Genomic DNA, 110,586 nt, shown 5'->3' on the forward strand with positions numbered 1-110,586 from the left:
AGTTCTGCTGCGCCAGCATGCCGCGCAGATAGGCAACGTTGGCGTTCGCCTGTTGCGGTGTCAGTTCCTGCCGCGCAATCTGTTCGGCTTCCGCAAACCGGCCCTGCAGACCGACGACCAGCGCCAGATTCTGCCGTACGCGGCTATCGGAGCCCGGCTGCGAGATGGCCGTGCGGAGATAGTTTTCCGCATTCTTGAGATCGCCGGTCAGCACATAGGACATGCCGAGATTGGAAAGGATGGTCGGCTCGTTTGGAGCCAGCACCAGCGCATCCCGATATTTGGCGCGCGCATCTTGGGAGCGCCCAAGCTGATCGAGGATAGCGCCCTGCGCTGAAACCAGGCGCCAGTCCGGCCGATCCGGAAGCTGGGCGCGGTCAATGGTCGAAAGCGCCTCGTCGAGCTGGCCTGCCGCCGCCTGGGCTTTGCCATAGGCCGCCAGCACGCCGCGGTCGGTTGGATTGGCGATTGCCACCTGCTGCATGACCGCAAGCGCCTGATTGTTGCGGCCGCTCATGCGCAGCGCATTGGCGTAGTTGACGCCGGCATCGCGATCCTTGGGATTGGCATCATAGGCCTTGCCAAACGTCGCGGTCGCCTGAGCCAGCTCCGTGCTGTTCATCGTATCGACAGATTTCGAAGTCTTGGGGATCGAGCCCGTCGTCATCCTGTCCTGTCCGGTCGTCGAGCAGCTTGCGAGCGTGAGCGCCAGAAGTGCGACGGAAGCTCCCTGCAAAAGAAAGGTTCTGAATGAAGACGCAGCTGCGACGGCGGGCATGACGCTGATCCCTGAATTCCTATAGTCTTGCGCCCGGCCTAGAATCGGAACAGGGAAAGGTTCGACGCAATGTTCGCTCCAGCAATAATCTGTTAACCCTAACAGACGGTTAACTCTCGATTCCCCTCAGTCATTGCCGAAGGATAGTCATGGCCCCCTTTCAATTCATCGAGCGCGCGACGCCTTTCAATTCGAAGGGTGGTGCGACCCTGCCGATCTTTGCCGTCACCCCTGCACATATCGAGACGGGCACCATCGATCCCATCGCGCTCGATTGGGCACGCAAGGCGGGTTACAAGGCCGAAAGCGGCTCGCTGTTGTTGATCCCGACCGCTGAAGGGCATCTGGGCGGAGCTCTGTTCGGCCTCGGCTCCAATCCGTCCGAACAACCCTTCCTCACAGGCAAGCTGGCACGCAGCCTGCCGGCCGGCACCTGGCATATTGAGACGGCGCCGCTGACGGCGAACCGGCTCTCGCTTGGTTTCGGTCTCGGCAGCTATCGCTTCGACCGCTACAAATCAGAAAAAGCCGCGGCGCCGACATTGATGATCCCGCGCGATGCCGATGCTGCCGATATCAAGCGCCAGCTGGCAGGCGTCTTCCTCGCGCGCGATCTCATCAACACGCCGACCAACGATATGGGTCCGGAACAGCTCGAAGCCGCCTTCCGGGCGCTGGCCGAGCACTACAAGGCTGAGATGTCCGTCATCATCGGCGATGATCTCCTGAAGGAGAATTTCCCGCTGGTCCATACGGTGGGACGTGCGAGCGCCGATGCGCCGCGCCTTCTGGAACTGCATTGGGGCAAGAAGGGTCATCGCCGCATCACCCTGGTCGGCAAGGGCGTGTGCTTCGACACCGGCGGCCTCGATATCAAGCCGGCATCCTCGATGCTTCTGATGAAGAAGGACATGGGCGGTGCCGCCAACGTCATGGGTCTGGCGCTGATGATCATGGACGCCAAGCTCAAGGTCGATCTGCGCGTCATCATTCCGGTCGTCGAGAATTCGATCTCGGCCAATGCCTTCCGCCCTGGCGATATCTACAAGAGCCGCAAGGGCCTGACCGTGCAGATCGACAATACCGATGCCGAGGGGCGGCTGATCCTTGCCGATGCGCTCGCCTATGCCGACGAGGACGCGCCGGACCTGATGATCGACATGGCGACGCTGACGGGTGCTGCCCGCGTCGCGCTCGGCCCAGATCTGCCGCCCTTCTTCACCGACGATAGCGAACTTGCCAGCGATCTGACCGAGGCGAGCCTGGAGACGGATGATCCGCTGTGGCGCATGCCGCTCTATATGGGCTACGATAAGGATATTCGCACCAAATTTGCCGATATCACCAATGCGCCATCAGGCGGCATGGCCGGCGCCATTACGGCCGCCCTGTTCCTCAAGCGCTTCGTGACGAAGACACCGAGCTGGGTGCATTTCGACATCTTCGGCTGGGCACCGAGCGAACGTCCGCATTCGCCCGGCGGCGGCGAGGCACAGGCCATCCGGGCGCTCTATCACCATATCAGGCAGAGCGTGCGGTAGGGGCTGCATTATCGCGAGCAGATGGGTGTTCGATTGTGCCGAGCCTCTGATATCCCCTCTGTCGCTGTTGCGACATCTCCCCCACAAGGGGGGAGATTGGTTACTCGCTGCACATACCTGCCACAAGCCTAATATCGTGCCTGGTGAAATCGCAGTTCGTTGTTTTGAGGTCGACGAGTGGCAAACTCCCAAAGATCTCCCCCCTTGTGGGGGAGATGTCGCGAAAGCGACAGAGGGGGGTGCGCACCCTCCGCGAATTCTATGGCTCGAAAGTCCATCTTCGAAAGAGCTAGAACCAAAACACCCCTTGAAACCGCCATGATCTTGGTCGAGACTGGAACGGCAGCGTAACGAATTTCGGGGTTGCTCTTGCCGCTTGAACTCACCGCCTCGCAGGCTCTCGGCCTTTGGCACGGCGTGACGCTCGCTCAGGTGCGCCGCGAGGATCATGATTTGACGCTGCGGCAGACGGCGATTCTGCTGCAGATCTATCTTGTGCCGCCGCCGCATACCGTACGCGGCCTGGCCGCGACGCTCGGCGTCACCAAGCCGGTCATTACCCGGGCGCTTGACACCATGGGCGTGATGGGATTGGTCGACCGCGTGCGCGACGATCGCGATCGCCGCAATGTCATCATTAAGCGAACAGTCACCGGCGCGCTCTATCTTGAAAAACTCGGCGATCTCATCATCGAGCACGGCCGAAAATTGTAACCTCAGGAATTTCAACATGATGCTTGACCGCCGTCTCAATGCTTTCAGACCCGATCTTGCCGAGGCTTCTCTCAAGGGCAAGGTTGAGGCCGAGCGTTTCGTCGAAGGTATTGCTGCACGCGTTGCCGTGCCGGTCGTTGCGCTCCGGCCGAAGCCGGATCTCGCCTCGGGCATCGATACCGAGCTCTTGATGGGCGAAGAGGTGACGATATTCGAGCGCCGCGACGGCTGGTGCTGGATCAAGGCTGTGTCTGACGGCTATGTCGGCTATCTTCCGGAAACGGCGATCAAGGAGGGCGCGGCAGCGCCGACCCATGTCGTCGTCCCGCAGCGCACTTTCCTCTATCCCGAGCCGGAGCTGCGCAAGCCGCATGCTGCGATCCTCTCCATGGGCAGCCTCGTATATGTGACCGGTACGGCGGAGGCACGGGGCAATCACTATGTCGTCCTGGAGGATGGAACCGCTATTTTCGCAAAGCATGTCCAGCCGATCGGCTACAACAAGGGCGGCGATTTTGTCGATGTCGCCTTACGCTTCATCGAGACGCCCTATCTCTGGGGCGGCCGCTCGGGTCTCGGTATCGATTGCTCCGGCCTCGTACAGCTGGCGCTGTCGATGACGGGCCGCGTCGCACCGCGCGATACCGACATGCAGGCCACCGGCCTCGGCCAGCCAATAGAGCGCGGGGAGCTGAAGCGCGGCGATTTCGTCTTCTGGAAGGGGCATGTGGCGATTATGGAAGATCCCGAAACCATCGTCCACGCCAACGGCCATACCATGACCGTCGCCCGTGAGAATTTCGCCGCCGCCATCGAGCGCATCGGCTGGCTTTATGAAAGGCCGACCGGCTATCGCCGTTTCATCGACTGACTGCGCTGCGCAACCCCGTTGCCACAGCGCCCGCCAGCATTCGCAATAGGATCGGTCTTACGGCGTGCGGGGGCGCGCGATCCAGATGCCAGCGACGATGACGATGCCGCCAAGCGCCTGCAACAGCGTGACGTTTTCGCCGAACAGGAACCAGGCGAAAAGCGCGGCTGCGATCGATTCCAGGAAAATGACGAGCGAGGAGAATACGGTCGGCAACCGTCCGAGCGCGACCGAAAGCAGTCCCTGTCCGCCGGCATGGCTGATGAGGCCGAGTGCCAGGAGCATGCACCATCCCGAGATCGACTGCGGCAATATGCGCGGCTCGAAGAAGAAGGCGATCAGGAACAGGATCGCCGACGTTATGATGCTCAATTCGAAGGTAACGCGCGCGGCGTTGGTCCCGGGACGCGCCGCGCCGACCGCCAGGAAATAAAGGCCGAAGAACGCGCCGGTAATGATGGCGAGCGCATCGCCGACGGCGCGATCCGGATTGAACGCCAGGCTTTGGACAACGAGCGCCGTGCCGCCCGCAAGGCAGACGAGGAGACCGAGAAGCGTGGCGCGGCTGACACGCTGTCTCAAAAGAAGCCAGCCGAAGATGACGACCCATAGCGGTGCCATCGTCGCGAAGAAGGTGGCGTTGGCAATCGTCGTGCGCATGATCGAGAGATGCCAAAAGAACAGGTCGCCCGTAAAGGCGATGCCGGCGAGAATCGTCGGTATCGTGAAGCTGGCGCGAGGCGCATTGGGCTCGGCGACCTCCGCGTAGCGCATCCATATCCAAAGGATCGGTAGCGCTAGAAAGACACGCCAGAAGGCGCTGGCGAAAGGCCCGACATCGGCAAGGCGCACGAGGCTCGGCGAGATGCTCATCGCCAGCGCCGCGAGAACCATCGCCATTACGCCGAGAAGAAAACCCTTCGTATCGGCGCTTTCTCCGAGGCTCGGGCTGCGCATATCGTATTCGGTGTCCGGCTGTGACATTCTCGTGCCTTTGCAAGTGAGATGATGTGTGGCGCAAAGCTAGTACATAAGGAAAGAGGATTTGGCTCTATTGCGACAAGTTTCATGCAATTTTGTTTCTTCTTTGCGGTAAGGATGTATTGAAATGCGCAAACCCGCCGATCTCGATGAATTCGACCTGGCAATTCTCGAGATTCTTCAAAAGGACAGTACGGTTCCCCAACGGGAGATCGGTGAGCGGGTCAACCTGTCGGCCCCGGCCGTGCAGCGGCGTATCAAGCGCATGCAGCAAAGCGGTGTCATCCAGGCCAATATCGCCGTCGTCGATCCGGCGGCCGTGGGCTTGCCGATTACCATCGTCGTCGAGGTTCATATCGCAAACGAACGCTATGACCTTATCAACGCGATCAAGCGCAGCTTCCTCGAAGCGCCGGAAGTGCAGCAATGCTACTGTGTCACCGGCGAGGCCGATTTCGTGCTCATCATCGTCGTCCCCAGCATGTCCGCCTATGAGGAGGTGGCCCGGCGCCTGTTCTACGACAATCCGAATGTCACGAAATTCAAATCGCTCGTCACCATGGACCGGGTCAAGGTCGGTCTTTCCGTGCCGTTGTCGCTGGACTAGCTGGCTGTCTTCAAGTTCTGTTCATGCCGGTCGCGTCGGCCAGTTCGTCACGCCGCCGCTCCAGTCCTCGAAGGCCTTCGAGAGGCGAAGCACCAGCAAGTCGTCGAAGCGCGGACCGATGATCTGCATGCCGATCGGCATGCCGGAGCGGGAGAAGCCGCAATTGATCGAGGCGGCCGGCTGCTCTGACATGTTCCATGGAACGGTGAAGGCGATGTGCTCGAAAGGTCGCGCTGGGTCGTTGGTGGGTGAAGCCCATTCGGCGGGATAGGAGATGATCGGATTGGTCGGCGAAAGCACGGCATTCACCTCTGCGAAGAGCTTGGCGCAGCTCTTGCGCATCTCGTAGGTCTGGTTGAAGCCGCGAACGGCATCGACGCCGCTGATACCGGCGCCGCCCTTCGCCCAGCCATAGATATAGGGCAGGATGCTGTTGCGGCGTTCCTCGCTCAAGGCCGTCATGTCGCCCCAGAAGCGGGCGCGCCAGAAGGCGTCGAGCCCATCCAGCATCTGCCTCGTCAGCACCGGCGCGACATCGACGATGATGGCGCCGGCTTCCTCGAAGCGCTTGGCGGCAGCGGTGACCGCGTCGCGTATCTCGTTCTCGACAGGCAGGCCGCAGCCTGCATCCATCATCAGGCCGATTTTCATGCCTCGGACGTCGATGTCGAGATCCGTCCAGTCGGTATCGTTCGGCTGTAGGCTAGTGCTGTCGCGCCAGTCGGGTCGCGAGAGCGTCGCCATGGAAAAGGCAGCATCCTCGACCGTGCGGGTCATCGGTCCGGCGCATCGCCCGAGATAATAGGGATCGATCGGAATGCGGCCATTGCTCGGCTTGAAGCCGAAAATGCCGGTCCACCCTGCCGGCAGGCGTATCGAGCCGCCGATATCGGTGCCGATATGCAGCGGTCCGTAGCCGGCTGCCGCCGCCGCCGATGCGCCGGCGCTGGAGCCGCCCGGATTTTGGCTGGGGTCCCAGGGATTGCGGCTGAGCTTGTGAAAGCTGGAAAGGCCAGAGGAGAGCATGCCGTAGTCCGGGCAGGTGGTTTTCGCGAAAATCACCGCGCCGTCCTCGCGCATGCGGGCGGCGATCGGGGCGTCTTCGGCAGCGGGAATGAGCTCGACGGCCGCCGTGCCGAGCGGCACCGGCTGGCCCTTGGTGGCGATCAGCTCCTTCAATGTCACCGGAATCCCGTCCAGTGTCCCAAGCGGCGCGCCCTTCGCCCAGCGCTCCGTGGAGGCAGCTGCCTGCTTGCGGGCATCCTCAGGATCATAGGCGTAGAGAGCAGCGATTGTCGGCTCCCATGCCTCGATATGCGTCTCGAGCGCCAGCCAGTATTCGCTGGGGGACAGGCTCTTGTCGGCAAATTGGCGCCTGAGGTCTCGGATGGAAAGATCGGTAGGTTCGGTCATGATCTATACTCTTTATGTCTCAATCAGCGCGTCGCCTCGCGGGGGTCGAGGAGATCGCGCAGCCCGTCGCCGAGCAGGTTGAAGCCGAGCACGGAGAGCGCGATGGCAAGCCCCGGCAGCAGGGCGAGCCACGGCGCAACGTGGAAATAGGTCTGCGCATCGGCCAGCATCCGCCCCCAGGTCGGTGCCGGCGGCGGCACGCTGAGACCCAGGAAGGCGAGCCCGGCTTCCGTGAGGATCGCAAGGCCGAGCTGGATCGTCGCCTGGACGATGATGCTGCCCATGATGTTTGGCAGGACATGGCGGCGCGTGATGGAAAGCTGCGTATTGCCGATGGCGCGCGCCGCCAGCACATAGTCGCGGCTCCAGGCCTGCAAGGCCGCACCGAGCGCGACACGGGCAAAGACCGGCACCATGAAGACGGCAATGGCGATAACTGCCGTTGAGCGCCCGGTACCAAGAAATGCGCCGAGGATCATGGCCGAAAGGATCGGCGGCAGGGCGAAGATCACGTCGCAGGCCCGCATGACCAGCGCCTCGAACAGCCCTCGTTGGGCGGCGGCGGCGACACCGATGATCGTTCCGATCGTCCCGCCGATCGCGACCGATGATACGGAAATGGAAAGCGAATTCCAGCAGCCCGCCATCAGCATCGACAGGACGTCGCGGCCGATCTGGTCGGTGCCGAGGAGCCCGAAGCCGAAGGGCGGCTGCAGCTTGTGGAGGATTTGCATCTTCGCCGGCGGCACTGGCGTCCAGAACTGCGAGACGAGAGCGACGCAGAAGAGTGCAAGGATGATGACGGCACCGACGATGAGATTCATCCGCCGCAGCGCCTGAAAACGACGGCGAGAAGACGGCGCGGCAATTTTGGTCTCGACTGAAGTCATCGCGCACCTCCTGCTCGCAATCGCGGATCGATGACGAGATAGGAGAGATCGACCAGAAAATTCACGACGATGACGAGGCCGGCAAAGAATAGCACGACATCCTGAAGCACGATGACGTCGCGCTGGCTGAGCGCCTGATAAGCGAGGCGGCCAAGGCCGGGCAGGGTGAAGACATTTTCGATCAGCACGGCGCCGGCGACGAGAAAGGTGAACTGCAGCCCGAGAATGGTCAGCACCGGCACCAGCGCATTCGGCACCACATGTCCCCAGAGCACGCGGCTGCGCGATAGACCCTTGGCGATCGCCGTGCGGGCAAAATCCTCATGCAGCGTATCGAGCACGGCCGAGCGCGTCACTCGTGTCAGCACCGCCGCTTGGGGCAGAGCAAGGGCAGCGGCCGGCAGCACCAGCGACTTTGCGGCAGGCCAGAATCCGCTCTCCCAACCGGGAAAACCGCCGGCCGGCATCCAGCCGAGCGATGTGGCAAACACAAGCACCAGCAAGAGGCCGACCCAGAAGCCCGGAACGGCGATGCCCATCTGCGAAAATAGTGTGGCGATGATATCGAAGACGCCGCCGCGCCGTGCCGCTGCCGCAACACCGAGCGGCACGGCGACAACAACCGACAACAGGATGGCAAGCAGCGCAAGTGGCAGGGTGACGACAAGCCGCTCGGCAATCAGGCCGGCGACCGGAACACCATAGGTATAGGACGTGCCAAGATCACCCGTCAGCGCGCCGGCGAGCCATTGCCCATAGCGCACGATCAGCGGCTGATCGAGCCCCATATCATGCCGGAGCGCGGCAAGCGTTTCCGACGTCGCCGAGGTGCCGAGCGTGATCGCGGCCGGGTCGCCCGGCAGCAGCACCATAACGGCAAAGATCAGCAGCGAGACGGCAATCAGCGTCAGCACAAGTCCGAAAATCCGGCGGGTGAGCAGTACGATCATAGCAAGTCCATGGCCGATCATGCCCGGCATCGAAATGGTTGGCTTCGAAAGGGTTCGCGGCGGGCGAAGCGATCCGCCCATCCGCGCCTGCAGGCAAAGAGCTCAATCTTCCCAGGAAACATTGGTCAGCACGTTGGACGGGATCGGTTCGTTCTCCCAAAGACCCTTCAGCTTCTTGTCCCACACCCCGAGCTTCGGCATGACGAACAGGAAGAGCGACGGCACATCCTCCGCAAGAATGCTTTGCGCCTCGCCATAGAGCTTGTTCTGCTCGGCGGGATCGGCGGTGAGCTGGATCTTCTTCATCAACTCGTTGAAGGCCGGGTTCTTGTAGTTGAAGTAATAGGGATCGCGCGAATAGATATCGATATCCATCGGCTCGGCATGGGCGACGATGGTCATGTCGTAATTGCGGCCGGTGAAAACGTCCTGCACCCATTTCGCCGGGAATTCCGTCGGCTCGATATTCATCGTTACGCCGATATCGGCAAACATCGCCTGCATCACCTGAGCACTGCGCGGCGCATAGGCCATCTGCGGCGTCTTGATGGTGAAGGTGAAACCATTTGGATAGCCGGCTTCGGCAAGCAGGGCTTTGGCCTTGGCGGCGTCATAGGGCAGCGTGCCGTTCAGGTCCTTGTAGCCGGGGTCGTTCGGGGTGTAGTGGCTGCCGATCGCGGTGCCGAAGCCGGACCACGCGCCCTCGATGATCGTCTTGCGATCGAGCGCCATCATCAGCGCCTGGCGCACGCGCTTGTCGTCGAAAGGCTTGCGGGTGTTGTTCATGCCGGCCACGACCTTCAGCTCGGTGTTGCCGATCTTGGTCGTCAGCCTGGCATCGCCCTCGAAGGAACTCATGAGCTCCGGCGCGGCGAATTCCGGAAAGGCATCGAGATCACCGGCTTTCAGTGCCGCGGCCTCCGCCTGCGGATCGGAAATGAAACGGAAGGTTACCTTCTCCAGCCTCAAGTCGACCGACTTGTTCCAGTAGTCCGGGTTCTTGACGAGGTCGACATGGTCGCCCTTCGTCCAGGAGGAGAATTTGAACGGGCCAGTGCCGACGGGCGTCGTCTTGTTATTGGCAGAGGACTTCGGCCCGACCATGACGGAGCTCGGCCAGCCCAGCCAATAGAGCAGGCTGCCGGTCGGCGAAGAAAGATGCAGGACCAGCGTCTCCGCATCCGGCGTGTCGATCGAGGCGATCGTTGCAAAGAAGCGCTTCTGCGGGTTGACGGAATCGGCACCCCGGGCGCGGTCGAGCGTGAACTTAGCGGCGGCGGAATCGAAGGCCTCGCCGTCATGGAATTTCACGCCGGTCTGCAGTTTGAACGTATAGGTCAGGCCGTCAGGCGAGATTTCCCAGCTCTTGGCAAGCTGCGGCACGATCTTGCCGTTTTGGTCGATGGCAACCAGGCCTTCGAAAATGTTCTGCCAGGTGACCTGGCCGATCGCGACGGGCGCGGCGATCGTCGGGTCGAGGCCTGTCGGCTCGACGCTCATGCCGAGATTGAGAGTTGTCTTCGCGGCCTCGGCCTGTGTCAGCCCCATCAGCAGCAGGCCGGCAGAAACTGCGGCGCCATAGGCAAGCCGGCGCGCGACGTCGCCCAGGCTCGGGCGTGAAAACTTGGTCATGTCGGTTCCCTTGCTTTTTGCCCGCATGTCCGGCTTCCCTCCGGCTGCGGTCTTTTTCAGGATAGTGTCATCTCACAGGCGCACACACAATTCCGAAAATGTGTGCTCAGTGTAGCCGAAACTGCTGCACTGGTTTTGCTCTCTACAGTGTTGGGTTCAATCCTGCCTCCCCTTGGCGGAAAGTTGCTTGCGCATGAAGCGCTCGATGAAATCGAGCAGCTTGCCGGCCGCGAAGGAGAGCTGGCGATCGGGCGCGACGCAGAGATCGACCGGCGTCCGCACCCCCATGCCGCCCGCGACGGGTCGTGCGACGAGCTGACCCGCTTCGATCTCCCTTTGAACGGTCAGCGCCGGCAGCATGGTAATTGCTGCGCCCCGCAGCACCAGCTCTTTCTGCATTTCCAGCGAGCCGGTCTCAAAGACTGGATCGAGCCTCAGCCCCTCACGTTCGAACAGCGCGTCGAAGGCCTGCCTTGCGCCGAAGGAGCGATCGGGGACGGCAAGCGCGTGTGACGCAATTTCGTCTAGCGTGATCTCGCTGGCGGCAGCAAGCGGATGGGAGGAAGCGGCGATCACGTCATAGACGAGCTCGGACCGCAGGCGCACCTTTGTGCCGGAAAGCGGCGGGGCAAACAGCGTCACCGCAATATCGGCCTCGGCATTGTTGACGGCTTCGATGGCGCCGCGGGCACTGGTGATGGTCACTTCGAAGCGCAGGCGCGGATAGCGCAGGCTGAACTCAGCCAGCGCCGGCGCAAGGATACTGGCGACCGACGCGCCGTTGGCATAGATGCTGACCGTCCCGCGCTGCAGGCCTTTCAGGTCTTCGATCAGCTGATGAACATGGTCGAGCTCGCGCAGCGTCCGGCCGGCGCGTTCCGCCAGCAATTCGCCGGCTGCCGTCAATTTGATGCCGCGGGCGCTGCGCTCGACCAGCTGCGTGCCGAAATGATATTCGAGGTTCTCGATCTGGCGGCTGATGGCCGTCGGCGCCACGTTCAGGTTTTCAGCCGCCTGGCGCATCGAATTGGTGCGCACCAGCTCGTCGAAATAGATCAGCGCGCGGATCTGCATGCGTGGAACCCCCCGCTAGATGGCGGGCTTGGCGAAGCGATCCCGCCACGCCGCTTGCCCACCTTTGACCGGCAGCGCCCTCGCTTCATAGACGCCGCGGGCGATGGCGCGCGCCATGACGATAGTGGCAAGGTGGTAAAGCTCCATGAAACCAGGCATATCGTCGCGGGAACGCTTGCCGGTAGAGGCGGCAAACACGGTATCGCCGTCGAGCGGCAGATGTGTCGGTAGGAGCGCCCTGGCGAAGCCGTCATGGGCTGAGATGGAGAGGCGATGCGCCTCTGCCTTGGTCAACTGGGCGTCGGTGACGACGGCTCCGATGGTCGTGGCGGTGATGTTCGTGCCCTTCAGCCGCAAGCGCGAATCGGCCACCTGCGGCATGCCGAGGCCGCCGAATTCGCCATTTTGCTCGAAGTGAGCCGCCCAGAAATGCGGGCCGTCGCCGATGGTGGCGGAACCGAGCGCATTGACGGCGACGATCGCGGCGATCCTGTATCCCCTGCTGCTGACGGCGCTTGCCGAGCCGAGGCCGCCTTTGACCGTTGCCGTGGTGGCGCCTGTACCGGCCCCGACGCTTCCAAGTGCAAACGGTCCTTTATCTGCGGCCTTGAAGGCGGCATATCCCATATCGCGATAGGGCGAGTGCAGCCCCCAATCCTTGTTGCCGCCGTTGATAAGATCGAACAGAATCGCCTGCGGCACGATGGGCACCAGGGCGTCGCCGACCTTCAGGCCTCGACCGATTTCCCTCAAGCCTGCCTGCACGCCGCCGGCGGCATCGAGCCCGAAGGCCGAGCCGCCTGAGAGCACGAGAGCATCCACAGTGCCGACCGTCATTGCAGGGTCCAGCAATGCGGTATCCCGTCCACCTGGCGCGCCGCCAAGAACGGTGCATGAGGCAACTGCCGGCTCATCGAAGACGATGGCGGTGACGCCTGAGCCGAGCGCAAGATCGGTCGAATGACCGACAGCGACGCCTTCGACATCGGTCAGGAGATTGAGGAGGTCAGCCAATGAAAAATCCTTCGCCGTTGCAACGCGAGGTCGTCATGGCGATAGGATCGTAAAGAGGGGAAAAAGACAAGATGGGTTTGCCCAAGCGGTGCAGGACCGGAGGCTTCGGAGCTTCGGCGTTTCATAAGGAGCCGGTGGAAGCTTCCTTCGAAAGAAGCCATGCGATGGCCTCGAAAAAAGCCCCCACCCTGATTCTATCAAAGGTGAGGGCTGGGGATGGGATTGAGTAAAAGCGCAGGTGATCCGATCCATCAAACATGGATCGGTTTTGCCTGTTGGCGGGAGAGAAGGTCGCGGATCGCAAGCTTCACTTCGTCCGCATTTCTGAAATGCTGCTCGTCCAGATCATGGACATGATATTTTACAGCGATGAACTTGAGCCGATCCTGATCGGGAACGACGATGCCGACGGGAACGCCAGCGTATTCGATGACTTGCTTCTTCATAAATAGACTCCCTCTGCGCACGCACGGCGCAGACATGGCGAATTGACTGTCTTATTCCGGGAAGGAGGACGAACGTCACATTCGACAGCACGGGCGGGAGAGCGCGCCCGAACGGTCATTGCCAAGCACGGGCCGCCCAAGGAACGAAGCAATGAATTTTCTATTCAGCATGTCACTTCCTCAATTGGCGTTGTACTTGTTAGGGCCTCGGTAGCAGAGACCCGGTGAGTGCACCATTATCCACTATATTAGTAGATAATAGCAGTTGCATCTTCAGAAACATATTCCGAAAGATGTCAAAATATCGACGATCGGGAAAATAAAATTCCGAGCTGCGGGGTTGCGGGGAAGGTTGTCTTAATTGCCTTCGCATTGCCACCCGTGCCGGTAAGGCTCGCCGATCACCGGGACACAGATAGGAACTGCCGCGAGATTCGACAATGCCCAGGCGCATTAAAATTCACGCGCCGCTAAAACACCTAAATGGTTAACGGCGCGCCGGGATCGTCAAAATCCATCTTCCAGCACCTTTTCCAGGGCCTTCACGAAGAAATCGGCGCTCTCGGGTGCGAGACATAGAGGCGGTTTGATCTTCAACACGTTCAGGTGATCGCCGGTCGGCTGCATGAGGACTCCGAGATCGAGCAGGTGCTCGCAGATCGCAGCCGTCTCTTCGGTGGCCGGCGTCAGGCTTTCGCGGTCGCGCACGAATTCGACGCCGAGATAAAGTCCCGTGCCATGCACGGCGCCGATCAGCGGGAAGCGATCCATGAGAGCGATCAGCCCAGCCTTCAGCCTCTCGCCGATGACGCGGGCGTTTTCCTGCAGATTCTCGTCTTTGAGAATATCGAGAACGGTGAGGCCGACGACGCAGCTGACCGGGCTGCCGCCGGCGGAAGAGAAGAAATAGCCCTCCCTTTCCAGCGACTCCGCGATCTCGCGTCGGGTGATGACGGCGCCGAGCGGATGGCCGTTGCCCATGCCTTTGGCGATTGTGATGATATCGGGCACGACGCCCTGGGTTTCGAAGCCCCAGAAGTGTTCGCCGAGACGGCCGTAGCCCACCTGCACTTCGTCGGCTATGCAAAGGCCGCCACGCTGCCGTACTGCATCATAGACGCCGGCAAGATAGCCATGCGGCAGAGCGATGCCGCCGGCATTGCCATAGACCGGCTCGGCAATGAAGCCGGCAAGCCCCACTCCCTTTTCATCGATGGCCTGCAACTTGGCCGTGACATCGTTGAGATAGTCGATCCCCGAGTCCGGGCCGCGGAACGGGCCGCGATAGGTATTGGGAGACAGGACGGGATGCACCCAATCCGGCCGCGTCGTCAGCGCCTGCGGATTGTCGGCAATCGAGGTGGAGACGGCATCGCTGGCAACAGTCCAGCCGTGATAGGCCTCGAGCAGGCAGAGCATGTTCCTCTTGCCCGTGTGCGCCCAGGCAAGGCGGATCGCAAGATCATTGGCTTCCGAGCCGCTGTTGACGAGGAAGACACTGTCGAGCCCATCAGGCGCAAGCGCTGCCAGCCGCTCGGAGAATTCCGCGACAGCGGCATAGTGGAAGCGGGAGTTGGTATTGAGGCGAGACCATTGCTGGGCGATCGCTGCCGTCAGGCGCGGATGGGCGTGGCCAAGCGTCGTCACGTTGTTGACCATGTCGAGGTAGCAGCGTCCCTGCGTGTCGAACAGAAATTCGCGCCAGCCACGCTCGATCTGCGGCGGGAAGTCGTAATAGTGCTTCTGCGGCTTGGCGAAGCGGGCGTTGCGCAATGACAGCAGCGCGGATGGATCCGGCCGCGGCGCTTCGCAGGCCGGGTTCAAGAGAGCAGCAGGCGAGGGGGAGATGGCTGACCAGCCCTCCGCCTGATCCGCCGTCGCGAAGAGCGGCGGCACGAGGCCGGGCACGCGGCAAAGCTGGATGCGCAATCCCCCGATCGCCGACCCCTCGCTGCCGATCGTTCCGATAGTAGTACCTTGCTCGATGGCCGCTCCGTCCTCAAGGGCACTCTCGATGCCATCGAGATGCAAGCTCACTTCGTCCCCGACCAGCACGAAATGCTGGCCTTGCCGTTGCAGAAGGCCGGGAAAGGGAGCCGCAACCGTGGCCCCAGCCGGCAGGCAGATATCGCAATGCAGGGCGAAATTCTGCGGCTGTACCATGTTAAGCGGCGCGGCAAGGGAGAGGCGGAATTCGCCGTAGCGCGTTGCGGCAGTCCCCGACGCGATTGCCGTCTGGGCAAGCAGCCGCCAGTCCATATCCGGCTTCTGCCAGTTGCCGTCGGTAAAGTCGGGGCCGGTGACGGAAAGATCGATGGCGGCAATCTGCGAGTGATCGATGTCGGGCAGCAGCGGCGCCCAGCCGTCAGTCGCGATTGGCGCGACATCGAAGCCGATCGCCTTGAGGATCGCGGCTTCCATCACATCCGGCTGTGCGCCGGTCGCGACGTCGAAAATCTCGCGTTCGAAATCGAGATTGCCGCGCACATAGTCGTTGTCCGGATCGATGGCGAGCTGTTGTTCGCTGCTGGCGGCAAGGATGACGGCGCGCGCGACGATCAGCGGCCAAAGCGCCTTGGCCTCCGCTTCCGTCAGCGGATAGACCGCATGATAGGCCTTGATGGCGGGAAGGATATAGAAGGGGTTGCCGTCCGCATGGTGCAGCAGTGATGCGCAGGTGACGGCGAGATCGCCGACCAACCAGCCCTGAATGATATCACCGAAATCGATGACGCCATCGGGGACAAGCTGTCCATACGCATCCGGATGGCTGACGACGTTGTCGTCGGTGACATCGTGATGCACGGGCTGCACGCGCAATTCGCTCGCCAGCGGCTGGATGCGCTTGACGGCAGCCACCATTGCCTTGGCGATACGGTCGCGTGCCTCGTGGTCCGTGATCGCCGACAGCAGTTGCACGGCGACCGGTCCGGCGCGCCGCAGGTCCCATTGCAGGTTTCGGTGCAGGCCGGGATGGTCGAAATCGGCAAGGTCTCGGGCAAGCCGGGCCGAAAGCGCGCCTAAGCCTGCGGCTGCGGCAGGCGGCAGATGCCTGCGCCGCGTCAGCGTCTGGCCCGGAAGAAAGCCGAGCAGCCGAACGAGATAATCCTCTTCGCGAAGGGTAACGGTGAGAATATCGCGACCATTGAGAGAGGGCACGACTTCAGGCACGCGCGGCGCGTCCGGCTTGGCGTGCAGGTGACGGATCGCGGCGTTCTGCGCCTCGAGCTCGACCAGCTCGTATTCCGCCCGGCAGATCTTCAGCACATAGGCATTATCGCCGGCATCGATGCGGTAGTTGCGGTCCTGCTGACTGCCGAGCTCGGTCAGTGTCCCGCTCAGGCCGTAATGCGCCTGTAGGATTTCGGCCGCCTCGTCCGGCGTCACGTCCGGTCTCGGCAGTTGCATACGGTTCACGAGCGTGGCGTCGGCCATGGCATCCCCCGGATGGTTCATTTGCATCGACACTAAACCATTCCATATTAAAGAAAATTACCCAAAGCAGATAATGCTGTCGAGCGATGGGCAAGAAGATAGGCCACGGAATGCAGCCGGCTAGCCGTAAGGGTCTATTCGACCTCGATGGAATAGCTGCAACCGGCCAGCGTCTTACCGGGATGGGTATCGACTGTGGAGACGTTGAGCGAGATGCGCGTTTCCAACACGGTGTCCGAATTTGCCTGCTGATCCTTGTGTGACAGGACGACCTTCTCGCCAAGAAACTTGTTCGGCTGATCGACCGAGGCTGTCACGCCAAGCTGTTTGGCCAGCGAATGAGGATCTGCCTCATCGAGCACGGCGAGGGGGCCTGTGGAGGTAAAGACGATCCTGTTTGTCCGCCGTCCGAAGACGCTCAGGGGCATCGAAAGCCGGAACTCGCGCAGAAAGGGATTGTCCGACGGCAGCTCGCTGATGCCGAACTGCTTCATGGCTTTGGCGCTTTCTGGCCCGGTCAGCCATAGGGCGAAATTATTATAGCTCGGCACGTCGTATGTCGTGCATTCGATCAACTTGGCGAGATCGATCTTGGAAGGGTCATCTTGCGTTGTTGCTGCATGCGACGCTGGCGCGCTCAAAAGGAACGCCGCGAGCAGCAGCGTTCCATTTCGGTAGAATGACATGTCCTCTCCTTGATCTCCGGGCGATTCGATAGCGGTGATATCAAATCGCGCGCCGGAGCGAAAAGGAAAGAAAGGTGGCCAAAATCGAGCCTCGGTACCTCACCCCATGCGCTCGGAGGCATATGAGCCCGGGCTTGCCGGGAAGACGACCGTGCGGTTGCCGTTGATGAAGTTGCGGTGATGGATATGGGCATGGATGGCGCGGGCGAGAACCTGGCTCTCCACATCGCGGCCGATCGAGACGTAATCCTCGGCAGACTGCGCATGGGTGATGCGCGCCGTGTCCTGCTCGATGATCGGACCCTCGTCGAGATCGGCCGTCACATAATGCGCCGTCGCCCCGATCAGCTTCACCCCGCGCTCATAGGCCTGCTTGTAGGGATTGGCGCCCTTGAACGACGGCAGGAAGGAATGATGGATGTTGATGATGCGGCCCGACATCTTCTGGCACATGGAATCCGACAGGATCTGCATGTAGCGCGCCAGCACGATCAGTTCGGTGCCGGTCTGCTCGACCACGTCCATGATCCGCGCTTCCGCCTCCGGCTTGTTGGCCTTGGTCACCGGAATATGGTGGAAGGGGATGTCATGATTGACCACCACCTTCTGGTAATCGAAATGGTTGGAGATGACGCCGACGATGTCGATCGGCAGCGCACCGATCTTCCAGCGATAGAGCAGGTCGTTCAAGCAATGGCCGAAGCGCGACACCATCAGCAGCACCTTCATGCGCTTCTTGGCATCGTGGATCTCGACGTCCATGGCGAACTTTTCCGCGATCGGCTTGAAGCCTTCTGCCAGCGCCGTCTCACCGACGCCCTCCTCGGAGATGAAGGAGACGCGCATGAAGAACATGCCGGTGTCGAGATCGTCGAACTGGCTGGAGTCGATGATGTTGCAGCCCTGCCCGGCCAGATAGTTCGAGATCGCCGCAACGATCCCGCGCGTCGATTTGCACGCAACTGTCAATACATAGCTCGTCATGTCTCTTCTCTTCTATCCCGAGGATGTCCGCCTGCTTAGATGAAATCGGAGGTCTGGGAAATACCTCCCCCCAGCCATGTTTCGACGGATATTTAGGCAGGATGACGGGCAAAAAGCCGTTCCCGTTGCGTCTTCGAACGGCGTATCCCCGCCTCAGCCGCTGGTTGCCAGCGAAAGCTCTTGTGGCCGTTTCGCCAGACTTCCCTCGTTGAATTTCAGGAATCCCACAAGAAGCCAGACGAGCCCGGCCGTCTTCATGGAGAAGATCGCCGTCGAGCCGATCATCAGATTGAGGAAGAGGAAAAGGGAAAGCGCATGGCCGAGGCGTCGCTGATTGACTGTTTCGCCGCCCGGATAGAGCGAGGCGTAGAGCCAGAACAGGATCAGGCCGAAGATGGTGGCGCCATAGATGATGTAGACATATCCACTGTCGAAAAAGATGCCGACCTGATCGAGCTGCAGGCCGATCGTGCTCTGCAGATCCATGCCGAGGAACGCTTTCACCGTGCCATTGATGCGCCCGACGAAATTATCGCCCGTCACGCTCGGCTCGAGCGCGTGAATGACGAAGCCGACTACGATGATCCCGGGCATCGTCAGCAGGTCGAGCGTCTTCGGAAGCCAGGGATAGATGAAATAGCCGGCAACGCAGACGAGGCTGAATATCAGCATCGTGCGCGTGTCATTCGTCAGCAGGATCAGCACAACAGTCGAGAAGAATAGCAGACGGTCGAATAATCCCAGGCGATTGGAAAAGCTGATCAGATACAGCACCATCACGCCGCAGAAATTGGCAAGCGAGACCTGCTCCAGGAAGATGGAGGACGATCGGTGGTCGATCAGACCGAAGGAGAACCGGCCCTCGAAGCCGAGCGCGCCGCGAAACAGGCCGATATCGCTATAGGTCGCCGGCGGCACGCCGCGCGTATTCTGGAAATATTCGGCCGGATGGAACAGCGCGACATATTCCTTGACCGAAACGATTTCCAGGACAAGCACGGCAAGCACGATGAAGCATGAAATCTTGAATGCGAGCTTGACGGTGCGCTCGTTGGCCAGCCGCCCCATGATCGAAAAGGCGAAGATGATCATCACATTGCGGAGATGATCGATATAGGCCTGCTTGTTGATGGCGATGACGAAGATCGTCAGCACGATCGTCAGCAGCAGGTAAAGGAGCGGCGCTATGTCCTCCTCATATATGCCCTTTGTCAGCAGATAGGTGAAAGCGGCGACCTGCAGCAATATTTCGGACAAGACGACCGCGCTCGGCGTCAACGGCGTGATATTGTGATTGATGAAGGCAAGGATGCAGTTATAGCAGACCGCCAGCAGCGAAATCGTGAGAATGACGAAATTGATCGACTGCTTTTCGCCTGAACGTTGCATGAGATATCCGAGGTCGTGGCGTCTTCACTGGCCGCCACAACATATCAGCCCGATGATTCGCGACAAAGGGCCGGTTGCCCGTCAGCGGTCATTTCGCCGGCCTGACCAGCGCGCATGAGGCCGCCAGAGACGACTTTCGGCTCAGGTCCTCGGCAAGAACCTTCATCTGCGGCTTGTCGCGACCATTGCGCGGCTGGACGTTGAGTGGTTCCTCAGGCGGCCACCAGTCACCGGCAGCCCAATAGGTCCAGCCGAGCCAGACGTCGCTGTTGGCGTCCATGACGCTGAGCACCTGTTTGAGGCCATCGAGGCAATCATCATTGGCGGCGCCGCCGAATTCGCCCAGAAATCCGCGTTTGCCGTTTTTGCGCAGCCAGTCGGTGACGTCGTTCATGCCCTTCACGGCCTTGTCGGTGCCATCGCAGACCGGGTGCGTGCCCGAACTGTCGGAATCCAGATATTGGTGAAATTCGAAGGCGTAGAAATCGAGCGGGTCCCTGACGCCGAGCATGACCGTGCCGTTTGCGCCGCCACCAAGGACATCGGCCGACCAGCTGTGCGCGCCCGTCCAGTTCGTTCCGGGTACGAGAATGAGATTGCGCGCGCCGACGGTACGGATGCTGCGGATCGCGGTATTGGCGAGTTCGAGCCAATCGGGCGCCTTGAGGTCGTGCGGCTCATTCATCAGGCCGAAGGCCACGCCCTTGCGGTTGGAGAACTCCACCGCAAGCCGCGCCCAGAAATCGCCGAATGCGAGATCGGTCGCGGGAGGCTGCTTGAGCTGGATCTTGTCGTAATAAGCATAATTATGCGGGTCGAGAACGACTGCCATTCCGTGCTTCTGAATGAGATCGACGGCATCCTTCAGGCGTTTCATCTCGTTCCCGTCAAACGGCGCCCCGAGCACCGGCTGCAGCCGCTCCCAGCGAAAGGGAAGGCGGATCGTGTTCATGCCTTTTTCGGCGAAATAGCGCACGGTCCGTTCGGACGGATAGGTGTAATTGACATTGACGACCCCGCCGCGCTCCCCATACTCAGCCCCGGAGAGATTGACGCCGCGATAGCACAGTTGCGTGGCCGCGAATGCGCCTCCAGCCTCCGTCGTGAAAGCAAGCATGACGGCCGCCGCTAGCAGGCGTCGCAGAGATTTCGTCATCGATGCGGTCATGGCATGTCCCTGTCTTCCACGCGGGCTATGGCTTTTCATAGGAAGTATGGTGTTGAGCAATGATGAAAGGATGGGTTGTGTTGATGGTCGCGGCGCGATTTCCTGAAAGCGTCCTTAATGTTCCGTTAGCCAAACCTTTCTAAACTTCAGGCGTCTGCTGCGTGGAATTCGCCTACGAAGCACTGAAAGTCTGCAATGAGCTCAATGGAACGAAGCCAGCGATCGGACCGACTTGCGGGTTGGCGCGACACCGAGCCGCCTGATGTACGGCGCGATGGCGTGCGCCCGCGCAGCCCTGTCTTGCGTCCCCGGGATTTCGTTGTCGCAGGCGAGCCCGTAGCACATACCGAAGAGCCCAAGGCGCCTATCGCGGATGCCGCCGTTTCGCAAAGCCCGTCGAATCGATCCGACGGAGAGGAGCCAGTGGTTCCGCGCCCCATTGCCGAGCCGGTTGTCGCCGTGGCGATGCCGACCGTCGAGCAGGTTGTGGTTCCTCCGGTGTCTGCCGCTGCTCCGGCAGCATCGGTACCGGCGGCAAAGTTGCCGTTGCTCGATCTCCGATCGGCCATCGCTTCGATCTGGGCGAAGAAGCTTGTAGTTCTTGCCCTGGCAGGCGCCGGCGCGGTACTGGGCGGCGCTGTCATTCCCCTTATTCCGCAGAAGTTCACCGCCGAGACCAGCCTCTATTTCGACCCCCGCCCGGTCGGAGGCTCCGATTCCGCCCAGCAGGCCCCAACACCACCTGAATTGATCACGACGATGATCGAAAGCCAGACGCAGATCCTGTCTTCGGGCAAGGTGCTCGGCCGCGTCGTCGATGCATTGAAGCTCGATCAGGACCCGAAATTCAATGGCGGCGCCACCGGCGAGGCGGCAAAATATGGGGCCACGGCCGTCCTGGCGAAAGCCGTTCAGATCGCCCGCGAATCCAGCACCTATGTCGTGACGGCGAAAGTGACGACGGGCGATCCGCAGAAATCGGCTGGGATCGCCAATCAGCTCGTCACCTCCTTTCTGGAGGAAGAGAGCAAGGCGGCGTCTAACAGCTTCAAGAGCAGCAATACGGCGTTGGATAGCCGCCTCGAGGATCTGCGCCAGCAGGTGCTCTCAGCCGAAAAGGCTGTCGAGACCTACCGCGCCGACAACGATATGGTGGCCGTCGAGGGCAATCTGATTTCCGACAAGCGCCTGACCGCGCTGAACGACCTGCTTGTCACCAGCCAGCAGAAGACGATCGAGGCGAAAGCCCGCGCCGATGCAGCCGGAAAGCTCAGTTTCGAGGATGTCGTCTCCAACAATCCTTCGTCGGGGGTGACGTCGACCGCATTGAGCAGTCTGCGGCAGCAGTATGCGACGATGGCGGCCAATGTCGGCAGCCTGCAGAGCCTGCTCGGCGCCCGCCACCCGCGCCTGCTCGCCGCGAAGTCCTCGCTGGAAAGCCTCGCCGCGGAAATCCGGGCGGAGCTGCAACGGCAGATGACGTCCGCTCGTGCCGATTACGAGCAGGCGCAGAAGGCCGAGCAGGATATCGCCAAGGAACTTGCCGCGCAGAAGGCCTCGCAGGTCAATACCTCGGGCAAGCTCGTCAGCCTGAACGAGCTGCAGCGCAAGGCGACTGCGGCCCGCGATCTTTATGAATCGCTTCTGAAACGGTCCGGCCAGGCGAGCGATGCTCACGATCTGTCACAGAGCAATATCCGCGTGATCTCCGAGGCGGAAGCGCCGTTGAAGGCCGATGGGCCGAGCCGCAAGGTAATGATGGTGGCCGGGCTTATCGCCGGAGCGATCTTCGGTGCAGGTCTCGGCATGGCGTTTGCCATTCTCCTCGGTCTGTTCCGGCATCCCGTTATCCGCAGCTATTTCGGTAAGTGACCGCCGATCCATCTTTCGTGCCGCCGGCTTTTTCAGCGTTGAGGATGCAATTGCGCGCCGACTGTTCTAAATGTAAACCGGCGCTGTGGATGATTGGATCTTGCTAATGGAAGCGCAATCTGGTCATCAGGCGGTGTATGGTGTTTTGTGAGACAATCTATGCGAGAAAAGCGGTGCGCTGCTCCGATGACTGGCGCCAGGGAAAACTGACCGATGGTGCCCGCGGATAAACTCGTTCTGCCGTTTCTGGCTTTGCCGCGCTCTACCAAGCGTGCGCTTGCGCTGCTGGTCGACGCCAGCCTGTGCGTGCTGACGGTCTGGTTTGCTTACTGTCTCCGCCTCGACGATTGGGTCATTCTCGAAGGCGTCGAGTGGCTGCCGGCCATCGTCTCCCTTCTGCTCGCCATTCCGATCTTCATCGTTCTCGGCCTTTATCGTGCGATCTTCCGCTACGCCGGTCTTTCGGCGTTCGTGACGGTCGTCAAGGCGGTAGCGATCTATGCGCTCGCTTTCATGACGGTTTTCACCGCGATCAGCGTGCCGGGCGTGCCGCGCACGGTCGGTATCTTGCAGCCGCTGCTATTGCTGATCGCGATCGGCCTGTCGCGCATGTGGACGCGCTACTGGCTCGGTAACGCCTATCAGCGCCTTCTCAACCGCAATCAGCTTGGCAAGGTGCTGGTCTATGGCGCGGGTGCTTCGGGGCGCCAGCTTACAGGCGCCCTTGCCAACAGCGCCGAACTGAACGTCGTCGGTTATCTCGACGACGATCGCAATCTGCATGGCAGCATCATGGGCGGCCTGCCGATCTACGATCCTGCCGATCTGCCGGCGCTCGTGGTTTCGGGCGAGATCAAGGGCGTATTGCTCGCCCTGCCGAACGCCACGCGGCAGCGGCGCAACGAAATCCTCGAAGATATGCGCAAGGCCCGCGTCACGGTGCGGACCATGCCCGATCTGACGGCGCTTGCGCAGGGCCGGGTCGCGGTTTCGGATCTGCGCGAGCTTGACATCGAAGACCTGCTCGGCCGCAACGTGATCGCTCCCGACCGCGGTCTGATCGAGAAGAACATTCGCGGCAAGGTCGTCATGGTCACCGGCGCCGGCGGCTCGATCGGCAGCGAACTCTGCCGCCAGATCCTGAAGAACGGCCCGTCCGCCCTGCTGCTGATCGAGCAGAGCGAGTTCGCCCTTTATGCCATCCATGGTGAGCTGGAAAAGACCGCCGCTTCCGCCGGTTATGCCGATATACGGATCATTCCCTTCCTGGCGTCCGTGCGGGATGGCCAGCGGATGAGGCAGATCATGCAGGCCTGGCGGCCGAAGACCGTCTATCATGCCGCCGCCTACAAGCATGTGCCGCTCGTCGAATACAATCCCGCCGAAGGCATCCGCAACAATGTGCAGGGAACGCAGATAGCGGCCGAGGCTGCGCGCGATCATGGTGTCGAAAATTTCGTCCTCATCAGCACCGACAAGGCCGTACGCCCGACCAACATCATGGGCGCGAGCAAGCGGCTGGCGGAAATGGTGCTGCAGGCGATGGACGCTGATCGCAAGCCCGGCACCGACAGTACCAATTTCGCCATGGTGCGCTTCGGCAACGTGCTCGGCTCCTCCGGTTCGGTCGTGCCCCTCTTTCGTCAGCAGATCCGCGACGGCGGGCCGATCACGCTCACGCATCCCGATATCACCCGTTATTTCATGACCATTCCCGAGGCGTCGCAGCTTGTGATCCAGGCGGGCGCGATGTCGGGCGGCGGCGACGTGTTCCTGCTCGACATGGGCGAACCGGTGCGCATTGCCGATCTCGCACGTCGCATGGTGGAACTGTCCGGTCTGACCGTACGGGATCAAGACGAGCCTGACGGCGATATCGAGCTCGAAATCACCGGCCTGCGACCAGGCGAGAAGCTCTATGAAGAGCTGTTGATCGGCGACAACCCGCAGCCGACCAGTCATCCGCGCATCATGCAGGCCAAGGAAGACTTTCTCCCCTGGCCGGAGCTGTCGAAGCGGCTTGCCGCACTCGAGGCGGCGCTGGATGAAAACGACATTCCCCTGGCCAGAGCCATGCTGCAAAATCTCGTTTCCGGCTATACGCCGAGCAGCGAAGTGGTCGATCTGGTCTATCGCGAGCGCGAGACGGATCTGACGGTCGACCAACCGAACCTTGATAACGTCGCGCAGCTATAGACGCGTGCCCTGTCACCACTCCGTCGCCTCCTGGAGCAACTCCAGGAAAAGTGCGCAGCGGTTTGCCGGTCCGGCTTCGCGTCGCAGCTACCGTTTCATCGCGATGGCGTAGTACCAGCGGTGCACCTGATCGCAGGTGCGGAACCAATGTGCCGTCAGCCGCAACAGGGGGTGCCGCTTTACGGCGCGGTAATGCACGCGCTTGCCGATCGTGGTATCGGCGCGATGAGGGCTGAAGTCGACCAGATTTTCAAAGGTCGTGAATGTCTCGACGCCGGTGGACCAACCGCGTTCCAGGGCGACATCATAGGGAAGAAGCATGGGCTTCAGCGTCGTCAGCAGCTTCTTGGCAGCCTTGCGGTTGACGATGTAACAGGCAGCTGAGCCCTGCGGACCATGCATGCAGCGGCCGACAACGTCATTCTCGCTGGTTTTGTGGATCGGTTTGAAGCCGACGAGGCGATGGTTGACGAGTTTGACGAGACGGGCGCCTTTGGCGCCGTCCATCGCCGCGATCGCGCGCGGTATCAGCCTCTCGTTGAGCTCGACGTCATCTTCGATGATGATCGCCACCCTGTCGCCGCTGGCGACAAATTGCTCGAGGGCGATGAGATGGCTGCGATAGCATCCGTATTCTCCCGGTAGGAGCTTACGGCCGTTATGATACATGAATGAAGGGGGGTGGAAGTCGACGCGATCCGCGTCAGCTATGACGCGGCCGTCGACAGCGGGAATGCGGGTGAGATGCAGATCGAATTCGACAGCCTGCTTGCAGAGCCGCTCCCAGCGATCACGCGAGCGATCGAGGTTGATGACATAGATGGAAACCTGCTGAGCGATATCGTCAGCGGTGCCGGGATCAGGGCAGGGAGGAACACGATTAATCTGTTCGAGAATGACTGTTACTCCTGCAAACAGAAATCGCGGCGACTGCAACTGAGATGACAATTTCCGTACTATATAACATGCTTATTACTTGTCGCAAACGGCTGCCGCACGCCTGTGTTGTATTTGCGGATAAAAGCATTTTTTTTGGTGTAACGTAGCGTGAATGGCCGGCTGCTGTTGGAGGGAAACGGCCGCTTATGCGCGATTTTGATCCGGGAACCCGTTGGCGCATGACTGCGGCCCCACTATATCTATTATATGCGGCGTATGATCGTTGCGCTCGCATCTGCAAAGGAGCGTAGCAGTTCATGTGGGTCAAATCGAAAATCGCCATTGCTGCCCTGTCCTTTGCAGCCTTGATGCCGGCGGTCGCCCTTGCCGACAATCCGCTCCTCCCCAAGCCATATGTCGCTCCCGTCTATCCTTACAAGGACCTTCCCGGAGTTACTGCGCCCAAAATGGCTGATGACGAGAAGTTTCAATGTCATACTGCCACCGTCTACGCGGATTATTTTCACGAAGGACCGTTCTATCGTGGCCTGCCGCGTCTCGGTTACGTTTGCGATCAGAATGGCGTCATTTCCAGCAGCACCAGAAAACCGAATTACCAATATTGGCAGTATAACGGCCCGGACAGATAAGTCGCAGGCACTTTGCCGATTTAAGCAGCAGCGTTGAGCGCCATCGCAATCAAAGCGAGCGTGGCTTGCACGTCAATGTCGCGCAAGTTTTGTCATTTTCTGAAAATAAATTTCATGTTTCTCGTAAAATGCGCGAACGTCGTTGACGAATGCGAAAATTTGTCCCAAGCTTACGAAAATAAATTACGTAATGGGAACTCAAAAGCATGCGCGTTGGAATCATTGGGCTGGGATTCCGCCTGGGCTACCTGGGCTATGTCTTCAAGGCGATCGATGAGAGCTTCGAGATTGCCGGCTATGTCGATCCGGCGCCGGCAGGCCTGCCCGGTTTGACCGAACGGGGCATATCGGCCGGGAAGGCCTACGCGACGCCTCAGGAGCTGATCGCCAACGAGAAGATCGATCTCCTGATGATCGGCTCGCCGAACCACATGCATCTCGATCACATTCGCGTCGGCCTCGAAGCCGGCCTCAAGATCTTCTGCGAAAAGCCGATCGTCACGACGATCAAGGACAGTATCGAGCTCGCCCGCCTGATGGCGAAATTCGGCCATGAGCGCCTGAACGTGGGCCTGGTCCTGCGTTATTCGCCGATGTACCGTGATCTCCTCGCCGCCCAGGCCGAAGGAAAGCTCGGCCATGTGGTTTCGATCGAGGCGGCGGAGCACATCGAGCCCTATCATGGCGCCTTTTTCATGCGTGACTGGCGCCGCTACGAACATTATTCCGGCAGCTTCATGCTGGAAAAATGCTGCCACGACCTCGATCTCTACAATGGTGTGGTCGGCGCGCGGCCGGAGCGGGTCGCAAGCTTCGGCGGCCGCAAGAGTTTCATTCCGGAAAACGACCCGGCGCGGGAAGGTATCAACGATCTTGAGCTCTTCCATCGCAAGCCGAGCGGCTGGATGGGATCGGACAAGGTCTTCGACAGCGACGGCGATATCATCGATTACCAGGTGGCGATCGTCGAATATGCCAATGGCGTCGGCATGAACTTCCACACCAATCTGAACGTGCCGGACCAGTTCCGCCGCTTTGCCATCATGGGCTCGCGCGGCATGGCCGAAGGTGATTTCATCCGCGGTTACTTCAATGTCCACGAGATGCTGACCGGCAAAAAGGTAATCGAAAACACTTACGCGGCCACCACGCTTTCGCAGCATTACGGCGCCGACGAGCAGATGGCCGCCGATATCATCACGCACGTCAAGACGGGCCTGCACCTGCCGGTGTCGACCCAGAATGCGCTGGAGGCGGGCATTCTGGCGCTCTCGATGGACGAGGCGCGCATGAAGAGAGCTGTCGTCGATCTCCGACCGATTTGGGACGAGTTCGACGAAGCGCTTCATTCAAGAGCCGCCTAGGGAGGGGCGCGGGATGGGTGTTCAACGCAGCACGGTCATCTTCGCCTGGCTCCTGCTTTTTCCGGCTCTCCTTTATGTCACCGTCATCGTCGCCTATCCGCTGGTCGACACGATAATCCTGTCCTTCACCGATGCGTCGTTGAAGAAGGTGACGAATTGGGTTGGGTTCGAGAACTACGCGAAGATCTTCAACGACACTTTCGCAGGCGTCATCGTCCGCACCTTCATCTGGACCTTCTTCTCCGTGTCGATCAAGATGATCATCGGCACTTTAGGGGCGGCGCTTCTGAACTCGGCCGTTCCGGGCCGCGCGCTCTTCCGCGTGCTGACCATGCCGCCCTGGATCGTGCCTATGGCGATCGGCATCTTCATGTGGGGCTGGATGTATAATGGCCAGTTCGGCATGATTTCCGGCCTGCTGCAGCGCTTCGGCATCGTCGACAGTCCTGTCGCTTTCCTTGCCTATGGCAGCACAGCCTTCTGGGCGACGATCGTCACCGACGTCTGGATCGGCGTGCCGATGGTCACTCTCTATATGCTTGCGGCCATGCAGGCTATTCCGCACGATCTCTATGAGGCGGCCTGGACGGATGGCGCTGGCCGCTTCTATCGCTTCCGCCGCATCACACTGCCGCTGCTGGTGCCGTCTCTGGTCACCATGTCGATGCTCTCGCTGATCTCGACCTTCAATTCCTTCGACATCATCTGGATCCTGACTCGCGGCGGTCCGAACGGCGAGACGACCACGATGATCATCGACACGTACCGAACGGCGATCGGCTCCTACAAATATGGTGAGGGCGCTGCGCGTGCGGTGCTGATCTGCATCTTCCTGTCGCTCTTCTGCCTTGCCTATTTCCGCCTGACCAGCCGCTTTTCCACGGGAGCCAAGCAGCGATGAGCCACCCTTCGATGATCCATCGCTACAAGTGGTATGAGCTTATCGGCATTTATGCCGGAATCCTGCTCTTTCTGGCTTTCGTGCTGGCGCCCTTCATCGAAGGGTTCCTGGTTTCGCTGAAGCCGCTTAGCCAGCTCTTTTCTTCGCCTTACCGCTTCATCCCCGAGAACGGCTCTTTTACGGCCTATCGGACGATGTGGACGAGCGTGCCGGGTTTCGGCTGGTATATCTTCAACTCGTTTCTGGTTTCCGGATCGATCACCATCATCGTGCTGATCCTCGTCGTGCCGGCCGCCTACGCCTTCGCCCGTTTCGAATTCAAGGGATCAGGCCTGCTGCTGGGCGCGTTCCTTGCGGTCAAGATGTTTTCCGGCGCCGTGCTGCTCATCCCGCTGTTCCGGCTTATGCGTTCCTTCGGTGTGCTGAACACCTATTTCGCCATGATCGTCCCGGGAGTGGCCTTCATCATTCCAACGGGAATCTGGCTGCTCCACACCTATATCCGCCGCATTCCACGCGAGCTGGATGAGGCGGCCTATGTGGATGGCGCAAGCCAGCTCTATACACTGCGTCGCGTCATCTTGCCGATCGCCATGCCCGGCATCGTCGTCGTTGCGATTTCCTCGTTCATCGAGGCCTACGCGCAGCAGTTCATCTATGCTCTTACCTTCAATTCGAAGACGGAATACATGCCGCTGCCGGTTGGGCTCTTTGCCTATTTCGGCCGGCAGGAGGTCGTCTGGAATGAACTCATGGCCGCAAGTTTCGTCGGCATCGCGCCGGCTCTGGTCGTGATCTTCTTCCTGCAACGGTATCTCGTCAGCGGTCTGACCGCCGGCGCGGTGAAGCAATAAAATCAAATCAACCACCAGAGAGAACGGGAGCTTAAACGTGACATTCCATTTCAAGACAGGGCTTCTCGCCTTTGCTTTGCTCGGCTCCACCGCGCTTGGCGCCGTAAACGCCCAGGCGGCCGACAAGGAAATCAGCTGGATCTATTGCGGCGACAGCATCGATCCGATCCATGTGAAGTATATCAAGCAGTGGGAAGACAAGAATCCGGGCTGGGTCGTCAAGCCAGAGCTCGTCGGCTGGGAATTGTGCCAGGATAAGGCGACAACACTGGCTGCTGCCGGCACGCCGGTCGGCATGGCCTATGTCGGCTCGCGCACGCTGAAGCAGTTCGCTGACAACGATCTGATCGTGCCGATCCCGATGACGGACGACGAGAAGAAGGCCTATTATCCGGGGATCGTGAATACGGTCACCATCGATGGACAGCAGTGGGGCACGCCGATCGCTTTCTCGACCAAGGCGCTCTATTGGAACAAGGACCTCTTCAAGAAGGCCGGTCTCGATCCGGAAAAGCCGCCGACCACCTGGGCCGAGGAAATCGCCGACGCCAAGACGATCAAGGAAAAGACGGGCATTCCCGGATACGGCCTCTCGGCCAAGACCTTCGACAACACCATGCACCAGTTCCTGCACTGGGTTTACACCAACAACGGCAAGGTGATCGACGGCGACAAGATCACCCTCGACAGCCCCGAAGTTCTGGCAGCTCTCCAGGCCTACAAGGACATCACGCCTTATTCGGTCGAAGGACCGACGGCCTACGAGCAGAACGAAATGCGCGCCATCTTCCTCGATGGCAAGGTCGGCATGCTCCAGGCCGGTTCCGGCGCCGCCTACCGCCTCAAGGAAACGAAAATCAACTGGGGTGTGGCACCGCTGCCGCTCGGTCCGTCGGCCAAGGGCCAGGGCACGCTCCTCATCACCGACAGCCTTGCCGTCTTCAAGGGGTCTGGCGTTGAGGACAAGGCGATCGAATTTGCCAAATTCATCACCTCTCCCGGCCCGCAGGGCGAGTACGAACTCCAGGGCGGTGCCGGTCTTACGCCGCTGCGCCCGTCTCCGATGGTTGACGAGTTCGTCAAGAAGGATCCTTCCTGGAAGCCGTTTATCGACGGCATCGCCTATGGTGGTCCGGAGCCGCTGTTCAAGGACTATAAGGGCTTCCAGAACGTCATGATCGCCATGGTCCAGTCGGTCGTGACGGGCCAGGCCCAGCCGGCAGATGCGCTGAAGAAGGCGGCTGCCGATCTCGAGCAGTATAAATAAGTCTGCAAGTCACCGGGCCGCGCGCATCGCGCGCGGCCTTTGGAGCCCTGCCCGCCAGATGGCGGCGCCGCGCGGAGACAGAGTTTGGGAAAGCTGCACCTTAATCAGGTCAAAAAATCTTATGGTCATTTCGAGGTCATCAAGGGCGTGGAGCTCGACGTCAATGACGGTGAGTTCATCGTCTTCGTCGGTCCGTCCGGCTGCGGCAAGTCGACCTTGCTGCGCATGATTGCTGGTCTCGACGATGTGACCAGCGGCGACATCAGGATCGATGGCGCCCGCGTCAATGATCTGCCGCCCGTCAAGCGCGGCATCGCCATGGTCTTCCAGTCCTATGCGCTTTATCCGCATATGTCGGTGTTCGAGAACATCGCTTTCCCATTGCGGGTGGAGAAGATGGCGGAGGACAAGCTCAAGGCCAAGGTCGAGAATGCTGCCCGCATCCTGCACCTCGATAAACGCCTGCAGGAAAAGCCGGGCCAGTTGTCCGGCGGCCAGCGCCAGCGTGTCGCCATCGGCCGCGCCATCGTGCGCGAGCCGAAGATCTTCCTTTTTGACGAGCCGCTGTCGAACCTCGACGCAGCGCTGCGTGCCGATATGCGCATCGAGCTTGCGAAACTGCACCGCCAGCTACAGGCAACCATGATCTATGTGACGCATGATCAGGTCGAGGCCATGACCATGGCCGACCGGATCGTCGTCTTGAACGCCGGGGAGATATCGCAGGTCGGTGCGCCGCTGGAGCTCTATCATAAGCCGGCCAATACCTTCGTTGCCCGCTTCATCGGCAATCCGAAGATGAACTTCCTGCCCGTCATCTGCACTGGCGTCAGCGATGCGGGCGTGGAGGTGGACTACAAGGGCCAGAGGGCCGTGCTGCCGGTGACGCCGCGCGCCGGCTTTGCCGGCAAGCCGCTGACGCTCGGCGTTCGCCCGGAGCATGTCCAACTCGGAGACGGCGATCTGACCCTGACCATCGTACCGACGGTCGTGGAGCGGCTCGGCGCTCAAACGGTCGCCTATGCCACGGCCGATGGCATTGATGAGAATTTCTGTGCGACGTTGGAGGGCAGTGCGGCTATCCGCATGGATGCCCCGCTCAAGACCGGCATCCGCCTCGGCGACTGCCACCTGTTTGACGAGAATGGCCAGGCCTTCGAGCGGCGAGTGGAACTGGCCGAAATCGACATGGACCTGCTGAACCGGGCTGCCTCCTGACGGGAGGTGGCCTCGGAAGCAATCGGCGGATGGCGGATCGCCCTACCAGACCAAACCGCGAGCGGCCACATCTTCGACGCGCGTTACCACGCCATCGCGATGGAACACCATCTGGTCGAAGAGATTGGAAACGACGCAGGTATGATTCGGGATGATGCGGATCTTGTCGCCGATCTCAGGACGAGGGCCGATGCAGTTCGACAGGTCGATGACGCCGTGCTCTTCCGATAACCCCTTGATGACGGCATCGGGATAGCCAACCACCTGGCCATAATCGGCAAAACCGAGAAGGTCTGAGGTCAGAGCCTTGGAGCCGGCATCGATGACGGCTCGGTCTTCAGTCGGGCGAGAAACGACAGTGGCGAGGATGTGCATGGCGCAATCCTCTTCCCGGCAATGGCCTGCACGCACCATGGAGCGGTCATTATAGATATAGGTCCCGGCGCGATGCTCGGTGGCGGCCGTGACGAGATGCGCCTCGAAAAGGCTCGGCGTGCCGCCATTGCTGACGATCGGGCATTCGATGCCATCATTCTTCAGCAGCGCTACCGCTTCAACGAGGAAAGCCTGTGTCGCGGCGGCGTCGTTCGGCTTCGGATAGTTCATCAAGCCGCCGAAGACCAGACCGGGCTTGCCGGCTATATGCTTGCCGAGAGCGGCCGCCTGCGCGGGCGATTGCACGCCGCAGCGCGCGCCGCCGGTATCGCATTCCACCAGCACGGTCAGCGGTTTGCGGGCGGCGAACCAGTCGGAGAGGCCATCCACTGTCACCATGCTGTCCGCCACGACCTTGAGGCCGGCAATGCGGTCGTTCAAAGCCGAAAGCCGCGCAAGCTTCTCAGCCCCGAGAATATTGAAGGTGATCAGGATATCCTCGAAACCTGCCTTGGCGAAGACTTCCGCCTCGGTGATCTTCTGGCAGTTGATGCCCTTTGCGCCGGCGGCGACCTGGGCATGCGCCAGTGCAGGGATCTTGTGCGTCTTGATATGCGGGCGGAAATTCAGTCCATGCGCATCCATATAGGACTGCACGCGGGCAATGTTCGCTGCCAGCCGGTCTTCGTCGATGATCGGGCGAGGGGTCGAGAGTTCTTCGATCCGGTCGCCTGGCTTGGGGCTGATTTCCAAGGCGATGTCGTGAGCGATACTGGAAGCCATGTCAGGCGTCTTTCCGTTCTTCTGCAAAGGGGTCCGCCACCATCGGCCAGATATCCTTTCGCGCACGGCGGTAAGGCGTGCGCGCCGGATTGTTGGGATAAGGCGTTCCCGCGGAACAGTAAAGGATCTGCGATGCGATCTTGGAGAAGGATGCGTAGAAGTGATTGGTCGATTTGATGACCAGGATCTTCTTCGTTCCGGGATCGATGCCCATGGCGGAAAACAGGCTCGGATCGAAGCTCTGCGCGCGCGTCGAGTTCAGGATGATGTCGATACCGTCGAGCTGAATATGCGCGGCATCGCCAAAAGGAGCGAAGCTCTCGCCGAAACGCATTTCGGCATTCGGAACAAGGCGGATGATCTTGACGAGGCCGTCGATCGGATTGCCTGTGCCCGGCGCCGATTTCGCACCGAAACGCAGCGGGATTTCCGCGCCTTCGCCGGCCGCCATGCAGATCTGAACGGCCATCGGGTCCCAGATCGTGCCGATTGCCGTGTCGGTAGCGCCGCAGTCGAGCAGTTCCTGCAGGATGACCGTCGCGTCGCCTGCCGTGCCGCCGCCGGGATTGTCCCAGAGATCGGCGATGACGACGGGACCCGAGGCCGCAGCCATCGCCTCGCTCACCGCCTGCTTCTCATCGATCTGCGGCATGATGAAGGTGCCGCGCTTCGAAAAGAGCTCCAGGCCGAGATCGCGGGCGATTGCAGAGCCCTTACCCGGCTTGTTATCGGTGACGACGAGCAGCTTCGTACCCATTTCGGGCACGTCGCCCGCCATGAAGCCGTGAATGACGGAGATGGATAGAATGTCCGCGTCGCTCTTTTCCATCGCCATGATCTTGTCGACGAAAGAGCGCATGGGGTCGCGCGAGGTCGGAAACACATCGATCATGCGGCAGTCGAAGACGGACATGACAGGCTTGACCCGGCCTTCCAGCGTATCGACAGCGATCCGCCAGAGGTCCTCGGCGCGGTCGACGAAATCCGTATGCGGGAATTCCTTGAAATAGACGAAGAAATCAGCGGCTGCGCGACGCTTCACCGTCAGATGGCTGTGCGGATCGAGCTCGGCGCACACCAGGATATCCGGGCCGACGATCTCGCGCACGCGCGACAGGAAATCACCCTCCGTATCCTCGTAACCGTCCGCAACCATGGCGCCATGCAGCCCGAGAACGACGGCATCGACAGGCATGGCCGCGCGCAATTGCTCGAGAATTTCGTCGCGCAGTTCCTCATAGGTACGGCGATTGACAAGCCCGGCCGGGTCGGCCCAGGTGGCGGTGCCCTCGATCACCTCCCAGCCCTTTTCCGCCGCGATGCGACGACCGACGGTGATCGGCGCCGTACACAGCGTCGGCGTTTCCGGATGCATGCCGGGAGGCGCATAGAGAGAGGCTTCGAAAGCGCGCCGATCAACGCAGATGGGGGAGAAGGTATTCGTCTCGGTCGCAAGGGCCGCGGTGAAAATGCGCAACGCTGTCGCCTCTATTCCATGGGATTCGGCAGGTAACCGGTAAAGCCGCAGATCTTCCAGCGTCCCTCATGCAGGCGGCAATAATAAAGTGTCTGCCACTTCAGAACGTCGATGCCGCCGTCCGACTTCTTCAGGCTGCCGTCGAATTTCTTGCGCACCAGCGCCATATCGCCTTCGATTTCGATGTCTTCGAGCGTCGTGGTGGTGAAAATGGCCGTGCGCGGATCTTCGGCGAAGGATTGTGTGGCGAAGTCGCGTGCCTGGCGCAGCCACTCGTCACGATAAGCCGACAACGTTGGGAAGGCGAGGCGCCATTTATCAGGGCTGACCTCGCGCTTTCCGTCGATGCCGATGAAGCCTTCCTCGACGAAATCACCCGCGACCTTCGACCAGTCGGCGGCAAGAAAAGCATCGATGTCACGCGGAACGAGCATCTCCCAGATCGAATGCCTGGCGGTATCGCTGGCAGGGAAAGGGTTCTTGAAGGGATCACGCATAGTATCCGCCGTCATTTAAATTCTTTTCATAATTTGCGATTTTCACTGGTCAAATTCTGCTTTCTATGGTCATTTGTCAACGTATCAAGAAAATAATTTGCAGGAACCGCATGCTGGCCATCAAATGTCACGGTTCCAGCGAAATGGGAACGAATGACAAGCCGCATCTGTGCCCACGCCAGTCCACAGGCGCCGGCGGGATCGGGAAAATTGAGATGGATCGTGTCGCCGACTACGTGTCAAACGTGGGTGAACCAGCGACAAAGGGGGGCTGATGGATATCTTCACGACCATGCAGGACGAGAGGGGCCGGCTTTCACAATCGGAAATCCGCATCGCCGATATCGTCCTCAATGATTTCGAATTCGCCGTCAATGCTTCCATTATCGAGCTGGCGGGCAAGGCCGATGTCTCGCCGCCGACCGTGACGCGCTTCTGCCGGCGTCTGGGCTGCGAGAGCTTTTCCGATTTTAAGGTGCAGCTCGCGCGCACCGCCTATGTCGGCATGCGCTATCTGAAGCCCGAGCCGAAGAGCATTGCTCCAGCCGACGTCGCACAGGACATTATTACCAAGGCGCAGAACGCACTCTTCCTGCTGCATCGCGGTCTGGACGTCGCGGCGATCGAACGGGCGGCAAACCGGCTTGCCGGCGCCGAGATGATCTATGCCTTCGGTTCCGGCGGCAATTCCTCGATGATCGCGACTGAGCTGCAGAACCGCCTGTTTCGGCTCGGCCTTCGTATTACCGCGAGCTCCGATCACAGCATGCAGCTGATGATGGCGGCGGCCGCCAAGCCGACGGACGTGTTGATCGGCTCGTCTTTCTCAGGCCGTAACGCCGAGCTGGTGCGCGCCTTCACGCTGGCGCGCGAAGCCAAGATTCCGACCATAGCGCTGACGCAGAGCAACAGTCCGGTCGCCCAGGCCGCGGAAATCACATTGCCCGTCGACCTCCCGGAAGGTGACAATATCTATCGGCCGACATCGACCCGCATCGCCTATCTCGCCGTGGTGGACATTCTCGCCAGCCTTGTCGCCTATCGCATCCAGCCGCAGGCTACGGTGACGCTGCGCCGCATCAAGCAGCAGCTCGTCGCTCACCGCGATGGTGACGATCGCCAGCTGCTGGGAGACTAACATTCAAGAGGTGATCAGAGGGAAGCATATGAGCAAATCCGTTGCCATCGTCACAGGGGCTGCCGGCGATATCGGCCGGGCCATCGCAAAGCGCCTGGCGGATGACCACGATATCATCCTGCTCGTCGATATCGACGAGGCCGCCATGCAGAAGACGGCGGGAGAACTTGGACCGGCGGACCGTTTCGTCATGTTCAAAGCGGATATCACCAAGGATGCCGATGTCGCTGCCATGGCGAAGGCGGCATCGGATCTGGGTGGGGTGAAGACGCTCGTCAACAATGCCGGTGCTGCCCGCGCCGTCAGCCTTCACGATACGACGCCTGCCATATGGCGCGCCGACAATGCCCTTAATCTAGAGGCGGCTTTCCTCTGCTTCCGCGCCGTCGAGGACATGCTGAAGGCGTCGAAGGGGTCGGTCATCAATATAGCCTCCGTCAACGGCATGGCCGTCTTCGGCCATCCGGCCTATAGCGCCGCCAAGGCCGGGCTCCTGCATTTCACCCGGCTGGTTGCCGTCGAATACGGCAAGTTCGGCATCCGCTCGAATGCGGTCGCGCCCGGCACCGTGCGCACCCAGGCTTGGGAAGTTCGCGCTGCAGCTAATCCGAATGTCTTTGAAGAGGCGAAGCGCTGGTATGCGTTGCAGCGCGTCGTCGATCCCGTCGATGTCGCCAATGCCGTCTCCTTTCTCGCAAGCCCGCTCGCCGCGGCGATTACAGGCGTCTGCCTGCCTGTTGATTGCGGCCTGACGGCGGGGCAGGCGGAGCTCGCCCACACCTTCTCGCAATCCGAACATTACTGACGCACGCCGGCAAAGGGGAACATCATGCAGCCGTCCTCCTATCATCTCGAAAACACCTGGTCGCCCGAAGGCGGGAAGCATGGTCGATTGACACTGACCCTCTTCAATTTCTCGGATGCGCCTCTTCAGAATTTCCGTCTCGCCTATACGACCCTGACGCGCCTCGTTGATCCCCAAACCTGCGACAACGCCGTCTTCGTCCGCCGCAATGCGAATTTTCATGAATTTGCGCCGCCGGCCGGCCTCTCCATCGCACCCGGAGGAAGCTGGACGTTCACCGTCTCGGCACTTCACCGCATAGCCCGCCATTGCACCGACGGCGCCAAATCCGCCTATGTGACGCTCGAAGACGGCGCGCATGTCACGGTCTTCACCTCGGATCTGTTGCTCGCCGATCGCGTCAGCGAGCCGCCGCCGGTCCTGCTGCCGGAAGGCAGGCTTGAGCTTCCCTACGCGATCCAGCCGTGGCCGGCGGAGATCGACGTCAAGCCGGGCGAAGACTTTCCGGTTGCGCTCTATCCGGCCGAAGGTACCGATGCCGCAAGCGTCAAGGCGCTGGCTGCGGCGCAGGCGCTCTTCCGCCGCCTCTTTCCGTCCAATCACATCCCCTTCAGCCTCATCGCCGCGCCGCAGGGTAGGGCGCTGCGTTTCGTCGAGCGGCCGGCACTGGCCCGGGAAGCCTATGAGCTTTCCTTCTCCGGCGATGAAGTCGTACTTTCCTTCTCTGCCGAGGCGGGCCGCCTCTACGGTCTGACGACGCTGGCACAGCTTCTCGATGGCGCACGGCGCGAGCCCGGCAAGTTCCGCTTCCCGGTATCGGGCCAGATCGCCGACCGGCCGCGCTATGGCTGGCGTGGCTGCCACCTCGACGTCTCCCGGCAGTTTACGCCAAAGGACGACGTCCTGCGGCTGCTCGACATTCTTGCCTGGCTGAAGCTCAATATCTTCCACTGGCATCTGACCGACGACGAGGCCTGGCGGCTGGAGATCCGCGCCTATCCGCAGCTGACCACCACGGGCGTGCTGCGCGGGCCGGACGAGCCGCTGCTGCCGCAGCTCGGCAATGCTGCCGAGCCGGTTGGCGGTTTCTATTCGCAGGATGATGTACGAGAGATCGTCGCCCACGCCACGGCGCTCGGCATCGAGGTTATCCCGGAAATCGACATTCCCGGCCACAGCACTGCCACCCTCGTTGCCCTGCCTGGCCTGACGGACGGGCAGGAGGCTCCCGATAGCTATCACTCCGTTCAGGGCTTCCCGAACAATGCGCTGAACCCCGCTATCGAGCTCACCTACGAGTTTCTCGCCAAGGTCTTCGACGAAATGGTCGAGCTCTTTCCGTCCGAATATATCCATATCGGCGGCGACGAGGTCGCCAATGGTTCCTGGCTCGCTTCACCGCTTGCACGCAAGCTGATGGAGCGGGAAGGCATATCGGGGACATTCGCGCTGCAGTCCTATTTCCTCAAGCGCATCAAGGCCATGCTCACCGCCCGCGGCCGCAAGCTTGCCGGCTGGAACGAGGTCGCCCATGGCGGCGGCGTCGATCCGGAAGGCACTTTGCTCATGGCCTGGGAAAAGCCCGAGGTCGGCATCGAGCTTGCGCGCGAAGGCTATGAAGTGGTGATGACCCCCGGGCAAGCCTATTATCTCGACATGGTGCAGGCCGATGCCTGGCAGGAACCCGGCGCGAGCTGGGCAGGCACGGTGCCGCCGGCCCATACATATGCTTACGAGGCCGAGGGCGATTTCCCGGATGAGCTGAAGCATCTGATGAAAGGCGTCCAGGCCTGCATCTGGCAGGAGAATTTCATCTCCCGCGACTATTTCAACCGCCTCGTCTTCCCGCGCCTGCCTGGTATTGCCGAGGCAGCCTGGACGCCCAAGGCACAGAAGGATTGGTTGCGCTTTGCCGCCATCGTGCCGCTGAGCCCGAAGCTCTAGGGTATGTCGCGCAAAATGAAAGACCTAAAGCGCGGGAAGCGGATCTGAAAGATCGCGACGCGCGGCTCCGTCCTTCGATCACGCTCCAAGCCGCCGAAAGAGATTTTCGGCGGTTTTTTCGCGTGCGGGACGCATTGAGGTGGTGCTGCGAGGGGTCGGCATGCGATTGCAGCCCGCGGATCAGCCGGCCCGCAGGTTCGCCATATCGGTCGGGAAGAAGCCTGCCCAGGCCATCACGGTCACAGCTGTGATGACGAGCAGATACCACATGGTGACGAAATCTCCGGCCAGCCGCCGGTTCAATGCGGCGAAGAGAAGAGCGACGCTGAAAGCAAGCCAGAGCAGATTGTAGATGTGGTCCATTTTGTTGTTCCCCTTATTCGTCTCACCTCCCTGCTTCAAAAGTTAACCAGTTGGAAGCGGGGAAGCTAGCGCCGTAGTGGGATGGAGGTTTGCGCACAGCGCGAAGCGCAGGAGGAGTGATCGGCGCCAATGCATGGCAAGAAGCTTTCGGTAAGCGGGCCGGATCCGATGAGGCTCAAGAAAAATTGGCGGCAGATCCGCGGCTGGAACATCTCGCCGTCGCTGCCGTTATCGCCTCATGGCGTCAGCGAGGAGTTGATTTCATGGGCTATTGTAGGACAGCGGCTGCATGGGACGGCACCGGATGGTTTCCGGTTGCAGCATTGATCGCGTTCAACATTGAGGGGGCGTGACAATGGAATATGGCGATTGGAACAATCCCGTCATAGTCGATCTCGGCGGCGCCGGGCATTATGCGATCATAACCAACGCGCTCGATGCGGCAAACTGCATGAGCGAGGAATGGCCTGTTGTCAGCGGACCTGTTGTGGATGAGGCTGTGCTCGTATGCCTCGACGCCGTGCTTGGAATGGCCACCGCCGAGGAATCGCGGAAGGCATTTCTGGAGGCGGCGCAAGAGGCGGGGCTTAGCGTCAGGCCAGATCTTGGAAGCCTTCACTAGATCGATATGCATTGCAGGGCGTAACGACGCGGCCAGGCCACCCAAAGCGGGAGCGCTCAGATCATCCAAAAGATCAGGCTGAGAATCACGATCACGGCGAGGATGAAACCTATTATCCTCCCGAGCCCTTCATTGACGTTGCCATTGCCGACGATCAGATCGTACCAGTCGCTCTTGTGATCCATCGAAAATCCCTCGAGGTTTGCTCTATTAGGTCGATCTATTCTTCGGTAGTCAATGATTTAAAGACGGCCCCAGAGCGGGCTGCCACATGTTTCAAGACCAGAGGCGAACGCGCTTCCGGCGAACCGGAATGCGTATTGTAAGCATCTACTATGTCTTGAAATCTTTGAGAAATCCGCGTTTCTCAAAATGGAATGGTGCCCAGAAGAGGACTCGAACCTCCACACCCTTTCGGGTACCAGCACCTGAAGCTGGCGCGTCTACCAATTCCGCCATCTGGGCGACGGACACGCATGTAAGGGGGTGGCCGTCCGGTGTCAACAGGGTTTTTGAAGTTTTAGTGTCAATCGCGAAAAAAGCGGTTGAAGCCCGGGTCAAACCCGGGCTGCGGCCCATGCGCTGATCAGGCCAAGTCCCTGTTCCAGCAGGGCCTTTGCCTCGTTTTCACTCGATGCTTCCACATAGCAGCGCATTTCAGGCGCATTGCCGGAGGGGCGGAAATGGATGATTCGGTTATCCACAAGTGTCACCCGCAGGCCGTCGATATCGCTCTTGGAAGCGACCGTCGCGATGGGCTTCAGGAAATCCGCAAGATTGGCATCGGAGGCGCGCAGATAGGCCATCAGCGCGGCGCTGGTTTCCACGGGGAAGTTCTCCAGACGGTCGGCGGCGGCAAAGGGCAGGCGGTAGCTGCCGGCAACGGCCGAAAGCGGCTTGCGTGCCTTGGCGGCGGCATAAAGGGTCGCGAGAATCGGAAGGAAGCTGTCGCGTGTCGGCAGCGGCTCGAAGGGTTTTCCCTCGACGGTGAAGCGGCTTGATGTCAGCGTGCCGCCATTGGCCTCGAAGCCCATGACATTGGCCTTGCCCGCCGCAATGGCCTCGTCCATGCCGGCGATCACATAAGGGGAACCGACGCGGGTGCGGGTGACGGCATAGGAGCCGGCGGCCTCAATGCCCGAATTGGAGGTAACAGGCGTAACGACCACTTGTGCACCGAGGAAATTTGCGGCGATGAGGCCGAGCAGATCGCCGCGCAGCGGCTCGCCGGTTTCATCCGCCACCAGCGGCCGGTCGCCGTCGCCATCGGCGGAAACGATCGCGTCGAGCCCGTGTTCCGGCGCCCAGGCTTTCATCAGGCGGATGGTTTCGGCCGAAACCGCTTCCGTATCCACCGGAATGAAGCTCTCGGAGCGGCCGAGCGGCACGACGCGGGCGCCGTAATGCGTCAGGACGTCACCAAAGAGATCACGCGCCACTGTGCTGTGCTGATAGACGCCGACCGTAAGCCCGGCGAGACTGCCTGATGGCAGCAGGCCCTTGTTGCGCTCCAGGAACAGCGCCTCCGTCTCGGCCGTGCGGTTTTCCGCCTCGGCGGGGGTTTCGTCGAGAATGGAATCGCCGATCGCAAGCGCTTCCTCGCTGATAGCCACCTCGTCGCGCTTGTCGATCTCGCCGTCCGGCCGGTAGAATTTGATGCCGTTGCGGTCGGCGGGGATATGCGAGCCGGTGATCATCAGCGAGGCCGCCTTCAGCTTCAGCCCGTAAAGTGCCAGAGCCGGCGTCGGCAATGTGCCGCAGTCGATCGGCGTCAGGCCGGCCCGCTTCAGCGCGCCGATGCAGGTGGCGGAGATCGCCGGGCTCGATTCGCGGAAATCGCGGCCCACGAGGATGAGATCGCCCGGCTTGGCATGACCGCTCTTCAGAAGATGGCGGGCAAAGGCCGTCGCATAGAGCGCCGATGCCCGTCCCGTGAGGTCTGCGGATAGGCCGCGAAGGCCGCTGGTGCCGAATTTCAAGCTGCTCACTGGCAATCTCCTAGCAATGATTGCGTTGTTATGGCGCAAGCGGCGACAGCGATCAACTCATCGTGGGTCGATAGGTTTCCGGTTGCGGCAGCACTGGTTTTGCCACTCTCAGACCCCAAGTAAGGTGGAGACGCCGCGGCTGCCCATCGGTTCATGGCGTCCGAAACAGGAACTTGTCATGGCTATTTTTCAAAGGATTGCGCTTGGCTGCGTCCTCGCGCTTGCCTCACTGTCGCAGGCGGATTTCGCTGCCGCCGCCTCGGACGCTCGGAAGCTCATCACTCCGCCGCGCACCAATACCGTCATCTGCGATTCCCGCGGCTGCTTTGGTTTCGGACAGCGGCAGTTCTACACCCGCCCTGGCCAGCCGCTTCCGATCACGCCGCCCTATGCCGGAGGTCTCAATCGCTATGACAGCCCGCGCGTTCATATGCCCCCGCGCGAAACCTATGCACCGCCGCCGAGGGCTCTCTATCCTTCACCCGCCCAGAAACTGAGACAGCATCAAACCTGGTGCGCCGAGCGCTATCGCACCTATAATCCCGGCACAAACAGCTATACGACGATCAATAACGGAACCAAGCCCTGCCGTTCGCCCTTCGACTGATACCTGAGCAGCAGGAGACTTAGCTTTCCAGCGATCCGCGATCGGTATGGCCGAGATCGCGCTCGGGGTCGATGATATCCCGTACCCGTTGCTTGAGTTCCTTCGGTCCGGGGAAGCCGCCATCCCGCTTGCGCTCCCACAAGAGCTCGCCGTCGATGCGGATTTCGAAGACGCCGCCGGTGCCGGGGATCAGCGCCACTTCGCCAAGACTGTCGGTAAAGGTCTGCAGCAGCTCCTGCGCCATCCAGCCCGAGCGCAGCAGCCAGTTGCATTGGGTGCAATAGAGAATGGTGATCCGCGGCTTGTCGCTCATCGTCCTGATCCTTCGTTGTTTGCTGAGATCTAGGCTCAACTTTAGTCTACTGCAAGCCAAAGCAATTCCAGGAAAAGTGCCAGGCGGTTTTCCGTTCGGAATTGCGCCACGATCAGACGGCCGGAGTCGTTCGGCATTTCCGTCGAGTGCTGAAGCGCTCTGGCCACTTGCCTCTCCCGCTGCCTCATGCTCATCTTCGGCGGCAACATTGCTCGGGAATCAACGGTATGCGCGTCGCCATCATCGAGAATATGAAGAACACCCCGCTCGGAGCTCTCGGCATTGCGCTGGAGGAGGCCGGAGCCGAGATCGATTGGTTCCGCCCCTGGAGCGGCGAGGCTTTGCCGAAGGACACGTCGTCCTATGACGCGCTGGCCGTGCTCGGTGGCGAACAGAGCGCCCGCGATGACGACACCCATCCTTATCTGCCGGAGCTGGCGCGCCTGATGCGCCATTTCGAGGGTGAGGATAAGGCCGTGCTCGGCATCTGCCTCGGCAGCCAGATCCTGGCGCGTGCCTATGAGGCGGAAAATCTTCTCGGCACCGCCCATGAGTTCGGCTGGAAGACGGTCTGCCTGACTGAGGAGGGTAAGGCGGACCCGCTGCTGGCCGATGTCGGCGACGAATTCACCATCTTCGAATGGCATGGGGACACCTTTACCTTGCCCGATGGAGCCACGCGCCTTGCCGCCAACGGTGTCACGCCGAACCAGGCTTTCCGCATCGGCCGTGCCACCTATGGCACGCAGTTCCACTTCGAAGCCAATACCGCTGTGGTGGAGCGCTGGCGCGGCGAATTCAGGGAAACCATCGAGCGCAAGGAGCCGGGCTGGCTCGAGCGCTATCCGGAACTTGTTGCCGCGCACGCGGCTGCGGCCGAGGCGGCGGGTCTTGCCATCGCAAGGGCCTGGGTGCGGACGATCAGAGTGCAGGCAGGGCTTCCGCAGGCCGCGGAGGCTTGAGGATTGTAAGAAGCAGCAAGTTATCAGGCCGGGCACTTGCATCTGATAGCGTGTGAGGTGCATCAAAAATCATGGAATGGGAGGAAATGACATCATGAGCGCACTGGAACTACCCTGCGCAGGCGGTTGCCGTTGCGGGCAGGTGCGGCTGAAGATCAACGCCAAGCCGCTGTTGACCATGGCCTGCCACTGCACAGGCTGCCAGCGCATGACCGCCGGCCCCTATTCGCTGAGCGCTGCCATCCCCTCGGATGGCTTCGAGGTGACGGAAGGCGAACCTGTCATCGGCGGCCTGCACGGCGATGCCATCCATCACTATTTCTGCCCGCATTGCATGAGCTGGCTATTCACGAAGCTGGAGGGCGTCGACTGGTTCGTCAATGTCCGCGCCACCATGCTCGATGACGTCGGCTGGTTCACGCCCTTCATCGAGACCTGGACGAGCGAAAAGCTGCCCTGGGTGACGACCCCGGCCAAGCACAGCTACGCCGCACTGCCGGCGATGGAGGAGTATGAAGGGCTGACGAAGGAATATATGGCGGAGGGTTAAGGCTGAGGTGGTTAAGCCCGCTGTCAGAACTGACGGTATTGCGCAAACGGCAGACCATGTCTTTCGACATAGGCATTTACCTTTGCAATCGCCTCTGCATTTTCACTTAACCAGAGACGCTCGCGCTCAATCTTGCTGACGCGAGCGGCCTTATCTTCAATGGGAGGTGAGGTACTGCTCTTCGAGTCGCTCACTCGTCCCCCATCTTCAGCGCGGCAATGAACGCTTCCTGCGGGATTTCGACCTTGCCGAACTGCCGCATGCGCTTCTTGCCTTCCTTCTGCTTGTCGAGCAGCTTGCGCTTGCGGGTGGCGTCGCCGCCGTAGCACTTGGCGGTCACGTCCTTGCGCAGCGCCTTCACCGTCTCGCGAGCGATGATGCGCCCGCCGATGGCGGCCTGGATCGGGATCTGGAACATGTGCTGCGGGATCAGGTCCTTCAGCTTCTCGCACATGACGCGGCCGCGCTTTTCGGCAGCGGAGCGATGCACGAGCATGGAGAGCGCGTCCACCGGCTCGGCATTGACGAGGATCGACATCTTGACGAGATCGCTTTCGCGATAGTCGGTCAGGCTGTAGTCGAAGGAGGCATAGCCCTTCGAAATCGACTTCAGGCGGTCGTAGAAGTCGAAGACGACTTCGTTGAGCGGCAGGTCGTAGGTGATCATGGCGCGGTTGCCGACATAGGTCAGCTCGGTCTGGATGCCACGGCGGTCCTGGCAGAGCTTCAGGATCGAGCCGAGATAATCGTCCGGCGTCAGGATCGTCGCCTTGATCCATGGCTCGCGGAATTCCGAAATCTTGACCACGTCGGGCATGTCGGCCGGATTGTGCAGCTCGATCTCGGTGCCGTCGGTCATGGTGAGCTGATAGACGACGGAAGGTGCCGTCGCGATCAGGTCGAGGTTGAATTCGCGCTCCAGGCGCTCCTGGATGATTTCCAGATGCAGCAGGCCGAGGAAGCCGCAGCGGAAACCGAAGCCGAGGGCGGCGGACGATTCCATCTCGAAGGAGAAGCTGGCGTCGTTGAGGCGCAGCTTGCCCATGGCCGAGCGCAGGTCTTCGAAATCGGCGGCATCGACAGGGAAGAGGCCGCAGAACACGACCGGCTGGGCCGGCTTGAACCCGGGGAGGGCCTCGGCAGTCGGACGCTTGTCCTCGGTGATGGTATCGCCGACGCGCGTATCGGCCACTTCCTTGATCGAGGCGGTAATGAAGCCGATCTCGCCGGGGCCGAGGCTGTCGACGGCGACCATCTTCGGCGTGAGGACGCCGACGCGCTCGATCTGGTACTTGGCGTCCGTGCCCATCATGCGGATGGTCTGGCCCTTGGTCAGCGTGCCGTCGATGATGCGCACGAGAACCATGACGCCGAGATAGGTGTCGTACCAGCTGTCGACCAGCAGCGCCTTCAGCGGCGCCTTTTCGCCGCCCGCGCTCTTCGGCGCCGGCAGCTTGTTGACGATGGCTTCCAGCACGTCGGGAATGCCGAGGCCGGTCTTTGCCGAAATCAGCACGGCGTCCGATGCGTCGATGCCGATCACTTCCTCGATCTGATCCTTGATGCGGTCGGGTTCGGCGGCCGGAAGGTCGATCTTGTTGAGGACGGTGACGAGCTCGTGATTGTTGTCGATCGCCTGATAGACGTTGGCGAGCGTCTGCGCTTCCACACCCTGAGAGGCATCGACGACAAGCAGCGAGCCCTCGCAGGCCGACAGCGAGCGCGAGACTTCATAGGCGAAGTCGACATGTCCGGGCGTGTCGATCAGATTGAGGATATAGGTTTCGCCATTGTTGGCCTTGTAGTGCAGGCGCACCGTCTGGGCCTTGATGGTGATGCCGCGCTCGCGCTCGATCTCCATATTGTCCAGTACCTGCTCCGACATCTCGCGTTCGGCAAGGCCGCCCGTCGTCTGGATCAGGCGATCGGCCAGCGTCGATTTGCCGTGGTCGATATGGGCCACGATCGAGAAGTTGCGGATATGCGAAAGCGGAGTGGTGGAATTGGTGCTCATGCGCGCCATATAGCAGCGCCGCCCCGCGCCGCAAAGCGGAAAAGCGGGGTTTTGGCGGCTATCTTCACGTTATATTAGCCTTTTCCGCCCCGCCGCCGACACGTGTAGAAGCGCTCTTGATTCCATTATGAGATCGTGTATTTCTCATATAGTGGAATTTCGAGTGAGAGACACAGAGAATGGCGGTTGATGATCTGGAAATGGCGATTGGCGCGCGCATCAAGGAGCTGCGCATCGCCCGTGGCCTGACGCTGGAGGAGCTCGCCAATGCCTCGGCCGTCAGCCGCGCCATGATCTCGCGCATCGAGCGGGCGGAGGCGAGCCCGACGGCCTCGCTGCTGTCGCGGCTTTGCGCAGCGCTTGGCCTTTCGCTCTCGGCCTTCTTTGCCGAGGAAGACGAGGAGGTGTCGCCGCTTTCCCGCCATGCGCAGCAGGCGATCTGGCGCGACCCCGGAACCGGCTATGTCAGACGCGCCGTCTCGCCGCCGGCAACGGGTTCGAAGGTCGATGTTGTCGAGGTCATCTTCCCCGCCGGCGCGTCCGTCATCTTCCCGCCGAATGCCGCAAGCGCCGAGATGACCCAACATGTCTGGCTGTTCGAGGGCGAGATGGAGGTGACGCATCGCGATGTCGCCCATCATCTCATGCCCGGCGATTGTCTCTTCATGGGCGTCGGCGACGGCCACGCCTTCCACAATCCCGGCGAGGTGCCGGCGCGCTACAGCGTCATCCTCGATCGCGGCCGTTTATAACACCCAAGGATCTCTTCATGCCTGATATTCGTCTTCTCTCCGCCGCCGAGGCTCGTGCTGCTCTGCCGGATCTTTGCGATGTGCTCGCCGATTGCGTCAACGGCGGCGCTTCCGTCGGCTTCATGCAGCCTTATGGGGCAGCCGACGCATTGCCGTACTGGCAGGGCGTGGCCGATAGCGTCGAAAGTGGCGCGACACTGCTTTTCGCCGTCGCAATTGAGAGCAGGGTGGTCGGAACGGTGCAGGTGGGCGCTGCACAGATGCCGAACCAGCCGCATCGTGGCGATCTCAAAAAACTGCTGGTGCACCGCTCTGCGCGAGGCAAGGGGCTTGCTCGGCTGTTGATGGAAGCCGCTGAGCGCGAAGCCGCGCGTATCGGCAAGACCTTGCTGGTGCTCGACACGGCGACGGGCAGCGACGCCGAAGCCATCTACCCCCGCCTCGGCTGGGAGCGCGTCGGCGTCATCCCCGATTACGCCTTGTGGCCGCAGGGCGGGTTCTGCGACACGACCATCTTCTACAAGCGGATTTCCCTGTGATTTCAGCGCGAAAAGGCCGCGAGCGCATCTTCCAGCTTCGAGCCTGGCGCCCAATGCATTGCTTTCCAGCCGAATTGCCGGGCGGCTTCGATATTAGCGGGATAATCGTCGATGAAGGCGATGTCGCCGGGCGCGATGCCGACGCGCTCGGTCGCCAGCCGGAAGAACTCCGGCGCCGGCTTCTGGTAACCCAGCATCGCGGAATAGAAAATGCCGTCGAAATAGTCGGAAAGCCTGAGATTCTCCATCAGATAGGCGGCGCGCATATGCTCCTGATTGGTAGCGAGGAACATCCTCGTTCCGCCGGCCCTCAGTGCGGCGAGGTCCTCGAGCAGGCCGTGGTCCAGGCGGGAGTCATTCTCGAACCAGTAGTCGATTAGGGTTCGGGCGCTAACGTGGGGCGCAATCTTCCCGAGAACCTCCGCAAGCCTCGGCTCAAGCCCGTCGCGGCCAGTGACGATGTCAGGCCAACAGGTTTTGAAGAATGCCTCTTGCAGCGCCTCGAGCCGCAAGCCCAGATCGCGTTCCAGATAGGTGAACAACGGCAGTCCGTCACCCGGGCGGCCATGCACCAGCACGCCGTCGACATCGACCATCAGGAGTTTCATGCCGCCGCCGCCAATTCCTCGAACGTCGGCGGAAGGTGCAGTTGTTTGCAGCAGCATTCAAGGCCATATCCTGCTCTTTTTTCCGCGGCGCGATGCATGTAAGCCTTCGTGTCATCAGCAGAACAATGCCGGCGATGGAGGAGGGACGATGCGCGTCATTTATTCGGAGGATCACAAGCTGAGGGATGCCAAGACCGAGCTGCATGATGGCCAGCTCGTCACGCCCTTCGAAGCACCCTTCCGCGCCGAATGGATCCTCGCCGCCGTAAAAGAAGCCGGCTTTAACGATGTCGTCGCGCCTGAAGCCCATGGGCTGGAAACGGCGCGCAAGGTCCATGATCCCGCTTATCTCGATTTTCTCGGCGTGGTCTGGGAGCGCTGGGTTGCCGCCGGCTACAAGGGCGAAGCGATCGCCAACTCCTTTCCCGTCAGGCGCACCAGCCAGCGCGTGCCTGACAATATCGTCGGAATGATCGGCCACTATGCCAATGCTGCCGATACCTCGATCACCAAAGGTTCCTATGAGGCGGCGATCGCATCGATGCGTTGTGCCCTGACCGGTGCCGACTGGCTTCACGCCGGCAACCGCTTCGCCTTCGCGCTCTGCCGCCCGCCCGGACATCACGCCGGCATCGACCTCTTTGGCGGCTATTGCTTCATCAACAATGCCGGCGTCGCCGCTCAGCGCCTGCGTGATCATGGCGCGGCCAAGGTTGCAGTGCTCGATGTCGATTTCCATCACGGCAACGGCACGCAGGACATATTCTACCGGCGTGGCGATGTTTTCACGGCGTCGCTCCATGGCGATCCCATCCATGCCTTTCCCTATTTCCTCGGCCATGCTGACGAGAAGGGTGAGGGCAATGGGTTGGGCGCCAACCGCAATTACCCCATGCCGCGCGGCACGCCATGGGAAGTCTGGTCGGCGGCACTCGATGATGCGCTTGCCCGCATCAAGCTATTCGGCGCGGAGGCGATCGTGCTCTCGCTCGGCGTCGATACGTTCGAGCGCGATCCGATTTCCTTCTTCAAGCTGACCTCGCAGGATTTCGTCCGCATGGGTGAGCGCATCGCGGCCGCCGGGCTGCCCGTCCTCGTCTGCATGGAGGGCGGTTATGGCGTGCCCGAAATCGGCCTCAACGTTGCAAATGTGCTGAAGGGTCTCGAGGCTTGAGAGATGCTTGCATCAAACTGCCTGATTGCAGGATGAAAAGTTTGAATTTGTCAGCATAAGTCTAAGCTTCTAAAAGCCTCGCCGGATGGGAGAGGTTATGGAACAGAAGCTTGTCGAGAGTGGCACGGATGGCGGCGCGGCCTTGATGCCGCATCCGGACGTTGCGCCATCGACCGGTGGCATTGCCGCCGGCGTGCTGATGTGCGTCATGTCCATGTCGTCAATCCAGTTCGGCTCGGCACTGTCCTCCCCGATCATCAATGCCTACGGGCCGGCGGGCGCGACCTGGCTGCGGCTCGTCTTCGCCTCCATCGCGCTGGCAATCATCGTCCGGCCCAAGATCATGAGCTACAGCCGCTCGCAATGGCTCGGCGTGCTGGCGCTCGGCACCGTATCGGCGTTGATGACGACCTCCTTCTTTTCGGCAATTGCGCGCATTCCCTTGGGCCTTGCCGTCGCTATCGAATTTCTCGGGCCGTTGCTGGTCGCGACCCTCAGCTTCGGGCTCAGCCGCCAGCTTCTCTGGCCGATCCTTGCGGCAATCGGCGTTCTGCTACTGGCCTATGATGGCGAAGAGTGGGTCGGCAATCTTCCCGGCATCCTCTTTGCCATCGGCGCCGGAGTGGGATGGGCCTGCTATATTCTTTTGACGAAGAAGGTCGGTAATGCCTTTCAGGGCCTCGAGGGCCTTTCCATGTCGCTCCTGGTCGCCGCAGTCGTCTCGACACCCTTCGGCTATGCCTCTGCGGTCCCCAATCTGACGGCCTTCGGTCTTCTTGAAATAGCCGGCCTGGCGTTGCTCGTGCCGCTCCTTCCCTATGTGCTGGAAATGGTAGCGCTCAAGCGCATGCCTACATCTTCCTTCGGCATCCTCATGAGCCTGGAGCCCGCCATGGGCGCCGTTGCCGGTTTTCTCATTCTGTCACAACCGATGACACCGTCACAGATGTTCGGCACGGCGCTTGTTGTTGCAGCCAGTGTCGGAGCGACGATTTTCGCGGCGAAAGGCTAAGGCCGGGCGCATCCCGTTCTACTTGGCAAATGCTCCACGGAGAGCACGACGCTGGTACAGCTTCCGTTGATCGGATGACGATCTCTATCGGAGCAACGTTGCGGTCGCTGCCCTCGTCAAGTTCTGCACGTCAGCGATAGAGCTCAGATCGTCTTTCGCGTCGGATCGTCCAGCGCAGGATTATAGAAGAGCGAGAGCGTCAGGCTCTTGGCGATGCGTTCGGCTGTCGCCATGAACCAGGTTTTGGCCTCCGCCGAAGGGGCGATATCGGCAAGCGTTTCGGAGAAAAGCGCCAGCCACTCAGGAAAGAGATCGGCGCTCATTCCCCTAACGCCGAGATGCGCCTGCACCGGTTTGCCGCCATAGGCGCCATTCTTGAAGGCGACGGAGGACCAGAAGCGTTTCATCTTCTCCATGTGATCCGGCCAGCGTCCGGCAAGGCGTTCGTCGAAGACCGGCCCGAGCCGGGGATGCGCCTGAATGCGCCCATAAAATGTATCGACCAGCCTGCCGATGAAGGCAGCATCGATGCCCATGCGCGCCATTTCCGCCTCGGCTTTCTCGCGAATGCCGGCGAGATGAGCTGCGCGGGCCTGTAGTTCTTGTTCCATAATAGCCTCCTGGCTCGGGCTAGGCGTCGCCGCAAGTCGCATCCGTTTCCATCTATGTAAGCAATTTGCCGGCTTGGCCAAGCGTCATCGGAATGTTGCGGCAATCTGTCAAACCATCTCGCGATAAACCGTGAATTCTTCGGCGCAGCCCAGACGACGACACATCTGCGCTTGACCAGCGCAATCCCTGACTTTAGATTTAGAATAATTCTAAAGTTATGAGGCTTGCCCCGATGCTGCTAGGTCTATTCCGCCCGTCCAAACGTCCTTTCACCTCGCTTTCCGAACAGGAGATCCTCGCGATCGCCATTGCGGCGGAAGAGGATGATTCCCGCATCTATCTTGCCTATGCCGATACGCTCCGTCCGCACTATCCCGAGTCCGCCAAGGTTTTCGAGGATATGGCCGAGGTCGAGGACAGCCATCGCAAGACGCTGATCGATATGCATCGCCGCCGCTTCGGCGAGCGTATCCCGCTGATCCGGCGCGAGCATGTGCATGGCTTTTACGAGCGCAAGCCGGATTGGCTGCGCAAGAACCTCTCGCTCGATGCCATGCGCAACGAGGCCGAGGCGATGGAGCAGCAGGCCTATAATTTCTATGTCGAGGCGGCCAAGCAGGTCTCCGACGCCTCGACGCGCCAGCTTCTCGGCGATCTCGCGCTTGCCGAGCAGGGCCACGAAGACGTCGCCCGCATGCTGGGCGAGAAGCATACGCCGGAAGAGGTCAAGCACGAGGAGGATGCACAGGCACGCCGGCAGTTCGTGCTGACCTACGTGCAGCCGGGTCTCGCCGGGCTGATGGACGGTTCCGTCTCGACGCTCGCACCAATCTTTGCGGCCGCCTTTGCCACGCAGCAGACATGGCAGACCTTTCTTGTCGGCCTGTCGGCGTCGGTTGGCGCCGGCATTTCGATGGGTTTCACCGAGGCGGCCCATGACGACGGCAAGATCTCCGGCCGCGGTTCGCCGATCAAGCGCGGCCTTGCCTGCGGCATCATGACAGCGCTTGGCGGCCTCGGGCACGCCTTGCCCTATCTCATTCCGCATTTCTGGACCGCGACGATCACCGCGGCCGTGGTTGTTTTCTTCGAACTCTGGGCCATCGCCTTCATTCAGAACAAGTATATGGAAACGCCGTTTCTGCGGGCTGCCTTCCAGGTTGTTCTCGGCGGCTCGCTTGTGCTGGGTGCCGGCATTCTGATCGGAAATGGGTGAGACGCGTTCGGCATAGCCGACGAAACGATCCGGTGAATCGTTTCGAGCGTCGAACGCCCTAAGCCCAAGCGAAGGGCCGGCGGTAAGGGGTGGACAATGTTTTGTCGCTCTCGGAAGGGCGAGGACATTCTCAGATCACGAAATGTTAAAAGTCGGAACGCCTTCCACTGCCATCGGTTAGCAATATGAGGCCGCTCTTGGCCTCGTATGCAAACCAAAGGAGATGATCCAATGGCAAACCAAGGTGGAACCCACGAGCAGCATGTGAAGGCTGGCCAACAGAGCCACAAGAACATGGACAACGACAATACCAGGAATGCTTCGTCCAGCGGCTCCCGCGAGCAGCACTCTGGCGGCTCGCGCGGCGGTACCCACGAGCAACACGTCAAGGCAGGCCAGCAGAGCCATAAAGACAGCTGACGTTCGTGGGGATGACCAATTCGCCCTTGCACGAAAGTAAGGCGCGTTTTCATACATGATGAAAAAACGAAAGGCCGGTCCGAGGGGCCGGCCTATCTGCGTTTAACAGTTTGGCTTTCTTACTTGACGGCGCCGACGAGGACGTCGTTGCCGTTCTCGATGGTGACCCAGCGGCCGGCATTGAAGCTCGCTTGGCGCTTCAGGTACGAATAGGGGGTCTGGTTCCAGACTTTGATCTCGTCTTCGAGATTGTCGAGGATGAAATCGCCCTGCTTGGTGCGCAGCGTGAGCACCGCATGTCCCTCGCCATCCGGCTTGCGTACGACCGTCATCAGCAGATTGGATGCGGAAATGCCACTCTGCATCAGCATCCTGCGCTTCAGAAGGGCAAAATCCTCGCAGTCACCGGCGGTTTTCGGATATTCCCAATATTCTTCCTGCCCGTAGACTTCCATGTCCGTCGCCGGATGGATGGTCTTGTTGACGCGCAGGTTGACCTGATTGACCAGCGCCCAGGCGGCGGCGTTCATGTCGACAGGGCCGATATTGCGGGTCGGGCCGCACTCGTCGGTATGTCTCTGACAAAAGTCGTAATGCCCGATCGGCTGGGAGGTCACGTTGCCGACGGTCATCGAAGCGCCCTGCTGAGGTGCTGGCATCGCCGCCGACGACATCGCAACTATAGCAGCGAAGGCAATCAACAAGCCCTTTATACGCACGCCCACTATCCTTGTATCGTCCCTGCATTTGTTAACAAATTGTTAATGTAGGGGGGCGCGCGAAGTCAATCGTTACTTAAGTGTTAACGCGGGAACCGGCTCATATGGTTAATTTCGGCACAATCAAGGGAATAGCTGCCATAATTCTCTGCTGCCTGCGATTATGCAGGTGCGCGCATGCGGCGGCGGCCAAAGGAGGCCGCGCACTAAGAGGCCTGCAGGTATCTGCTTGTTTTTACGGCGTATTATGCAGCGCCAATGTCTCGGCCACAGCGAGCATGCGCTCCAGATCCTGGGGCCGCGACAGGCGGTGATCGCCATCGCGCACAAGTGTTAACACCACATCGTCGGCCGGCAGATGCTCGACCAGCTTTAACGAATGCGAAAAAGGCACGTCGGCATCCTCCATGCCCTGCAATATATGCACGGGGCAGCCGGTCTCGATGATGCCGGTGAGCACGCGATTGGCCCGGCCGTCCTCGATGAGCGCGCGGGTGAAGATATTCGGCTCGGGACTGTATTCCGAAGGCTCGTCAAAATAGCCGCGCTCCGCCAGCGAGCGCCGCTCGACATCGGAAAGATTGGGTTCGATGAGGTCGATGGTGAAATCGGGCGCGGGCGCGATCAGCACGAGGCCTGCAATAGTGGGTGCCTTCTTGCGCTTGCGCAGTTCCTGGATGGCCCTGAGCGCGATCCAGCCGCCCATCGAGGAGCCGACGAGAACGATCTTCTTTGGCTTGGTATGGTCGATGACGGCAAGTGTCTCTTCCAGCCAGCGCGAAATCGTGCCGTTGGTGAACTTGCCGCCGGATTGGCCGTGACCGGAATAGTCGAAGCGGATGCAGCCGATACCGAGCCGCGCGGCCAGCGCATCCAGTTCCAGTGCCTTGGTTCCGCTCATATCGGATCGATAGCCGGACAACCAGACGAAGCTGACATTCCTGTCGCCCTTACCGGCTGCGCGCTGAATGACGGCGATCTGGCGCTCGCCGTCGCCCGTGCCAACGGGAAGAAAGATCGGTCGGATGGTTGCAGTCTCGGACATGGAAAGCTCCCGGATTTTCTGCCCTATAAAACAGATTCGCGCTCGCGTGACCTGAAAAATCCTCGATCTTTTGGCTGGGCTCTCTATATAAATGCGTAGGATACTGTGTCCTTCGCGCATCTCGCGCTTCCGCGACACTCTATCGACATGCGGGAGGTGCTTTTTTCCTGCTGTCATGCTATTGACTTCAACACAGCTTTTACGACATTTCCGTCAGTTGCGCCGATGGGGAGCGAGAGGCTGCAGCTATCCGAAACAATTCGTGGAGAATACGACCATTCGCAGACCCTTTAAAACCGATGCGCCCGTAAAGGACGGGCCACGTTCCAACAGGGAAATTCGCGTTCCCAAAGTTCAGCTCATTACAGCTGACGGCCAGAATTTGGGCGTTGTGCCGATCGACCAAGCATTGAGAATGGCAGAGGAGGCCGGTCTCGATCTGGTGGAAATTTCCCCCAATGCCGAAGCGCCTGTGTGCAAAATCCTCGACCTGGGCAAGCTGAAATATGCCAACCAGAAGAAGGCCGCCGAAGCGCGCAAGAAGCAGAAGATCGTCGAAGTCAAAGAAATCAAGATGCGTCCCAACATCGACACCCATGATTATGAGGTGAAGATGAAGGCGATCGGCCGTTTCTTTGAGGAAGGCGACAAGGTGAAGGTGACCTTGAAGTTCCGTGGCCGCGAAATGGCCCACCAGGAACTCGGTATGAAGCTTCTTCAGCAGGTCAAGGAAGATACGCTCGAGATCGCCAAGGTGGAGGCCGAGCCCAAGCTCGAAGGCCGCCAGATGATGATGGTGCTTGCGCCCAAGTGAGGCGCAAGTCGTAGTAGAGAGGCCGGAGCCGTCCCTTGGACGGCTTTTTCCTTTTCTGCGGCATGGGCCATGCCTGTCATCGATCTGCAAAGATTCCCGCAATGGCACCGTTGCACTTGAAGGCAAGTGCGGTTATAAGCGCGCGTCCGAACTGACCGGCAGGGCATGCCGTGGCAGTTCAGAATGCTGGTGGAGCGGTTCGTCACCGTATCCGCCGTTCAACAACAAACGCTCCGGCACCTTGTTGCAGCCCGGTCAGTTCCGGATCTGTGGGAAGGGCTTTTAAGCAAAGCAGGCCAGGAAGCATCGAAGGAGTAGCAAAATGCCCAAGATGAAGACGAAGTCCTCTGCCAAGAAGCGGTTCAAGATCACCGCATCCGGCAAGGTCAAGGCCGCCGCTGCTGGCAAGCGCCACGGCATGATCAAGCGTAGCAACAAGTTCATTCGCGATGCCCGCGGCACCATGGTTCTCGCAGAACCGGATGGCCGTAAGGTTATCAAGAACTACTTGCCGAACGGTCTCTAAGACTATTCGTAACGCTATAGACTAAGGAGATCATGAAATGGCACGCGTAAAAAGAGGCGTTACCGCCCACGCCAAGCACAAGAAGGTTCTGAAGGCAGCCAAGGGCTTCTACGGCCGTCGCAAGAACACCATCCGTACCGCCAAGGCCGCCGTCGATCGTGCAAAGCAGTACGCTTATCGCGACCGCAAGGTTAACAAGCGCAACTTCCGCGCCCTCTGGATCCAGCGCATCAACGCTGCCGTCCGCGAGCATGGCCTGACCTATGGCCGCTTCATCGACGGCCTGACCAAGGCTGGCATCGAAGTTGACCGCAAGGTTCTTTCCGACATGGCAATCCATGAGCAGGAAGCTTTCGGCGCGCTCGTCGCCGCTTCGAAGAAGGCACTTGAATACCTCAAGGAAGCCGGCACGAAGAACGAGTTCGAAGCAGCCGTTAACTAACGCTGCCTCGCACGTCTTTCGTAAATTCATTATGAAACCCGCGCTGGCGAAACCGGCGCGGGTTTTGTGTTTTGCAGCATATGCTTTTCCATCGTGTCAGGCTGTCTTGTTGGGCGAGGCTCGAAAATGGGTCGCGCATCGGGCGACAAATACCAAGGACCGTATTCTTGGCGTGTTTTTGTCATTTGCCCGGTTGATTGGCCGCTTCCACATGGGTAGTGATCTGCAGCGCCTCATCGTTGCCACAAGCAGTCTGATGTGGGCGTTCATCCATTATTCCGCGGAATGAGCGGCGTTCCAAGCCCGCCGCCCGCAAGGCAGGATCAGATGACGGAACTCGTAACACTCGAAACCCAACTCATGGCCGAGGTGGCCGCGGCGAACGACGAGCAGGCGATCGAGGCGGTCAGGGTTGCCGCGCTCGGCAAAAAGGGCTCGGTTTCTGAACTGCTGAAGACGCTGGGCTCGATGTCGCCCGAAGAGCGGCAGACACGCGGTGCTGCGATCAACGCGCTGAAGAACGCCGTCACCGACGCGATCAATGAACGCAAGGGCGCGCTGCGCGACGCGGCGATCGAGGCGAAGCTGAAGGCCGAGACCGTCGATGTCAGCCTGCCGGTCCGCTCCTCGCCGGCCGAGCGCGGCCGCATCCATCCGATCAGCCAGATCGTCGACGAAATCACCGCCATCTTCGGCGACATGGGCTTCTCGATCGCTGAAGGCCCCGATGTCGAGACCGATTATTATAACTTCACGGCGCTGAATTTCCCGGAAGGGCACCCGGCTCGCGAAATGCACGATACCTTCTTCTTCCAGCCGGATGAAAAGGGTGAGCGCAAGGTGCTGCGCACGCACACCTCGCCAGTGCAGATCCGCACCATGGAAGCGCAGAAGCCGCCGATCCGCATCATCATCCCCGGCAAGACCTACCGCCAGGACAGCGATGCCACGCATTCGCCGATGTTCCATCAGGTCGAAGGCCTCGTCATCGACAAGACGGCGAACGTCGCCAATATCCGCTGGGTGCTCGAAGAGTTCTGCAAGACCTTCTTCGAGGTCGACAATGTGACGATGCGCTTCCGCCCGTCCTTCTTCCCCTTCACGGAACCGTCCTTCGAGGTCGATATTCAGTGCGACCGCTCCGGCCCGATCGTCAAGTTCGGCGAAGGCACCGATTGGATGGAAATCCTCGGCTGCGGCATGGTGCATCCGAACGTATTGCGTTACGGCGGGCTCGATCCCGACGAATATCAGGGCTTTGCTTGGGGCATGGGCCTCGACCGCATTGCCATGCTGAAATACGGCATGCCCGACCTGCGCGACTTCTTCAATGCCGACGTCCGCTGGATGAACCACTATGGCTTCCGCCCACTCGACATGCCGACTTTGTTCGGCGGTCTGAGCGCGTAAGGAAGGGATAAAGCACATGAAATTCACACTCTCCTGGCTGAAAGAGCACCTGGAAACCGACGCCTCGCTCGACGAGATCTGTGCCCGCCTGACGATGATCGGGCTGGAAGTGGAAGAGGTCGACGACAAGGCCGCGTTCAAGCCTTTCGTCATCGCCAAGGTTCTCTCGGCCGAAAAGCACCCGCAAGCCGATCGCCTGAAGGTACTGATGGTCGATACTGGCAGCGGTGCGCCCGTTCAGGTCGTTTGCGGCGCGCCCAATGCGCGCGCCGGCCTCGTCGGTGCCTTCGCGGCCCCCGGCACCTATGTTCCCGGCATCGACGTGACGCTTGCCATCGGCAACATCCGCGGTGTCGAAAGCCGCGGCATGATGTGCTCGGAAAAGGAACTTGAAATCTCCGACAGCCATGACGGCATCATCGATCTGCCTGATGATGCGCCTGTCGGCACGAGCTTCGCCGCCTATGCCGGGCTCGACGATCCGGTCATCGAGATCAACCTGACGCCGAACCGCCCGGATTGCACCGGCGTTTACGGCATCGCCCGCGATCTCGCCGCCTCCGGCCTCGGCACGCTGAAGCCCCGCCTCACGCCAACGTTTCCTGTCCAAGGTGAAACGCCGACCGAACTCAAGATCGAGCTCGACGATATCAGCCTTTGCCCGGGCTTTGCGCTTCGCCTCGTGCGCGGCGTCAAGAACGGCCCGAGCCCGAAGTGGATGCAGCAGCGCCTGCTCGCGATCGGCCTTCGTCCGATTAGCGCGCTGGTCGATATCACCAACTACATGACCTTCGATCAGGGCCGCCCGATGCACGTCTTCGACGCTGCCAAGGTCAAGGGCAATCTGGTCGTCCGCCGCGCCAGGGACGGCGAAACCGTGCTGGCGCTGGATGAGCGCGAATACAAGCTCAACCCCAGCAATGTCGTCATCGCTGATGACAATGGTGTGGAGTCGATCGGCGGCATCATGGGCGGTGAACATTCCGGCTGCGACGAGAACACGACCGACGTGCTGATTGAATCGGCACTTTGGGACCCGATGAACATTGCCAAGACGGGCCGCAGCCTCGGCATCATTACCGATGCGCGCTATCGTTTCGAACGCGGCGTCGACCCGGAATACATGGTACCCGGCCTCGAGCGCACGACCGAGCTGGTGCTTGCCTGCTGTGGCGGTACGGCTGCCAAGGCCCGCGTCGAAGGCTACAAAGGCTATGAGGCGAAGGTCGTCGATTTCCCGCTGTCGGAAGTCAAGCGCCTCACTGGCCTCGACGTCTCGGCCGATGAGAGCGAGTCGATCCTGACGAAGCTCGGCTTCTCGGTTTCCGGCTCGGGCGAGCGCATTTCCGTCGCCGTTCCTTCCTGGCGTCCGGATGTCGACGGCAAGGCCGATCTTGTCGAAGAGATCATGCGCATCCACGGCGTCGACAACATTAAGCCGCAACCGCTCAGCAGCCATGCCGCCGTCAACGGCAAGATTCTGACGACGCTGCAGATCCGCACTCGTACGGCCAAGCGGGCGCTTGCCTCACGCGGCATGCTGGAAGCGGTCACCTGGTCCTTCATCTCGGAAGATCAGGCCAGGCTCTTCGGCGGCGGCTCCAACGCGCTGAAGCTTGCCAACCCGATCGCCGCAGACATGTCCGACATGCGCCCTTCGCTGCTACCGGGCCTGCTGTCGGCTGCGCAGCGCAATGCCGACAAGGGCTATGGCGACGTCGCGATCTTCGAAGTCTCGGGCACGTATGAGAACGACACGCCAGGGGGCCAGCGACGCGTTGCCGGCGGTATCCGCCGCGGCACGGCATCGCTTGCCGGCGCCGGCCGCATGTGGTCGAACGCCACCAAGGGCGGCGGCAAGCCGGTCGATGTCTTCGACGCCAAGGCTGACGCTCTCGCCGTCATCGAGGCCTGCGGCTTGCCGATGGGCAATATCCAGATCGAGCAGGGTGGCCCGGCCTGGTATCACCCCGGCCGCTCCGGCACCATCAAGATGGGTCCGAAGGTCGTGCTCGGCTATTTCGGTGAATTCCATCCGAAGACGCTGGAAGCGCTCGACGTGTCGGGCGCTCTTGCCGGCTTCGAAGTCTATATAGATGCCATGCCCGAGCCGAAGAAGAAGGCGACCCGCACCAAGCCGGCGCTGGAGCTTTCTCCGTTCCAGGCGGTCAAGCGCGACTTCGCCTTCGTGGTTGACAAGTCGGTGGAAGCCGGCGCTGTCATCCGCGCGGCCACCGGTGCCGACCGCAAGCTGGTCACCGGTGTCAACGTCTTCGACATCTTCGAAGGTGCGTCGCTCGGCGAAGGCAAGAAGTCGATTGCTATCGAAGTGCAGATCCAGCCGGCGGAGCGCACGCTGACGGACGAGGACTTCGAGGCGCTGACGCAGAAGATCGTCGCCAATGTGACGAAGTCGACGGGTGGGGTGCTGAGAGGGTAATCGGCTACTGCCGAGTTCGCGGAGAGCTCGGCACCCCCCTCTGTCACTTCGTGACATCTCCCCCACAAGGGGGGAGATTGGTAACTCGTGGAATCCTCCCGCCTCAATCAAATATCGAACCTGCAGACGCTGAAGCTTTCAGGTTTGAAAGAGCGTGCTGCAAACTCCCAACAATCTCCCCCTTGTGGGGGAGATGTCCCGACAGGGACAGAGGGGGGTATCAGAGGCTCGGCATAGAAGGCATATGCCTTAAGGCAGGCAATCACCGATGCAGATGATACACCTTGTTCACCACACTCCAGCGCCCATCGATTTTCACCAGCGATAGATAATCTGAAAACCGCATCCCGGCGAATTCGTCGACGACCTTGACGCTGGCCGCATCGCCTTCGATGTCGATCAGTTCGATCTCCATCAACGGTATGGTTCCGGGCGGGGCACTGCCTTCCTCGACGATCGCGGCGATGAATTCATCCCGCGTCATCCATTCCACCGCGCCTTGATAATTGCCGATGATAGCTGCCCGCGGATGGAAAGCCTTGCGCAGCGCCGGCTCGTTCGCGAATGCCATGCCATCGACATAGAGATGAACAACCGCACGGATTGCCTGCTCTTCCGACATCTCGTCATTCCTCGTTTGAGTTATGCCTAAGATATCACAGACGCCGGCAGCTGACAAAAATCTGGGCGGTGTGATCGCAATGATTTGACTTATATTATTCGACAAAAACCCGCACGCTTGCCGCACGTCCGGCGGCATCGATGACGGTCAGCGTCGAATAGCCGGCGCCATCGGGTGTCCATTGGTTGGTGCGGCGGCGCGACATGTCGGGCAGCGGCTTGCCGTTGGCGAGCCAGCGGAACGGCGCCCTGCCACCCTGCAGTTTCAGCGCCAGCGGCATGATCTGATCGTTGCCGCTGCTGGCGCCGAGATCGACGCGTGCACCTTCCGGCGGATAGACGATCTGAGGCGCCGGTTCGCGGCCGGAGGCAGCCAGCAGCCCGGCGGCGGTCACGGAAAAACGCCGCTGGCTGACCGGCAGTTCGGTTGGTGCGATGCGCACAGCGCCCATCGGAGCCGCAGGGAAGGGGGTTATGGCAACGCCGGATTTCGCGAAGGCTTCGAACAGGATGGGTGCGGCAGAAACATAGCCCGCTAGCCCCGGTACGGCGCCATTGTCCGGACGGCCGACCCAGACGCCGAGCACATGCGCGCCATCATAGCCGATCGACCAGGCATCGCGATTGCCATAGCTCGTCCCGGTCTTGTAGGCGATGCCGAGCTGCTTGCTGCCGCGCGGTGCAATGATATCGGAGAGAATGTCGGTGATGTTCCACACCGCGATCGGCTCCATCAGCGGCTCGCCGTCGATCGGTCCCGGCTCGTCCTGGATACCATCGCCGATCCGCATGGCCTTGCCGCGATTGGCAAGCCCGGCATAGAGCTGCACAAGATCCTTCAGCGTCACGCCGACGCCACCGAGGCCGATGGCAAGGCCCGGTGCCTCGTTCGGCGGCAACTTCGGCTTCACCTCGGCGCGGCGGAAGCGCACCAGCAGCCGCGTAGGACCTACGGCATCGAGCAACCGCACGGCCGGCACATTGAGAGAGAGTTGCAGCGCCTGGCGCACGCTGACATCGCCCTGATAGCTCATGTCGAAATTGCGGGGGCGGTAGCCGTAAAAATCGGCGGGGCGATCCTCGATGATCGTCTCCTGCGCCACATAGCCCTGCTCGAAGGCAAGGCCGTAGATAAAGGGCTTCAGCGTCGAGCCGGGCGAGCGCAGCACGCGCGTCATATCGACCCAGCCGGTCCGCGAGGAATCGAAATAATTGGCCGAGCCGACTTCGCCGATGATCTCGCCGGTCTTGGCGTCGGCCATGACCATGGCGACCGATACTTTCGGTCCAAGCCGCTTTGCCGCCGTATCGGCAACGGCTTCCAAGCCCTGCTGCACGTCGCGCCGCAGCGTTGTCTTGTGTTTGATGACGCCGGGTTGTTTGCGGAGCGCCAGCTCGGCCAGATGCGCGGCATAGGCCGGCAATTGCCGCCGCTGAGCCGGAATAGGGGAGAGCGAAGCCCGTTCCGCTTCACCTTCGCCGATCACTGTAGCGACGGCGGCGCGCTCGAGCACGCGATGGCGGGCGGCCTGGGCGGCGGCGAGATTGCGGTCCGGCCGCCGTTTTTCCGGCAGTTGCGGCAGGGCAACCAGCAGGCCAGCCTGCGCGACCGTCAGATGCTTCGGCTCCTTGCCGAAATAGGCAAGGCTTGCGGCGCGCACGCCCTCCAGATTGCCGCCATAGGGGGCATGGGTCAGGTAGAGATCGAGGATCTGTTCCTTCGTCAGTCGCCGCTCGATCTGGATGGCGCGGACGACCTGCAGGAGCTTCGCCGTCATTGAGCGCTCGCTGCGCGGCTCGATCAGGCGCGCCACCTGCATGGAGAGCGTCGAGCCGCCCGAGACGATGCGGCCATGCGTTAGGAGTTGCAGAAAGGCGCGGCCGATCGCCATGGGATCGACGCCATGGTGATCGTAGAAACGCCGGTCCTCATAAGCGACCAGCATGCGCAGAAACTGCGGATCGACATCGGCAACGCCTGTCTTCAGCCGCCAGCGACCTTCCGGGGTGGCGAAGGCGCGCAGAAGATCGCCATTGGCGTCGAGCACTTCGGCCGAGACCACACGAGCATTATCCAGTGGCGGCTGATAGGCCCGGTCCGCAGCTTCCAGGCCAAAGACCAGAGCCACCACCGTCAAGGCGGTGGCTCCAAGGCCGATCGCAATTTTCCACCGCGCCTTCATGGCTGCTTCTTACTGCTGGGCGCCCAGCACCTCCATACGGCCCATCGCCGTGCGGGCCGAGAACTGCGGACGATACATGTCCTCGACGCTTGCGGCCGGATGGTCGTAGACGCCGGGGGTCACGGCGCGCACGACATAGGCGAAGGTCATGTCACGGTCTGCGCCGGAGCCCTGGTCGAAGGCGGCGACGAAACGGTCGTTGCGGAACTCGACATGGGCGGGCTGAATGTCGCTCAGCCAGTCGAAGTTCGACAACTGGGCGCTGTTGACGATGCTCGGATTGTCGATCTCGAAGCCTGCCGGCAGGAGATCGGTCACGAGGATGCGCTGCGGCCAGTCGTTATTTTCGGTCACATGCAACACGACGACGTAGCGTTCGTTTTGCTGTGCCTGGCTGACATTCACCTCCTCGCCGTCGAGCGTGTAGTACTTGCGCTCGATCTTGAAGCCGTTGCCGCCGGCCGGCAGCTGCGCGACCGGAGCCGCGACCGTGGTCACGGCAGCCGACAACGGCTGGCGCGTCGTATTGGTGACGGTCAGCGGGTGGCCCATCAGCGCATCGCCGCTCATCTGCGCCATATAGGTGCCGCTATGGGCAGCACCATTGACGTCGAGCGTCAGGCCATCGTCGCCATTCTGCAAAGCGCGGGCGGCGAGCAGCATCCAGGTCTGTTCCTGGGTGCTGGTATATTTCCGGCTCTGCCAATCCTTGGCAACGACGCTTGCGAGTTCCGGAATGATCGGCGGCACCGGGCGGCTTTCGGCGGCCAGCGCCAGCACGGCGGCACCGTCGCGCAGCGACGAACCATAATCCGAGCGAACGAAGCTGACCTTGGTCACCGCCGCCTTCTGCGACATCTGCAGCGAATCCACGAAGATGTTGCGCGAGCGCTGTGCATCCCCATAGAGCGCGAGAGCCGCGGCCAGATGCGCCTTGGAGAGCGGCGTCGGGAAGTCGTTCAGCATCGTGTCCGCATAGTAGCGCAGATCGCTGATCGAAGCCTTCTTGTTGCGCGCCAGCACGTAGAGCGCATAGGCGATCTCGTTGCCGTTATCCTTGACGTTGGTATTGGCGCTCAGCGCATTCTGGAGGTTTTCGAGCCCCTGCACCATCGCCTGATCCGGCACGCTGTATTTCTGCTCGCGGGCACGGGTCAGGAAGTCCATGACATAGGCGTCGAGCCAGAGATCGCCCGAGCCCGGCCCCCAGAGGCCGAAGCTGCCGGTCGAAGACTGGTAGGACAGTTCGCGATAGATCGAGTCCTGCACGCGCTTCTGGATCTCGGCGTCATTGGCCAGGCCGTTCTTGATGGCCATGTCGCTGAAGTAGAGCAACGGCATGGCGCTGCTCGCCGTCTGTTCCGCGCAGCCATAGGGATAGTGGCTGAGGCTCATCAAAAGCGCCGGCACGTCAAAGGCGCTGGAACGGCTGACATTGACGCTGACCGAGGCGCCGGGCAGTACGCTGTCGGCGAGAAGGTCGGCATTGACGGTCAGGCTCTTGCCGGGCGCAAGCGCGATGACGCGCCGTTCGGTGACCGGCAGTTGCGACGGGCGAACCGGGATATCGACCGATTGATCGAGCGACATGCCTGACGCATTCGAGAGCTTGATCGAAACCGTGCCGTCGCCCGGCTGTCCGCCGGTCAGCGGCAGCGTGATGTTGTACTTGCCGCCGGTCTGCAGATTGATCTTCTGCTGGGCGGCACTCGCATCCACCGTCACGGCGCTGTTGCCAGTCACGGCGAGCGTGTACTCGCCAGCGGGCGCATCGGTGTTGGCGACGTCGAGACGCAGGTTGGCCTTGTCCCCAGGCGCCAGGAATTTCGGCAGGCTTGCGGTGACGACGACCGGATCGCGAATGATCACGTCCCGTGTCGCGTGGCCGACGCCGGCTTTCGACCATGCCACGGCCATCAGCCGCGCCGTGCCGTTGAACTGCGGAATGTCGAAGCTGACATTGGCCTTGCCGCTGGCATCGAGCTTGACGGGGCCGGAGAAGAAGGCAACCAGCTTTTCCTTCGGCGGGCTCGCCTGCAGGGCCGCCTGTCCGCCGTCGCCGCCGGTGCGCAGCTTTCCGGTCGCGCCGAGCGAGCCATCGATCAGGCGACCATAGATGTCGCGGATTTCGAGGCCGAGCTGGCGTTGCCCGTAATACCAGTCGTCCGGTGCCGGCGGCTGGTAGCGCGTCAGATTGAGGATGCCGACATCGACGGCGGCGATCGTGACATAGGCGTCCTCATTGGCGCCTGCGCCCGCAACCTGCAGAGCGATGTTGAGCGGCTGACGCGGCAGCGTCTTCTCGGGTGCGTCGATCTTGATCTGCAGCTTGCGCTCGCCGGGGTCGACCGGCGCCCATTTGATGCCGATGGCGCGCATCGGCATGCGGCTTTCCTGGGCGTCGCCGGGGCGGAACAGGGTTGCGGTCAGATAAGTGCCGGCCCCCCAGTCGGCGGTCACGGGAACATCCACTTCGCCGCCCGCGGCGCCGATATCGGCATTGGTGACCGAGATCAGCGTTTCCGAGCCTGCCGTCACCATCAGCTGGCCGGCATAGCGCGAGGTCACTTTCAGCTTGGCCGTATCGCCGACATGGTAGCTCTCCTTGTCGAGCGCGATCTCGAGCGCGTCAGGCGTTTCCGTCGAGGTCGAGGCGACATACCAGCCGGCATTGAACTCGACGCTCGATTCTGGACCGTTGGCGTCGGCGGTGGAGACTTCGAGGCGGTAGCGGCCCCAGGTGACCGGCATGGAAATCGCCGCGCCGTCCGTCGTGGTGTTGACCGTGCCGACCGCCACTTGCTTGGTGGACATGATCGGCTCGAACTTCCAGCTGCTGCCGTCGCGATACCATTGATAATTGCGCTCGACGCTGAGCAGTTTCCAGGTCAGGCCCTGCATAGCCTGCTTCTGGCCATTGGCATCGACAACGATGACATGGAAGTTGCCGACAGAGTTTTCACCGAGATCGCCGTCGAATTCCGGCTTGATGCCGATGCGCGGACCGTCCGCCTTGACGGGCAGCGTCAGCGAACGCTCGACAGCGCGGCCGCCGGCTTCCTGCATGCGAACTGTGATGTTGGCGTTCAGCAGCTGCGTGGTCGAAGGCGTATCGTTGATCGTGACGTTGAAGGTGGTCTTGCCGTTTTCGTCCAGCGCCTGCAGGTCTTCGAGCGGCACCTGCGTGCTCTCGGCCTTGCTGTCGCCGCTGCTGCTGTCTTCGTCGTCATTGTTTGCGTTTGCCTTGCCGGCACCTTCGTCGGCGAGGCCAAACTGATAGCCCTTGAAGGCATCGCTCTGGCGCGTCGGCTTCAGCGTCACTTCGCCTTCGAGGTTGAGGCCGGCGGCAGGCGCACCATAGAGATAACGTCCATCGACATTAACCGGAGTCGGCTGGCCGACTTCGATCTCCTTGGCGTCGCTCTTCATGTCGAATTCGATGCGATCCGGCACGAAATCGTCGACGAGGAAGGTCTGCGAGCCGATCGAGGCGCCCTTCGGGTCGGTATAGATGTTCATCGTCCAAGTGCCGCGCATCGAGGTCTGCTGCAGCGGCAGGTCGACATTGTAGCCGCCGAGCTTGCCGCCGTCGGTGACGATGCGGCGATCCTCGACGCCATCCGGGCGCAGGAAGACGAAGGTGAGCGGCAGGTTTTCAACCGCCGTCGAGCTGACGTCGCGGGCAAGTGCGGAAGCATGCACCGTCTCGCCGGCGCGGTAGATGCCGCGTTCCGTCCAGGTCAAAAGGTCGATCGCGCCGGGCGCTGTTCGGCCGGCAACGCCGCGGTCCGAAAGATCGAAGCCGGCGCGGGTCATGTCGAGGAAGACATAATCCTGATCACCGTTCTGAGCCGTGATCACGGCCGGCGTCATGCCCGCCGTGCCGCGCATCAGGCCGGCGCTGAAGACGGCGCGGCCATTGTCGTCGGTCTTCGCCGTGCCGAGGATTTCGTTGTTCTTGGCGAGCAGCTGTAGCTGGATGCCGCCGAGCGGCTTTGCGCTGCCGAGCGAGCGGGCAAAGACATTCAGCCCGTCGGTGCCGGCATAGGTGGTGACGCCGATGTCGGAAACGACGAACCACTGTGTCGCCTGGGGGTCCCATTCATGGCCGCCGCTCTCGGGCGCAACCGCCGTCAGCACATAGACGCCGGGTTTGCGCTTCGGCAGCGCCTCGTCCACAGGGAAGCTGGTCGCGACTTCCTTGTTGAGTTCCTGCTTGATCTCGATGGAGCCCTGCCAGATCAGTTCGCCATTGGTATCCTGGATGGTCTGGGCGCTGTAGCTGTCCACCTGCGTCAGGAACTGCGAATTGTTCAGAAGCTGCGCAATATTGCGGTCGCCGATGCGATAGAGCTTGAGATTGGCCGTAGTGGCGTTGACCGAAACGATCGGGATGCCGCGGCGCGCGGTCGACGGCAGGACGAAATTGTCGCCCGTGAAGCGCAGCGAAGCCGTGCGATCCTTGACGTAGATATCGACGTTGACCTGCGAGGCGAGGTTTTCATCCACCGAGGAGGGCAGGCCGGCGCGCAGCGAAATGCGGTAGTGCTGGCCGAATTCCAGACCTTCGACACAAATCTGGTTGTCCTTGGCATCGACACCCTTCGGCGCGGCGCCGTTGAGGGTGACGAAGGGGGTATAATCGACGCCGCTCTTTACCAGCTTTTCGGAGAACTGCACGCAGGCGCGCGGCGATGCATTGTCGTTGTCGAGCGTATTGCCGGTCACGCGGAAGCCCTGGCGGGCCAGAAGATCGTTATAGGCTGCCTGGACGGCGGCCGAGCTCACGAGATTGAGACTTGCCTTGTAAGCGCTGAGCGCAGGGCGATAGTTCTGCGCATTCTTCAGCGCCTCGGCGAGAACGGCCAGCGCATCGGCGCGGCTGCTCGTCGTGCGGGTCAGCTGATAGCCGTTGAGTGCGGCATAGGCGGCGCGCGTAGCGATAGACGTGTCGTTCGTGATCGTATTGGCGGCGCGCGCCATCTCGACCCACAGGTCGCCATTGTCGGGGCTGAGCGAGAGCGCACCCTGGAAGGCGTTCAGGGCATCGTTGACATTGCCCGAAGTCAGCTCGATACGGCCGAGCGCAATCAGGCTTTCGACGCCCTGGCCCTTCAGTTCGCTGCCGAGCGTCAGCGTGTTCTTTGCATCGCGGGCGCTCTGGACGAAATTGTCGGACAGGAAGGAAAGGGCAGGGGCCGCGCCGATATCCGGCTCGCTGGTGGCCGCCGTCTCGACGATCTTGCCGGCGATCGCGCCGGGGAAGCTGTTGAGCTGGTTGAAGTCCGACTTCATGAAGCACCACTTCACCTTGGGATTGTAGGTGAAGGCCTTGCAGGACTTGTCGCCGATGCAGGACGCGGAGCACTGATCCAGCGTCACATTCTGCTCCGTGCGCAGATCGAAGCCGAAGTAATCGCCATCCTTCGTGGTCACCACCTGGCGCTTGATGTCAGCCGCCAGTGAAGGGGTCAGAGATGCGAAAGTGGCGAGAAGAAAAGCAGAGAAGCCGATAAACGCGCGCCTAGACATAAGTCCTCCCCACGCTGCCCGTTTTTGATGGCGGCAATCTTCAAATTTCGGACCCGTTTGTCAACCGAGCGTCGAGCCGTTGTGTACGCTTCACGTTTATGACGCTTCGCCTAGACGCTTGAAAGAGGCTGTAATTCAGGCGATTCGCATGTTCGGCCAAGCATCGGCCAGGTTTCATTTTTCTTTTCAGTCTCAAAATGACACCGGCCTTGATGGCCGATGTCTCTGTCTGGGCTGCAGAGGAAGCCCGTTTGTCATATATTCGTCAGGGCCAATGCGGCATCCGTATACCGCTTTCCGACGACGATCTCGGGCTTGATGATATCGCCGAGTTCCTTCACCTCTTGTGCCGAAAGGACGATATCGGCAGCTGCAGCGTTCTGCTCGAGATGGTGCAGCTTGCGCGCGCCGGGGATCGGCACGATGTCGTCGCCCTGATGCAGCACCCATGCGAGCGCCAGTTGTGCCGCGGTGACGTCCTTTTCTTCGGCCAGTGCCTGAAGTTTTGCGACCAGGGCCGCGTTGGCATCGAAATTCTCGCTCTGGAAGCGCGGCAGCGAACGGCGGAAATCGTCGGTTGCGAGATCCTCCGTCTTGTGGATCGCGCCCGTCAGGAAGCCGCGGCCGAGCGGGCTGTAGGGCACGAAGCCGATGCCGAGTTCGCGGCAGGTGGCGAGCACATCCTCTTCCGGATCGCGGCTCCAGAGCGAATACTCGCTCTGCACGGCGGCGATCGGATGTACGGCATGGGCGCGGCGGATGGTGGCGGAGCCCGCTTCGGACAGGCCGAGCGCGCGCACCTTGCCTTCTCTTACCAGTTCAGCCATGGCGCCGACCGTGTCTTCGATCGGCACATTCGGATCGACGCGATGCTGGTAGAAAAGGTCGATGACGTCCGTGCCGAGGCGCTTCAGCGAGGCTTCGGCGACTTCCTTGACATGTTCGGGCCGGCTGTCGACGCCGATCATGGCGGCGAGGCCCGCTTTCGTGTGATCGAGCTTGAAACCGAATTTGGTGGCGATGACCACACGGTCGCGAACCGGCTTCAGAGCGCGGCCGAGCAGCTCTTCGTTGGTGAAGGGGCCATACATTTCGGCGGTATCGAAAAAGGTGACGCCGAGATCGACGGCGCGATGCAGCGTTTTGACGGATTCGTCGTCGTCCGTCGGGCCATAGGCGAAGCTCATGCCCATGCAGCCGAGTCCGACGGCGGAAACGGTGAGATCCTTACCAAGCCTGCGGGTTTTCATGATCTATTCCTTTTGAACTTATGGAAGCGGTGGCGGTCATTTCCGCTGCCGACATGCTCAAGTTAGGATTCCGGACAATGAATGAAAATCCATGCAAAACCTTACAGGTTGTTCTATAATTTAGATCAATGAACAGAACACAACTCTCTCAGCTTGCGGTTTTTGCCGCCGTCGCCGCCCATCGCAGCTTTCGTGCTGCCGGCAAGGAACTGTCGATCGCGCCATCGGCAGTTAGCCATGCCGTCTCCAGCCTTGAAGAAAGCCTCGGCGTGCGGTTGCTTGCCCGCACCACGCGCAGCGTGCTTCCGACCGAGGAGGGGCAGGCGCTATTGCAACGGCTGGGGCCGGCCCTGGAGGAAATCGATATTGCGCTGGAGGATACGCTGGCGACCCGTGGCCGCCCGGCGGGGACGCTGCGCATCACCGCGCCGCGCTTTGCTTCCGATCTTCTCATGGCGCCGCGGCTTGGCGATTTCCTCAATACCTATCCGGATATCACGCTGGAGATCGCCAACGAGGATGGTTTCAGCGATATCGTCAAGGAGGGCTACGATGCCGGTATCCGGCTAGCGGAGAGCATCGAAGGCGATATGATCGCGGTAAAGGTCTCGCCCGATATCCGCACCGTCATTGCCGGGTCGCCGGCCTATTTTGAGAAAAATCCGAAGCCTCTGCATCCCCGCGACCTCGTTCATCACCGCTGCATCAAGCGGCGATTTACCGATGGCTCGATCTATCGCTGGGAGTTCGAGAAGGATGGCCGCGAGCTGGTCGTTGCCGTCGATGGACCGCTGATCGTCATCGAGGATCGACTGGCGGTGTTGGCGGCTGTCAATGGCGCCGGCCTCGCCTATCTTTTCGATATCCGCGTGCAGCAGGAACTGGCCGAAGGCAAGCTCATCCGCGTGCTCGAGGATTGGTGCCCGCCCTATCCCGGCTTCTGCATCTACTATCCGAGCCGTCGCCAGATGCGCCCGGCACTCAGGGCCTTTATCGATTTCTTCAAATACACCGGACCGTAGAGCGCCCGGAATTGCGTCGGAAGAAGCTATGCACCACTGCTGACAGAAATCGGGTGGCGGCGGTATCATAACTCGTCTCGACTAGCTGATAGTGTTAGAAAGGGATTGCCGCGATGAGAAAACCGGGATCGATGAAGGGGCTCGAGGATCTCGGCCGCGTCAGGTTGTCGAAGAACTTCTTCTTTCGTGATTTCCTGCATTCAGAAATCGCGGATTTCTATCGCATCCCCAATATTCCGGAGGATCCCGATCTCGCGATCGAGGCCGGACGCCGGCTTTGCGAGGAACTGCTGGAGCCGCTGGAGGCAACATTTGGCCGGCTACATATTCGCTCCGGCTATCGTTCGCCCGAGGTCAATGCCTTCGGCAACAAGAACGGGTTGAACTGCTCGACCAATCCGCACACCGCAGCGCACCACATCTGGGATATGCGCGATCTCGACGGCTGCATGGGCTCGGCCGTCTGTATCGTCATACCCTGGCTGATCGATCATCATAGGCACGAGGGCGATTGGCAGAAGCTCGCCTGGTGGATCCACGATCATCTGCCCTATGCCTCGCTTTGCTTTTTCCCGAAACTATGGGCCTTCAACATCCAGTGGCACGAGCGGCCGAAGCGGACCATCCAGAGCTTTGTCAGCCCGCGCGGCATGCTGACCAAGCCGGGCATGGCGAACTGGGACGGTGATCATTCCGCCCATTATGAGGGCTTTCCCAAACTTAAAAGCTGATGCGATAGCGAATATGCCCGTCGCTCTCGACATAGGTGTCGTAGAGCTTGCGGGCAGTCGCATTGCCTTCCTCGGTGTGCCAGTAAAGCCGGGCCCAGCCGTTCTTCTTGCAGAGAGCGACGAGATCGTCCAAGAGCGCCCGGCCGACGCCGTGGCCTCTGGCGCTTTCATCGACGAACAGGTCCTCCAGATAGCAATCGGGTGCGCGCACCCATGTGCCCTCATGCGTGAGGCTGAGGGTAAAGCCCTTCACTTCGCCGTCCACTTCGGCCACGCGCATGAAGATCGCCGACGCCGGATCGAAGACCCGGCGCCACGTTGCATCGGTGATGTCGGGCGCGACGGTGACGCCGTAGAAGGCCAGATAGCAGTCCCATAGCGCGCGCCAGCGCGCTTCGTCGTCGGGTCTGGCGTCTCGGATCGTCACGGTCATCGGTCTGCCTCTTTTATTCGCCGGCTGCGTCGAGCAGGCGCATGGCGTCGTCGGAAAGCGAAAGCTTTGCCGAATTGATGAGCGCGTCGAGCTGGCTGAGGCTGGTGGCGCTGGCGATCGGAGCCGTGACGCCGCGCTTGCGCAAGAGCCAGGCAAGCGCGATCTCGGCGGGCTTGGCGCCGGTTTCGGCGGCGACCTTGTCGAGCGCTGCAAGGATGCGCAGGCCCTTGTCGTCGAAATAGGCGGCAACGCGGTTCTCGCGCGCCCGTCCCTCGGTATCGGCCTTGGTGCGGTACTTGCCAGTCAGGAAGCCGGCGGCGAGGCTGAAATAGGTGATGACGCCGATCTCTTCCTTAACGCAGAGATCCGCAAGCGGCCCTTCGAAGCTGTCGCGGGCATAGAGATTATATTCGGGCTGCAGCACGTCGTATCGCGGCAGGCCAGCCTTGGCGGCAGCATCCAGCGACGCCTGCAGCTGCGTCGCATCGAGGTTCGAGCAGCCGACATGGCGGATCTTGCCCTGTTCCTTCAGCTTGGCATAGGCGGCGAGCGATTCCTCATGCGGCGTCTCTGCATCCGGCCAGTGCGACAGATAAAGGTCGATGTGATCGGTCTGCAGCCGCTTCAGCGAGGCTTCCGCTGCCTCGATGATATAACCGGCCTTGAGGCCCTTCTTACCCGGCCCCATCTCCGATCCGACCTTGGTGATGATGATGGTCTTGTCGCGCGAAACGCGGCCCTGCTTCAGCCACTTGCCAATGATCTCCTCGGAATCGCCACCCTTGTTGCCCGGAACCCAGCGGGAATAGACATCGGCGGTATCGATCGTGTTGAAGCCGGCATCGAAGAAGGCGTCGAGCAGTGCATAGGAGGTTTTCTCATCGGCCGTCCAGCCGAAGACATTGCCGCCGAAAACGATGGGGGCGACAAACAGATCGGTTCGTCCAAGCTTGCGCATGTCCATGATATCACTCCAAATCACTTGAGGGGCAGCCCGGCGAGCAGGCGCCGGGGCGAAGGGACAGCGCAGGCTAACGACCTTTGCCGACAAAGACCACTAACGATTTCTTTATTCACCGGCGAAAGACGCTTAGCCGAACAGCGTTGCGCCCGTTGCGACCGCCGCTTAAGGTCAGCGCCGCTGCGGCGGCGTCGAGTCGCCAGCTCTGATTTTCGATTTTACCGGTTCCTGTGGCGCGGCCTGCGTCTGGAATGCGATGCTTAAGGAGAGAGATCATGCTGCGTTTCGGAATTCTGTCGACGGCCAAGATCGGTCGCGATCTGGTGGTGCCGGCCATCCAGGATGCGGAAAACTGCGTCGTGACTGCCATTGCCAGCCGCGATCTCGCCCGCGCCCGGCAGATGGCCGATCGCTTTTCCGTGCCGCATGCTTTCGGCTCCTATGAAGAGATGCTCGCCTCCGACGCGATTGACGCCGTCTATATCCCGCTGCCGACCTCTCAGCATGTCGAATGGACGATCAAAGCTGCCGATGCCGGCAAGCATGTGCTGTGCGAAAAGCCGATCGCGCTCAAGGCAGATGAGATCGACAGCCTGATCGCCGCGCGCGACCGCAACAAGGTGCTGGTAACGGAAGCCTATATGGTCACCTATGCGCCGGTCTGGCGCAAGGTTCGCTCGCTGCTGGCGGACGGCGCCATCGGCCGCCTGCGCCACATCCAGGGCGCCTTCACCTATTTCAACCGCGATGCCGGCAACATGCGCAACATTCCCGCACTTGGCGGCGGCGGTCTGCCCGACATCGGCGTCTATCCCACGATCAGCACCCGTTTCGTCACCGGCCGCGAACCGCTGCGTATTCAGGCGGTGACCGAGCGTGACCCGGAATTCGGCACCGACATCTACTCCAGCGTCAAGGCAGACTTCGGCGACTTCGAACTGACCTTCTATATCTCGACGCAGATGGCCAACCGTCAGGTCATGGTCTTCCACGGCACGGAAGGTTTCATCGAGGTGAAGTCGCCCTTCAATGCCGATCGCTATGGAGCGGAAGAGCTGGAGCTGACCAATCGCGGCCATTCGGAATCGCAGATCTTCCGTTTCCCCGACAGCCGCCAATACAGGCGCGAGGCTGAAGCTTTCGCCTCTGCTGCGCTCGGTCAAGGCGCGGAAGTCGTGTCTCTGGAAAGCTCGAAGCTCAACCAGAAGGTCATCGACGCCATCTATCGCGCCAGCGAGAAGGATGGCTGGGAGCCGGTCTGAGCGGCCTTTTAGGGGTTCTGCCGGTGGCGGAAGACGAAGCGCGAATAGCCGAAGAAGCTAAACGCCGTTGCCGCCGCCGATGCCAGCGTCAGCGCGATGATCGGCCGCAATGACGGCTCGGTCATCAGCAGCGAGCTGAAGAGGGTGTAGTTCAGCAGAGCCGAGGTCAGCCCGACCGAGCCGTAGCGGAAGCCCTCCGCTGCCAGCGAGCGGTCGGATCGGCCGAAGGTGAAGTTACGGTTGAGTACCCAGGTGGCAAGCAGCGCGCTCGGGATCGATATGGCGCGGCCGACGAAGGGGCCGAAGGGCGTGAACCAGAGCAACAGATGCAGCACGCCCGCATCGACCACAAAGCCGACGCCGCCGGCGATCAGGAAGCGAAAGAGCTTCTTCATGCAGCCTTGGCCCTTTTCCTCCGGCTTGCCGGCTTGTCGATCTCGGCCATGTAAACCGTCCTGTCATCGCCGCTTTCGCGCGAGGAGGGCTTGGGCAGGTTCATGTAGTGGATGCGCAACTGTTCGGCGCGGGCGCGCGCCACGGAATCGAGGATGATACCGGCTGTGAACAGCATGAAGGCGATCATTGTCAGCGCCAGGGAAAGCATCCAACTCGGCATGCGCAAGACCTGTCCGGTTTCGAAATACTCGATGAAGACCGGGATGGAGAAACCGATGCTGAGCTCCATGGCAACGGCGCTCAGGATTCCGAAGAAGGCGAAAGGCCGCGTTTCCTTCATTAGCATGGCGAACATCCAGAGGATCTTGCCGCCGTCGCGGAAGGTGGAAAGTTTCGAATGCGAGCCTTCCGGCCGCCGACCGTAATCGAGTTCCAGCTCGCTGACGGGCAGCTTCAGCCTGGAGGCATGAACCGACATTTCCGTCTCGATCTCGAAACCGCCCGACACGGCAGGAAAGCTCTTGACGAAGCGGCGCGAAAAGGCGCGGTAGCCGGAAAATATATCGGTGAAATCGGCGCCGAAGATGCTGCGATAGAGCCAGTTGAAAACACGGTTGCCGAAGGCGTGGCCCTGCCGGCCAGCGTCGTTGCGAACGTTGCGTCGGGTGCCGACCACCATGTCGGATCCCTCAGTCAGCAACGTGCGGATCAGCTCTTCGCCGTCTTCAGGCGCATAGGTGCCGTCGCCATCGGCCATCAGGTAGATGTCGGCTTCGATGTCGGCGAACATGCGGCGCACCACATGTCCCTTGCCTTGCCGACGCTCGCGCACGACGGTCGCGCCGGCAAGCATCGCATGCAACGCGGTGCCGTCGGTCGAATTATTGTCGTAGACATAGATCGCGGCCTGCGGCAGCGCCTTGCGGAAACCGCGCACGACCTCGCCGATCGTTGCGGCTTCGTTGTAGCAGGGCAGGAGGACGGCGATATTCAGCTTCTCATTCGACATGGTCTTGGCCGGTTGCTGCGTGTGAAGTCAAGTCGAGGCCCGATTGACGATCCGGACGAGAGCTTATCCCGCTGGCTGTTAATAAGACCCTATGGCTGCCTAATAAAAAGGGCAGGATACCGGCGCTGCGAAAAACATTATCGTGATAAAAGCGGCTGTAGGCAGCGGCTTTACTTTTTTTTGATCGGCAACCGTTAGCGTATCGCCCCGACTATCCTTCCAACATGGGGTCCATCGAGATGGCGCAAACGCTGGCAATGCCGCCCGAGGCAGCCGGAACGGCAGAAAAGAAGGCGCCTCTGCGTTGGTCTCATCCTGCTCTCGCTGCTCTGGTCTATGCCGCCATCGTCATCGTCGCGCAGCTCATCATTCATCGCAATCTCGCGGACTATGTCGGGCCGGATAATGACGACGCCATGCGTCTTGTCGAAGTGCGCGATTTTCTCGCAGGCCAGGGCTGGTTCGACATGATGCAGTACCGTCTCGGCCTTGCGGGCGGGACGCTGATGCACTGGTCGCGCTTCATCGATCTGCCGATTGCAAGCCTCATCCTCTTCTTCCGGATGTTCCTTTCACCTGAGGGCGCCGAGGCGGCCGCGCTGACGGTTTGGCCTCTCATGCTCGTCCTACCACTGATGTTCTTCATGGGTCTCGCTGGCAGGCGCATCGCCGGCGTGGAAGGCATGCACTTCTCGCTCATCCTGACGGCGCTGTTCGTCCTGCTCTCGCCGCGCTTCGTGCCGGGCTCCATCGATCACGACAATGTTCAGCTCGGCCTCGTTGCGCTTACTGTCGCAATGCTCGTCGATGAGAATTATCGCCCTCGCAATTTCGCCATTGCTGCCATCGCCCTTGCCGTCCAGCTCGGTATCGGTGCGGAGACGACGCCCTTTGTCGCCATCGCGTGCATGTCGGTTGCCTGTTTGTGGGCCTGGAAAGGCGAGATATTCGCACCGGCTGCAAAGGCTTTTGCCCTGACCCTGACGATCGCCGTCAGCGCCGCCTTCTTCTCGCTGGTGCCGCCGCGTCTTTATTCGATGATCACATGCGACAATCTCTCGCTCGGCTTTTACGGCATCACCAGCGCAGGCTGCGTCGGGCTTCTCCTGTCGTCCATTTTTGCCAGCCGTCTCTCCCGGCCCTGGCGCATTGCCATTCTCGCGGTCAACGGCGCATTCGTGTTTGCGATAACCGTCGCACTGGCGCCGCAATGCCTGCGCAATCCGCTTTCCGATCTGGACCCCATGCTGGTGGATTTCTGGCTCAGCAGGGTGACCGAGGCGCAATCGATTATCTCCGTGGCCCACCGGCAGCCGGATACGCTCGGCGTCTTCTATGCAACCGGTCTTCTGGCGATACTCGTCTGCGCCTTTCGTATCCTGCGAGGCACCCGGCCGAGCCTCCATGCAATGCTGATGGCGCTGATCGCGATCAATTGGGTGATTACGCTGGTGCAGGTACGCGGCACAGAATTCGCCAATCTCCTGGCCATACCGCCGCTGGCATTGATGATCGCCGAATTGCGAAAAAACTACATGGCCGACCCCAAAAGTCTGCGTGCGAGCCTGCTCTATGCGGGGACGTTGTTGGCCTCTGTCCCAGCCGTTTGGGCCGTGGGCGGCGCGCTTGCAAGCAAGGGAGTCGCCAATGGTTTTATGGTCGCGGCGCCGGTCAAGGCTGACGAGACTGCCAACTGTACCTCCCAGCAGGCCCTGCGACCGATCGCGGGTCTTGAGCCGGGGGTGGTCGCGGCGGCCTCCAACCTGGGAGCGCCGCTTCTACGCTTCACCCCCCATCGCACCCTCTCCGGTCCCTATCACCGCGATCCTGATGGAATGATGGCCGAGCTGCTTATTGGCCTTGCGGAGCCGCAACAGGCAGAATCCCTTCTGCATGAGGCAAAGGTGACGATTGTCGCCTTCTGCCAGGGAGATCCGCAGGTGGAGTTAGTGAGTGAGCGGGCGCCAAAGGGGCTTTATGCGCAGCTGAGCGCCGGGCATATCCCGGCCTATCTGGAGCCGATTGCGGCGCCGGCAGAATCGGATGTGCAGTTCTTCCGCGTCACGCCGCAGGATTGAGTTGGAGCTGTTCGGCTCTGCGCGGAATCTCCAAACCACGCCATTACGAGCGGGAAGCCGCTGAATACTCTTTGATATTGTGTCTAAGCCCGACGCTGCTCCAGCATATCGGCCGTGATGAGATAGCCGATAAAGCCGAGATTGTAGCCGCCGAGCGCGATGAACAGCGTCGTCAGCGGCGGCGGAACGATCGATATCGCGACGGCCGCCATGAAGGCGATGCTCACCAATGCCACACCGAGCAAGGCACCGATCGTCGAGCGCTGCAGGCCGGCGGCAATTCCGATGATCGTGGCGGTCACGAATATCATCGCTCCATATCCTCTTTACCAAGAACCAGTTTGCACAGGTTTACGCGTGGATGGCTAAGAAAGGCTTTGTCGGTAAGGTTAACGCTTGATGAAGCAATAGGCTCCACGTCCTTGATGGGACATGCAAAGGAGACGGCAGTACCTTAAATATGCGCCAGGCTCCGCATTTTCCGCGACATCGGCTAGAAAGAGGACATGAGCAGCTTTTTTGAGAATGATTCGCCTTCGAACCTGACGGAGTATTCCGTCTCGGAACTATCGGGATCGATCAAGCGCACGGTCGAAAATGCGTTCGACCAGGTGCGCGTGCGCGGGGAAATCTCCGGCTATCGCGGGCCGCATTCCTCGGGCCATGCCTATTTCTCGCTGAAGGATGATCGCGCGCGTATCGACGCGGTGATCTGGAAAGGCACATTTTCCAAGCTGAAATTCCGCCCTGAAGAGGGAATGGAAGTCATTGCAACAGGCAAGGTGACGACTTTCCCGGGCTCATCGAAATACCAGATCGTCATCGAGACACTGGAGCCTGCCGGAGCAGGCGCCTTGATGGCATTGCTGGAGGAGCGCAAGCGCAAGCTCGGTGCCGAAGGTCTTTTTGATCCCGAGCGCAAGCGCCGGCTCCCCTTCTTGCCTGCCGTGATCGGCGTCGTGACGTCGCCGACCGGCGCCGTCATTCGAGATATCCTGCATCGCATCTCCGATCGTTTCCCCGTGCACGTCCTCGTCTGGCCGGTGAAGGTGCAGGGGGATGGCTCGGGCGACGAGGTGGCGAACGCCATTCGCGGTTTCAACGAGTTTGCGCCCGGCGGCCCGATCCCGCGCCCCGACGTGCTGATCGTCGCGCGCGGCGGGGGCAGTCTGGAGGATCTCTGGAGTTTTAACGACGAAGGCGTCGTCCGCGCTGCCGCTGGTAGTGATATCCCGTTGATCTCGGCCGTCGGCCATGAGACCGACTGGACCTTGATCGACTACGCAGCCGACGTGCGCGCTCCGACGCCGACGGGGGCTGCCGAAATGGCCGTGCCTGTTCGGGCCGAATTGGAGGCGCAACTCGCAAGCCTCGCAGCCCGGCTGCAGGGGGGGATGACGAGACAGATGGATCAACGGCGGCAGGCGGTTCGCGCGCTGCTGCGCGCCTTGCCTTCCCTCGACCAGATCCTGGCTCTGCCGCGCCGGCGCTTCGACGAGGCGGCCGCCGGCCTTGGCCGCGGGCTGGAGCTGAACACGCTCAACAAGCGCCGCTCCTTCGAGCGCACCGCTTCGCAGCTGCGGCCGGATATCCTGTCGAACCGGATCACCGAGCGCCGGCAGCAGTTGAGCGAGCGAATGACCCGCGCGGAGCGGACCATCGAGCGCATGCTCGACCGTTCTCGTGCCCGCATCGAACGGGCCGATGCCGTTTTTGCTACCTTGCCGTCACGCCTCGAAGCGCAGACGGGCAGGGCGCGTGATCGCCTCGGCAATCTCGTCCGTCACGCCGATACGGCCATCCGTCATCAGCTGACCCGCGCCCGCAGCGAGCTTTCGGCGCAGGAGCGCATTCTGCAGTCGCTCTCCTACAAGAATGTCTTGAAGCGCGGCTATGCCGTCGTGCGTGATGAGGATGATCGCCCGGTTTCGCTGGCGGCAGCACTTTCGACAGGTGCCGTGATCTCGATTGAGTTTGCGGATGGCCGTATCGGCGCGGTTACGGGTGAGGGCGAGGCATCGCCGACACCTCCTCCGGCCGGCGCTCCGCCTGCGAAGAAACGCAGCGCCAAGCCTGCCGATCCAGCTGCTCCGCCGAAGCAAGGAAGCCTCTTCTAATGCGCATCCTGCTGGTGCTGGCCCATCCTTTGGAAGACAGTTTTGCCGCGGCTGTGGCAAAGCTTGCACAGGAAACACTTGTCGCCGGCGGGCATCAAGTTGACCTCCTTGATCTCTATAGCGAGGGCTTCGATCCGCGTCTGTCCGAAACTGAGCGGCGCGGCTATTTCGATCAACCCTATGATACGTCCGATGTCGATAGCATCGTCGCGCGGCTGCGGGCGGCGGAAGGGCTGATCCTGGTCTTCCCGCAATGGTGGTTCAATTTCCCGGCCATTCTCAAGGGCTTCTTCGATCGCGCCTTCGCGCCCGGCGTTGCTTTCACGCATGATCCGGCCGGCGGGCGCATCGTGCCGCAGCTTACGAATATCCGCCTGTTCTGGGCGCTGACGACGACCGGCTCGCCCTGGTGGGTCGTGCATCTCTATATGGGCAATCCGGTGCGGCGGCTGTTGAAGCGCGGCATTGCCGCCTTCTGCGCCAAGCGACTGAATTTCCGCATGCTGGCGCTAAACGACATGGATCGCGTGACCGACGCCGGACGCAAGGCGCATCTCGCCCGCGTCAGGAAAGCGCTGGCGACGATCTGATCTCACGCTTCCAGCCAAAAAAGATGCCGCGGCAAGAATACCGCGACACGATAGCATTCGGCATATGCGAGCGTCCTTACGCCCACTCGCCCTTGCGCATGACAGGCACGCGCGAGCCATCGGCATTGATGCCGTCGATATCGACCTTATCGGAGCCGATCATCCAGTCGATGTGGATCAGGCTGGAGTTGCCGCCCTGCGCCTTGATCTGCTCCTGGCTGAGTGTGGCGCCGTCGATGAAGCACTTCGAATAGCACTGGCCGAGCGCGATGTGGCAGGAGGCGTTTTCATCGAACAGCGTGTTGTAGAACAGGATGCCGCTCGCCGAGATCGGTGAGGAATGCGGCACCAGCGCCACTTCGCCGAGCCGGCGGGCGCCTTCGTCGGTGTCGAGCACCTTGTTCAGCACTTCCTCGCCGCGCGTTGCCTTGGCCTCGATGATCCGGCCGCCTTCGAAGCGCACCTGGATGTTGTCGATCAGCGTGCCCTGATGCGAGAGCGGCTTCGTCGACGAGACATGGCCTTCGACGCGCAGCGCATGCGGCGTGGTGAAGACCTCTTCCGTCGGGATGTTCGGGTTGCAGGTGATGCCGTTCTTGGCGGTGGAAGCGCCGCCGTGCCATTCATGGCCATCGGCGAGGCCGACCGTCAGGTCGGTGCCCGGTCCCTGGAAGTGCAGGGCGGCGAAGCGCTGGCCGTTCATCCACGCCGAGCGCTTGTGCAGATTGGCATTGTGCTCCGCCCAGGCCGCGATCGGATCTTCGACATCGACGCGCGAAGCCGAGAAGATGGCCTTGGCGAGCTTGGCAACCGCGATCGCCTCCGGATCGTTCGGGAAAACCAGTTTTGCCCAAGACGGGTTCGGGTAGGAGACGATGTTCCAGTTGGTGTCGAAATTCGAGATCTTTTCGAGCGCCGGCTTGTAGGCGGCCGAGTTGGCGCGGTTGGCGCGCGCGACCTTGTTGGGGTCCTGATTGGACAGCAGCATCGGATTGTCGCCGGAAATGGCGAGGCGCGCCGTGTTGTTGGAGAAGGCCTTGGCCATGCCTTCATAGAGCCATGTCGCGGCGCGGTCGAAGCTCGCCTCTTGACCGTATTCGTAGCGGGCGAGCGTGGTCTCTTCGTCGGAATAGAAGGTCGAGACGAGGCCGGCACCGGCCTTGTAGGCCTCGCGCGTGATCAGCCGTACCAGCGGCATCGCAGCGACCGGCGCTGTTATCAGCAGATCCTGGCCTGCCTGCAGCTGCAACCCGACCCTTACTGCTACTTCCGCAAGCTTTTCCAGCTTGGCGTGATCGACGGGATGATGGTTGGGGGTAGCTGATGTCATGGCAGAACCTGCTTGGCTGATATCGAAAGAATGGTCTGAAGACTTAGACCGGTTTGCGGCGAAATTGAAGGCGCTTTGTCCGATCTTGCAGATCGTCAGGCAATCAGGGGCGCAGTCTTGGCTTTGAGAGCAGCCAACGCATCCTGAGGGCTGAGGCGCACCTGCAGCCCACGCTGGCCGCCGTTGATATAGACATAGGCCTCGGTCATCGCCTGCGCCTCGATCGCTGTGGGAACCATCTTCTTCTGGCCGAAGGGGCTGATGCCGCCGACATGATAGCCCGTCAGGCGCTCGGCATCGGCAGGCTTCATCATGCTGGCCGACTTGCCACCGAAGGCTGCGGCGAGCTTCTTCATGCTGACTTCGTGGTCGGAGGGCACGACGGCGCAGACCGGCTTGCCGTCCACCTCGGCCATCAGCGTCTTCAGTACGCGATGCGGCTCTTCGCCAAGCGCCTCTGCCGCCTGCAACCCGACACGCTCCGCATTCGGATCGTAGTCATAGGCATGGACCGTGAAGACGACTTTCGCCTGGGTCAGGACTTGCGTAGCGCGGGTCGTTTTTGACATGGGAACCGATATATCCAACAGCAGAGCTTCATTCGCGTTCCGAGTGAACGCGATCGAGCTTTTTGAGAATGTCCAGACCGCGAGCTTTGTCACCTTTGGCTGCCCTGAGCCGAAACCGTGTTTCGGCATCGAACTCCGTAAGTGCTTTTGTGGTCAGTTCTTCGAAAAGCTTATTGAGACTTGTCCCGCGGGAGGCGGCGAGAGCCTTCAGCCGTTCGTGCTGATCGTTTGGAAGGCGAATTGTCAGTGTGCTCATGTCAAAGCTTCCTCCGAATAAGGAACTCACCTGCTGTATGAATTTCCAACTGCGGAAAAAGCAATTCCGCTTGGGCGAAATCTCTCTTGTTTGCCGTTATCAGCGCCGAAGCGCCGCCACCAACCGCGAGTTCGACCAAATGATTGTCTCCTTCGTCGCGCAAGTTTGGACGCCATAAGTAATATATGGGAATCCACAAGCAGCTTGAAAGGAACGCATCGAGGAGAGCGGTGCGCTCTTCTTTTGAGATGAATCGATCATCGAAAAGGGTATCTCTTCCGCAAACATCTTCGTATTCGGCAAACAAAGCGTTGCTGATCAGCGGAACCAGGCGCTCTTCAAGACAGAGGCGGATCACCTGTCGCGGCGCTCCGTCAGCGTTCATGATCGCAGAAACGAAAATGTTCGTGTCAATGACAACCTTCATGAAGAAGTGATAGCATATATGCTATCAAATTCAAAGGTGCGGCAGCCTGTTAAACCTTACCGAATGCGGCCGCATAAATATCCGGCTTGAAGCCGATGAGCAGTTCGCCGTCCGCTTCCAGCACCGGGCGCTTGATCATCGAGGGCTGCGCCAGCATCAGCTGGATGGCTTTGTCTTTTGTCAGGTCCGTGCGGTCCGTTTCCGGCAGGGCCTTGAAGGTGGTGCCGGCGCGGTTGAGGACCACTTCCCAACCGGCGTCCTTCGTCCAGCGCTCCAGGTGATCCTGATCGATGCCAACGGCCTTGTAGTCGTGGAAATCATAGGCAATGCCATGGCTTTCGAGCCAGGTGCGGGCCTTCTTCATCGTGTCGCAGTTCTTGATGCCGTAAATGGTGATCGTCATGGCGAATCCGTCTTTTGCTGTCCGATAGGGCATAACACGCGAACAAAGGCGGATAAATGCCGCTCGGACGGGGAAGCAGTTCTCTCGCCCGTTGCAGTTGCCAGCAATAATCGCATAAATATGCAGCATGCATATTTATGGCGCGGGTTGGAGCATGGCGACGGACAAGGAAATATTGCGGCTGGAAAACCTCTTTGGCGCCATGGGTCTTGCTCTGGTGGACAAGATGGAAAAGGCCTTTGTCGATGAAACCGGCCTTGGCGCGAGCGCGACCGCCGCAATCGTGCAAATAGGGACCGAGCCGGGGCTGACGATCGAGACCCTACGCCGAATGATCGCGCTTTCCCATTCCGCCACGGTGCGCCTGGTCGATCAGCTGGTGGCGTCCGGTCTCGTGCTGCGTGCGGGCGGCGTTGAGGGTGACAAGCGTGCCCGCGCACTGCAATTGACGGAGAGCGGCCGCCTGCTCTTTGACAGAAGCCTCTCCGCCCGCCGGGCAGTCATCCATCGGGCTTTTGACGTGTTAGGCCCAGAGGAGAGGGGGCAGTTTGGCCACTTGGTCGAAAAGCTGCTGCCGGCCTTGGTCGATCTCGGCGATGACCAGGATGTGGTCTGCCGCGTTTGCGATCAGGGCGCCTGCGACCAGGATCGCTGCCCGATTGCCTTCATGACATAGGCCCGGGATAGGGGTCTTGACATCTTCATCATATATATGCACACTGCATACATATATTTCGAAGGACGGTAGTTGCTGCCTTCGATGATCTGAACATTGCCTGCATCAATTCGATCGGAGGCATGATCGCGATGGAAAATCGTTCAATTCTTGCCCGGCTAATGGGTATCTGTCGTGCTGCTCTTGCAAGCGCGCTATATCACATTGGTCGCTTAGGCATTCTTCTCAGGGAATCAGCGGCGATCGCCTTCACCATGCGCTGCAAGGTGATCGATCGCCGCTAGAGGAAATCAATCCTCAAGTGTTCCTGGTTTGCGGGCGACGGAGCTTGCTCTGTCCGAACCGATCTTCATAAGATCGCCGCGCCGGCGCACCAGCCGGTCCGATACGCGGGTGACGATCAAACCTGCCTGTGGCGCGCGGACGTCGATGGTCCCGTCCGGCATACCCGGGGCGGTGATGATCGTTGCCAGCAGATCACCTTCTTCAACGCGCTCGCCGATATTGCGATGGAAGAGCACTGTGCCCGCCTGCGGGGCACGGATCATCTCGACATTGTCGAGCGGCACGGCGGGGCCGTCGAATGCACCGAGCGCAACGCTGTCATCACGGACTGCGCCGCGCGCAGCCAGAAAGCGCCAGAGCCCTGCGGCATCTTCCTTTGCCATCTCGGGATAGACATCGCGCGTGCCGCGCAACTCGACCGTCACAGAGAGCTTGCCCGGCAGCCTTGCCTTCTTTTCCCCCGGCACTTCGTATTTCCAGGCGAAGCTGACGGCCTCCTCGAATGCCGAGCTTTCGCCGTCCGACAGCAGCACGGCATCCATCTTCAGCGCCGCAGCAAGATCGGCGGCTTCGGGCCAGAATGCCTCGTCGATATAGGCATATTGCAGGGATTCGTCATCGCAATGCAGATCGATCACCAGATCGGCACCGAGCGCCATATGGATCAGCTGGCGCTTCAGCCGGTCGACGGCGGGGTAGCGTTCCAGATTTTCGATGAGGAGATCGCGGTCGCGCAACGAGATCAGCGGAAATTCGCGGTTGAAGTTGGTGCGCGAGCCCAGGTCGAAGCGCCCTTGTATCTCGCCGAAATGCGATTGCGCCGCGCCGATCGGATTGGCATGCGGCACCACGACGATATCGCTGAGGATCGCGCCTTCGGCTTCCGCTTTCCGAAGCCGCTCGCAGAGGAAATGCACCAATGCAGTTCCCGGCAGTTCACCGGCGTGCAATGCAGCCTGAATGTAGATCTTCGGCGCGTCTGCCTTGCTGCCGGCAAAATGCAGGACGGGCAGCCGCCAGGCGATCCCCGGAGTGTCACCTTCGATGACGATTTCGGTGACGTTCATGGGCGGGCCTCCTGCTGATGATAATCAGAGACCCATATCAAGCCCCGCAGGCAGTCCGCAACCGTTTGTCGCCGCATGCCAGAATCAGGACCGGGGACAAACAGCGCCAAAACAGCTTTCAGCGGCTGCCATTCCTGCGCAGGCAGAAGCTTATGATCAGGCTGAGCAGGACCGCGCCGACGCCGAAGGAGAAGGGTGCGGCATAGCCGAGATGATCGGCGAACAGGCCGGCGATCGGGCCAGTCGAACCGAGCGACACGTCGAGAAAGATCGAATAAAGCCCGAGCGCCACGCCGCGGTTCTGCGGCGGGATGCGCTCCATGGCTTCGTTGCCAAGCGCGGGGAAGACGGGCGCGAAGCCGGCGCCGGCGAGAGCCGCGCCGATGATGGCAACGGTCGGAGATGGCGCAAAGGCAAGCGCAGCCAGGCCGACGATCTCGATGACAAGGGAAATGCGCACCAGCGGCAGGCCGCCGAAGCGGGCGACAGCTTGCGCAAGACCCAGGCGCACGCCCATGAAAGCGAGGCCGAAAGCGCTGAGCGCAAAGGAGGCGCCTTCCCAGCCGCGGCTATGGAAGAACAGCGCGACGAAGGCCATGACGACGCCGAAGCCGCTGGAGGCAAGCGCAAGCGCGACGCCGTATGGTGCAACGCGGCTCAGCACCTGGCCCGTGCCGATACCCTTTTCCTTTACGCCCGGAACCGGCGGCCGCGTTTGCGCCAGCATGAAGCCGGCAACCGCAAGGATGATGGTGACGACGCCGATGGCGAAGAAGCCGTATTGCCCCTGCAGCCAGGCGCCGAACGGGGCGGCGAGTGCAATGCCGCCGTAGGTGGCAATGCCGTTCCAGGAGATGATGCGGACTGTTTCGCGCGATCCCATCAGACCGATTGCCCAGGTGATTGCCGCCGTGCTCACCCAGCTCTCGCCGATGCCGAGCGCTAGCCGGCCGGCCAGCAGAAGAGCAAGGCTTGCTGCCGGCACTTGGATCGTAAAAGTGGAAGCGATGATGAGTGCGCCCGACAGACCGTAGGCGAGGAAACCCAGGAAGACCGAACGGCGCGGCCCGTATTGATCGCAGAGCCGGCCGACATGGGCGCGGCTGACGATGGTCGCCACATATTGCGTGCTGACGGCGATGCCGGCCCATATGACGCCGAAGCCGAGGCCGCTGTCGACATAGGTCGGCAAAACCGCAAGCGGCAATCCGATGGCAAGGTAGCCGAAGAATGTCAGCGCGACGATCGAGATGAGAGACAGGGTCGAAGCGGACCGGATGGTCTGGGAAGCAGTATTCACGGGATATCGCCTGCGGGCACCGGCAGCGGTGTCCATGCTGTTTGCCACGAAGGAAGCGGGATTCGTATCGGATAGCACTGACGGCGAAGGCCTGAAGGCCGTGCGTCGCCATGGGGTATGGCTATCAGGCAACGGCAGGCGAGGTCAACGAATTGCTGCCTTGCAGCAAAAGCCATTGACGGGATGAGTTGATTGTGCGTGGCAATCGCCCGTCGGGCGTGCCAGTGCCGTGACCCCCCTTCTCCTCGATGGGGGAAGGGGCGAGGGCATCACATCGTCAGTATGACGCTGGCCGTCGTTCGTCCTGCTTCAAGATCGGCATGGGCTCGGGCGGCATCCTTCAGCTCGTATTCCGCACCGATCGGGTTGACGAGCCCGGCCTGGAGCGCCGCCATCAGCGCCATGGCGCCTTGGCGGTAGAGTTCAGGATCGTTGGCGTAAGCCAATACGCTCGGGCGCGACAAGCCGATCACACGGGGCGCGGTCAGCTCCTCTATCTTGATCGGCGGAATGGGGCCGGCGACCTGTCCGAGGCTGGCGACCATGCCGAAGGGGCGCACCGCAGCAAGCGTCTGTGACAACATGGTCCCGCCGATCCCGTCGACGGCAAGATGTGCGCCACGGCCATCGGCAATGCGGCGCGTTTCCTCGACCCAATCCCCGGATGTATGCAGGAGAACCGCGTCCGCGCCTGCCTCATAAGCAATACCGGCCTTGGCTTCGGAGCCCACCGTAGCGATGACCTTCGCGCCGATCCCCTTGGCAAGACGCGTGACGAGTTGCCCGAGGCCGCCGGCTCCCGCATGCACCAGCACCCACTCGTCCGCCTTCACGGGGTAGGTCTTTTGCAGCACCATTTGCGCCGTTAACCCGCGCAGCATCGTGCTTCCGGCAACGCGCTCACTGACACCATCGGGTAATTTTACAAGGCGACTGACAGGCAGCGTGCGCACCTCGGCATAGCTGCCGATCGGATGGCCGATATAGGCGACACGGTCGCCGACCTTCAGATCGCCGACATCGGCGCCAAGCGCTTCGATAATGCCGGCACCCTCGAAACCGAGCACATTGTGGCCAGGTTGCAGCGGGTAAAGCCCGGAACGGACATAAATGTCGACGAAATTGACGCCGGAGATGCTTTGGCGGATTCGTGCCTGGCCTGGACCGGGTTCGGTAGCGGGAAGATCGACGGCTTTCAGGACTTCGGGGCCGCCGGGGCCGGCAATGGCAATCGCTAGGGGCATTGGGAAATCTCCTTTCGGACGATTTTTGACCATGAATCGCTGTGCGAATAAATTCGGTATGAACTCACCATATCTGTGCAATAATGCACCGATGATCGACTGGCAGGACCTTCACCATTTCACCGCTCTCGCTCGAACCGGCTCCCTCTCTGCGGCGGCGCGCGAGTTGGGTGTCGACCACGCAACGGTCGGCAGGCGCATTGCGGCGTTGGAACGTACGCTCGACCTGCGCCTCATCGATCGGCGGCCACGCACCTCACCCTTGACGGCCGATGGCCGCGCCATCGCCGAACTGGTCGCGGGTATGGAGGAAAATGTCGAGGCGATCAGACGTTATTCGAAAAGCGCTGTCTCCGGGCTTTCCGCTGCAGTCAAGATCAGCGCGCCGCCGTCGATCGCTGCCCATCTCCTGGCGCCGAAAGCCGCGCTGTTTCATACCCATCATCCGAACATCACGCTGACCATTGCCGGCATTGCACGCAGCGTCGCGCTCAATTCCGGCGAGGCGGACATCGCCGTACGCATGATCAGGCCGGAGGAAAGCGATCTCTTGGTCCGGCGTATCGGCGCCATGCGCTTCGGTCTCTATGCGATCCTGTCCGTGGCACAAAGGCCTGAGGAGGAGTGGGTCTTTATCGGTTACGATGCGGCAATGGAGCATCTGACCCAGCAGACCTGGCTTCGCAATCTGCTGGATGGTCGTCCGATCGTCTTCCGTGCCACCGATGTTTTCGGTCAGCTCGAGGCCGCTCGTGCCGGACTGGGGGTCGTGGCGCTTCCGAGATTTCTGGGCGATCGCGAGGCAGGATTGGTGCGCCTGCCGACGGAGATCCCATCACCGACGCGCGACCTCTGGCTCGTCACCTATCCCGATCTCCGTCGCTCGCCTGCCATCCGGGCGGTTATGGACTTCGTTGCTGATGTGGTCGGGCAAAGCTGCCCGTTGCGGGACGCCTCGAACAGCGCCCTATAAGTCCCGATTCCAACCCGTATTTTTCTGTTGCGGCCTCGTGGCGAATCTCTATCCATAGATGGATGAGCCACACTTACGGTCGGTGATCGATGACGAAGCTGGGCAGTTGGTTCGTGGCGGACAGGGCGGATCTGGTCGCGGGCATATCGGTTGCCGGACTGATGCTGCCGGAAGCGGTCGCTTACGCCGGGATCGCCGGTCTGCCGCCGCATCGTGCGATCCTCGCCGGCGTCGCTGGATGTCTCGTCTATGCCATATTCGGCCGCAGCCGCTTTGCCATCGTCTCCCCCACATCCTCATCCGCCGCCATTCTCGCCGCAACATTGGCCGTCGTGCCGGGCGATGCCACGATCAAGGCGGGGCTTGCCACGGTTGCCGTCGCGCTCGCCGGCATTCTCTTCGTCATCGCCGGTACCTTGCGCCTTGGCGGCATCACCGGGTTCATCTCGCGGCCGGTCCTGCGCGGCTTCGCGCTCGGATTGGCGATCACCATCATCCTGCATCAGCTGCCGATCCTCGTTGGTGTGCCTGTGCAAGGCTCGAATATCCTGGCCTACGCGGCTGCACTCTTCGGCGCGATCTTCCAGTGGAATCCGATCAGCGTCGCCGTCGGCGTGGTCGCGCTGGCGGCATTGTTGCTGCTGAGGCGATTGCCCGGCATTCCCGCCGCCTTCTTTGTGCTGGCCGCCGGCATATTCGCCTCCTATCTGTTCGGTCTGGAAGGCCATGGCGTCAAGCTGGTCGGCCCGATCGAGATCCTGCCGCAATGGCCCTCGCTCCCGGACGCCGGCTGGGCCGCTTATTCGCGGCTGGTGCAGTTCACCGTGCCTCTTGTCCTCATCCTCTTTGCTGAATCCTGGGGCACCATGCGTGCACTCGCCCTGCGTTATGGCGAGACGCTGGAGATCAATCGCGAGCTTGGTGCGCTGGGCGCTGCCAATATTGCCAGTGCTGTCGTTCAGGGCATGCCGGTCGGCGCGGGTTTTTCCGCAGGCTTCGCCAGTGAGGCGGCGGGGGCTAAGACGCGGGCGACGACCGTCTTTGCCGCCATCGGCCTGACAATCCTGATTGCCTGTGCCGGACCACTGGTGGCGCTTCTGCCGGAGCCGGTGCTGGCCGCTGTCGTGATCGCGGCTCTGACGCATGCGCTCGACCCCAGTCCTATCCTGCGGCTCCGCCGCCTGCATCGCGATTTCTACGTGGCATTGGGCGCCGCCATCGGCGTGCTCGCTTTCGGCGTCCTCAACGGCATGCTGCTGGCTATCGCCCTTTCGCTTGCCGCCATGATGCATCGCCTGGCATCCCCGTATATCGCCCGTTTGGGACGGCTCAACAACAGCCATGACTTCGTCGATGTCAGCAGACATGACGACGCCGCCGAGATACCGGGCATTGCCATCTGGCGCCCCGGCGAAACCCTGTTTTTCGGCAATGCCGATACGATCTTCGGCGAGATATTGTCCGGCAGCCGCAGTGAAGCCGGGTTGCGGGCAGCCATCCTCAGCCTGGAGGAGAGCTCCGATATCGACAGCACGGCGATGGACGCGTTGATGGAGTTCGACAGCGCGATGCAGCGAGCCGGCCTCCGTCTTCAGTTTGCCCGGGTGCACGACCGCGTTCGCGATCTCATGACGGTCGCCGGCATTGCCGACGTCGACAAGCGCTGCAGCTTCAGCGTCGATGATGCCGTCGCCGCGGTGATAGCTGAAGGGAAACCTCCAAAGGCGTGAGCGGCCGCTCAATCATGCAAAGTCCAATAGCAGAGATGATCGTGCTTGGCCTCTCCCTGCAGGCTGTTGATGAGGACGAAGTCTCTGGCGGTCCACCTCACAGGTTCCTCGAGCATGATGTCGGGAACGAGATGTCCCTGATAGAGCAGCGTCATATGCGGCTCGACGGCGCTCTCCTTGGCTGGCGCAATGCCCGTGAGCCGCATGGCATCGGCCAGTTCCTGATGGAGCGCCTTCAGTTCGGCATTCCCGTCCTTGCTCCAAAGGACAAGTGGGCGGTTGTCGCCCTTGCCGAAGCTGACTGCTCGATCGAAGACGACGGGAAAGGGCGGCTTCCTCACCCGAGAGGCAGCTTCCATCGCCGCAAATGCCACTTCCTCGGGCAAGCAGCGAAACGAGCCGATCGGGTAGAGCGTCACATGAAAGAGATCGGCCCGACGCGGCTTCGTGGAAAAGCGGTGCTGCCGGCGAAGATGTCCTGCAAGCGCATGACTGCGTGCGGCAATTGCCGCATCGGGCAGGAGGGCGAAATAGAATTCATTGATCGGCCCTTGATCGATTGGCGGCGGTGTTCTCGTATGCGCTCCGCCCGCAAGATAGAGCGAAAGCTGCCCATTGTTCTTCATGGTCACTGCAAAGCTGTATCGCTTTGTCCTCCTGCTTTTTGACCGCAAAACGATAGGATAAAGCAGTTGCTAATTCAAGAACAAAACTAGAACAAATCTTGGAGGCTTTCCGTTGCAAGCGTTACCAAAAAAGCGATCGAATAAAAGGACGGCCTGATCTGTTCATTCCAGGTTCGGGCCTGCGTGCCCAATCCCACCCAAAGGAATCACGATCATGTTCACCAGATCAGTCTTTGCAGCCGTTGCTTTCGCTCTCATCGGCTTTGGTATTGCTTCTTGCTCCACCTCGGGAGATCACAATTCTGGTGGCGGCATGACGCTGAACGCTCCTCCCACCGGTGGCGGATATTGATATCCATGTTCGCGAATCCCTGAAGGCCCTTTAGACCGTTATCAAAACGGTGGTAATTCTCGTTGCCTGCAAGAATCGGGTTGAATTCGGCGCTCCCGAGGACGATTTTCATGACAAGTGGAAACACGGGAGGTTTCGTCATGAACGAGACAAGCCAGAATTACCTGATCTTCGAAACCGCCGGCGGCTTCTGCGGTATCGCCTGGAACGAGGTCGGCGTGCTGCGCTTTCAATTGCCGACAAGGGATGCGGGCGCGACCGAGCGCCTGCTTCTGCGCCGTCTGCCGAATGCGCAGCCCGGGACCCCAAGCGCGGACATCGCTGCAGTGGTTGCCAAGGTGAAGCGCTATTTCGCGGGCGAGGAGATCGACTTTTCCGACGTCACGCTCGATCTCGGCGAGCAGAACGCCTTCTTCAGGCAGATCTACGATGCCGCCCGCCAGGTCGGCTGGGGCCATACGACGACCTACGGCACATTGGCCAAGCAGCTCGGCGTAGGGCCGGAAGCTGCGCGCGATGTCGGGCAGGCCATGGCGAAGAACCCGGTGGCGCTGATCATTCCCTGCCATCGCGTTCTGGCGGCAGGCGGCAAGATCGGCGGCTTTTCCGCGCCGGGCGGTTCCAACTCCAAGGCTCGTATGCTGGAGCTGGAAGGCGTTCAGCTCGCGCCGTCAAAACCGGTACAGCAATCGCTCGGGTTTTAGGCCACGAAGCGGCCCGAGGAGTAAGCAAGATGGACCGAGAGGGCGGTTACTGAGTGAAACCGCTCTCCTGTTCAATCGCCAATTTTACCTCGCGATAGTGCTCTGTCAGCTTCGCCAGATCGAAGGCCCGGTTGAGGCCGCTCGGGTTCGGCAGTACCCAAATCGAAGCGCCCCCAAATTTTTCCGCTTGCCGCCCCCATTCGACATCGGCCCGGAGGCTGATGGCGGCATAGGCCGCTTTGCCGAGAAACGCCAGATTAGCCGGCGCCAACTTCCTGATCTTTTCTTCGAGCACTGGAGCGGCGGCAATGTAATCGCTCCTTTTCAGCTCGCTGGCGCTTTTCGTCGGGCGGGAAACCGCCGATGTCAGGCCAAGGCCATATTGCAGCATCTCGCGCTCTTCCTCCGCGCGCAGCAGGCGAGGGATGAAGCCGGCAAGGTGCAGGACCCGCCAGAAGCGGTTGCTGCGGTTCGAGAAGTTATGTCCGTCGCGATGTGCGGTAAGCGCAGGGTTCAATCCGCAGAAGATTACCGAGAGGTCCGGTGCCAGGATTTCGGCAAGCCCGCTTGCTTGCTCCGGTACGTCTGTCGGCTCATTCAGGGTCTTCGTTGGGGCATCATCCTGCATCTCGGATTTCTCGCGAAAGCGGCGGCAAGCGCGCCGCCTTCGTCACGCTAGCCGATAAGCGACCGGCCGGCCAAGGGATAAGAGGCCTGATCTGCCCCTGCCTGCCTGAATCCTGCCGGCCTTCACGCATCACACAACAGTGGGCGGGCCGAACCACGTGGTCAGCGCCTCCGGAAGCCCCAACTGGGTCTCCTCTCCAACCCAGGCCACATATCCGTCCGGCCGTATCAATACCGCAGTGGGTGCGTCAACCGCGCCGATCGCCGGAAGTTCCCATGGTCCGGCATATTGGGCGTCAATCGATTGCACCTGATCCGCCCAAGGGGCGATATCGAAGCTCTCAGGCTCGCCGAGATTGAGCAGCGCAGGCTGGCCTCCGTGCAGCAGGTCGAAGAGCCGCATCCGGCCCCGGGCGGTGGTGAGGTCAAGATCGGGCATGCGGCGGCCGAGCAGCGGTTGCCCCTCGCCGAGATCGTAGTGAATATCCAGGCCGGACATCATCGCGGCGTAGCGCCGGCGCGGCTCGTCCATGGCGAGGCATTCGGCCATCGTCTCACGGAGGATCTGCGTGCGTTCGTCGGGGCGGCGTAGCGCGACCGAGACCAGGATATTGCGCAGCACACGGGCGGCGATCGGATGGCGCTCGGCGTGATAGGTATCGAGCAGGCTTTCCGGCGATATGCCCTTGATCACCTGGGCCAGTTTCCATCCGAGGTTTACGGCATCTTGCACACCAATATTTAAGCCCTGTCCGCCATCCGGGGGATGGACATGCGCGGCGTCCCCGGCGAGAAGCACGCGGCCCTTGCGATAGGATGCCGCCTGTCGCGCCGCATCCGTGAATCTCGAAATCCAGCGGGGGGTATGGGCACCATAATCGGTGCCATAGACGGCGATAAGAGCCTCGCGGAGATCGCTGAAGCTCGGCTCGCTCGAGGTATTCACCTGCCGCTCCGTCAGCATCACGCCGATCGGTCCTGTCTCAGGATGGATGACCTTCCCGTCGCGGATTTCGTATTCGAACCTGCCGAGGGAATGCATGCCAAGCGCATCGTGACGAATGCCCAACTCCGGCTCCTCGGTCATGTCCACCTCGGCGATCAGATTGCTGACGGTCGCATCCCATCCGGGAAAATCGATGCGGGCTGCCTTGCGGATCAGGCTGCGCCCGCCATCGCATCCGACCAGATAGTCCGCTCGCAGCGTCGTCCCATTGGACAAATGGACATCGACGCCGCTGGCGTCCTGCGCGAAGCCGGTAACCTCCATGCCGTAGTGGATTGGCACGTTGAATTCGCCGACCCAGTCGGCAAGGATGCGCTCTATATGTTTCTGGCGCAGCCCCAGACCGTAATTATGCCTGGTGGGGAAGTCGCTGATATCGAGGCGCACCGAGGCGAAGCTTGCCACCTGCGCTATATGTCCTTGTGAAAGGAACCGGCCGGCAATGCCGCGCTGGTCGAAAATTTCGATGGTGCGCGCATGCAGACCGCCGGCGCGCCAGCCGACAAGCTCCTGATTGGCACGCCGCTCGATGATCGCGACGTCTATGTCCGCCAAGGCCAATTCGCCCGCCAGCATCAGCCCTGTCGGACCGGCGCCGGCGATAACCACCGCATGTTTCGTAACAGGCATAGTCATGTCCATGCTCCCGCTTTTTCGGTTTGCATCGGCATTTGTAAGGGAGGAGCCGGGTCTTGACGCAAGTCCCTTGTGCGCCACATATGTAGACTAGAGAGAGCGAATACCTGCTCTCGTGGTCGAATATCGACCTGCGAAATCCTTCGCGAAACGCCTGTCTCCCCATCCAATAAGATATTTGATCCGCGCCCTAACGCGTTGTTATTGTGCACTTTGGAACCAAAGGTCGTGCGAGATCGTTTGTCTTTGACATTATACGACGCTGACGTCGTGCCCGGCCGGCTGGGTAAGCGGCGCATTTGAGGAGCAGCTCATCATGAATATTTCATCTGGATTTCGGTCGGTCGCGGTTGCCGCCATCGCCGCTGCAGGAATTGGCTTCGCCAGCGCGGCACACGCCGATAGCGGCACCGTCCGCTTCTCCGTCTATAAGGCGGCTTTCTTCGTCGGCGGCTCCGGGGGCGAGGGCACGCTGACCTTCCATGGTCGCAAATATCCCATCTCGATCGGCGGCATCTCGGGCGGGCTCGCCTTCGGTGCCTCCAAGACCTATTTCCAGGGCACTGTGCGCAATATCCGCCGCGCCCGGGATGTGGCCGGCGTCTATGGCGCCGCAGGCGGCGGCGGCGCGGTGGGCAAGGGCGCTCAGGTGATCGTCATGACCAATGACAAGGGCGCCAAGCTCGAACTTACGGGCAGGCAGGTCGGCCTGCAGGTCAATGCCGATATCAGCGGCCTGAGCGTCACAATGAAATAAGAGCGCGTTCAGCTCTCATAATCATTGCCCGGAGGCCTGATCTGCAGAAATAGCGATCAGGCCTTCGTTGCGAAGCAAGCTACTCCATGCGAAGTCGATCCCCTTTCCGGACCCACTTTGGGCAGCTGAGGTGGGTTTCACAGCGAACGAAGAAAGTACCGCCGCTAACGTCGGCCCTCACTTGCTGAACGTCTTCCCAAAGAGGCCCCGGAGGTGCATTATCTATGGAAAGCCCGCGGGTCTTAGGAATCTGCGCTCTCAGACCAGCATCGACTGTTGGGCGAAGATGCCCGCCATCGCGCCTTGCCATGATGCCGTGGTGACCGAGGGGATCATGGGGTTGGTGAGGTCCCCCGCGGCGTAGATGCCGGGCATGCTGGTTTCACGGCGGTCATCGACCTTGAGGATGATGCCGAGGGGTGTGCCGACCGTGGTGAGGCCCAATGGTTCATGCAGGCTTGCGGACGGCTTGTTGCGCGGATGCGCGAACAGGATGTCGACCGCGACATTGGGGCCGGTATCGAGCTTGACGGTGGCATTATGGCCCCCATGACGGGCGATCTCAGTGATCCGACCATCGACGACAGGGGTGTTGCGACGCTCCAGATCGGCCCGGATATCGGGCGGAATGTCGTGACCATCGGCGAAGACCGTCAACCTGTCGGTCCAGTCGTGGAACAGCCTGACCTGATTATGGGACTGCGGGCCGGACCAGACGAGGCCCCAATGCTGGCCGGCGACTTCAAAGCCGTCGCAATAGGGACAGGGCACGATGGACGTGCCCCAGCTTTCGGCAAAGCCCGGAACAGCAGGCATCTGGTCGGTGATGCCATAGCTCAGGATCAGGCGGCGTGCCCCAAGGCTTTCGCCATCGCCGGTGAGGACGGAGAAATCGTCGATGGTGCCGGAGACCCCGTCGGCCCGGGCATTGACCAGCCTGATCGTGGGATAGCGCGCCAGTTGCTGCCGCGCCTCGGTCAAGATGTCCAGTGGCGGCTTGTGATCGTGGCCGAGCATACCATGCGAGCGGCTGGCGAAGCGGTTGCGCGGCAGGCCGGTATCGAGAACGGTGACCTTGCGGCGCGCACGGCCGAGCTGAAGGGCGGCGGCTAGGCCGGCAAAGCTGCCGCCGATGATGATGACGTCATCCATGGTGATGGGCTCCGTGCTGTGGATGGAGGGAGTTCGGTTGGGCCTGACGCGCAATATCGTCCAGCGATACGCGCTCGAGACGGGCAGCGAACAGGGCTTCGGCATCGGCGAGAAAGTCGCCCATCACTGTGTTGACCGACCAGATGATGCCGCATTCGATATCGGCGGGCAGCGCGGATTTGGGGGACATGGTTGAAACCTACCTAATGGCTTGCATATTTTCGATACTGTATGGTATCGTAATTCAGGAATAACGATACTGTCAAGGACTGGAATTGTCGTGAGCGAAAATAATCAGGCCCGGCGCGGCCGGCCCGCCAACGAGGCGCTTGGCCAAACCATAGTCGACGCCGCGGGCGAACTTTTTGCGGAACTGGGTTTTCAGGCGACCACATTGGACAAGGTCGCCCAGCGAGCGAAGATATCCAAGCTTAGCATCTACAGGCACTTCGAGAACAAGGAGGCGCTGTTTGGTGCGGCGTTTGCGGCCCGCTGCCAGCAGTTATTACCACAGGCCCTTTTTGAAGGCGTCGACGGTTCGGCCGAAGATCAGCTCATGGCGGTGGGATCATCGCTGCTTCGCACGCTGTTGCGCCCGGACGTCAGCAATGTCGAAGCCATGGTCATGGCCGACATGACGAGTCAAAAGTCATTGAGCAAGCTCCATTACGAAGCCGGCCCCGCCCATATCATCGCCCAGATCGAGGCCCTGTTGCGTCAGTTGCATGCGAAGGCGGTTCTGAACGTTCCCGATCCTCTCCGCTCCGCCCGCCTGTTTGCTGCGCTTTTCAAAGGATCCGATCTCCTAGTTATCGCACGCTTCGATCAGGCGAGAGCAGAGGACGACAACGAAATCGAATCCTATTGCCGGTCGGCTGTCGCCATGTTCGTCGCCGCGCACGGTGGTAACGACCACGCGGGCGGATAGCCTAGACGGGCCGCGAAGGACGATGGCGAGCAACCAACAACACCCGCTTTTTGGGGCGACGCCATTCAAGCGCCGCTCAAATGGACGAAACAGGCACGGCAGCCAAAATTGGCGCTTAGCACTTAGACCGCGCGATCAACACCGCTCCCCCTCACTCCCACTCGATCGTGCCGGGCGGCTTCGAGGTGACGTCGTAGACCACGCGGTTGATGCCGCGGACTTCGTTGATGATGCGGGTCGCGGCGCGGCCGAGGAATTCCATGTCGTAGTGATAGAAATCCGCCGTCATGCCGTCGACGGAGGTGACGGCGCGCAGCGCGCAGACGAATTCATAGGTGCGGCCATCGCCCATGACGCCGACGGTCTGAACTGGCAGCAGCACGGCGAATGCCTGCCAGATGGCGTCGTAGAGGCCGGCCTTGCGGATTTCATCGAGATAGATCGCGTCGGCTTCGCGCAGGATTTCCAGCTTCTCGCGGGTGATGCCGCCGGGGCAGCGGATGGCGAGGCCGGGGCCAGGGAAGGGGTGGCGGCCGATGAAGCTGTCGGGCAGGCCGAGCTCCTTGCCGAGTGCGCGCACTTCATCCTTGAAAAGTTCGCGCAGCGGCTCGACGAGCTGCATCTTCATGCGCTCCGGCAGGCCGCCGACATTGTGGTGTGACTTGATGGTGACCGAAGGGCCGCCGGTGAAGGAAACGCTCTCGATGACATCAGGATAAAGCGTGCCCTGGCCGAGGAAATCGGCGCCGCCGAGCTTCTTGGCTTCATCATCGAAGGTTTCGATGAAGAGCCGGCCGATGATCTTGCGCTTGGTCTCGGGGTCGGAAACACCTTCGAGCTCGCCGATGAAGCGGTCGGAGGCATCGACATGGATCAGATGCAGATTGTAGTGCTCGCGGAACATGGCGACGACGTTTGCCGCCTCGTCCTTGCGCATCAGGCCGTGGTCGACGAGGATGCAGGTCAGCTGATCGCCGACCGCCTCGTGGATCAAAAGCGCGGCGACGGAGGAATCGACGCCGCCTGACAGCGCGCAGATAACGCGCTTGTCACCCACCTGATCGCGGATCGCCTGAACTGCCTTGGCGCGATAGGCCGACATCGACCAGTCGCCCTTGATGCCGGCGATGTTGTGGATGAAGTTGCCGATCAGCTTGGCGCCATCGGGCGTATGCACGACTTCCGGATGAAACTGCACGCCATAATATCTACGCTTCTCGTCGGCGATGAAGGCATAAGGCGCGTTCGAAGACGTGGCGACCACTTCGAAGCCTTCGGGCAGCATGGTGACGCGGTCGCCATGGCTCATCCAGACCTGATGGCGCGAACCGTTCGACCACAGACCTTCGAAGAGGGCGCAATCCTTGTCGACTTCCAGGAAGGCGCGGCCGAATTCACGGTGGTGGCCGCTCTCGACCTTGCCGCCGAGCTGCATGCACATGGTCTGCTGGCCATAGCAGATACCGAAGACCGGGATGCCGCTGTCGAAGATGATCTGCGGCGCCCGCGGCGAGCCTTCGTCCACGGTCGAGGCCGGACTGCCGGAGAGGATCACGGCCTTCGGCTGCAGCCGCTTGAAGCCGGCTTCGGCGGATTGGAAGGGGACGATTTCGCAGTAGACGCCCGCTTCGCGCACGCGCCGTGCGATGAGCTGCGTCACCTGGCTGCCAAAATCGACGATGAGAACGGTATCTGGATGTGCTGTCTGGGTCATGGCGAGCCTTTAATGAAAAGCGCTTTCCCTGGCAATCGGGCAAATCACGCAAACGGCGATTTTATTGTCCCGATTGTCCTACATTCTCTGTCTTCTTCGCAATTCCGGACGGAACCGCCACGCACTTTTCCTGGAATTGCTTCAGTGGTTTCCAGTCCCTCAAAACCAGAATACGCCGTCTTCGAGCGCCGTAAACAGCCCATCGACCGCATAGGAGAGTTTGCGGTCGATCACATGCAGATATTCCGTCCAGTCGGAAATGTGCTGTAGATCGACCTTGCCGTCGGAAATGCCACGCAGGCCGATCAGCGGCAGGCCGTAGGTCTGGCAGGCGCGCAGCACCGCGAAGGTTTCCATGTCGACCATGTCGGTGCCGATGCGTTCATAGGCTTCCGCGCCGGAGACGATGTTGGCGCCCGTCGAAAGGCTGCCCTCGGCAATGGTAGGAATACGTAGTGGCAATTCGATCGTTGCAGGCAGATCCAGGAAGGGCGTGCGGCCCTTCTCGAAGCCGAGCGGCGAGGCATCCATGTCGCGGTAGGAAACCGAGGTGACCTGGTAGACCTCCGTCTGCTCGAGCTTGGCGGAGCCGGCCGAGCCGAGCGACACCACGAGATCGGGAAGGTCGCCCTGCGCTTCGAGCTGCGCGAAGGCGCGGGTGAGCGCAATCGCGGCCTCCACGGGGCCGACGCCTGTCATCAGTGGATCGATGCGCGAGCGTAGGAAGGGTCCATATTCGGCCTCGGCCGCCATGACGAACAGGATCGATTTGCCCGATACCCGTTTCAGTTCGAATTTCATCCGCTAATTCCCTCTCTGCCCCGGATGACCATCATCGTTCCCGTCATCGAGGCGATCAGCTTGGCCGGCCCGTCACCGATGGCATAGCCGCGGCCGTCGGCGACGATGATCGTCGTGCCGGGCTTGGTGACATCGCCCCGAAACAGGAAGCGCTCGCCGCGCCCGGGTGACATCAGGTTGACCTTGAATTCGATCGTGAGGATCGACGCGGAGGGATCGATGACGCTATAGGCCGCAAAGCCGCAGGCAGAATCCAGCGCGGCCGCAATGATCCCGGCATGCAGGATGCCGTGCTGCTGTGTCAGCTTCACATCGAACGGCAGCTCGATTTCGACCGTACCATGCTCGACGCGCGTCAGTTCCGCACCGATCGTTGCCATCGCCGCCTGCCGCGCGAAGCTCGTTCTGATGCGGGTCCGAAAATCGGCGCCGGTCCCCGTGTCATCTGCCCCTGTCATGCCGTCCCCTTCTTTCGCGGGTGCGAAATTGGCATGGAGAGGCCATTTGGACAAGGGTTATCCGGTGGAAAAAGGAAAGCGCCGCAAGCTGCTGCGCCGGCAGCGAATTTCCACGATCAACTCGCCGTGCTACCCGACGCAGTGAAGCTTGTCGTGAGGACGCAGATGACCACGATTTGGCAATTCGCAGCCGCCGATGAGGGCTGGATGCGAACGCAGCTCGCTGCCGATCTGGTCGATCAGTACCCGGCGGCTTCCAAGATCAGATGGGCAATCGTATCGGGGTGCGAGATCAGCGAGAGGTGGCTTGCCTTCACTTCGATGGTCTTCGCGCCCATACGCTTGGCCATGAAGCGTTCCAGATCCGGATTGATCGTTCTGTCTTCGGTGGAAACGGCATACCAGCTTGGCTTGCTGCGCCAGGCGGCCTGAGTGGTCTTTCCGGTCAGCAAAGCCTTCTGGAAGGGCTGCTGCACGGCATAAAGCACTTCGGCCTTGGCCTTGGGCAGGTCGCCGGCGAAGTCGCGCAGGAAGGCTTCCTCGGTGAGCCGTCCTTCGTCGCCGTCGAAGACGATACCGGCCGAGGCAGGGGGCGTCGGATATGTCTTGGCGAGCGCCGTATAATCTTCGCCGGCATCCGGTGCGCGGGCTGCGACATAGACGAGCGCCGAAACCTTCGGATGAACGCCGGCTTCCGTCACTAACATGCCCGAGAAGGAATGGCCGACAAGGACGGTCGGGCCGTCCTGGCGGTCGAGCACGCGCTGTACCGCCCCGACGGCTTCGGGAAGAGTCGTCAACGGGTTCTGCACGGCCGTGCAGTTCAGCTCCTTGGCCTGCAGCCGGGCGATGACCTCCGTCCAGCAGGAGCCGTCTGCGAAAAGTCCATGCGCAAGAACGACGTTGCGGACCTTTAGCGGCGCGGAGGCCGCCGCACCCGTGGTCGAGCTGCCGGCGGCCATGCCACGCGTGGAAATGAGGGTGGCGGCGGCACCGGCAACAATGGCGGTCGCGAAATTTCGTCTGGTCATCATCATCGTGATACCTATCGTTTAGAGATAAATTAGCACCAGAAAGCCGTCGTGCCGGATGCCGGAACGGTAAAGCTTCTGAAATTTTGTATGTCTCGGGGACGGCATCTGCCCGGATCCTACGGATCAAAAGCCCCATCTGCATTTCGATCGAGCGTCAAGCTTGCTTTGTGTATGCAAAAGCAAGCTCAATGCCCATCTTTGTATTCTTAATATCGATTTCAGTCAATTATTGTATGTGTAACGGTTGCGTGATAGATAAATTGTATGCAAAACTCGGATTGAGGTGATATTTTGCATACAAGTCGCAATGTATGTCGGAGAATTGGGAACCATGGATGGACGAGATGGTGCGGCCGACGATCGCGAGTTGTTGTCCGATCGCATTCGCAACGCGCTGGAAGATGAGATCGCGACCGGCAAGCTTGAGGCGGGCGCGGCACTGGACGAACAGCAGCTGGCCGATCGTTTCAGTGCCTCGCGCACGCCGGTTCGCGAGGCACTGAGACAGCTGTCGGTAAGCGGTCTGGTCGAAATGCGAGCGCGGCGCGGGTTGGTCGTTGCCCGCATGACACCTGAACGCATCATGGATATGTTCGAGACGGTTGCCGAAATCGAATCGATGTGTGTAAGGCTTGCCACCTATCGCATGACGCCGCTCGAGCGCAGCCACCTGATCGAACTGCACGATGTATCTGAAACGCTTGTGAAAACAGGCGATTTCGATGCTTACGATGTGTTCAATCGCGCCTTCCATGAGGCGATCTATCACGCCACCCACAACAGCTTTCTTGCCGAGCAGGCGATCATGATCCGCAATCGCCTGGCGGCCTTCCGCCGGGCTCAATTGCAGCAGGAGCAGCGGCTCGAGCGATCGCGGGCGGAGCATGAAGCCATTATGCAGGCCATAGCCGAGGGAGACGGGGAAATGGCGTCGCGGCGCATGCGGGCACATATGCTCAATGCAGCGACGGCGTTGCGGCGCTTCATCGAAGCCAGTAAGCTTATTTAGGCAGTCCAGCCAAAGTCCGGATCAGCCGCGGGCGATGCGGACGATGTGCTGGTCCCAGGCGACATCGTTGTGTTCGCCCAGAAAGTTGCCGTCGTAGGACGAGACGGCAAAGCCATGCCGAGCCGGCGCGATGCCGGCCGCATCGGCGATGCTCTCCACTTTCAGTACTTTGCCGGTTTTCGCATCCAGCGTTACCGACGTCCCTTCGATCGGTGACGTCACACCGACGAGGTTTTCAGCGCGGTTGACGGCAATGGCGCCGACATAATTGCCAAGAGCCCGTGTCGTGTCGTCGGGCAGGGTGACGAAACTCAGGTCCTCGCCCCTCGCGAAATGGCCGACAAGCGGCGGCAGGTCGTTGCGGTGGCCTTCGTACTGGCAGGCGAACCAGACGCGGCCGCTGGCGTCGATATCGACATGACGGGTCGAAACTCGAGCATATTGCGACGGCAGCGTATGCTTCTCGATCAGCCGGCCGCTCGCGGCGTCGATCAGCGTCAGCGAAGGTTCCATATGGTCGAGGTTGAGCTTGGTACGGCCGAAATCCGGATGGGTCTCGATGCCGCCATTGGCGACGATCAGGAACCGGCCGTCATCCGAAACCGTCATGTCATGCGGGCCGACGCCATAGGTCTCGTATTCGCCGACGCGGGCAAACCGGTTGCCCGCATCATAGAGCCCGACGATACCGCGATTATTGTCGAAATCGTTCTCGCTGGCATAGAGAAGCCTGCCATCAGGCGAAAACGTGCCGTGCCCGTAGAAATGCCGGCCCTCTTTGGCGGAAATGACGAGCGGCTCGACCTTGTTCCAGGGATCGAAAATCATCGCATAGGTGCCGGGCCGGCGCGCGAAGGCGACAGTCTTGCCGGTTGCCTTCGAAAAAGCCATGCCGTGGGCGCGTGCGGGCAGGGCGACCTGATCGATGATACGGCCCTGTTCTGTCACCGTCGCCACCGCAAAGGAGCCGTCGGCGGCGCGGATGCCGGAGGCATAGACCGCATCGGCCCGCTCCAGCGCCATCAAGGCACCGGGCTTGAGCGCCGCCAGGAAGGTCAGTCCCGCTGCCTTGACGAAGGCTCTCCGATCGATGAGGCCGCTGCGTATCATGTCTAGTCTCCGTCGGCGAAGGAGAAGCCGGCCGAAAGACCGATGGCACCGCCATACTCATCGCTGAAGCTCGTGGCGAGATCGCGGCTGACGGCGAGCAGCATGTCGATCTTGGCCCGCTCCGCATCATTGCCGATGGCCGCCTCGATATCCGGATTGATCGTCGGTGCCGTCGTCGCAAGATCGTTCAGCAGGCCGTCGATCTTGGTGGCAACAGCGCGCTTGTCCGCCGGCAGCAGGCTTGCCATGTCGGCTTTCTCCCAGAGCGTCTTCAGGCCCCCAATATTGCCCGTGAACGAGGTCCACGTATTGGCCGAGCGCCAGTAGATCGCCATCTTCGGCCGCGCCGTTGCCGGATCGCCCTTGTAGAAGGTTTCCAGCCGCTGGTCGCGAACATTGGCCGCGCCATGCACGAGGATGCCGAGCAATGCGGTGACGGCCTCCTTGTTGTCCATGAAATCGTCGCTGGTCTTGCCCGGGAATTTCCAGGATTTCTGCACGCCATCTGGCGCATTCCATTCGTCGGCGATTTCCTTGGCGGTGTTTTCGATATTGCCGGCAACAGCCACGCCATAGCGGCAACGGAAGCTTTGCTTATCCTTGCCGAGGACATCGGAGCCGTTGCCGAAGAGCACATATTCCAGCGCCGTCATGCTCATGAGCGCCACGCTCTTGCCGGCGACGGCTTCGACGGTCGTGTCCTGCTCATCCGCCTTGGAGATCAACGCCTGCACCTGTTTGAGGCCTACGCCCTTGCGGTCGGGATAGAACAGGATGTGCTCGAAGCGGTTCTTTTCGATGATCGGGCCGGTATCGACGATCTCAATGTGCGACCAGCTCTTCACGGTGTCGCCGAAAGCCGATTTGGCGCCGGAAAGGGTGGCGTCTGTGGGATCGGCGCAAAGCGCCTTCATCGCGACAGTCAGTTTCGAGGCGGAGTCGTGCATGGCGCGGTAGCCGGGACGAATCACGTCATCCACCGCCTTCTGCAGTACGGCCGGCACCGCCGCCTCGTTCAGGCCGGCGCCATTGGTTGTTGCATCCTCTGCATGAGCAGGCAGGGCGGCAGCGGTAAGCAGTAGGCTGGCGGCCAGAGCAATTCCAGCAAAACTGCGCAGCGGTTTTGCGTCCGGAACTGCGTGAAAACAATGGGACGGAGCATTTGCGTGACCCCGTTTAGAGCGGAAATGCTCCGGACGTTTCCAGTGGCGCATCAGAGGGACTCCAGAAAGTTGATGAGGGCTTGCCGATCGTCCTTCGAAAGACCGGCGAATGCATTGCGGGCTTTTTCCGCCTCTCCTCCATGCCAGAGGATGGCTTCGGTCAATGTGCGGGCGCGGCCGTCATGCAGATAGGCCTGCCGGCCGCTCACCGTCTGTGTCAGGCCTATACCCCAGAGCGGCGGCGTGCGCCAATCGCGACCGGATGCCACGCCCACCTGCTGCCCGTCCGACAGGCCTTCGCCCATGTCGTGCAGCAGGAAATCGGAATAGGGCCAGATCAGCTGGAACGCCTGCGGCGAATCCTTGCCGTCGCTGCTTTTCAGGCCGTCGCGTGTCACGAATTTCGGCGTGTGACAGGCCGCACAGCCGGATCGATAGAACATGTCCTTGCCATGCAGCACCGCGGGCTGGTTCGTCATGCGGCGGGCCGGCACGGCAAGATTTTCGGAATAGAAGGTAACCAGAGGGAGCACCGGGTCCGGCGCTTCCGTGTCGCCCAGGCGCTTCTGCACGCCGGTTGGCATAGTCAGACATTGCGGTTCCTTGGCGGTGCAGTCGCCGTACGGGTTCGGTCGGTCCGGCGTCGAAATGCCGATATCGGCGGAAAAGGCGTCGGCCACCTGGTCGCGCACGGTTGCATTCTGGGCCTTCCAGCCGAAGCGCCCGAGCGCGAGTTGACCCGTGCGATGATCGCGGACGATGGCGGGGCGGCCGCGAATGCCGGTGCCCTTCTTGTCGTCCGGATCGGCATTGGCGAGAATATCGGCATCCGGAATGGCCTCGATCAGGCCGAGGCCGATCATCGGCGGTGCCATGCGCGCTGAAAGCGTGGTGCTTGCATCCATCGGCCCAGAGGCGAGATCGCTCACCCCGTATGTCGGCTTGCGTAAGGTCACGGTCTCGCCGCCGGTAAGCGTCACCGTCTCGTCGCTATAGCTCAGGGTTACCTTGCCTTCGGCGGTGAGGCCGGGAACGGCAAGATCCTGCAGCTGTGCTCCATAGGTCGAATCCGGGAAATTGAGCGCGTAAAAATCCTTGACGGCCTGCTGCTCCTCCGGCGTCACGGCGGGCCGTGCAAGGCGCAAGACCATCGAGGTCGCGACAGCTCCCGCTTCTTCAGGCGGATGACCGCGCCCATCGCGGATATGGCAGCTCTGGCAGGAGCGGGCGTTGAACAGCGGTCCCAGCCCATCGGAAGCCTGGGTGGAGGATGGGGCCGAGACCCAAAGCTTGCGAAAGAGCGCGTTGCCGAGATGAAAATTCTGTCCCTGCTCCTGATCTAGCTTGGCCGAGGGCTGGGAGAAAATATCGCGCGTGACCTTATCGATCGCAGTCAGGCCGCCGCCCTGCATCGTTTCATAGGGTTCGGCCTTGAGAAAATTGCTGGTCGCGCGGGTCACGTCGCGCACGCGCTTCAGCTCTTCGGCAGAGAGATCGCTGCGCGTGCTCGGAAAATCGAGGATGTCGGCAACGGCCAGCGTGATGGAAAAAACCAAAAAACCCGCAGCGAGGGCGGGCAAAAGGGCGCGATTGGCCGGTAGAGCTGTCATGCGTATCGGGGTGGCGGCGCCTAATCGCGCTGCCACCCTCCCTTATTACTTCTTCTTGAAGACGGAGTTCGGATTGTCCAGGCTGTCCGAACCTTCGAGCTTGATCGTGCCAAGATCGAGAACAGCGATGACGCGCTGGATGCTCTTTGTCTGGTCGAGTAGGCCGTCAATCGCCTTCTGAACCGTCGCGTTGCCTTCCTTGTTGCCCTCGGCGATCATCTGGTCGTATTTCTCGACCGTCTCGCCGCGATGGACCATCGCCTTCATGGCAGCAAGTGTCGCGTCGAGCTTGCCTTCCATTTCCTTGTCGAGCGCCGGATCCTTGGCCTTGACGAGATCGTGCAGCGACGGGCCCTTCAGCTTGGTGCCGTCGACGCGGGTGTAATTGCCGTTATAGGCAGACGCGATGCCAATGGCGTCGCCATTGTGCTCGTTATAGGTATTGTCGGAGAAGCAATCCTGTTCTTCTTCCGGATCGTGCAGCAGAAGGCCGAGCTTCATGCGCTCGCCGGCAAGTTCGCCATAGGAAAGCGAGCCCATGCCGGTCAGGATGGTGGTGAGGCCGGCCTTCGGATCAGCTTCGACATGCTTGGTGGCTTCGCCATCCGGCGCCCACTTGTCCGTCATGTCCTTGAGGTCAGCAACGAGCAGTGTCGAAGCGGATTTCAGATATTCGGCGCGGCGGTCGCAATTGCCATGCGTGCAATTCTTCAGATCGTAATCGGTTGCCGGACGCTCGCCGGCGCCGGCATCCGTGCCGTGCAGGTCCTGGCCCCAGAGCAGGAATTCGATGGCGTGATAGCCGGTCGCGACATTGGCTTCGACACCGCCGGCCTGATGCAGTGTGCCCGACAGGAATTCCGGCGTCAGATGCGAAGCGTCGACATCCTTGCCGTTGATCTTGATCGTCTTGTTGGCGATGACATTGGCGACATAGAGCGAGTTCTCGTCGCTTTCCGTGCCGTAGGAGGCGTCGACATAGTCGATCAGGCCTTCGTCCAGCGGCCAGGAATTGACCTTGCCTTCCCAGTCGTCGACGATCGGGTTGCCAAAGCGATAGACTTCCGTCTGCGCATAGGGAACACGAGCCTTGATCCAGGCCGCACGTGCCGCCTTCAGCGTCTTGTCGCTCGGGTTGGCGAGCAGGGCGTCGATCGCCTTGTCGAGCGCCTGTGCCGTCGTCAGCGCGTCCTGATACTTGGCATGTGCCAGTTCCGTATAATGCTTGAGAACGGCAGCCGGCTCGGGAGCGGCTGCGAGAGCCGGCAGGCTGAATGCGGCGGTCGTGACAACGGCCACCGCGAGCGCGGCGCCAATTTTGTTTTTCAGTTTCATGTTCCTCTCCTGTGACAGCGGGGGCACCGTCAAAACTTGGCAATTTGTGTCATGTATGAAAAACAAACTTGTGTCAAACGCTCTAGTTTAGAACGATTTTAAGGCGATGGGCCAAGGATTCAACGTTACAGGCGAAATGGATTCGCCTGCGAGTGCGCGGATATAGGCGGCTTGGCATGGGGTTGGCGGGGCAGTTGAAGCGGGGCAACGACAGAACGGCCCTAATCGCTGGTCGATCGCCGCCAGCTCACATCTTCCGTTGCAGACGGCTGAAGAAGAAGCCGTCGGTATCGGTGGAGGCTGGCGTCAGCGTAATGGTCTTGCCATCGGAGGAGCGGGGCTTTGGGGCATCCTTGCCGAACAGCTTCCCCCATGAGCCCAGAGTTTCCACCACCTCGAAGTCCGGATTTTGGGCGGCGAAACGGTTTACCTGCGCTTCATTCTCTTCCGGCAGCACCGAGCAGGTGACATAGAGCAGCGCCCCGCCGGGACGGACGAATTCTCCGGCCTGGGCAAGGGCTTCCTGCTGCTGGCTGGTGCGCTCGTCCAGATTTTTCTGCGTCAGCCGCCACTTGGTATCGGGACGGCGCCGCCACGTGCCGGTCCCGGTGCAGGGAGCATCGACCAGCACCTTGTCGAACTTGCCGCGCAGTTGGAGCAGGCCGTTGCGGTCGTCATGGACCTGGACATTGCGGGTGCCGGCTCGCTTTAGGCGCTCGATGATCGGCGCCAGCCGTCGCCGGTCGCTGTCATAGGCATGGACCTGGCCCTTGTTGTGCATCGCGGCCGACATGGCGAGCGTCTTGCCGCCACCGCCGGCGCAATAGTCGAGCACCTGATCGCCCTCTTCAGGCAGGACCAGATCCGCGACGATCTGCGAGCCTTCGTCCTGCACCTCGAACCAACCCTTCTGGAAGGAGAGTTCGGCCGTGACGTTCGGCAGGCGGGACGCGCCTTCGCCGGCCGGAATTCGGATGCCGAACCGGGCGATTTTCGATGCCTGGCCGCCAGCGCGTTCCAGCACCTTCACGACCTTGGCACGGTCGGCCTTCAGTGCATTGGCGCGAAGGTCGAGCGTCGGGCGTTCGGAAAGAGCCTTGGCTTCGGCAAGCCAGCCATCGCCAAAGGCTTGGCTGAAGGAGGGCTCGACCCATTCGGGAATATCGCCCTGAATGTGACGAGGCGCATCTTCGAGCTTGCGGGCCGCAAAGGCGGCCAATGTTTCGGCGCTCGGCGCCTCGGGTGCAAATTTATCGCCGTCCAGCTCAGCAGCCAGCGCCTCTGGCGTCAGGCCCCATTGGCGGAAGAGCACGGCATGGGCAAGCGCGGACGCACTGTCGTCTTCCATCAGCCAGGCATGCGAAAGCCGCATGCGCAAGGCGTCGTAGACGATGTTGCCGATCGCGGCTCTGTCGCCGGAGCCGGCGAAGCGATGGGCAAGGCCCCAATCCTTCAGGGCATCGGCCACCGGTCGCTTGCGCGCTTCGATATCGGCAAGAACTTCGATGGCCCCCTGTAATCGGCCGCCCAGACGCATTCACACTCTCCTGCTCGCGCATGACCCGGAACCCGTTGGAGCTCATCTTGGGACTTTGCGCTCTACCAAAACCGCTGACGCCTCGCCGATCCGCGCAGACAATGCCCATGGCGGCGGATTTTGAGACGTCTCAATCGCGTGGTAGCCGCGATTGGCCGAGAGAGCAAGCGTCATGCCGATTTGCCGGTGGTTCCGGCTTCCGGCGATTACTTCGAGGCGACGACCTCGTAACAGACCTTGGCGGTACCCGAAGCGACCATGCCGATGTTCTGTGCGGCAGCGCGGGAGAGATCGAGAACACGTCCGCGAATGAAAGGCCCACGGTCGTTGATGCGAACGACGACGCTGCGGCCATTGTGCTTGTTGGTAACCCGCAGGCGCGTGCCGAAGGCAAGCGAGCGGTGGGCGGCAGTAAGATTTCTGGAACTCATGCGTTCCCCGGAAGCAGTCTTGGAGCTTCCCCCGTACCATGAAGCGCCTCCGCAGCCAGCGGATGCAAATGCCGGAGTCGAAACGACAGCAATGGAGGCGGATATAGTTGCGGCGATTGCCAAAGAACGTGCGATTTTCTTCAAACCGATTTTTCCCTCAAGCTATTGAACTTGCGCCTTGGGTAGGCGGCGGGGCTTAAATCAGGCCAAAAATGGCGAAAAAGTGCCACTTTCTATCACGGAATGTTACAGTCTGTAACATTTGTGACATTGAAGGAATACTGGGACTATTCAGCGGATTTGCTTGATCGTGGAAAAAATCTAATAAAATCAGTTAAAAATGGAATGAATTTTCTCGAAAGCTTCGGGTGGTGTCAGTCATCACAAAAGTCGGAAAAATAATTTTCCGACTTTGCCATAATCACTGCCGCATTTGTGCAATTTTAGAGGTCGTTAACCATAAATGCGGAGCAAATTGAACTAGGCTGGACGGCTAAGTAGGAATTTTCATGCGATATCGTAGGGCATGGAGAGCGCTTTCTCAGCCGCGCCATGCTCCTGAGGACCATAATTCGGCGAGCGACATACGATACTCTGGGTAGCGGAACTGGAAGCCGAGCGCGCGCAATTTCGCGTTCGAAACGCGCTTGTTTTCGCCGTAGAAAGAGCGTGCCATCGGCGTCAGTTCAGCCGTCTCGAAAGCCTGTTCCGGTGGCGGTTCGACGCCCATCAGGCGGGCGGCCTCGACAATGACATCCTGCGGCGGCGCCGGCTCGTCATCGGTGACATTATATATGCCGCCGAGTTTGCGCTCCGACAGGAAATGGGCGCAGGCGCCGATATCCTCGACGCGGACGCGGTTGAACACCTGGTTCGCCTTGATGAGCCTTCGGGCGGTTCCCTTTTCCAGATTGCAGAAGGCATTGCGGCCCGGTCCGTAGATGCCGGAAAGTCGCAGCACCGCGACGGGCAGGTCGAGCCGGACGCCGACACGCAGCCAGCCGTCTTCCGCTTCTACCCGCTCGACCGAACGGTCCGCGACGGGATGCAGCGATGTCTGCTCGCTGACCCAGGCGCCCTTGTGATCGCCATAGACGCCGACGGTCGAGAGATAGCAAATCCATTCCAGCTTCGGCATCAATGCCTTGAGATTGAGCTGCGCCAGCCGCAGCAGCGGATCGCCGGATTTGCCGGGCGCGATCGATTGCAC

109 protein-coding genes and 1 tRNA gene (2 of these 110 only partly in view) are annotated in these 110,586 nt (G+C 61.0%); 47 read left to right on the forward strand and 63 right to left on the reverse strand.

The features are described from left to right. Positions 1–778 carry the 5' portion of a tetratricopeptide repeat protein gene (locus RTCIAT899_RS01385; protein WP_015338426.1) on the reverse strand. 53 nt of this gene lie to the left of the window's left edge, so the window shows 778 of its 831 coding nt (coding positions 1–778); the start codon lies at positions 776–778; its stop codon lies beyond the left edge, outside the window. Between the two features lie 149 nt (positions 779–927). Between RTCIAT899_RS01385 and RTCIAT899_RS01390 the strand changes: the two genes are divergently transcribed. The 3 genes from RTCIAT899_RS01390 to RTCIAT899_RS01400 all read left to right on the forward strand — a co-directional run bounded on the left by RTCIAT899_RS01390 (position 928) and on the right by RTCIAT899_RS01400 (position 3,904). Beyond that, a complete protein-coding gene (locus tag RTCIAT899_RS01390) occupies positions 928–2,319 on the forward strand; it encodes a leucyl aminopeptidase family protein (RefSeq protein WP_015338427.1) in 1,392 nt (463 codons plus the stop codon). Positions 2,320–2,688: 369 nt separating this feature from the next. Beyond that, the gene (locus tag RTCIAT899_RS01395; RefSeq protein WP_041677769.1) at positions 2,689–3,033 is read left to right on the forward strand and encodes a MarR family transcriptional regulator; all 345 of its coding nucleotides are present in this window, start codon (positions 2,689–2,691) and stop codon (positions 3,031–3,033) included. A 16-nt stretch (positions 3,034–3,049) separates the two neighbouring features. Further along, positions 3,050–3,904 (forward strand): C40 family peptidase, encoded by an 855-nt coding sequence (locus RTCIAT899_RS01400; RefSeq protein WP_015338429.1) that lies wholly within the window; start codon positions 3,050–3,052, stop codon positions 3,902–3,904. Between the two features lie 57 nt (positions 3,905–3,961). On the opposite strand, the gene RTCIAT899_RS01405 is transcribed toward RTCIAT899_RS01400, so the two are convergent. Further along, entirely contained in the window at positions 3,962–4,888 is a 927-nt protein-coding gene (locus RTCIAT899_RS01405; RefSeq protein WP_015338430.1) for a DMT family transporter, read from the reverse strand. A gap of 124 nt (positions 4,889–5,012) precedes the next feature. Here RTCIAT899_RS01405 and RTCIAT899_RS01410 point away from each other — a divergent pair, with 124 nt between their 5' ends. Continuing rightward, a complete protein-coding gene (locus RTCIAT899_RS01410; RefSeq protein ID WP_015338431.1) occupies positions 5,013–5,492 on the forward strand; it encodes an Lrp/AsnC family transcriptional regulator in 480 nt (159 codons plus the stop codon). Between the two features lie 21 nt (positions 5,493–5,513). Here the strand turns inward: RTCIAT899_RS01410 and RTCIAT899_RS01415 are convergent, their stop codons facing one another. From RTCIAT899_RS01415 to RTCIAT899_RS01470, 12 genes are all read right to left on the reverse strand, one after another. Further along, complete coding sequence (locus RTCIAT899_RS01415; RefSeq protein ID WP_015338432.1) at positions 5,514–6,905, reverse strand: amidase; 1,392 nt, start codon at positions 6,903–6,905, stop codon at positions 5,514–5,516. Positions 6,906–6,928: 23 nt separating this feature from the next. After that, entirely contained in the window at positions 6,929–7,795 is an 867-nt protein-coding gene (locus RTCIAT899_RS01420) for an ABC transporter permease (protein WP_015338433.1), read from the reverse strand. Next, positions 7,792–8,745, reverse strand: coding sequence for an ABC transporter permease (locus RTCIAT899_RS01425; RefSeq protein WP_041677770.1), 954 nt, complete (start codon positions 8,743–8,745; stop codon positions 7,792–7,794). The genes RTCIAT899_RS01420 and RTCIAT899_RS01425 overlap by 4 nt, the downstream gene beginning before the upstream one ends. Before the next feature lie 102 nt (positions 8,746–8,847). After that, positions 8,848–10,377 carry an ABC transporter substrate-binding protein gene (locus RTCIAT899_RS01430; protein ID WP_041677771.1) on the reverse strand — a complete coding sequence of 510 codons (1,530 nt, stop codon included), beginning with the start codon at positions 10,375–10,377 and terminating at the stop codon, positions 8,848–8,850. A 156-nt stretch (positions 10,378–10,533) separates the two neighbouring features. After that, complete coding sequence (locus RTCIAT899_RS01435) at positions 10,534–11,451, reverse strand: LysR family transcriptional regulator (RefSeq protein WP_015338436.1); 918 nt, start codon at positions 11,449–11,451, stop codon at positions 10,534–10,536. 15 nt (positions 11,452–11,466) lie between these two features. After that, the gene (locus RTCIAT899_RS01440; protein ID WP_015338437.1) at positions 11,467–12,465 is read right to left on the reverse strand and encodes a P1 family peptidase; all 999 of its coding nucleotides are present in this window, start codon (positions 12,463–12,465) and stop codon (positions 11,467–11,469) included. A 251-nt stretch (positions 12,466–12,716) separates the two neighbouring features. After that, positions 12,717–12,911, reverse strand: a complete 195-nt coding sequence (locus RTCIAT899_RS01445; RefSeq protein WP_015338438.1) for a hypothetical protein — start codon at positions 12,909–12,911, stop codon at positions 12,717–12,719. Between the two features lie 507 nt (positions 12,912–13,418). After that, complete coding sequence (locus RTCIAT899_RS01450) at positions 13,419–16,346, reverse strand: aminotransferase (RefSeq protein ID WP_041677772.1); 2,928 nt, start codon at positions 16,344–16,346, stop codon at positions 13,419–13,421. Positions 16,347–16,480: 134 nt separating this feature from the next. Continuing rightward, the gene (locus RTCIAT899_RS01455; protein WP_015338440.1) at positions 16,481–17,032 is read right to left on the reverse strand and encodes a hypothetical protein; all 552 of its coding nucleotides are present in this window, start codon (positions 17,030–17,032) and stop codon (positions 16,481–16,483) included. A gap of 99 nt (positions 17,033–17,131) precedes the next feature. Further along, the gene (gene purU / locus RTCIAT899_RS01460) at positions 17,132–18,016 is read right to left on the reverse strand and encodes a formyltetrahydrofolate deformylase (protein ID WP_015338441.1); all 885 of its coding nucleotides are present in this window, start codon (positions 18,014–18,016) and stop codon (positions 17,132–17,134) included. A gap of 153 nt (positions 18,017–18,169) precedes the next feature. Beyond that, the gene (locus RTCIAT899_RS01465; protein ID WP_015338442.1) at positions 18,170–19,405 is read right to left on the reverse strand and encodes a hypothetical protein; all 1,236 of its coding nucleotides are present in this window, start codon (positions 19,403–19,405) and stop codon (positions 18,170–18,172) included. A gap of 88 nt (positions 19,406–19,493) precedes the next feature. Then, on the reverse strand, positions 19,494–20,573 hold the full coding sequence (locus tag RTCIAT899_RS01470; protein ID WP_015338443.1) for a glycoside hydrolase family 5 protein: 1,080 nt from the start codon (positions 20,571–20,573) through the stop codon (positions 19,494–19,496). A gap of 195 nt (positions 20,574–20,768) precedes the next feature. Here RTCIAT899_RS01470 and RTCIAT899_RS01475 point away from each other — a divergent pair, with 195 nt between their 5' ends. Together RTCIAT899_RS01475 and RTCIAT899_RS01480 are read left to right on the forward strand one after the other, a co-directional pair. Further along, positions 20,769–22,445, forward strand: coding sequence for a GumC family protein (locus RTCIAT899_RS01475; RefSeq protein WP_041677162.1), 1,677 nt, complete (start codon positions 20,769–20,771; stop codon positions 22,443–22,445). A 213-nt stretch (positions 22,446–22,658) separates the two neighbouring features. After that, the gene (locus RTCIAT899_RS01480; protein WP_015338445.1) at positions 22,659–24,641 is read left to right on the forward strand and encodes a polysaccharide biosynthesis protein; all 1,983 of its coding nucleotides are present in this window, start codon (positions 22,659–22,661) and stop codon (positions 24,639–24,641) included. Positions 24,642–24,728: 87 nt separating this feature from the next. On the opposite strand, the gene RTCIAT899_RS01485 is transcribed toward RTCIAT899_RS01480, so the two are convergent. Then, positions 24,729–25,577 (reverse strand): glycosyltransferase family 25 protein, encoded by an 849-nt coding sequence (locus tag RTCIAT899_RS01485; RefSeq protein ID WP_015338446.1) that lies wholly within the window; start codon positions 25,575–25,577, stop codon positions 24,729–24,731. Positions 25,578–25,837: 260 nt separating this feature from the next. Between RTCIAT899_RS01485 and RTCIAT899_RS01490 the strand changes: the two genes are divergently transcribed. From RTCIAT899_RS01490 to RTCIAT899_RS01515, 6 genes are all read left to right on the forward strand, one after another. Next, positions 25,838–26,170, forward strand: coding sequence for a hypothetical protein (locus RTCIAT899_RS01490; protein WP_015338447.1), 333 nt, complete (start codon positions 25,838–25,840; stop codon positions 26,168–26,170). Between the two features lie 206 nt (positions 26,171–26,376). Continuing rightward, the gene (locus tag RTCIAT899_RS01495; RefSeq protein WP_015338448.1) at positions 26,377–27,534 is read left to right on the forward strand and encodes a Gfo/Idh/MocA family protein; all 1,158 of its coding nucleotides are present in this window, start codon (positions 26,377–26,379) and stop codon (positions 27,532–27,534) included. Between the two features lie 13 nt (positions 27,535–27,547). Next, a complete protein-coding gene (locus RTCIAT899_RS01500) occupies positions 27,548–28,435 on the forward strand; it encodes a carbohydrate ABC transporter permease (protein ID WP_015338449.1) in 888 nt (295 codons plus the stop codon). Further along, positions 28,432–29,289: a carbohydrate ABC transporter permease gene (locus RTCIAT899_RS01505; RefSeq protein WP_041677164.1), complete on the forward strand. Its 858-nt coding sequence runs from the start codon at positions 28,432–28,434 to the stop codon at positions 29,287–29,289. Before RTCIAT899_RS01500 ends, RTCIAT899_RS01505 begins: the two co-directional genes overlap by 4 nt. Positions 29,290–29,326: 37 nt before the next feature. Then, a complete protein-coding gene (locus RTCIAT899_RS01510) occupies positions 29,327–30,556 on the forward strand; it encodes an extracellular solute-binding protein (protein ID WP_015338451.1) in 1,230 nt (409 codons plus the stop codon). 84 nt (positions 30,557–30,640) lie between these two features. Then, positions 30,641–31,774: an ABC transporter ATP-binding protein gene (locus tag RTCIAT899_RS01515; RefSeq protein WP_015338452.1), complete on the forward strand. Its 1,134-nt coding sequence runs from the start codon at positions 30,641–30,643 to the stop codon at positions 31,772–31,774. 42 nt (positions 31,775–31,816) lie between these two features. On the opposite strand, the gene RTCIAT899_RS01520 is transcribed toward RTCIAT899_RS01515, so the two are convergent. Genes RTCIAT899_RS01520 through RTCIAT899_RS01530 form a run of 3 tightly spaced genes read right to left on the reverse strand, consistent with a single transcriptional unit; the run spans position 31,817 to position 34,906 of the window. Beyond that, positions 31,817–32,932 carry a D-TA family PLP-dependent enzyme gene (locus tag RTCIAT899_RS01520; protein ID WP_015338453.1) on the reverse strand — a complete coding sequence of 372 codons (1,116 nt, stop codon included), beginning with the start codon at positions 32,930–32,932 and terminating at the stop codon, positions 31,817–31,819. A gap of 1 nt (position 32,933) precedes the next feature. Continuing rightward, positions 32,934–34,409, reverse strand: a complete 1,476-nt coding sequence (locus tag RTCIAT899_RS01525; protein WP_015338454.1) for a M81 family metallopeptidase — start codon at positions 34,407–34,409, stop codon at positions 32,934–32,936. Between the two features lie 11 nt (positions 34,410–34,420). Beyond that, positions 34,421–34,906, reverse strand: a complete 486-nt coding sequence (locus RTCIAT899_RS01530; RefSeq protein ID WP_041677775.1) for a hypothetical protein — start codon at positions 34,904–34,906, stop codon at positions 34,421–34,423. A 274-nt stretch (positions 34,907–35,180) separates the two neighbouring features. Here RTCIAT899_RS01530 and RTCIAT899_RS01535 point away from each other — a divergent pair, with 274 nt between their 5' ends. The 3 genes from RTCIAT899_RS01535 to RTCIAT899_RS01545 are packed head-to-tail and all read left to right on the forward strand — an operon-like array spanning position 35,181 to position 38,793. Beyond that, a complete protein-coding gene (locus RTCIAT899_RS01535) occupies positions 35,181–36,044 on the forward strand; it encodes a MurR/RpiR family transcriptional regulator (RefSeq protein ID WP_015338456.1) in 864 nt (287 codons plus the stop codon). Between the two features lie 28 nt (positions 36,045–36,072). Continuing rightward, on the forward strand, positions 36,073–36,849 hold the full coding sequence (locus tag RTCIAT899_RS01540) for an SDR family oxidoreductase (protein WP_015338457.1): 777 nt from the start codon (positions 36,073–36,075) through the stop codon (positions 36,847–36,849). Between the two features lie 24 nt (positions 36,850–36,873). Further along, the gene (locus RTCIAT899_RS01545; protein ID WP_015338458.1) at positions 36,874–38,793 is read left to right on the forward strand and encodes a beta-N-acetylhexosaminidase; all 1,920 of its coding nucleotides are present in this window, start codon (positions 36,874–36,876) and stop codon (positions 38,791–38,793) included. A gap of 180 nt (positions 38,794–38,973) precedes the next feature. Here RTCIAT899_RS01545 and RTCIAT899_RS01550 read toward each other — a convergent pair whose 3' ends face one another. After that, on the reverse strand, positions 38,974–39,156 hold the full coding sequence (locus RTCIAT899_RS01550; RefSeq protein ID WP_015338459.1) for a hypothetical protein: 183 nt from the start codon (positions 39,154–39,156) through the stop codon (positions 38,974–38,976). A 129-nt stretch (positions 39,157–39,285) separates the two neighbouring features. Here RTCIAT899_RS01550 and RTCIAT899_RS01555 point away from each other — a divergent pair, with 129 nt between their 5' ends. Together RTCIAT899_RS01555 and RTCIAT899_RS01560 are read left to right on the forward strand one after the other, a co-directional pair. Next, the gene (locus tag RTCIAT899_RS01555; protein ID WP_015338460.1) at positions 39,286–39,483 is read left to right on the forward strand and encodes a hypothetical protein; all 198 of its coding nucleotides are present in this window, start codon (positions 39,286–39,288) and stop codon (positions 39,481–39,483) included. Between the two features lie 28 nt (positions 39,484–39,511). Further along, positions 39,512–39,778, forward strand: a complete 267-nt coding sequence (locus RTCIAT899_RS01560; protein ID WP_015338461.1) for a DUF982 domain-containing protein — start codon at positions 39,512–39,514, stop codon at positions 39,776–39,778. A gap of 56 nt (positions 39,779–39,834) precedes the next feature. On the opposite strand, the gene RTCIAT899_RS34370 is transcribed toward RTCIAT899_RS01560, so the two are convergent. The 3 genes from RTCIAT899_RS34370 to RTCIAT899_RS01570 form a co-directional block, all read right to left on the reverse strand. Then, a complete protein-coding gene (locus RTCIAT899_RS34370; RefSeq protein WP_015338462.1) occupies positions 39,835–39,963 on the reverse strand; it encodes a hypothetical protein in 129 nt (42 codons plus the stop codon). Between the two features lie 193 nt (positions 39,964–40,156). Continuing rightward, positions 40,157–40,243 (reverse strand) — tRNA-Leu (locus RTCIAT899_RS01565). Positions 40,244–40,335: 92 nt separating this feature from the next. Next, positions 40,336–41,757, reverse strand: coding sequence for a phosphomannomutase (locus tag RTCIAT899_RS01570; protein ID WP_184461883.1), 1,422 nt, complete (start codon positions 41,755–41,757; stop codon positions 40,336–40,338). A 187-nt stretch (positions 41,758–41,944) separates the two neighbouring features. On the opposite strand from RTCIAT899_RS01570, the gene RTCIAT899_RS01575 reads away from it, so the two are divergent. Further along, positions 41,945–42,373: a BA14K family protein gene (locus RTCIAT899_RS01575; RefSeq protein WP_015338464.1), complete on the forward strand. Its 429-nt coding sequence runs from the start codon at positions 41,945–41,947 to the stop codon at positions 42,371–42,373. A 19-nt stretch (positions 42,374–42,392) separates the two neighbouring features. Here RTCIAT899_RS01575 and RTCIAT899_RS01580 read toward each other — a convergent pair whose 3' ends face one another. Both RTCIAT899_RS01580 and RTCIAT899_RS34375 read right to left on the reverse strand, forming a co-directional pair. Beyond that, complete coding sequence (locus RTCIAT899_RS01580; protein WP_015338465.1) at positions 42,393–42,686, reverse strand: Rdx family protein; 294 nt, start codon at positions 42,684–42,686, stop codon at positions 42,393–42,395. A gap of 41 nt (positions 42,687–42,727) precedes the next feature. Further along, positions 42,728–42,853: a hypothetical protein gene (locus RTCIAT899_RS34375; protein WP_280117186.1), complete on the reverse strand. Its 126-nt coding sequence runs from the start codon at positions 42,851–42,853 to the stop codon at positions 42,728–42,730. A 60-nt stretch (positions 42,854–42,913) separates the two neighbouring features. Between RTCIAT899_RS34375 and RTCIAT899_RS01585 the strand changes: the two genes are divergently transcribed. Continuing rightward, positions 42,914–43,648, forward strand: coding sequence for a type 1 glutamine amidotransferase (locus tag RTCIAT899_RS01585; protein ID WP_015338466.1), 735 nt, complete (start codon positions 42,914–42,916; stop codon positions 43,646–43,648). Between the two features lie 94 nt (positions 43,649–43,742). Continuing rightward, the gene (locus RTCIAT899_RS01590; RefSeq protein ID WP_015338467.1) at positions 43,743–44,198 is read left to right on the forward strand and encodes a GFA family protein; all 456 of its coding nucleotides are present in this window, start codon (positions 43,743–43,745) and stop codon (positions 44,196–44,198) included. Positions 44,199–44,221: 23 nt separating this feature from the next. On the opposite strand, the gene RTCIAT899_RS31805 is transcribed toward RTCIAT899_RS01590, so the two are convergent. Then, positions 44,222–44,392 (reverse strand): type II toxin-antitoxin system CcdA family antitoxin, encoded by a 171-nt coding sequence (locus RTCIAT899_RS31805; RefSeq protein WP_015338468.1) that lies wholly within the window; start codon positions 44,390–44,392, stop codon positions 44,222–44,224. Further along, positions 44,389–46,221 carry a translation elongation factor 4 gene (gene lepA, locus RTCIAT899_RS01595; RefSeq protein WP_015338469.1) on the reverse strand — a complete coding sequence of 611 codons (1,833 nt, stop codon included), beginning with the start codon at positions 46,219–46,221 and terminating at the stop codon, positions 44,389–44,391. Before lepA ends, RTCIAT899_RS31805 begins: the two co-directional genes overlap by 4 nt. A 170-nt stretch (positions 46,222–46,391) precedes the next feature. Between lepA and RTCIAT899_RS01600 the strand changes: the two genes are divergently transcribed. Both RTCIAT899_RS01600 and RTCIAT899_RS01605 read left to right on the forward strand, forming a co-directional pair. After that, positions 46,392–46,964, forward strand: coding sequence for a helix-turn-helix domain-containing protein (locus tag RTCIAT899_RS01600; protein ID WP_015338470.1), 573 nt, complete (start codon positions 46,392–46,394; stop codon positions 46,962–46,964). 17 nt (positions 46,965–46,981) lie between these two features. Next, positions 46,982–47,503, forward strand: coding sequence for a GNAT family N-acetyltransferase (locus tag RTCIAT899_RS01605; RefSeq protein WP_015338471.1), 522 nt, complete (start codon positions 46,982–46,984; stop codon positions 47,501–47,503). A 2-nt stretch (positions 47,504–47,505) separates the two neighbouring features. Here the strand turns inward: RTCIAT899_RS01605 and RTCIAT899_RS01610 are convergent, their stop codons facing one another. Beyond that, entirely contained in the window at positions 47,506–48,111 is a 606-nt protein-coding gene (locus tag RTCIAT899_RS01610; RefSeq protein ID WP_041677776.1) for an HAD-IA family hydrolase, read from the reverse strand. A 148-nt stretch (positions 48,112–48,259) separates the two neighbouring features. On the opposite strand from RTCIAT899_RS01610, the gene RTCIAT899_RS01615 reads away from it, so the two are divergent. Both RTCIAT899_RS01615 and RTCIAT899_RS01620 read left to right on the forward strand, forming a co-directional pair. Continuing rightward, the gene (locus RTCIAT899_RS01615) at positions 48,260–49,285 is read left to right on the forward strand and encodes a histone deacetylase family protein (protein WP_015338473.1); all 1,026 of its coding nucleotides are present in this window, start codon (positions 48,260–48,262) and stop codon (positions 49,283–49,285) included. Positions 49,286–49,382: 97 nt separating this feature from the next. Further along, on the forward strand, positions 49,383–50,297 hold the full coding sequence (locus tag RTCIAT899_RS01620; RefSeq protein ID WP_015338474.1) for an EamA family transporter: 915 nt from the start codon (positions 49,383–49,385) through the stop codon (positions 50,295–50,297). Between the two features lie 143 nt (positions 50,298–50,440). Here RTCIAT899_RS01620 and RTCIAT899_RS01625 read toward each other — a convergent pair whose 3' ends face one another. Further along, positions 50,441–50,908, reverse strand: a complete 468-nt coding sequence (locus RTCIAT899_RS01625) for a group III truncated hemoglobin (RefSeq protein ID WP_015338475.1) — start codon at positions 50,906–50,908, stop codon at positions 50,441–50,443. A gap of 233 nt (positions 50,909–51,141) precedes the next feature. Here RTCIAT899_RS01625 and mbfA point away from each other — a divergent pair, with 233 nt between their 5' ends. Both mbfA and RTCIAT899_RS01635 read left to right on the forward strand, forming a co-directional pair. After that, on the forward strand, positions 51,142–52,125 hold the full coding sequence (mbfA, locus tag RTCIAT899_RS01630) for an iron exporter MbfA (protein WP_015338476.1): 984 nt from the start codon (positions 51,142–51,144) through the stop codon (positions 52,123–52,125). Between the two features lie 231 nt (positions 52,126–52,356). Beyond that, positions 52,357–52,545 (forward strand): hypothetical protein, encoded by a 189-nt coding sequence (locus tag RTCIAT899_RS01635; RefSeq protein ID WP_015338477.1) that lies wholly within the window; start codon positions 52,357–52,359, stop codon positions 52,543–52,545. A gap of 119 nt (positions 52,546–52,664) precedes the next feature. On the opposite strand, the gene RTCIAT899_RS01640 is transcribed toward RTCIAT899_RS01635, so the two are convergent. Further along, complete coding sequence (locus RTCIAT899_RS01640) at positions 52,665–53,264, reverse strand: transglutaminase-like cysteine peptidase (protein ID WP_015338478.1); 600 nt, start codon at positions 53,262–53,264, stop codon at positions 52,665–52,667. 235 nt (positions 53,265–53,499) lie between these two features. Next, positions 53,500–54,309 (reverse strand): alpha/beta hydrolase, encoded by an 810-nt coding sequence (locus tag RTCIAT899_RS01645; protein ID WP_015338479.1) that lies wholly within the window; start codon positions 54,307–54,309, stop codon positions 53,500–53,502. Positions 54,310–54,586: 277 nt separating this feature from the next. Here RTCIAT899_RS01645 and infC point away from each other — a divergent pair, with 277 nt between their 5' ends. The 6 genes from infC (at position 54,587) to pheT (ending at position 59,941) form a co-directional block, all read left to right on the forward strand. After that, positions 54,587–55,123 carry a translation initiation factor IF-3 gene (gene infC / locus RTCIAT899_RS01650; protein WP_184461881.1) on the forward strand — a complete coding sequence of 179 codons (537 nt, stop codon included), beginning with the start codon at positions 54,587–54,589 and terminating at the stop codon, positions 55,121–55,123. A 322-nt stretch (positions 55,124–55,445) separates the two neighbouring features. Further along, positions 55,446–55,649, forward strand: coding sequence for a 50S ribosomal protein L35 (gene rpmI / locus RTCIAT899_RS01655; protein WP_012759782.1), 204 nt, complete (start codon positions 55,446–55,448; stop codon positions 55,647–55,649). Positions 55,650–55,686: 37 nt separating this feature from the next. Further along, positions 55,687–56,091 carry a 50S ribosomal protein L20 gene (gene rplT / locus RTCIAT899_RS01660; RefSeq protein WP_015338482.1) on the forward strand — a complete coding sequence of 135 codons (405 nt, stop codon included), beginning with the start codon at positions 55,687–55,689 and terminating at the stop codon, positions 56,089–56,091. A gap of 31 nt (positions 56,092–56,122) precedes the next feature. Beyond that, on the forward strand, positions 56,123–56,380 hold the full coding sequence (locus RTCIAT899_RS33660; protein ID WP_135488139.1) for a hypothetical protein: 258 nt from the start codon (positions 56,123–56,125) through the stop codon (positions 56,378–56,380). A 38-nt stretch (positions 56,381–56,418) separates the two neighbouring features. Further along, positions 56,419–57,501, forward strand: a complete 1,083-nt coding sequence (gene pheS / locus RTCIAT899_RS01665; RefSeq protein WP_015338484.1) for a phenylalanine--tRNA ligase subunit alpha — start codon at positions 56,419–56,421, stop codon at positions 57,499–57,501. Between the two features lie 16 nt (positions 57,502–57,517). Beyond that, positions 57,518–59,941, forward strand: a complete 2,424-nt coding sequence (gene pheT / locus RTCIAT899_RS01670; protein ID WP_015338485.1) for a phenylalanine--tRNA ligase subunit beta — start codon at positions 57,518–57,520, stop codon at positions 59,939–59,941. A gap of 262 nt (positions 59,942–60,203) precedes the next feature. On the opposite strand, the gene RTCIAT899_RS01675 is transcribed toward pheT, so the two are convergent. The 4 genes from RTCIAT899_RS01675 to RTCIAT899_RS01690 form a co-directional block, all read right to left on the reverse strand. Further along, on the reverse strand, positions 60,204–60,563 hold the full coding sequence (locus RTCIAT899_RS01675) for a nuclear transport factor 2 family protein (RefSeq protein ID WP_015338486.1): 360 nt from the start codon (positions 60,561–60,563) through the stop codon (positions 60,204–60,206). 94 nt (positions 60,564–60,657) lie between these two features. Then, entirely contained in the window at positions 60,658–62,745 is a 2,088-nt protein-coding gene (gene pbpC / locus RTCIAT899_RS01680; RefSeq protein ID WP_015338487.1) for a penicillin-binding protein 1C, read from the reverse strand. Between the two features lie 9 nt (positions 62,746–62,754). Next, positions 62,755–68,277: an alpha-2-macroglobulin family protein gene (locus RTCIAT899_RS01685; RefSeq protein WP_015338488.1), complete on the reverse strand. Its 5,523-nt coding sequence runs from the start codon at positions 68,275–68,277 to the stop codon at positions 62,755–62,757. A 254-nt stretch (positions 68,278–68,531) separates the two neighbouring features. Next, a complete protein-coding gene (locus RTCIAT899_RS01690; protein ID WP_015338489.1) occupies positions 68,532–69,527 on the reverse strand; it encodes an aldo/keto reductase in 996 nt (331 codons plus the stop codon). Positions 69,528–69,655: 128 nt separating this feature from the next. Between RTCIAT899_RS01690 and RTCIAT899_RS01695 the strand changes: the two genes are divergently transcribed. Together RTCIAT899_RS01695 and RTCIAT899_RS01700 are read left to right on the forward strand one after the other, a co-directional pair. Continuing rightward, positions 69,656–70,549, forward strand: a complete 894-nt coding sequence (locus RTCIAT899_RS01695; protein WP_015338490.1) for a LysR family transcriptional regulator — start codon at positions 69,656–69,658, stop codon at positions 70,547–70,549. A 113-nt stretch (positions 70,550–70,662) separates the two neighbouring features. Next, the gene (locus tag RTCIAT899_RS01700) at positions 70,663–71,280 is read left to right on the forward strand and encodes a hypothetical protein (RefSeq protein WP_015338491.1); all 618 of its coding nucleotides are present in this window, start codon (positions 70,663–70,665) and stop codon (positions 71,278–71,280) included. On the opposite strand, the gene RTCIAT899_RS01705 is transcribed toward RTCIAT899_RS01700, so the two are convergent. Beyond that, positions 71,270–71,713: a GNAT family N-acetyltransferase gene (locus tag RTCIAT899_RS01705; RefSeq protein ID WP_015338492.1), complete on the reverse strand. Its 444-nt coding sequence runs from the start codon at positions 71,711–71,713 to the stop codon at positions 71,270–71,272. The two genes, RTCIAT899_RS01700 and RTCIAT899_RS01705, sit on opposite strands and share 11 nt — an antisense overlap. 13 nt (positions 71,714–71,726) lie before the next feature. Beyond that, positions 71,727–72,677 (reverse strand): aldo/keto reductase, encoded by a 951-nt coding sequence (locus tag RTCIAT899_RS01710; protein WP_015338493.1) that lies wholly within the window; start codon positions 72,675–72,677, stop codon positions 71,727–71,729. Between the two features lie 272 nt (positions 72,678–72,949). Between RTCIAT899_RS01710 and RTCIAT899_RS01715 the strand changes: the two genes are divergently transcribed. Beyond that, positions 72,950–73,936: a Gfo/Idh/MocA family protein gene (locus RTCIAT899_RS01715; RefSeq protein ID WP_015338494.1), complete on the forward strand. Its 987-nt coding sequence runs from the start codon at positions 72,950–72,952 to the stop codon at positions 73,934–73,936. 8 nt (positions 73,937–73,944) lie between these two features. Here RTCIAT899_RS01715 and RTCIAT899_RS01720 read toward each other — a convergent pair whose 3' ends face one another. Both RTCIAT899_RS01720 and RTCIAT899_RS01725 read right to left on the reverse strand, forming a co-directional pair. Then, positions 73,945–74,331: a GtrA family protein gene (locus RTCIAT899_RS01720; protein ID WP_015338495.1), complete on the reverse strand. Its 387-nt coding sequence runs from the start codon at positions 74,329–74,331 to the stop codon at positions 73,945–73,947. Beyond that, positions 74,328–75,341 (reverse strand): glycosyltransferase, encoded by a 1,014-nt coding sequence (locus RTCIAT899_RS01725; RefSeq protein ID WP_015338496.1) that lies wholly within the window; start codon positions 75,339–75,341, stop codon positions 74,328–74,330. The genes RTCIAT899_RS01720 and RTCIAT899_RS01725 overlap by 4 nt, the downstream gene beginning before the upstream one ends. Positions 75,342–75,580: 239 nt before the next feature. Between RTCIAT899_RS01725 and RTCIAT899_RS01730 the strand changes: the two genes are divergently transcribed. Then, the gene (locus RTCIAT899_RS01730) at positions 75,581–77,419 is read left to right on the forward strand and encodes a hypothetical protein (protein WP_041677777.1); all 1,839 of its coding nucleotides are present in this window, start codon (positions 75,581–75,583) and stop codon (positions 77,417–77,419) included. A gap of 83 nt (positions 77,420–77,502) precedes the next feature. Here the strand turns inward: RTCIAT899_RS01730 and RTCIAT899_RS01735 are convergent, their stop codons facing one another. Further along, positions 77,503–77,730, reverse strand: a complete 228-nt coding sequence (locus RTCIAT899_RS01735; RefSeq protein WP_015338498.1) for a hypothetical protein — start codon at positions 77,728–77,730, stop codon at positions 77,503–77,505. Between the two features lie 195 nt (positions 77,731–77,925). Between RTCIAT899_RS01735 and xseA the strand changes: the two genes are divergently transcribed. Both xseA and RTCIAT899_RS01745 read left to right on the forward strand, forming a co-directional pair. Further along, the gene (xseA, locus tag RTCIAT899_RS01740; protein WP_015338499.1) at positions 77,926–79,536 is read left to right on the forward strand and encodes an exodeoxyribonuclease VII large subunit; all 1,611 of its coding nucleotides are present in this window, start codon (positions 77,926–77,928) and stop codon (positions 79,534–79,536) included. Then, complete coding sequence (locus tag RTCIAT899_RS01745; RefSeq protein WP_015338500.1) at positions 79,536–80,126, forward strand: NAD(P)H-dependent oxidoreductase; 591 nt, start codon at positions 79,536–79,538, stop codon at positions 80,124–80,126. Before xseA ends, RTCIAT899_RS01745 begins: the two co-directional genes overlap by 1 nt. Positions 80,127–80,202: 76 nt before the next feature. On the opposite strand, the gene RTCIAT899_RS01750 is transcribed toward RTCIAT899_RS01745, so the two are convergent. From RTCIAT899_RS01750 to RTCIAT899_RS01770, 5 genes are all read right to left on the reverse strand, one after another. After that, complete coding sequence (locus RTCIAT899_RS01750; protein ID WP_015338501.1) at positions 80,203–81,456, reverse strand: aminopeptidase; 1,254 nt, start codon at positions 81,454–81,456, stop codon at positions 80,203–80,205. A 95-nt stretch (positions 81,457–81,551) separates the two neighbouring features. Continuing rightward, positions 81,552–82,025, reverse strand: a complete 474-nt coding sequence (gene ybaK, locus RTCIAT899_RS01755; protein ID WP_015338502.1) for a Cys-tRNA(Pro) deacylase — start codon at positions 82,023–82,025, stop codon at positions 81,552–81,554. A gap of 28 nt (positions 82,026–82,053) precedes the next feature. Next, positions 82,054–82,281 carry a toxin-antitoxin system HicB family antitoxin gene (locus RTCIAT899_RS01760; RefSeq protein ID WP_015338503.1) on the reverse strand — a complete coding sequence of 76 codons (228 nt, stop codon included), beginning with the start codon at positions 82,279–82,281 and terminating at the stop codon, positions 82,054–82,056. Between the two features lies 1 nt (position 82,282). After that, positions 82,283–82,708: a putative toxin-antitoxin system toxin component, PIN family gene (locus tag RTCIAT899_RS01765; RefSeq protein WP_041677170.1), complete on the reverse strand. Its 426-nt coding sequence runs from the start codon at positions 82,706–82,708 to the stop codon at positions 82,283–82,285. Between the two features lie 49 nt (positions 82,709–82,757). Further along, positions 82,758–83,111, reverse strand: coding sequence for an ArsC family reductase (locus RTCIAT899_RS01770; RefSeq protein ID WP_015338505.1), 354 nt, complete (start codon positions 83,109–83,111; stop codon positions 82,758–82,760). Positions 83,112–83,265: 154 nt separating this feature from the next. On the opposite strand from RTCIAT899_RS01770, the gene RTCIAT899_RS01775 reads away from it, so the two are divergent. Then, positions 83,266–83,787: a MarR family winged helix-turn-helix transcriptional regulator gene (locus RTCIAT899_RS01775; protein WP_041677778.1), complete on the forward strand. Its 522-nt coding sequence runs from the start codon at positions 83,266–83,268 to the stop codon at positions 83,785–83,787. 122 nt (positions 83,788–83,909) lie between these two features. Beyond that, a complete protein-coding gene (locus RTCIAT899_RS33460; RefSeq protein WP_154660791.1) occupies positions 83,910–84,071 on the forward strand; it encodes a hypothetical protein in 162 nt (53 codons plus the stop codon). Between the two features lie 6 nt (positions 84,072–84,077). On the opposite strand, the gene RTCIAT899_RS01780 is transcribed toward RTCIAT899_RS33460, so the two are convergent. The 3 genes from RTCIAT899_RS01780 to RTCIAT899_RS01790 all read right to left on the reverse strand — a co-directional run bounded on the left by RTCIAT899_RS01780 (position 84,078) and on the right by RTCIAT899_RS01790 (position 87,683). After that, on the reverse strand, positions 84,078–85,139 hold the full coding sequence (locus RTCIAT899_RS01780; protein WP_015338508.1) for a M14 family metallopeptidase: 1,062 nt from the start codon (positions 85,137–85,139) through the stop codon (positions 84,078–84,080). A 118-nt stretch (positions 85,140–85,257) separates the two neighbouring features. Continuing rightward, entirely contained in the window at positions 85,258–86,439 is a 1,182-nt protein-coding gene (locus RTCIAT899_RS01785; protein WP_041677779.1) for an MFS transporter, read from the reverse strand. Positions 86,440–86,708: 269 nt separating this feature from the next. Then, entirely contained in the window at positions 86,709–87,683 is a 975-nt protein-coding gene (locus tag RTCIAT899_RS01790) for a quinone oxidoreductase family protein (protein WP_015338510.1), read from the reverse strand. A 91-nt stretch (positions 87,684–87,774) separates the two neighbouring features. Between RTCIAT899_RS01790 and RTCIAT899_RS01795 the strand changes: the two genes are divergently transcribed. Together RTCIAT899_RS01795 and RTCIAT899_RS01800 are read left to right on the forward strand one after the other, a co-directional pair. Beyond that, a complete protein-coding gene (locus RTCIAT899_RS01795) occupies positions 87,775–88,656 on the forward strand; it encodes a LysR family transcriptional regulator (protein WP_015338511.1) in 882 nt (293 codons plus the stop codon). Positions 88,657–88,745: 89 nt separating this feature from the next. Then, on the forward strand, positions 88,746–90,386 hold the full coding sequence (locus tag RTCIAT899_RS01800; RefSeq protein ID WP_015338512.1) for a SulP family inorganic anion transporter: 1,641 nt from the start codon (positions 88,746–88,748) through the stop codon (positions 90,384–90,386). Positions 90,387–90,394: 8 nt separating this feature from the next. Here RTCIAT899_RS01800 and RTCIAT899_RS01805 read toward each other — a convergent pair whose 3' ends face one another. Then, the gene (locus RTCIAT899_RS01805; RefSeq protein ID WP_015338513.1) at positions 90,395–91,012 is read right to left on the reverse strand and encodes a 2'-5' RNA ligase family protein; all 618 of its coding nucleotides are present in this window, start codon (positions 91,010–91,012) and stop codon (positions 90,395–90,397) included. A gap of 214 nt (positions 91,013–91,226) precedes the next feature. On the opposite strand from RTCIAT899_RS01805, the gene RTCIAT899_RS33465 reads away from it, so the two are divergent. Together RTCIAT899_RS33465 and RTCIAT899_RS01815 are read left to right on the forward strand one after the other, a co-directional pair. After that, positions 91,227–91,364, forward strand: coding sequence for a hypothetical protein (locus RTCIAT899_RS33465; RefSeq protein ID WP_154660792.1), 138 nt, complete (start codon positions 91,227–91,229; stop codon positions 91,362–91,364). Positions 91,365–91,504: 140 nt separating this feature from the next. Beyond that, positions 91,505–92,068: a methylated-DNA--[protein]-cysteine S-methyltransferase gene (locus RTCIAT899_RS01815; protein ID WP_015338514.1), complete on the forward strand. Its 564-nt coding sequence runs from the start codon at positions 91,505–91,507 to the stop codon at positions 92,066–92,068. Between the two features lie 46 nt (positions 92,069–92,114). On the opposite strand, the gene mug is transcribed toward RTCIAT899_RS01815, so the two are convergent. After that, entirely contained in the window at positions 92,115–92,696 is a 582-nt protein-coding gene (gene mug / locus RTCIAT899_RS01820) for a G/U mismatch-specific DNA glycosylase (RefSeq protein WP_015338515.1), read from the reverse strand. 129 nt (positions 92,697–92,825) lie between these two features. Continuing rightward, positions 92,826–94,337 (reverse strand): FAD-dependent monooxygenase, encoded by a 1,512-nt coding sequence (locus RTCIAT899_RS01825; RefSeq protein WP_244441433.1) that lies wholly within the window; start codon positions 94,335–94,337, stop codon positions 92,826–92,828. 316 nt (positions 94,338–94,653) lie between these two features. Between RTCIAT899_RS01825 and RTCIAT899_RS01830 the strand changes: the two genes are divergently transcribed. Next, complete coding sequence (locus RTCIAT899_RS01830; RefSeq protein WP_015338517.1) at positions 94,654–95,094, forward strand: lipid-binding SYLF domain-containing protein; 441 nt, start codon at positions 94,654–94,656, stop codon at positions 95,092–95,094. A gap of 258 nt (positions 95,095–95,352) precedes the next feature. Here RTCIAT899_RS01830 and RTCIAT899_RS01835 read toward each other — a convergent pair whose 3' ends face one another. Together RTCIAT899_RS01835 and RTCIAT899_RS32945 are read right to left on the reverse strand one after the other, a co-directional pair. Next, entirely contained in the window at positions 95,353–96,246 is an 894-nt protein-coding gene (locus RTCIAT899_RS01835; protein ID WP_015338518.1) for an NAD(P)/FAD-dependent oxidoreductase, read from the reverse strand. Next, positions 96,239–96,436, reverse strand: a complete 198-nt coding sequence (locus RTCIAT899_RS32945; RefSeq protein WP_041677174.1) for a hypothetical protein — start codon at positions 96,434–96,436, stop codon at positions 96,239–96,241. The genes RTCIAT899_RS01835 and RTCIAT899_RS32945 overlap by 8 nt, the downstream gene beginning before the upstream one ends. Positions 96,437–96,526: 90 nt before the next feature. Here RTCIAT899_RS32945 and RTCIAT899_RS01845 point away from each other — a divergent pair, with 90 nt between their 5' ends. After that, positions 96,527–97,174, forward strand: coding sequence for a TetR/AcrR family transcriptional regulator (locus tag RTCIAT899_RS01845; protein ID WP_015338520.1), 648 nt, complete (start codon positions 96,527–96,529; stop codon positions 97,172–97,174). A gap of 151 nt (positions 97,175–97,325) precedes the next feature. Here RTCIAT899_RS01845 and guaA read toward each other — a convergent pair whose 3' ends face one another. From guaA to RTCIAT899_RS01865, 4 genes are all read right to left on the reverse strand, one after another. Further along, positions 97,326–98,888 carry a glutamine-hydrolyzing GMP synthase gene (gene guaA, locus RTCIAT899_RS01850; RefSeq protein WP_015338521.1) on the reverse strand — a complete coding sequence of 521 codons (1,563 nt, stop codon included), beginning with the start codon at positions 98,886–98,888 and terminating at the stop codon, positions 97,326–97,328. Positions 98,889–99,047: 159 nt separating this feature from the next. Further along, positions 99,048–99,689: a 5'-methylthioadenosine/S-adenosylhomocysteine nucleosidase gene (locus RTCIAT899_RS01855; protein WP_015338522.1), complete on the reverse strand. Its 642-nt coding sequence runs from the start codon at positions 99,687–99,689 to the stop codon at positions 99,048–99,050. Then, positions 99,686–100,147, reverse strand: coding sequence for a PaaI family thioesterase (locus RTCIAT899_RS01860; protein WP_041677782.1), 462 nt, complete (start codon positions 100,145–100,147; stop codon positions 99,686–99,688). The genes RTCIAT899_RS01855 and RTCIAT899_RS01860 overlap by 4 nt, the downstream gene beginning before the upstream one ends. A 239-nt stretch (positions 100,148–100,386) precedes the next feature. Then, positions 100,387–101,184, reverse strand: coding sequence for an alpha/beta hydrolase (locus RTCIAT899_RS01865; RefSeq protein ID WP_015338524.1), 798 nt, complete (start codon positions 101,182–101,184; stop codon positions 100,387–100,389). Positions 101,185–101,512: 328 nt separating this feature from the next. Between RTCIAT899_RS01865 and RTCIAT899_RS01870 the strand changes: the two genes are divergently transcribed. Then, positions 101,513–102,190 (forward strand): GntR family transcriptional regulator, encoded by a 678-nt coding sequence (locus RTCIAT899_RS01870; protein WP_015338525.1) that lies wholly within the window; start codon positions 101,513–101,515, stop codon positions 102,188–102,190. A 21-nt stretch (positions 102,191–102,211) separates the two neighbouring features. Here RTCIAT899_RS01870 and RTCIAT899_RS01875 read toward each other — a convergent pair whose 3' ends face one another. The 7 genes from RTCIAT899_RS01875 to RTCIAT899_RS01905 form a co-directional block, all read right to left on the reverse strand. Then, on the reverse strand, positions 102,212–103,300 hold the full coding sequence (locus RTCIAT899_RS01875) for a DUF1513 domain-containing protein (protein ID WP_015338526.1): 1,089 nt from the start codon (positions 103,298–103,300) through the stop codon (positions 102,212–102,214). 2 nt (positions 103,301–103,302) lie between these two features. Beyond that, complete coding sequence (locus tag RTCIAT899_RS01880) at positions 103,303–104,514, reverse strand: imelysin family protein (protein ID WP_015338527.1); 1,212 nt, start codon at positions 104,512–104,514, stop codon at positions 103,303–103,305. Beyond that, on the reverse strand, positions 104,514–106,073 hold the full coding sequence (locus tag RTCIAT899_RS01885; protein ID WP_015338528.1) for a di-heme oxidoreductase family protein: 1,560 nt from the start codon (positions 106,071–106,073) through the stop codon (positions 104,514–104,516). Before RTCIAT899_RS01885 ends, RTCIAT899_RS01880 begins: the two co-directional genes overlap by 1 nt. Positions 106,074–106,118: 45 nt before the next feature. Further along, positions 106,119–107,408, reverse strand: coding sequence for an imelysin family protein (locus RTCIAT899_RS01890; RefSeq protein ID WP_015338529.1), 1,290 nt, complete (start codon positions 107,406–107,408; stop codon positions 106,119–106,121). Positions 107,409–107,655: 247 nt separating this feature from the next. Next, positions 107,656–108,945 (reverse strand): RsmB/NOP family class I SAM-dependent RNA methyltransferase, encoded by a 1,290-nt coding sequence (locus RTCIAT899_RS01895; RefSeq protein ID WP_015338530.1) that lies wholly within the window; start codon positions 108,943–108,945, stop codon positions 107,656–107,658. A 206-nt stretch (positions 108,946–109,151) separates the two neighbouring features. Continuing rightward, positions 109,152–109,520 (reverse strand): septal ring lytic transglycosylase RlpA family protein, encoded by a 369-nt coding sequence (locus RTCIAT899_RS01900; RefSeq protein WP_015338531.1) that lies wholly within the window; start codon positions 109,518–109,520, stop codon positions 109,152–109,154. A 397-nt stretch (positions 109,521–109,917) separates the two neighbouring features. After that, positions 109,918–110,586, reverse strand: partial view of an SDR family oxidoreductase gene (locus RTCIAT899_RS01905; RefSeq protein ID WP_015338532.1) — the 3' portion only. It continues 204 nt past the right edge of the window; the window shows 669 of its 873 coding nt (coding positions 205–873); its start codon lies off the right edge, out of view; the stop codon is at positions 109,918–109,920.

It is taken from the genome of Rhizobium tropici CIAT 899, assembly GCF_000330885.1.
In the GTDB taxonomy this organism is placed as follows: domain Bacteria; phylum Pseudomonadota; class Alphaproteobacteria; order Rhizobiales; family Rhizobiaceae; genus Rhizobium; species Rhizobium tropici.

What these genes read in the sequence shown, in the direction of transcription:
- RTCIAT899_RS01390 (WP_015338427.1), top strand. Translation starts at nt 928, where the DNA reads ATGGCCCCCTTTCAATTCATCGAGCGCGCGACGCCTTTCAATTCGAAG.
- RTCIAT899_RS01400 (WP_015338429.1), top strand. Translation starts at nt 3,050, where the DNA reads ATGATGCTTGACCGCCGTCTCAATGCTTTCAGACCCGATCTTGCCGAG.
- RTCIAT899_RS01405 (WP_015338430.1), bottom strand. Translation starts at nt 4,888, where the DNA reads ATGTCACAGCCGGACACCGAATACGATATGCGCAGCCCGAGCCTCGGA.
- RTCIAT899_RS01410 (WP_015338431.1), top strand. Translation starts at nt 5,013, where the DNA reads ATGCGCAAACCCGCCGATCTCGATGAATTCGACCTGGCAATTCTCGAG.
- RTCIAT899_RS01415 (WP_015338432.1), bottom strand. Translation starts at nt 6,905, where the DNA reads ATGACCGAACCTACCGATCTTTCCATCCGAGACCTCAGGCGCCAATTT.
- RTCIAT899_RS01420 (WP_015338433.1), bottom strand. Translation starts at nt 7,795, where the DNA reads ATGACTTCAGTCGAGACCAAAATTGCCGCGCCGTCTTCTCGCCGTCGT.
- RTCIAT899_RS01425 (WP_041677770.1), bottom strand. Translation starts at nt 8,745, where the DNA reads ATGATCGTACTGCTCACCCGCCGGATTTTCGGACTTGTGCTGACGCTG.
- RTCIAT899_RS01430 (WP_041677771.1), bottom strand. Translation starts at nt 10,377, where the DNA reads ATGACCAAGTTTTCACGCCCGAGCCTGGGCGACGTCGCGCGCCGGCTT.
- RTCIAT899_RS01435 (WP_015338436.1), bottom strand. Translation starts at nt 11,451, where the DNA reads ATGCAGATCCGCGCGCTGATCTATTTCGACGAGCTGGTGCGCACCAAT.
- RTCIAT899_RS01445 (WP_015338438.1), bottom strand. Translation starts at nt 12,911, where the DNA reads ATGAAGAAGCAAGTCATCGAATACGCTGGCGTTCCCGTCGGCATCGTC.
- RTCIAT899_RS01450 (WP_041677772.1), bottom strand. Translation starts at nt 16,346, where the DNA reads ATGGCCGACGCCACGCTCGTGAACCGTATGCAACTGCCGAGACCGGAC.
- RTCIAT899_RS01455 (WP_015338440.1), bottom strand. Translation starts at nt 17,032, where the DNA reads ATGTCATTCTACCGAAATGGAACGCTGCTGCTCGCGGCGTTCCTTTTG.
- purU (WP_015338441.1), bottom strand. Translation starts at nt 18,016, where the DNA reads ATGACGAGCTATGTATTGACAGTTGCGTGCAAATCGACGCGCGGGATC.
- RTCIAT899_RS01465 (WP_015338442.1), bottom strand. Translation starts at nt 19,405, where the DNA reads ATGCAACGTTCAGGCGAAAAGCAGTCGATCAATTTCGTCATTCTCACG.
- RTCIAT899_RS01470 (WP_015338443.1), bottom strand. Translation starts at nt 20,573, where the DNA reads ATGACCGCATCGATGACGAAATCTCTGCGACGCCTGCTAGCGGCGGCC.
- RTCIAT899_RS01475 (WP_041677162.1), top strand. Translation starts at nt 20,769, where the DNA reads ATGAGCTCAATGGAACGAAGCCAGCGATCGGACCGACTTGCGGGTTGG.
- RTCIAT899_RS01480 (WP_015338445.1), top strand. Translation starts at nt 22,659, where the DNA reads ATGGTGCCCGCGGATAAACTCGTTCTGCCGTTTCTGGCTTTGCCGCGC.
- RTCIAT899_RS01490 (WP_015338447.1), top strand. Translation starts at nt 25,838, where the DNA reads ATGTGGGTCAAATCGAAAATCGCCATTGCTGCCCTGTCCTTTGCAGCC.
- RTCIAT899_RS01495 (WP_015338448.1), top strand. Translation starts at nt 26,377, where the DNA reads ATGCGCGTTGGAATCATTGGGCTGGGATTCCGCCTGGGCTACCTGGGC.
- RTCIAT899_RS01500 (WP_015338449.1), top strand. Translation starts at nt 27,548, where the DNA reads ATGGGTGTTCAACGCAGCACGGTCATCTTCGCCTGGCTCCTGCTTTTT.
- RTCIAT899_RS01505 (WP_041677164.1), top strand. Translation starts at nt 28,432, where the DNA reads ATGAGCCACCCTTCGATGATCCATCGCTACAAGTGGTATGAGCTTATC.
- RTCIAT899_RS01520 (WP_015338453.1), bottom strand. Translation starts at nt 32,932, where the DNA reads ATGGCTTCCAGTATCGCTCACGACATCGCCTTGGAAATCAGCCCCAAG.
- RTCIAT899_RS01530 (WP_041677775.1), bottom strand. Translation starts at nt 34,906, where the DNA reads ATGCGTGATCCCTTCAAGAACCCTTTCCCTGCCAGCGATACCGCCAGG.
- RTCIAT899_RS01535 (WP_015338456.1), top strand. Translation starts at nt 35,181, where the DNA reads ATGGATATCTTCACGACCATGCAGGACGAGAGGGGCCGGCTTTCACAA.
- RTCIAT899_RS01540 (WP_015338457.1), top strand. Translation starts at nt 36,073, where the DNA reads ATGAGCAAATCCGTTGCCATCGTCACAGGGGCTGCCGGCGATATCGGC.
- RTCIAT899_RS01545 (WP_015338458.1), top strand. Translation starts at nt 36,874, where the DNA reads ATGCAGCCGTCCTCCTATCATCTCGAAAACACCTGGTCGCCCGAAGGC.
- RTCIAT899_RS01550 (WP_015338459.1), bottom strand. Translation starts at nt 39,156, where the DNA reads ATGGACCACATCTACAATCTGCTCTGGCTTGCTTTCAGCGTCGCTCTT.
- RTCIAT899_RS01555 (WP_015338460.1), top strand. Translation starts at nt 39,286, where the DNA reads ATGCATGGCAAGAAGCTTTCGGTAAGCGGGCCGGATCCGATGAGGCTC.
- RTCIAT899_RS01560 (WP_015338461.1), top strand. Translation starts at nt 39,512, where the DNA reads ATGGAATATGGCGATTGGAACAATCCCGTCATAGTCGATCTCGGCGGC.
- RTCIAT899_RS34370 (WP_015338462.1), bottom strand. Translation starts at nt 39,963, where the DNA reads ATGGATCACAAGAGCGACTGGTACGATCTGATCGTCGGCAATGGCAAC.
- RTCIAT899_RS01575 (WP_015338464.1), top strand. Translation starts at nt 41,945, where the DNA reads ATGGCTATTTTTCAAAGGATTGCGCTTGGCTGCGTCCTCGCGCTTGCC.
- RTCIAT899_RS01580 (WP_015338465.1), bottom strand. Translation starts at nt 42,686, where the DNA reads ATGAGCGACAAGCCGCGGATCACCATTCTCTATTGCACCCAATGCAAC.
- RTCIAT899_RS01585 (WP_015338466.1), top strand. Translation starts at nt 42,914, where the DNA reads ATGCGCGTCGCCATCATCGAGAATATGAAGAACACCCCGCTCGGAGCT.
- RTCIAT899_RS01590 (WP_015338467.1), top strand. Translation starts at nt 43,743, where the DNA reads ATGAGCGCACTGGAACTACCCTGCGCAGGCGGTTGCCGTTGCGGGCAG.
- lepA (WP_015338469.1), bottom strand. Translation starts at nt 46,221, where the DNA reads ATGGCGCGCATGAGCACCAATTCCACCACTCCGCTTTCGCATATCCGC.
- RTCIAT899_RS01600 (WP_015338470.1), top strand. Translation starts at nt 46,392, where the DNA reads ATGGCGGTTGATGATCTGGAAATGGCGATTGGCGCGCGCATCAAGGAG.
- RTCIAT899_RS01605 (WP_015338471.1), top strand. Translation starts at nt 46,982, where the DNA reads ATGCCTGATATTCGTCTTCTCTCCGCCGCCGAGGCTCGTGCTGCTCTG.
- RTCIAT899_RS01610 (WP_041677776.1), bottom strand. Translation starts at nt 48,111, where the DNA reads ATGAAACTCCTGATGGTCGATGTCGACGGCGTGCTGGTGCATGGCCGC.
- RTCIAT899_RS01615 (WP_015338473.1), top strand. Translation starts at nt 48,260, where the DNA reads ATGCGCGTCATTTATTCGGAGGATCACAAGCTGAGGGATGCCAAGACC.
- RTCIAT899_RS01620 (WP_015338474.1), top strand. Translation starts at nt 49,383, where the DNA reads ATGGAACAGAAGCTTGTCGAGAGTGGCACGGATGGCGGCGCGGCCTTG.
- RTCIAT899_RS01625 (WP_015338475.1), bottom strand. Translation starts at nt 50,908, where the DNA reads ATGGAACAAGAACTACAGGCCCGCGCAGCTCATCTCGCCGGCATTCGC.
- mbfA (WP_015338476.1), top strand. Translation starts at nt 51,142, where the DNA reads ATGCTGCTAGGTCTATTCCGCCCGTCCAAACGTCCTTTCACCTCGCTT.
- RTCIAT899_RS01635 (WP_015338477.1), top strand. Translation starts at nt 52,357, where the DNA reads ATGGCAAACCAAGGTGGAACCCACGAGCAGCATGTGAAGGCTGGCCAA.
- RTCIAT899_RS01645 (WP_015338479.1), bottom strand. Translation starts at nt 54,309, where the DNA reads ATGTCCGAGACTGCAACCATCCGACCGATCTTTCTTCCCGTTGGCACG.
- rpmI (WP_012759782.1), top strand. Translation starts at nt 55,446, where the DNA reads ATGCCCAAGATGAAGACGAAGTCCTCTGCCAAGAAGCGGTTCAAGATC.
- rplT (WP_015338482.1), top strand. Translation starts at nt 55,687, where the DNA reads ATGGCACGCGTAAAAAGAGGCGTTACCGCCCACGCCAAGCACAAGAAG.
- RTCIAT899_RS33660 (WP_135488139.1), top strand. Translation starts at nt 56,123, where the DNA reads ATGAAACCCGCGCTGGCGAAACCGGCGCGGGTTTTGTGTTTTGCAGCA.
- pheS (WP_015338484.1), top strand. Translation starts at nt 56,419, where the DNA reads ATGACGGAACTCGTAACACTCGAAACCCAACTCATGGCCGAGGTGGCC.
- pheT (WP_015338485.1), top strand. Translation starts at nt 57,518, where the DNA reads ATGAAATTCACACTCTCCTGGCTGAAAGAGCACCTGGAAACCGACGCC.
- RTCIAT899_RS01675 (WP_015338486.1), bottom strand. Translation starts at nt 60,563, where the DNA reads ATGTCGGAAGAGCAGGCAATCCGTGCGGTTGTTCATCTCTATGTCGAT.
- pbpC (WP_015338487.1), bottom strand. Translation starts at nt 62,745, where the DNA reads ATGAAGGCGCGGTGGAAAATTGCGATCGGCCTTGGAGCCACCGCCTTG.
- RTCIAT899_RS01685 (WP_015338488.1), bottom strand. Translation starts at nt 68,277, where the DNA reads ATGTCTAGGCGCGCGTTTATCGGCTTCTCTGCTTTTCTTCTCGCCACT.
- RTCIAT899_RS01690 (WP_015338489.1), bottom strand. Translation starts at nt 69,527, where the DNA reads ATGAAAACCCGCAGGCTTGGTAAGGATCTCACCGTTTCCGCCGTCGGA.
- RTCIAT899_RS01695 (WP_015338490.1), top strand. Translation starts at nt 69,656, where the DNA reads ATGAACAGAACACAACTCTCTCAGCTTGCGGTTTTTGCCGCCGTCGCC.
- RTCIAT899_RS01700 (WP_015338491.1), top strand. Translation starts at nt 70,663, where the DNA reads ATGAGAAAACCGGGATCGATGAAGGGGCTCGAGGATCTCGGCCGCGTC.
- RTCIAT899_RS01705 (WP_015338492.1), bottom strand. Translation starts at nt 71,713, where the DNA reads ATGACCGTGACGATCCGAGACGCCAGACCCGACGACGAAGCGCGCTGG.
- RTCIAT899_RS01710 (WP_015338493.1), bottom strand. Translation starts at nt 72,677, where the DNA reads ATGGACATGCGCAAGCTTGGACGAACCGATCTGTTTGTCGCCCCCATC.
- RTCIAT899_RS01715 (WP_015338494.1), top strand. Translation starts at nt 72,950, where the DNA reads ATGCTGCGTTTCGGAATTCTGTCGACGGCCAAGATCGGTCGCGATCTG.
- RTCIAT899_RS01720 (WP_015338495.1), bottom strand. Translation starts at nt 74,331, where the DNA reads ATGAAGAAGCTCTTTCGCTTCCTGATCGCCGGCGGCGTCGGCTTTGTG.
- RTCIAT899_RS01725 (WP_015338496.1), bottom strand. Translation starts at nt 75,341, where the DNA reads ATGTCGAATGAGAAGCTGAATATCGCCGTCCTCCTGCCCTGCTACAAC.
- RTCIAT899_RS01730 (WP_041677777.1), top strand. Translation starts at nt 75,581, where the DNA reads ATGGCGCAAACGCTGGCAATGCCGCCCGAGGCAGCCGGAACGGCAGAA.
- RTCIAT899_RS01735 (WP_015338498.1), bottom strand. Translation starts at nt 77,730, where the DNA reads ATGATATTCGTGACCGCCACGATCATCGGAATTGCCGCCGGCCTGCAG.
- xseA (WP_015338499.1), top strand. Translation starts at nt 77,926, where the DNA reads ATGAGCAGCTTTTTTGAGAATGATTCGCCTTCGAACCTGACGGAGTAT.
- RTCIAT899_RS01745 (WP_015338500.1), top strand. Translation starts at nt 79,536, where the DNA reads ATGCGCATCCTGCTGGTGCTGGCCCATCCTTTGGAAGACAGTTTTGCC.
- RTCIAT899_RS01750 (WP_015338501.1), bottom strand. Translation starts at nt 81,456, where the DNA reads ATGACATCAGCTACCCCCAACCATCATCCCGTCGATCACGCCAAGCTG.
- ybaK (WP_015338502.1), bottom strand. Translation starts at nt 82,025, where the DNA reads ATGTCAAAAACGACCCGCGCTACGCAAGTCCTGACCCAGGCGAAAGTC.
- RTCIAT899_RS01760 (WP_015338503.1), bottom strand. Translation starts at nt 82,281, where the DNA reads ATGAGCACACTGACAATTCGCCTTCCAAACGATCAGCACGAACGGCTG.
- RTCIAT899_RS01765 (WP_041677170.1), bottom strand. Translation starts at nt 82,708, where the DNA reads ATGAAGGTTGTCATTGACACGAACATTTTCGTTTCTGCGATCATGAAC.
- RTCIAT899_RS01770 (WP_015338505.1), bottom strand. Translation starts at nt 83,111, where the DNA reads ATGACGATCACCATTTACGGCATCAAGAACTGCGACACGATGAAGAAG.
- RTCIAT899_RS01775 (WP_041677778.1), top strand. Translation starts at nt 83,266, where the DNA reads ATGGCGACGGACAAGGAAATATTGCGGCTGGAAAACCTCTTTGGCGCC.
- RTCIAT899_RS33460 (WP_154660791.1), top strand. Translation starts at nt 83,910, where the DNA reads ATGATCGCGATGGAAAATCGTTCAATTCTTGCCCGGCTAATGGGTATC.
- RTCIAT899_RS01780 (WP_015338508.1), bottom strand. Translation starts at nt 85,139, where the DNA reads ATGAACGTCACCGAAATCGTCATCGAAGGTGACACTCCGGGGATCGCC.
- RTCIAT899_RS01790 (WP_015338510.1), bottom strand. Translation starts at nt 87,683, where the DNA reads ATGCCCCTAGCGATTGCCATTGCCGGCCCCGGCGGCCCCGAAGTCCTG.
- RTCIAT899_RS01795 (WP_015338511.1), top strand. Translation starts at nt 87,775, where the DNA reads ATGATCGACTGGCAGGACCTTCACCATTTCACCGCTCTCGCTCGAACC.
- RTCIAT899_RS01800 (WP_015338512.1), top strand. Translation starts at nt 88,746, where the DNA reads ATGACGAAGCTGGGCAGTTGGTTCGTGGCGGACAGGGCGGATCTGGTC.
- RTCIAT899_RS01805 (WP_015338513.1), bottom strand. Translation starts at nt 91,012, where the DNA reads ATGAAGAACAATGGGCAGCTTTCGCTCTATCTTGCGGGCGGAGCGCAT.
- RTCIAT899_RS33465 (WP_154660792.1), top strand. Translation starts at nt 91,227, where the DNA reads ATGTTCACCAGATCAGTCTTTGCAGCCGTTGCTTTCGCTCTCATCGGC.
- RTCIAT899_RS01815 (WP_015338514.1), top strand. Translation starts at nt 91,505, where the DNA reads ATGAACGAGACAAGCCAGAATTACCTGATCTTCGAAACCGCCGGCGGC.
- mug (WP_015338515.1), bottom strand. Translation starts at nt 92,696, where the DNA reads ATGCAGGATGATGCCCCAACGAAGACCCTGAATGAGCCGACAGACGTA.
- RTCIAT899_RS01825 (WP_244441433.1), bottom strand. Translation starts at nt 94,337, where the DNA reads ATGACTATGCCTGTTACGAAACATGCGGTGGTTATCGCCGGCGCCGGT.
- RTCIAT899_RS01830 (WP_015338517.1), top strand. Translation starts at nt 94,654, where the DNA reads ATGAATATTTCATCTGGATTTCGGTCGGTCGCGGTTGCCGCCATCGCC.
- RTCIAT899_RS01835 (WP_015338518.1), bottom strand. Translation starts at nt 96,246, where the DNA reads ATGGATGACGTCATCATCATCGGCGGCAGCTTTGCCGGCCTAGCCGCC.
- RTCIAT899_RS32945 (WP_041677174.1), bottom strand. Translation starts at nt 96,436, where the DNA reads ATGTCCCCCAAATCCGCGCTGCCCGCCGATATCGAATGCGGCATCATC.
- guaA (WP_015338521.1), bottom strand. Translation starts at nt 98,888, where the DNA reads ATGACCCAGACAGCACATCCAGATACCGTTCTCATCGTCGATTTTGGC.
- RTCIAT899_RS01855 (WP_015338522.1), bottom strand. Translation starts at nt 99,689, where the DNA reads ATGAAATTCGAACTGAAACGGGTATCGGGCAAATCGATCCTGTTCGTC.
- RTCIAT899_RS01860 (WP_041677782.1), bottom strand. Translation starts at nt 100,147, where the DNA reads ATGACAGGGGCAGATGACACGGGGACCGGCGCCGATTTTCGGACCCGC.
- RTCIAT899_RS01865 (WP_015338524.1), bottom strand. Translation starts at nt 101,184, where the DNA reads ATGATGATGACCAGACGAAATTTCGCGACCGCCATTGTTGCCGGTGCC.
- RTCIAT899_RS01870 (WP_015338525.1), top strand. Translation starts at nt 101,513, where the DNA reads ATGGATGGACGAGATGGTGCGGCCGACGATCGCGAGTTGTTGTCCGAT.
- RTCIAT899_RS01875 (WP_015338526.1), bottom strand. Translation starts at nt 103,300, where the DNA reads ATGATACGCAGCGGCCTCATCGATCGGAGAGCCTTCGTCAAGGCAGCG.
- RTCIAT899_RS01880 (WP_015338527.1), bottom strand. Translation starts at nt 104,514, where the DNA reads ATGCGCCACTGGAAACGTCCGGAGCATTTCCGCTCTAAACGGGGTCAC.
- RTCIAT899_RS01885 (WP_015338528.1), bottom strand. Translation starts at nt 106,073, where the DNA reads ATGACAGCTCTACCGGCCAATCGCGCCCTTTTGCCCGCCCTCGCTGCG.
- RTCIAT899_RS01890 (WP_015338529.1), bottom strand. Translation starts at nt 107,408, where the DNA reads ATGAAACTGAAAAACAAAATTGGCGCCGCGCTCGCGGTGGCCGTTGTC.
- RTCIAT899_RS01895 (WP_015338530.1), bottom strand. Translation starts at nt 108,945, where the DNA reads ATGCGTCTGGGCGGCCGATTACAGGGGGCCATCGAAGTTCTTGCCGAT.